General features: G+C 46.1%; 108 protein-coding genes and 6 pseudogenes (1 of these 114 running past the window's edge). 55 read left to right on the forward strand and 59 right to left on the reverse strand.

Annotated features, from left to right (window positions below; translation table 11 throughout):
- The coding region (locus tag AC2VDX_RS08275) for an IS630 family transposase (protein WP_486928145.1) at positions 1–778 on the reverse strand (778 nt) is incomplete at its 3' end.
- Between the two features lie 77 nt (positions 779–855).
- On the opposite strand from AC2VDX_RS08275, the pseudogene AC2VDX_RS08280 reads away from it, so the two are divergent.
- Both AC2VDX_RS08280 and AC2VDX_RS08285 read left to right on the forward strand, forming a co-directional pair.
- Positions 856–972, forward strand: a pseudogene (locus AC2VDX_RS08280) (tetratricopeptide repeat protein); the annotation flags it as partial.
- Complete coding sequence (locus AC2VDX_RS08285) at positions 964–2,247, forward strand: tetratricopeptide repeat protein (RefSeq protein WP_486928146.1); 1,284 nt, start codon at positions 964–966, stop codon at positions 2,245–2,247. The pseudogene AC2VDX_RS08280 and the gene AC2VDX_RS08285, both read left to right, overlap by 9 nt.
- Positions 2,248–2,343: 96 nt before the next feature.
- Here the strand turns inward: AC2VDX_RS08285 and AC2VDX_RS08290 are convergent, their stop codons facing one another.
- Positions 2,344–3,249: a Uma2 family endonuclease gene (locus AC2VDX_RS08290; protein WP_378171834.1), complete on the reverse strand. Its 906-nt coding sequence runs from the start codon at positions 3,247–3,249 to the stop codon at positions 2,344–2,346.
- A gap of 103 nt (positions 3,250–3,352) precedes the next feature.
- Between AC2VDX_RS08290 and AC2VDX_RS08295 the strand changes: the two genes are divergently transcribed.
- Complete coding sequence (locus AC2VDX_RS08295; protein WP_378171832.1) at positions 3,353–4,129, forward strand: DUF1350 family protein; 777 nt, start codon at positions 3,353–3,355, stop codon at positions 4,127–4,129.
- 262 nt (positions 4,130–4,391) lie between these two features.
- Here AC2VDX_RS08295 and AC2VDX_RS08300 read toward each other — a convergent pair whose 3' ends face one another.
- The 5 genes from AC2VDX_RS08300 to AC2VDX_RS08320 all read right to left on the reverse strand — a co-directional run bounded on the left by AC2VDX_RS08300 (position 4,392) and on the right by AC2VDX_RS08320 (position 7,456).
- Positions 4,392–4,883, reverse strand: a complete 492-nt coding sequence (locus AC2VDX_RS08300) for a hypothetical protein (RefSeq protein WP_378171831.1) — start codon at positions 4,881–4,883, stop codon at positions 4,392–4,394.
- Positions 4,884–4,943: 60 nt separating this feature from the next.
- Positions 4,944–5,486 (reverse strand): Dps family protein, encoded by a 543-nt coding sequence (locus AC2VDX_RS08305; RefSeq protein ID WP_378171829.1) that lies wholly within the window; start codon positions 5,484–5,486, stop codon positions 4,944–4,946.
- A gap of 131 nt (positions 5,487–5,617) precedes the next feature.
- Entirely contained in the window at positions 5,618–6,229 is a 612-nt protein-coding gene (gene grpE, locus AC2VDX_RS08310) for a nucleotide exchange factor GrpE (protein WP_378171844.1), read from the reverse strand.
- A 245-nt stretch (positions 6,230–6,474) separates the two neighbouring features.
- Positions 6,475–7,026, reverse strand: a complete 552-nt coding sequence (gene dps / locus AC2VDX_RS08315; protein WP_378171827.1) for a DNA starvation/stationary phase protection protein Dps — start codon at positions 7,024–7,026, stop codon at positions 6,475–6,477.
- 166 nt (positions 7,027–7,192) lie between these two features.
- A complete protein-coding gene (locus AC2VDX_RS08320; protein ID WP_378171842.1) occupies positions 7,193–7,456 on the reverse strand; it encodes a ParB N-terminal domain-containing protein in 264 nt (87 codons plus the stop codon).
- Positions 7,457–7,674: 218 nt separating this feature from the next.
- On the opposite strand from AC2VDX_RS08320, the gene AC2VDX_RS08325 reads away from it, so the two are divergent.
- On the forward strand, positions 7,675–9,375 hold the full coding sequence (locus AC2VDX_RS08325) for a SpoIID/LytB domain-containing protein (protein ID WP_378171825.1): 1,701 nt from the start codon (positions 7,675–7,677) through the stop codon (positions 9,373–9,375).
- 239 nt (positions 9,376–9,614) lie between these two features.
- Here AC2VDX_RS08325 and AC2VDX_RS08330 read toward each other — a convergent pair whose 3' ends face one another.
- Entirely contained in the window at positions 9,615–9,914 is a 300-nt protein-coding gene (locus tag AC2VDX_RS08330) for a ferredoxin (RefSeq protein WP_378171823.1), read from the reverse strand.
- Between the two features lie 419 nt (positions 9,915–10,333).
- On the opposite strand from AC2VDX_RS08330, the gene AC2VDX_RS08335 reads away from it, so the two are divergent.
- The 4 genes and pseudogenes from AC2VDX_RS08335 (at position 10,334) to AC2VDX_RS08350 (ending at position 12,776) form a co-directional block, all read left to right on the forward strand.
- The gene (locus AC2VDX_RS08335; protein WP_378171821.1) at positions 10,334–11,335 is read left to right on the forward strand and encodes a Gfo/Idh/MocA family protein; all 1,002 of its coding nucleotides are present in this window, start codon (positions 10,334–10,336) and stop codon (positions 11,333–11,335) included.
- Between the two features lie 153 nt (positions 11,336–11,488).
- A pseudogene (locus AC2VDX_RS08340) lies at positions 11,489–11,773 on the forward strand (element excision factor XisH family protein).
- Positions 11,761–12,105, forward strand: coding sequence for a XisI protein (locus tag AC2VDX_RS08345; RefSeq protein ID WP_378171819.1), 345 nt, complete (start codon positions 11,761–11,763; stop codon positions 12,103–12,105). Before AC2VDX_RS08340 ends, AC2VDX_RS08345 begins: the two are co-directional and overlap by 13 nt.
- Before the next feature lie 401 nt (positions 12,106–12,506).
- Complete coding sequence (locus tag AC2VDX_RS08350) at positions 12,507–12,776, forward strand: hypothetical protein (protein ID WP_378171817.1); 270 nt, start codon at positions 12,507–12,509, stop codon at positions 12,774–12,776.
- Between the two features lie 64 nt (positions 12,777–12,840).
- Here AC2VDX_RS08350 and AC2VDX_RS08355 read toward each other — a convergent pair whose 3' ends face one another.
- The 3 genes from AC2VDX_RS08355 to crtH all read right to left on the reverse strand — a co-directional run bounded on the left by AC2VDX_RS08355 (position 12,841) and on the right by crtH (position 17,065).
- A complete protein-coding gene (locus tag AC2VDX_RS08355; RefSeq protein WP_378171815.1) occupies positions 12,841–13,794 on the reverse strand; it encodes a glycosyltransferase family 2 protein in 954 nt (317 codons plus the stop codon).
- A 114-nt stretch (positions 13,795–13,908) separates the two neighbouring features.
- Entirely contained in the window at positions 13,909–15,222 is a 1,314-nt protein-coding gene (locus tag AC2VDX_RS08360; RefSeq protein WP_378171813.1) for a pentapeptide repeat-containing protein, read from the reverse strand.
- 319 nt (positions 15,223–15,541) lie between these two features.
- Positions 15,542–17,065, reverse strand: a complete 1,524-nt coding sequence (crtH, locus tag AC2VDX_RS08365; protein ID WP_378171841.1) for a carotenoid isomerase — start codon at positions 17,063–17,065, stop codon at positions 15,542–15,544.
- A gap of 471 nt (positions 17,066–17,536) precedes the next feature.
- Here crtH and upp point away from each other — a divergent pair, with 471 nt between their 5' ends.
- The 3 genes from upp to AC2VDX_RS08380 all read left to right on the forward strand — a co-directional run bounded on the left by upp (position 17,537) and on the right by AC2VDX_RS08380 (position 19,110).
- Positions 17,537–18,187, forward strand: a complete 651-nt coding sequence (upp, locus tag AC2VDX_RS08370) for a uracil phosphoribosyltransferase (RefSeq protein WP_378171811.1) — start codon at positions 17,537–17,539, stop codon at positions 18,185–18,187.
- A 167-nt stretch (positions 18,188–18,354) separates the two neighbouring features.
- A complete protein-coding gene (locus tag AC2VDX_RS08375; RefSeq protein ID WP_378171809.1) occupies positions 18,355–18,750 on the forward strand; it encodes a ssl2009 family thylakoid membrane protein in 396 nt (131 codons plus the stop codon).
- Between the two features lie 78 nt (positions 18,751–18,828).
- Positions 18,829–19,110, forward strand: coding sequence for a YggT family protein (locus tag AC2VDX_RS08380; RefSeq protein ID WP_378171807.1), 282 nt, complete (start codon positions 18,829–18,831; stop codon positions 19,108–19,110).
- Between the two features lie 65 nt (positions 19,111–19,175).
- Here AC2VDX_RS08380 and AC2VDX_RS08385 read toward each other — a convergent pair whose 3' ends face one another.
- On the reverse strand, positions 19,176–19,610 hold the full coding sequence (locus AC2VDX_RS08385) for a hypothetical protein (protein ID WP_378171839.1): 435 nt from the start codon (positions 19,608–19,610) through the stop codon (positions 19,176–19,178).
- 205 nt (positions 19,611–19,815) lie between these two features.
- Between AC2VDX_RS08385 and AC2VDX_RS08390 the strand changes: the two genes are divergently transcribed.
- Positions 19,816–20,454 (forward strand): hypothetical protein, encoded by a 639-nt coding sequence (locus tag AC2VDX_RS08390; protein WP_378171804.1) that lies wholly within the window; start codon positions 19,816–19,818, stop codon positions 20,452–20,454.
- Here AC2VDX_RS08390 and AC2VDX_RS08395 read toward each other — a convergent pair.
- Entirely contained in the window at positions 20,451–22,175 is a 1,725-nt protein-coding gene (locus tag AC2VDX_RS08395) for a glycosyltransferase family 39 protein (protein ID WP_378171802.1), read from the reverse strand. The two genes, AC2VDX_RS08390 and AC2VDX_RS08395, sit on opposite strands and share 4 nt — an antisense overlap.
- Before the next feature lie 83 nt (positions 22,176–22,258).
- Between AC2VDX_RS08395 and AC2VDX_RS08400 the strand changes: the two genes are divergently transcribed.
- Both AC2VDX_RS08400 and AC2VDX_RS08405 read left to right on the forward strand, forming a co-directional pair.
- Entirely contained in the window at positions 22,259–23,269 is a 1,011-nt protein-coding gene (locus AC2VDX_RS08400; RefSeq protein ID WP_378171800.1) for a glycosyltransferase family 2 protein, read from the forward strand.
- 166 nt (positions 23,270–23,435) lie between these two features.
- Entirely contained in the window at positions 23,436–24,146 is a 711-nt protein-coding gene (locus AC2VDX_RS08405; RefSeq protein ID WP_378171798.1) for a TVP38/TMEM64 family protein, read from the forward strand.
- Positions 24,147–24,277: 131 nt separating this feature from the next.
- Here the strand turns inward: AC2VDX_RS08405 and AC2VDX_RS08410 are convergent, their stop codons facing one another.
- Entirely contained in the window at positions 24,278–26,188 is a 1,911-nt protein-coding gene (locus tag AC2VDX_RS08410; protein ID WP_378171796.1) for an abortive infection protein, read from the reverse strand.
- A gap of 182 nt (positions 26,189–26,370) precedes the next feature.
- Positions 26,371–27,171, reverse strand: a complete 801-nt coding sequence (locus AC2VDX_RS08415; protein WP_378171794.1) for a hypothetical protein — start codon at positions 27,169–27,171, stop codon at positions 26,371–26,373.
- A gap of 547 nt (positions 27,172–27,718) precedes the next feature.
- Between AC2VDX_RS08415 and AC2VDX_RS08420 the strand changes: the two genes are divergently transcribed.
- On the forward strand, positions 27,719–28,570 hold the full coding sequence (locus tag AC2VDX_RS08420) for an OmpA family protein (RefSeq protein ID WP_378171792.1): 852 nt from the start codon (positions 27,719–27,721) through the stop codon (positions 28,568–28,570).
- Positions 28,571–28,800: 230 nt separating this feature from the next.
- On the forward strand, positions 28,801–29,802 hold the full coding sequence (fmt, locus tag AC2VDX_RS08425) for a methionyl-tRNA formyltransferase (protein WP_378171790.1): 1,002 nt from the start codon (positions 28,801–28,803) through the stop codon (positions 29,800–29,802).
- On the opposite strand, the gene AC2VDX_RS08430 is transcribed toward fmt, so the two are convergent.
- The 5 genes from AC2VDX_RS08430 to cofH all read right to left on the reverse strand — a co-directional run bounded on the left by AC2VDX_RS08430 (position 29,764) and on the right by cofH (position 35,656).
- Entirely contained in the window at positions 29,764–30,015 is a 252-nt protein-coding gene (locus tag AC2VDX_RS08430; RefSeq protein ID WP_378171788.1) for a hypothetical protein, read from the reverse strand. The two genes, fmt and AC2VDX_RS08430, sit on opposite strands and share 39 nt — an antisense overlap.
- A gap of 297 nt (positions 30,016–30,312) precedes the next feature.
- Positions 30,313–31,272, reverse strand: a complete 960-nt coding sequence (locus AC2VDX_RS08435; protein WP_378171786.1) for a KGK domain-containing protein — start codon at positions 31,270–31,272, stop codon at positions 30,313–30,315.
- A gap of 114 nt (positions 31,273–31,386) precedes the next feature.
- A complete protein-coding gene (ccsB, locus tag AC2VDX_RS08440; protein WP_378171784.1) occupies positions 31,387–32,463 on the reverse strand; it encodes a c-type cytochrome biogenesis protein CcsB in 1,077 nt (358 codons plus the stop codon).
- Positions 32,464–32,700: 237 nt separating this feature from the next.
- Positions 32,701–34,452 (reverse strand): DUF3352 domain-containing protein, encoded by a 1,752-nt coding sequence (locus tag AC2VDX_RS08445; protein ID WP_378171782.1) that lies wholly within the window; start codon positions 34,450–34,452, stop codon positions 32,701–32,703.
- A 43-nt stretch (positions 34,453–34,495) separates the two neighbouring features.
- Complete coding sequence (gene cofH / locus AC2VDX_RS08450) at positions 34,496–35,656, reverse strand: 7,8-didemethyl-8-hydroxy-5-deazariboflavin synthase subunit CofH (protein ID WP_378171781.1); 1,161 nt, start codon at positions 35,654–35,656, stop codon at positions 34,496–34,498.
- Positions 35,657–36,434: 778 nt separating this feature from the next.
- Between cofH and AC2VDX_RS08455 the strand changes: the two genes are divergently transcribed.
- Complete coding sequence (locus AC2VDX_RS08455; RefSeq protein ID WP_378171779.1) at positions 36,435–38,117, forward strand: LA_3751/LA_3752 family putative glycosyltransferase; 1,683 nt, start codon at positions 36,435–36,437, stop codon at positions 38,115–38,117.
- A gap of 127 nt (positions 38,118–38,244) precedes the next feature.
- Here the strand turns inward: AC2VDX_RS08455 and AC2VDX_RS08460 are convergent, their stop codons facing one another.
- Positions 38,245–39,435 (reverse strand): low temperature requirement protein A, encoded by a 1,191-nt coding sequence (locus tag AC2VDX_RS08460; protein WP_378171777.1) that lies wholly within the window; start codon positions 39,433–39,435, stop codon positions 38,245–38,247.
- Positions 39,436–39,804: 369 nt separating this feature from the next.
- On the opposite strand from AC2VDX_RS08460, the gene AC2VDX_RS08465 reads away from it, so the two are divergent.
- The 3 genes from AC2VDX_RS08465 (at position 39,805) to AC2VDX_RS08475 (ending at position 42,152) form a co-directional block, all read left to right on the forward strand.
- A complete protein-coding gene (locus AC2VDX_RS08465; protein WP_378171776.1) occupies positions 39,805–40,161 on the forward strand; it encodes a hypothetical protein in 357 nt (118 codons plus the stop codon).
- A 74-nt stretch (positions 40,162–40,235) separates the two neighbouring features.
- The gene (locus AC2VDX_RS08470; protein WP_378171774.1) at positions 40,236–41,315 is read left to right on the forward strand and encodes a spore photoproduct lyase family protein; all 1,080 of its coding nucleotides are present in this window, start codon (positions 40,236–40,238) and stop codon (positions 41,313–41,315) included.
- 420 nt (positions 41,316–41,735) lie between these two features.
- A complete protein-coding gene (locus AC2VDX_RS08475) occupies positions 41,736–42,152 on the forward strand; it encodes a Uma2 family endonuclease (protein WP_378171770.1) in 417 nt (138 codons plus the stop codon).
- 75 nt (positions 42,153–42,227) lie between these two features.
- Here AC2VDX_RS08475 and AC2VDX_RS08480 read toward each other — a convergent pair whose 3' ends face one another.
- From AC2VDX_RS08480 to AC2VDX_RS08490, 3 genes are read right to left on the reverse strand one after another with little or no spacing between them, the layout of a single operon-like run.
- Positions 42,228–42,629 carry a type II toxin-antitoxin system VapC family toxin gene (locus tag AC2VDX_RS08480; protein WP_378171769.1) on the reverse strand — a complete coding sequence of 134 codons (402 nt, stop codon included), beginning with the start codon at positions 42,627–42,629 and terminating at the stop codon, positions 42,228–42,230.
- A complete protein-coding gene (locus tag AC2VDX_RS08485; protein ID WP_378171767.1) occupies positions 42,626–42,841 on the reverse strand; it encodes a hypothetical protein in 216 nt (71 codons plus the stop codon). Before AC2VDX_RS08485 ends, AC2VDX_RS08480 begins: the two co-directional genes overlap by 4 nt.
- A gap of 26 nt (positions 42,842–42,867) precedes the next feature.
- Positions 42,868–43,431 (reverse strand): Uma2 family endonuclease, encoded by a 564-nt coding sequence (locus tag AC2VDX_RS08490; protein ID WP_378171765.1) that lies wholly within the window; start codon positions 43,429–43,431, stop codon positions 42,868–42,870.
- Positions 43,432–43,578: 147 nt separating this feature from the next.
- On the opposite strand from AC2VDX_RS08490, the gene AC2VDX_RS08495 reads away from it, so the two are divergent.
- Together AC2VDX_RS08495 and fusA are read left to right on the forward strand one after the other, a co-directional pair.
- Entirely contained in the window at positions 43,579–43,782 is a 204-nt protein-coding gene (locus AC2VDX_RS08495) for a GTP-binding protein (protein WP_378171763.1), read from the forward strand.
- Positions 43,766–44,386 (forward strand): annotated as a pseudogene (gene fusA / locus AC2VDX_RS08500) (elongation factor G); the annotation flags it as partial. The gene AC2VDX_RS08495 and the pseudogene fusA, both read left to right, overlap by 17 nt.
- Positions 44,387–44,596: 210 nt before the next feature.
- On the opposite strand, the gene AC2VDX_RS08505 reads toward fusA, so the two are convergent.
- The gene (locus AC2VDX_RS08505) at positions 44,597–45,244 is read right to left on the reverse strand and encodes a Uma2 family endonuclease (protein ID WP_378171761.1); all 648 of its coding nucleotides are present in this window, start codon (positions 45,242–45,244) and stop codon (positions 44,597–44,599) included.
- A gap of 55 nt (positions 45,245–45,299) precedes the next feature.
- Between AC2VDX_RS08505 and AC2VDX_RS08510 the strand changes: the two are divergent.
- Positions 45,300–45,587 (forward strand): annotated as a pseudogene (locus AC2VDX_RS08510) (Uma2 family endonuclease); the annotation flags it as partial.
- Positions 45,588–45,622: 35 nt separating this feature from the next.
- Here AC2VDX_RS08510 and AC2VDX_RS08515 read toward each other — a convergent pair.
- Complete coding sequence (locus tag AC2VDX_RS08515; protein ID WP_486928138.1) at positions 45,623–45,778, reverse strand: hypothetical protein; 156 nt, start codon at positions 45,776–45,778, stop codon at positions 45,623–45,625.
- 9 nt (positions 45,779–45,787) lie between these two features.
- Here AC2VDX_RS08515 and AC2VDX_RS08520 point away from each other — a divergent pair.
- From AC2VDX_RS08520 to AC2VDX_RS08530, 3 genes and pseudogenes are all read left to right on the forward strand, one after another.
- A pseudogene (locus tag AC2VDX_RS08520) lies at positions 45,788–45,901 on the forward strand (REP-associated tyrosine transposase); the annotation flags it as partial.
- 948 nt (positions 45,902–46,849) lie between these two features.
- Complete coding sequence (locus AC2VDX_RS08525; RefSeq protein WP_378171758.1) at positions 46,850–47,968, forward strand: response regulator; 1,119 nt, start codon at positions 46,850–46,852, stop codon at positions 47,966–47,968.
- A 63-nt stretch (positions 47,969–48,031) separates the two neighbouring features.
- On the forward strand, positions 48,032–48,490 hold the full coding sequence (locus tag AC2VDX_RS08530; protein ID WP_378171756.1) for a DUF4864 domain-containing protein: 459 nt from the start codon (positions 48,032–48,034) through the stop codon (positions 48,488–48,490).
- Between the two features lie 339 nt (positions 48,491–48,829).
- Here AC2VDX_RS08530 and AC2VDX_RS08535 read toward each other — a convergent pair whose 3' ends face one another.
- Positions 48,830–50,758, reverse strand: a complete 1,929-nt coding sequence (locus AC2VDX_RS08535; protein ID WP_378171754.1) for a heavy metal translocating P-type ATPase — start codon at positions 50,756–50,758, stop codon at positions 48,830–48,832.
- A gap of 172 nt (positions 50,759–50,930) precedes the next feature.
- Between AC2VDX_RS08535 and AC2VDX_RS08540 the strand changes: the two genes are divergently transcribed.
- Positions 50,931–51,371 (forward strand): YidH family protein, encoded by a 441-nt coding sequence (locus AC2VDX_RS08540; protein ID WP_378171752.1) that lies wholly within the window; start codon positions 50,931–50,933, stop codon positions 51,369–51,371.
- A gap of 20 nt (positions 51,372–51,391) precedes the next feature.
- On the opposite strand, the pseudogene AC2VDX_RS08545 reads toward AC2VDX_RS08540, so the two are convergent.
- Both AC2VDX_RS08545 and AC2VDX_RS08550 read right to left on the reverse strand, forming a co-directional pair.
- Positions 51,392–51,499, reverse strand: a pseudogene (locus AC2VDX_RS08545) (transcriptional regulator); the annotation flags it as partial.
- 23 nt (positions 51,500–51,522) lie between these two features.
- The gene (locus AC2VDX_RS08550) at positions 51,523–52,890 is read right to left on the reverse strand and encodes an MFS transporter (RefSeq protein ID WP_378171750.1); all 1,368 of its coding nucleotides are present in this window, start codon (positions 52,888–52,890) and stop codon (positions 51,523–51,525) included.
- 131 nt (positions 52,891–53,021) lie between these two features.
- Here AC2VDX_RS08550 and AC2VDX_RS08555 point away from each other — a divergent pair, with 131 nt between their 5' ends.
- The 3 genes from AC2VDX_RS08555 (at position 53,022) to AC2VDX_RS08565 (ending at position 55,467) form a co-directional block, all read left to right on the forward strand.
- Positions 53,022–54,164 carry a precorrin-8X methylmutase gene (locus AC2VDX_RS08555; RefSeq protein WP_378171837.1) on the forward strand — a complete coding sequence of 381 codons (1,143 nt, stop codon included), beginning with the start codon at positions 53,022–53,024 and terminating at the stop codon, positions 54,162–54,164.
- 1,079 nt (positions 54,165–55,243) lie between these two features.
- Positions 55,244–55,336, forward strand: coding sequence for a zinc ribbon domain-containing protein (locus AC2VDX_RS08560; protein WP_378171748.1), 93 nt, complete (start codon positions 55,244–55,246; stop codon positions 55,334–55,336).
- Positions 55,330–55,467, forward strand: coding sequence for a hypothetical protein (locus AC2VDX_RS08565; RefSeq protein WP_378171746.1), 138 nt, complete (start codon positions 55,330–55,332; stop codon positions 55,465–55,467). Before AC2VDX_RS08560 ends, AC2VDX_RS08565 begins: the two co-directional genes overlap by 7 nt.
- A gap of 606 nt (positions 55,468–56,073) precedes the next feature.
- Here AC2VDX_RS08565 and AC2VDX_RS08570 read toward each other — a convergent pair.
- Positions 56,074–56,343 (reverse strand): GlsB/YeaQ/YmgE family stress response membrane protein, encoded by a 270-nt coding sequence (locus tag AC2VDX_RS08570; RefSeq protein WP_378171745.1) that lies wholly within the window; start codon positions 56,341–56,343, stop codon positions 56,074–56,076.
- 380 nt (positions 56,344–56,723) lie between these two features.
- Between AC2VDX_RS08570 and AC2VDX_RS08575 the strand changes: the two genes are divergently transcribed.
- Positions 56,724–57,545, forward strand: coding sequence for a M48 family metalloprotease (locus tag AC2VDX_RS08575; RefSeq protein WP_378171836.1), 822 nt, complete (start codon positions 56,724–56,726; stop codon positions 57,543–57,545).
- A 36-nt stretch (positions 57,546–57,581) separates the two neighbouring features.
- Here AC2VDX_RS08575 and AC2VDX_RS08580 read toward each other — a convergent pair whose 3' ends face one another.
- The 3 genes from AC2VDX_RS08580 to purT all read right to left on the reverse strand — a co-directional run bounded on the left by AC2VDX_RS08580 (position 57,582) and on the right by purT (position 61,582).
- Complete coding sequence (locus AC2VDX_RS08580) at positions 57,582–59,477, reverse strand: WG repeat-containing protein (RefSeq protein ID WP_378171743.1); 1,896 nt, start codon at positions 59,475–59,477, stop codon at positions 57,582–57,584.
- On the reverse strand, positions 59,477–60,256 hold the full coding sequence (locus AC2VDX_RS08585) for an S-layer homology domain-containing protein (protein ID WP_378171741.1): 780 nt from the start codon (positions 60,254–60,256) through the stop codon (positions 59,477–59,479). The genes AC2VDX_RS08580 and AC2VDX_RS08585 overlap by 1 nt, the downstream gene beginning before the upstream one ends.
- Before the next feature lie 138 nt (positions 60,257–60,394).
- Positions 60,395–61,582, reverse strand: a complete 1,188-nt coding sequence (purT, locus tag AC2VDX_RS08590; protein WP_378171739.1) for a formate-dependent phosphoribosylglycinamide formyltransferase — start codon at positions 61,580–61,582, stop codon at positions 60,395–60,397.
- Between the two features lie 314 nt (positions 61,583–61,896).
- On the opposite strand from purT, the gene AC2VDX_RS08595 reads away from it, so the two are divergent.
- On the forward strand, positions 61,897–63,348 hold the full coding sequence (locus AC2VDX_RS08595; RefSeq protein ID WP_378171737.1) for a sensor histidine kinase: 1,452 nt from the start codon (positions 61,897–61,899) through the stop codon (positions 63,346–63,348).
- A gap of 98 nt (positions 63,349–63,446) precedes the next feature.
- Entirely contained in the window at positions 63,447–64,121 is a 675-nt protein-coding gene (locus tag AC2VDX_RS08600) for a response regulator transcription factor (RefSeq protein ID WP_378171735.1), read from the forward strand.
- Positions 64,122–64,159: 38 nt separating this feature from the next.
- Here AC2VDX_RS08600 and AC2VDX_RS08605 read toward each other — a convergent pair whose 3' ends face one another.
- From AC2VDX_RS08605 to AC2VDX_RS08615, 3 genes are all read right to left on the reverse strand, one after another.
- Positions 64,160–64,726: a Uma2 family endonuclease gene (locus AC2VDX_RS08605; RefSeq protein ID WP_378171734.1), complete on the reverse strand. Its 567-nt coding sequence runs from the start codon at positions 64,724–64,726 to the stop codon at positions 64,160–64,162.
- Positions 64,727–65,318: 592 nt separating this feature from the next.
- Positions 65,319–65,840 carry a DUF937 domain-containing protein gene (locus AC2VDX_RS08610; protein WP_378171733.1) on the reverse strand — a complete coding sequence of 174 codons (522 nt, stop codon included), beginning with the start codon at positions 65,838–65,840 and terminating at the stop codon, positions 65,319–65,321.
- A gap of 66 nt (positions 65,841–65,906) precedes the next feature.
- A complete protein-coding gene (locus tag AC2VDX_RS08615; RefSeq protein WP_378171731.1) occupies positions 65,907–67,706 on the reverse strand; it encodes a sensor histidine kinase in 1,800 nt (599 codons plus the stop codon).
- Positions 67,707–68,020: 314 nt separating this feature from the next.
- Here AC2VDX_RS08615 and AC2VDX_RS08620 point away from each other — a divergent pair, with 314 nt between their 5' ends.
- Positions 68,021–69,586 (forward strand): YcjF family protein, encoded by a 1,566-nt coding sequence (locus AC2VDX_RS08620; RefSeq protein WP_378171729.1) that lies wholly within the window; start codon positions 68,021–68,023, stop codon positions 69,584–69,586.
- An 840-nt stretch (positions 69,587–70,426) separates the two neighbouring features.
- Here AC2VDX_RS08620 and AC2VDX_RS08625 read toward each other — a convergent pair.
- Both AC2VDX_RS08625 and AC2VDX_RS08630 read right to left on the reverse strand, forming a co-directional pair.
- Positions 70,427–71,386, reverse strand: coding sequence for a putative 2-dehydropantoate 2-reductase (locus AC2VDX_RS08625; protein WP_378182266.1), 960 nt, complete (start codon positions 71,384–71,386; stop codon positions 70,427–70,429).
- 6 nt (positions 71,387–71,392) lie between these two features.
- Complete coding sequence (locus AC2VDX_RS08630) at positions 71,393–71,569, reverse strand: hypothetical protein (RefSeq protein WP_378182269.1); 177 nt, start codon at positions 71,567–71,569, stop codon at positions 71,393–71,395.
- 108 nt (positions 71,570–71,677) lie between these two features.
- Between AC2VDX_RS08630 and AC2VDX_RS08635 the strand changes: the two genes are divergently transcribed.
- Both AC2VDX_RS08635 and AC2VDX_RS08640 read left to right on the forward strand, forming a co-directional pair.
- Complete coding sequence (locus tag AC2VDX_RS08635; protein WP_378182272.1) at positions 71,678–72,658, forward strand: ABC transporter ATP-binding protein; 981 nt, start codon at positions 71,678–71,680, stop codon at positions 72,656–72,658.
- A 392-nt stretch (positions 72,659–73,050) separates the two neighbouring features.
- Positions 73,051–73,467: a fasciclin domain-containing protein gene (locus AC2VDX_RS08640; protein ID WP_378182275.1), complete on the forward strand. Its 417-nt coding sequence runs from the start codon at positions 73,051–73,053 to the stop codon at positions 73,465–73,467.
- A gap of 158 nt (positions 73,468–73,625) precedes the next feature.
- Here the strand turns inward: AC2VDX_RS08640 and AC2VDX_RS08645 are convergent, their stop codons facing one another.
- Positions 73,626–75,086, reverse strand: a complete 1,461-nt coding sequence (locus tag AC2VDX_RS08645) for a glycoside hydrolase family 13 protein (protein ID WP_378182278.1) — start codon at positions 75,084–75,086, stop codon at positions 73,626–73,628.
- Between the two features lie 141 nt (positions 75,087–75,227).
- Positions 75,228–75,617 carry a CU044_2847 family protein gene (locus AC2VDX_RS08650; protein ID WP_378182281.1) on the reverse strand — a complete coding sequence of 130 codons (390 nt, stop codon included), beginning with the start codon at positions 75,615–75,617 and terminating at the stop codon, positions 75,228–75,230.
- Positions 75,618–75,750: 133 nt separating this feature from the next.
- Between AC2VDX_RS08650 and AC2VDX_RS08655 the strand changes: the two genes are divergently transcribed.
- The gene (locus tag AC2VDX_RS08655; protein ID WP_378182284.1) at positions 75,751–76,887 is read left to right on the forward strand and encodes a caspase family protein; all 1,137 of its coding nucleotides are present in this window, start codon (positions 75,751–75,753) and stop codon (positions 76,885–76,887) included.
- 158 nt (positions 76,888–77,045) lie between these two features.
- Here AC2VDX_RS08655 and AC2VDX_RS08660 read toward each other — a convergent pair whose 3' ends face one another.
- Positions 77,046–78,239 carry a trypsin-like serine peptidase gene (locus AC2VDX_RS08660; protein WP_378182287.1) on the reverse strand — a complete coding sequence of 398 codons (1,194 nt, stop codon included), beginning with the start codon at positions 78,237–78,239 and terminating at the stop codon, positions 77,046–77,048.
- Here AC2VDX_RS08660 and AC2VDX_RS08665 point away from each other — a divergent pair.
- A complete protein-coding gene (locus tag AC2VDX_RS08665) occupies positions 78,208–80,277 on the forward strand; it encodes a pentapeptide repeat-containing protein (RefSeq protein WP_378182290.1) in 2,070 nt (689 codons plus the stop codon). The genes AC2VDX_RS08660 and AC2VDX_RS08665 overlap by 32 nt on opposite strands.
- A 333-nt stretch (positions 80,278–80,610) precedes the next feature.
- On the forward strand, positions 80,611–81,009 hold the full coding sequence (locus tag AC2VDX_RS08670; protein WP_378182293.1) for a response regulator: 399 nt from the start codon (positions 80,611–80,613) through the stop codon (positions 81,007–81,009).
- Between the two features lie 77 nt (positions 81,010–81,086).
- Here AC2VDX_RS08670 and AC2VDX_RS08675 read toward each other — a convergent pair whose 3' ends face one another.
- The gene (locus tag AC2VDX_RS08675) at positions 81,087–81,269 is read right to left on the reverse strand and encodes a hypothetical protein (protein ID WP_190410508.1); all 183 of its coding nucleotides are present in this window, start codon (positions 81,267–81,269) and stop codon (positions 81,087–81,089) included.
- Between the two features lie 42 nt (positions 81,270–81,311).
- Entirely contained in the window at positions 81,312–81,572 is a 261-nt protein-coding gene (locus AC2VDX_RS08680) for a hypothetical protein (protein ID WP_378182297.1), read from the reverse strand.
- Positions 81,573–81,872: 300 nt separating this feature from the next.
- Between AC2VDX_RS08680 and AC2VDX_RS08685 the strand changes: the two genes are divergently transcribed.
- Positions 81,873–82,418: a DUF2854 domain-containing protein gene (locus tag AC2VDX_RS08685; protein WP_378182300.1), complete on the forward strand. Its 546-nt coding sequence runs from the start codon at positions 81,873–81,875 to the stop codon at positions 82,416–82,418.
- Between the two features lie 25 nt (positions 82,419–82,443).
- On the opposite strand, the gene AC2VDX_RS08690 is transcribed toward AC2VDX_RS08685, so the two are convergent.
- The 3 genes from AC2VDX_RS08690 to AC2VDX_RS08700 form a co-directional block, all read right to left on the reverse strand.
- Positions 82,444–82,701: a CRR7 family NDH-1 assembly protein gene (locus AC2VDX_RS08690; protein WP_378183016.1), complete on the reverse strand. Its 258-nt coding sequence runs from the start codon at positions 82,699–82,701 to the stop codon at positions 82,444–82,446.
- A 469-nt stretch (positions 82,702–83,170) separates the two neighbouring features.
- The gene (locus AC2VDX_RS08695; protein WP_378182303.1) at positions 83,171–83,668 is read right to left on the reverse strand and encodes an Hsp20/alpha crystallin family protein; all 498 of its coding nucleotides are present in this window, start codon (positions 83,666–83,668) and stop codon (positions 83,171–83,173) included.
- Positions 83,669–83,926: 258 nt separating this feature from the next.
- Entirely contained in the window at positions 83,927–84,460 is a 534-nt protein-coding gene (locus tag AC2VDX_RS08700; protein ID WP_378182306.1) for an Hsp20/alpha crystallin family protein, read from the reverse strand.
- Between the two features lie 304 nt (positions 84,461–84,764).
- On the opposite strand from AC2VDX_RS08700, the gene psaC reads away from it, so the two are divergent.
- From psaC to AC2VDX_RS08715, 3 genes are all read left to right on the forward strand, one after another.
- Positions 84,765–85,013 carry a photosystem I iron-sulfur center protein PsaC gene (gene psaC, locus AC2VDX_RS08705; protein ID WP_089128523.1) on the forward strand — a complete coding sequence of 83 codons (249 nt, stop codon included), beginning with the start codon at positions 84,765–84,767 and terminating at the stop codon, positions 85,011–85,013.
- A 184-nt stretch (positions 85,014–85,197) separates the two neighbouring features.
- Complete coding sequence (gene glmS, locus AC2VDX_RS08710; protein WP_378182309.1) at positions 85,198–87,351, forward strand: glutamine--fructose-6-phosphate transaminase (isomerizing); 2,154 nt, start codon at positions 85,198–85,200, stop codon at positions 87,349–87,351.
- Positions 87,352–87,532: 181 nt separating this feature from the next.
- A complete protein-coding gene (locus AC2VDX_RS08715) occupies positions 87,533–88,342 on the forward strand; it encodes a class I SAM-dependent methyltransferase (protein ID WP_378182312.1) in 810 nt (269 codons plus the stop codon).
- A 35-nt stretch (positions 88,343–88,377) separates the two neighbouring features.
- On the opposite strand, the gene dxr is transcribed toward AC2VDX_RS08715, so the two are convergent.
- On the reverse strand, positions 88,378–89,574 hold the full coding sequence (gene dxr, locus AC2VDX_RS08720) for a 1-deoxy-D-xylulose-5-phosphate reductoisomerase (RefSeq protein ID WP_378182315.1): 1,197 nt from the start codon (positions 89,572–89,574) through the stop codon (positions 88,378–88,380).
- Positions 89,575–89,749: 175 nt separating this feature from the next.
- On the opposite strand from dxr, the gene AC2VDX_RS08725 reads away from it, so the two are divergent.
- The 3 genes from AC2VDX_RS08725 to AC2VDX_RS08735 all read left to right on the forward strand — a co-directional run bounded on the left by AC2VDX_RS08725 (position 89,750) and on the right by AC2VDX_RS08735 (position 93,523).
- On the forward strand, positions 89,750–91,039 hold the full coding sequence (locus AC2VDX_RS08725) for a mannosyltransferase family protein (protein ID WP_378182318.1): 1,290 nt from the start codon (positions 89,750–89,752) through the stop codon (positions 91,037–91,039).
- 378 nt (positions 91,040–91,417) lie between these two features.
- Positions 91,418–92,821: a DUF2079 domain-containing protein gene (locus AC2VDX_RS08730; protein ID WP_378182321.1), complete on the forward strand. Its 1,404-nt coding sequence runs from the start codon at positions 91,418–91,420 to the stop codon at positions 92,819–92,821.
- A 30-nt stretch (positions 92,822–92,851) separates the two neighbouring features.
- Positions 92,852–93,523 carry an acetoacetate decarboxylase family protein gene (locus AC2VDX_RS08735; RefSeq protein WP_378182324.1) on the forward strand — a complete coding sequence of 224 codons (672 nt, stop codon included), beginning with the start codon at positions 92,852–92,854 and terminating at the stop codon, positions 93,521–93,523.
- Between the two features lie 323 nt (positions 93,524–93,846).
- Here the strand turns inward: AC2VDX_RS08735 and AC2VDX_RS08740 are convergent, their stop codons facing one another.
- On the reverse strand, positions 93,847–94,326 hold the full coding sequence (locus tag AC2VDX_RS08740; RefSeq protein WP_378182327.1) for an orange carotenoid protein N-terminal domain-containing protein: 480 nt from the start codon (positions 94,324–94,326) through the stop codon (positions 93,847–93,849).
- A gap of 473 nt (positions 94,327–94,799) precedes the next feature.
- On the opposite strand from AC2VDX_RS08740, the gene AC2VDX_RS08745 reads away from it, so the two are divergent.
- Positions 94,800–94,934, forward strand: a complete 135-nt coding sequence (locus tag AC2VDX_RS08745) for a hypothetical protein (protein WP_378182330.1) — start codon at positions 94,800–94,802, stop codon at positions 94,932–94,934.
- Here the strand turns inward: AC2VDX_RS08745 and AC2VDX_RS08750 are convergent.
- Positions 94,923–96,344 (reverse strand): 1-acyl-sn-glycerol-3-phosphate acyltransferase, encoded by a 1,422-nt coding sequence (locus tag AC2VDX_RS08750; RefSeq protein WP_378183019.1) that lies wholly within the window; start codon positions 96,342–96,344, stop codon positions 94,923–94,925. The genes AC2VDX_RS08745 and AC2VDX_RS08750 overlap by 12 nt on opposite strands.
- A gap of 90 nt (positions 96,345–96,434) precedes the next feature.
- Here AC2VDX_RS08750 and proS point away from each other — a divergent pair, with 90 nt between their 5' ends.
- From proS to AC2VDX_RS08765, 3 genes are all read left to right on the forward strand, one after another.
- The gene (gene proS / locus AC2VDX_RS08755) at positions 96,435–98,243 is read left to right on the forward strand and encodes a proline--tRNA ligase (protein ID WP_378182333.1); all 1,809 of its coding nucleotides are present in this window, start codon (positions 96,435–96,437) and stop codon (positions 98,241–98,243) included.
- 174 nt (positions 98,244–98,417) lie between these two features.
- Positions 98,418–99,239, forward strand: a complete 822-nt coding sequence (locus tag AC2VDX_RS08760; protein WP_378182336.1) for an LmeA family phospholipid-binding protein — start codon at positions 98,418–98,420, stop codon at positions 99,237–99,239.
- An 89-nt stretch (positions 99,240–99,328) separates the two neighbouring features.
- Complete coding sequence (locus AC2VDX_RS08765) at positions 99,329–99,982, forward strand: GerMN domain-containing protein (protein ID WP_378182339.1); 654 nt, start codon at positions 99,329–99,331, stop codon at positions 99,980–99,982.
- Positions 99,983–99,990: 8 nt separating this feature from the next.
- Here the strand turns inward: AC2VDX_RS08765 and AC2VDX_RS08770 are convergent, their stop codons facing one another.
- The 3 genes from AC2VDX_RS08770 to efp form a co-directional block, all read right to left on the reverse strand.
- A complete protein-coding gene (locus AC2VDX_RS08770) occupies positions 99,991–100,344 on the reverse strand; it encodes an ArsR/SmtB family transcription factor (RefSeq protein WP_190410537.1) in 354 nt (117 codons plus the stop codon).
- 515 nt (positions 100,345–100,859) lie between these two features.
- Entirely contained in the window at positions 100,860–101,381 is a 522-nt protein-coding gene (gene accB / locus AC2VDX_RS08775) for an acetyl-CoA carboxylase biotin carboxyl carrier protein (RefSeq protein WP_378182343.1), read from the reverse strand.
- Between the two features lie 145 nt (positions 101,382–101,526).
- On the reverse strand, positions 101,527–102,084 hold the full coding sequence (efp, locus tag AC2VDX_RS08780) for an elongation factor P (RefSeq protein WP_378182346.1): 558 nt from the start codon (positions 102,082–102,084) through the stop codon (positions 101,527–101,529).
- A gap of 196 nt (positions 102,085–102,280) precedes the next feature.
- Here efp and AC2VDX_RS08785 point away from each other — a divergent pair, with 196 nt between their 5' ends.
- On the forward strand, positions 102,281–103,420 hold the full coding sequence (locus AC2VDX_RS08785; RefSeq protein WP_378182349.1) for a peptidylprolyl isomerase: 1,140 nt from the start codon (positions 102,281–102,283) through the stop codon (positions 103,418–103,420).
- 99 nt (positions 103,421–103,519) lie between these two features.
- Positions 103,520–103,831 carry a hypothetical protein gene (locus AC2VDX_RS08790; protein WP_378182352.1) on the forward strand — a complete coding sequence of 104 codons (312 nt, stop codon included), beginning with the start codon at positions 103,520–103,522 and terminating at the stop codon, positions 103,829–103,831.
- Positions 103,832–103,940: 109 nt separating this feature from the next.
- Here the strand turns inward: AC2VDX_RS08790 and AC2VDX_RS08795 are convergent, their stop codons facing one another.
- Both AC2VDX_RS08795 and AC2VDX_RS08800 read right to left on the reverse strand, forming a co-directional pair.
- Positions 103,941–105,287: a hypothetical protein gene (locus AC2VDX_RS08795; protein ID WP_378182355.1), complete on the reverse strand. Its 1,347-nt coding sequence runs from the start codon at positions 105,285–105,287 to the stop codon at positions 103,941–103,943.
- Positions 105,280–106,620, reverse strand: coding sequence for an NB-ARC domain-containing protein (locus AC2VDX_RS08800; protein ID WP_378182358.1), 1,341 nt, complete (start codon positions 106,618–106,620; stop codon positions 105,280–105,282). The genes AC2VDX_RS08795 and AC2VDX_RS08800 overlap by 8 nt, the downstream gene beginning before the upstream one ends.
- Before the next feature lie 269 nt (positions 106,621–106,889).
- Between AC2VDX_RS08800 and AC2VDX_RS08805 the strand changes: the two genes are divergently transcribed.
- Both AC2VDX_RS08805 and AC2VDX_RS08810 read left to right on the forward strand, forming a co-directional pair.
- Entirely contained in the window at positions 106,890–107,690 is an 801-nt protein-coding gene (locus AC2VDX_RS08805; RefSeq protein WP_378182361.1) for a DUF4114 domain-containing protein, read from the forward strand.
- Between the two features lie 97 nt (positions 107,691–107,787).
- Positions 107,788–107,982 (forward strand): hypothetical protein, encoded by a 195-nt coding sequence (locus tag AC2VDX_RS08810; protein WP_378182364.1) that lies wholly within the window; start codon positions 107,788–107,790, stop codon positions 107,980–107,982.
- A gap of 65 nt (positions 107,983–108,047) precedes the next feature.
- Here the strand turns inward: AC2VDX_RS08810 and AC2VDX_RS08815 are convergent, their stop codons facing one another.
- From AC2VDX_RS08815 to tyrS, 5 genes are all read right to left on the reverse strand, one after another.
- The gene (locus tag AC2VDX_RS08815) at positions 108,048–108,686 is read right to left on the reverse strand and encodes a Uma2 family endonuclease (protein ID WP_378182367.1); all 639 of its coding nucleotides are present in this window, start codon (positions 108,684–108,686) and stop codon (positions 108,048–108,050) included.
- A gap of 571 nt (positions 108,687–109,257) precedes the next feature.
- Positions 109,258–110,109 carry an exosortase-dependent surface protein XDP2 gene (locus AC2VDX_RS08820; RefSeq protein ID WP_378182370.1) on the reverse strand — a complete coding sequence of 284 codons (852 nt, stop codon included), beginning with the start codon at positions 110,107–110,109 and terminating at the stop codon, positions 109,258–109,260.
- 495 nt (positions 110,110–110,604) lie between these two features.
- Positions 110,605–111,249: a hypothetical protein gene (locus tag AC2VDX_RS08825; RefSeq protein ID WP_378182374.1), complete on the reverse strand. Its 645-nt coding sequence runs from the start codon at positions 111,247–111,249 to the stop codon at positions 110,605–110,607.
- Positions 111,246–111,998 carry an orotidine-5'-phosphate decarboxylase gene (gene pyrF, locus AC2VDX_RS08830; protein WP_378183022.1) on the reverse strand — a complete coding sequence of 251 codons (753 nt, stop codon included), beginning with the start codon at positions 111,996–111,998 and terminating at the stop codon, positions 111,246–111,248. Before pyrF ends, AC2VDX_RS08825 begins: the two co-directional genes overlap by 4 nt.
- A gap of 67 nt (positions 111,999–112,065) precedes the next feature.
- Positions 112,066–113,274 carry a tyrosine--tRNA ligase gene (gene tyrS / locus AC2VDX_RS08835; protein ID WP_378182377.1) on the reverse strand — a complete coding sequence of 403 codons (1,209 nt, stop codon included), beginning with the start codon at positions 113,272–113,274 and terminating at the stop codon, positions 112,066–112,068.
- 328 nt (positions 113,275–113,602) lie between these two features.
- Between tyrS and AC2VDX_RS08840 the strand changes: the two genes are divergently transcribed.
- Positions 113,603–114,647, forward strand: partial view of a transglycosylase domain-containing protein gene (locus tag AC2VDX_RS08840; protein WP_378182380.1) — the 5' portion only. 875 nt of this gene lie beyond the right edge of the window; 1,045 of the gene's 1,920 nt are visible here — the first part of the coding sequence; it begins with the start codon at positions 113,603–113,605; its stop codon lies off the right edge, out of view.

Here is a 114,647-nt window from a genome sequence, read left to right on the forward strand (position 1 = left end):
TTTTTAGGACGTTGTAAAAATTTTCAGCATTACCTTTATCGAGAAACTCGACGAATCTTTTCTTGTCTGAGTACCTTAGTCCTCCCATTGCAGTAATTCTTCCTCTCCTTCTGTCTCCTCTGACCTGTTTTCGGCTTCCTTTTTTACACCAAGTCTTTCTTCGGGTAACTCTTAAACTAAATCCACTTGTCGCGCGGGTACGCGCGACCGCTACGCTAACGTCCCAAAACCAAACCTGTAATCGTTCTGGAGTTTCTTTCTCTATTTTTAAATATTCTTCTATCTTCTTCTTAAAGGCTTTTCTCTTTTCCGGATTTCTCTGAGCCTCTAAGCTATATTTTGCCCAAAGGTAGACGTACTTTTTTTGCTCTAATATCCTCCGTACCTGTGAGCCACTTAATTTAATTCCGGTTCTTTCCTCTAAGTAAGTTGCTAATCTTTGAGCAGTCCACCGCCCAAACTCGTATCCCAGTTCTTGGGGTTCTTTATCTATAGTTTCTAATAATATTTCTATGTATTTATCTGTTGCTTTTTTATGGTTTCCCTTCATTCGATCATCTTTTAAACTTTCTAGATTTTCCGGGTCTCCATGAACACACCAGTATGATACTTTATTGAAAGAGCAACCCAGAAATTCGGCAATTTTAGCTTGTGTTTTTCCGTCATTGAGCAATAATAGAATGAGAATTCTTTCTCTAATATCTCCATTCTCTTCCTTTTTTAAGGCTGAGTGTAGTTTCTTTAGTTGCTCTGCATTGAGATGATTCTTCGCTGGCATTTCTGCACTCATTTGACTTAATTAAGCTTTCCATTATACCCTATTTAAATGCATAACAGCTTACCCTAAAACAACAGGGGAAATTCCCAGAAGCGATCGTCGCTTACCAAAAAGCCGTCCAACTTGACCCTAGCAATACTTCTGCTAACAAAAGTCTATCTGAGGTACTGAGGGAATACAAGCAATTGCAAGACGCGATCGCCGCTAATCCAACAATTAAACTCAACCCTAACAACGCATCTGCTTACAACGATTTAGGTATTAAACTGTCTAACCAAGAGCAAGGGTTCGCGGCAATTGCCGCTTACCAGAGAGCCATCCAACTTGACCCTAATTATGCTTATGCTTACAACAATCTAGGCATAGAGCTGATGGAACTAGAGCAATATAGAGCAGCGATCGCAGCTTACCAAAAAGCCATTCAACTCGCGCCTAAATTTACCAAGACTTATAGAAATTTAGGAAATGCGCTTATTCACCAGAAGAATTTCGACGAGGCGCTTGTCGCTTATCGCAAAGTTATCCAACTCGCGCCCAAAAATGCGATTGGTTACAACAATTTGGGTAGGGTGCTAAATAACCAGGGTAAATTTTCAGAGGCACTGACAGCTTATCGACAAGCCATCCAACTCGACCCTAAGAATGCCTATATTTACAATAATTTAGGTAATACGCTACAGCAGCAAGGAAAGTTAGAAGCAGCGATTGGGCAGTTTAAGCAAGCGATCGCATTAGAACCAAGCGATACATGGTTACAAAATAATCTTAAAGAAGCGCAGCGGCTATTGGCGTGGCGGCAAAATCCGCAACTGCTTTTGCTTCCAGAACACTTGCCTAGTCAAAAACAAGATCCTTTAGTTTCCCTGAAACGCTCTGTCGTGCGAATTATTCACAAAAGTCCTGCTGGTATTGCTTGGGGCACGGGATGGGTGGTAAAGCGACAGGGTGATAAAGCTTGGATTGTGACTAATCGCCATGTGGTAACAGATAAATACATCCCTTACCGCACTGGGGAAATTGAGGTTGAGTTTTATAGTCAACCACTCTCTAGCCAATTTCGCCGTCGGGAAAGCGCCCAAATTGCCAAAACTACCGCAGCGCGTGACTCCTTAGATTTAGCAGTGCTGGAGGTCAGTAATGTACCCAAGGATATTCAACCGTTGCCGATGTCGAAAGCCTCCATTTCCCCTGGCACACCTATCTGCGTCATCGGACACCCTGGCACAGGCAGTCACTGGACAGTAGCTAAAGGAAAAGTTAGTGGTAAGGATGAACGGGGGTTAGGGATAACAGTTGCAATAGCCCCTGGCAATTCTGGTAGTCCCTTATTAAACCAGCACAATTACGTTGTAGGGGTTGTAGTTGAAGGCTTGATGGATGGGAAGAGTGGCAATATAGAAACGGCTAGTTCCGGTTATGCCGAACGCATGGATTTAGTGATGAAACAGTTGCAAAACTGGGGCATTTGATGCGGGTGGTTGACAAGATGAAGATACGATAGCTAGATCACAAAAGAGCGATCGCCGCCAAGCGTATTCTGCTTTTAGCTGCTACTCGCTCTACTTTTACTGCAACCGATCTAAATCAATCCCCATCTCTTGCAATTTTTGCAACAAACGTTCTCTCTGTTGACGTTCCGTTTGTACCAGGGTTTCCGCCTCAATTGCTCGTTGACGTTCCACTTCTGCTCGTTGGCGTTCCACTTCTGCAAGTGCTTCCGCCTCAATTGCTCGTTGACGTTCCGCTTCTGCCAGTGCTTCCGCCTCAATCGCCCGTTGGCGTTGTTGTTCCTCTGCTTCCTTCGGTGCGAGAATCAATTCCCCATCAGCTGTAAACCACCGTAACCACAGACGATTGAGATTTTTATAGCTACCTTGCCACAAACCTAAAGTTAGCTCTAACTCCGGAATCAACAAACGCCCCTCGGTCATTTCTACAGGTTCGTAATGTCCGCCGCTAAGGCGAAATACTTGAACTTCATCTGTGTAGCGACTAAAAACTATATAGTAAGGAACCCGCAAAAGCTGTTCGTAGACTTCCCACTTTCTAGGAGGTTTCCCTATCTCAAATTCATTCTCGCCTAAATCTTCTGCTTCTGTGCCAGGAGACAGTAACTCAACTACGACAAACGGGTTTACCTTTTCTTGCCAGCAAACATAACTTAAACGCAAATCGTGTCCCTCATATAATCGGGACACCCCCACAGCGGCAAACCAATCCGGGCGTTTATACCAAAGTGGATGAGTAAGATCATAATAGAGGTTGAGGTCACAGCCAATAAATACTAGCTCGGCATCCCAGTTAGCAGGTCGAAACGTTAATTCTAGTATTTGCGACTGGTGCAGGTGAAATTCGTCTGGCAAACCCGGTTCCCCTACCTCTTCACTGGGAAGATCGTACATCGTTGGCAAGGTCTTGCGAGGGGAAAGGGGCGGATCTGATTGGGGTGGCAGGTGAGTTGGGATAGTCATACCAATTTTAGATTTTTGATTTGGATTTTGGATTAAAGCTAACGCTCCCCACCTCTGCCAAGCAAGCTTTAAGATGAAGAAGTATTAACAACGCGCTTTGTTCATGGACTGGAAAGAAATATCCGGTAATTGGGTGTTAATTCCCCAGCATCCCGTTGGGGTTGTGCATTTCCTGGGGGGTGCATTTGTGGCGGCTGCACCCCATCTGACTTATCGCTGGTTATTAGAACAACTGGGGAATCAAGGGTATGCGGTGATTGCGACGCCGTTTGTGAATACGCTCGATCATAGCGCGATCGCTGGCAACGTTCTCCTGAGCTTCAATAGCGCCTTAGAACAATTGCGGACAAAATCACTATTGCGGCGGCGATATCTCCCAATCTACGGACTTGGACACAGCATGGGTTGCAAACTGCATTTGCTCATCGGTAGTCTTTTTTCGGTCGAACGTGCTGGGAATATCCTGATTTCCTTTAACAACTACGCCGCAAGCGACGCCATCCCATTTGTGCAGCAGTTTAATTTCAGCCCAGCTTTTAATGTCGAGTTTACACCTTCGCCGATAGAAACTAACAAGCTGATCGCTGATAAATACAGTGTCCCGCGCAATTTACTGATTAAATTTTCTAACGATACGCTTGACCAATCAACTGGCTTATCTGAGTTGTTGCAAAAGCGCTTTTCGGGGATGGTAGCGATGCAAATGCTACCAGGAAGTCATATTACACCTCTTGGTCAAGATGTCAATTGGCAAGCGGGGAAGGACTTCACACCGTTTGATGCTGTTGGTCAATGGGTGAAGCAAGAAATCTTATACAAAGAGTTGAATTTGTTGAAACGAGAAATTGGACGCTGGCTACAGCCTTTCTCTCCTGCTTAACAATTACTTGAAAATTTAGTAGTAGCAGTGGTAAAACTGCCGCGTGTAGACCGAATAAGGCAAGAAAGAAACATCCTGCTATAGCAGTCCTAAATGATTCCTAAAGGCAAGCTCCCCGACTTCTCAGATAAGCCGGGAAGCTGACACCGCTGGCATTTCATAACTCAAATGGGATTGCTCTAGAAAAGCACAATCTATGATTGTGCTTTTCTTTCTTGAGCGTCAACTAGCTACGAAAGTCCTACTAATTTTATCGTTTATTTCAGCAAGGCAAAGGCATCCGCTCATAATCAAAGTAGGAAGTTAAATTATCTCCTGACTCAAGAATAAATTTAACTTGACGGTCTGGAGAAACATAAAACCACCAAGTATGTTGATAATCTGCTGCCCGTCCTTCCCAGTTACAAAAAAAAATTACGTTTTTTCCTCCCAGAAGTAAGTCAACGGAGGAATTGTTTTTTTGGGGAGAGATTATGTTCTTTAATTTTTGAACTAAAGTGAACGAATCATTCTGTTGTTTAGCAGCTTCGCCTTCAAAGGTAATAGTGAGAAGCTTTACCTTAAATGAAGACGGGAAAGTTGGCGTACCGCTTGGATACTCTTGTAAAGGTAAAATCTTTTCCGAACTAGGGTAATCGGGCCATAATTGAACACACCCATTCTCATTGTGATAAATTCGTGGCGGAGATGGAAGTGAATTTGCTACTTTTTTAGCTAATTTAATTGCTTCAGTACGACTAAGTTCTGGCTGCATAAAAAAATTTGAGGAGGTAGAACTTAATCTACCTCCTCAGTGTCTACTTTTCCGAATGAATTACTTCATATTGACGGGAACTTTCAAACCTTCTGCTGAGAGTCTGCCATCTGGCTGAATAGATTCACCTTCGATGAAGGAACGCAACATCCAAGCCATTTGCTCATGCTGTTCCATCAAGCCGGTGAGGAAATCAGCGGTACCTTGATCGTGGAAGTCATCACCGCACTGATCGATGTGTTCGCGCAGATTGCGGATAACCTGCTCGTGATCGGACACGAGGTTTTCTACCATGTGAAAAGCATTGGGAAGACTACCCGGATCTTCTTTGATAGAAGCGTACTTCAGGAAGCCTTCCGCAGTTCCTACGGGATAACCACCTAAGGCGCGAACTCGCTCAGCGATCGCATCAATGCTTTCCGTCAAAGCGGTATAGTGTTCTTCCCATAGTTGGTGCAGGGAGCGGAACTGAGGACCGACGACATCCCAGTGGTACTTTTTGGTTTTGATCAATAGCAGGTAGGCATCCGACAGATCCTTATTTAATAAATCGGTCACGCCTTGACGCTGCTCTTCTGTTAAACCTATGTTTAAAGGACGCATAATTGTTGTGTTTTCCAGCGATACTCACTCTTACCAGTGCAACAAATCTATACAGGGGATTCATCAGCCAAAGGGGAGATTAGTCGAGCGCTTGATATTGCGTGGGTTTGAGCGTAGTCAGCTCAAGAGGCTCAGGCTTTGGATATAGCACTGACTTTGGCACGGTGTAGAAGTTTCTCTCCTTGGCGGTAGCCGAGATTACGGACTTTCACGGTTTCTCCAGGTTGAGCAGTTCCGGCGATGAGTTGATGGAACTGCGGATCGTAAGGGAGTTCTGCACCGACAGATGCGATCGCTTCTACTCCCCATTGAGAAAGCAGCTGTTGCACGGGACGGACTAATGGCAGCAATTTCACCGCTTCCATCTGGGGATTCTCCTGAGCTGCGGCGGCGGCGGTAGGCCAATACAATAAAAAAGATTCTAAAACTTGCAGACTCGACATCTGGAATTCTTGCATTAAAGTCTCTCGCTGCTGTTCTAAGAGCGATCGCAGCCGCTGATACTCTTGCTGTAAAGATGCCAACTCATGCTCCCGATTTGTCTGTTCTAAGAGCGCTGGAATCCTATCCCCAAAGCTCGTCAGTAACTCGCTTGCTGACACTTTCAACGCTTTGGAGAGCTTGATTAGGGTTTCTACTCGCATCTGCGAAACTTGTCCCAGCCGCAGTCGCTTTACTTGTCGTTCTGAAACTCCAGCTTGCCGACTCAAGGCTTTATAACTGGAAATCCCCACCAGTTGCATAAGTTGCTGCAACTGGTGGGCGAAATCTTGCTGCACAGAATCTGGTTTGTTTACCACGTTTGCTTTTTTAGTTAACCCCCGCAGGTGCCCTTTAATTGTTGTAGGACTCGCCGCACATCACCACATTTGAGGGCAACCACAAGGGGATTGAACCGACAAGAACGCTATATGTATAAGCTTTGCGTAAGTCCTGTGTTGAAAGCTCTTAGGGGCATACAACTAGCTGTGCGCCCCTGCTGTCAGCCTTAGTGTTTGCTGACAACTGCTTGTCTTGTGCCAACAGAGGTTAGCGTTCCAGTTTGCAGATGCGCTTCTAAGAACCACAACCGCTTATCAATCGTGCGAGACACTTCTGTGTAAAGGTCTGCGGTATCGGCATCGCCTAAGTCGGCTGAAGCATCAATATTTTGGCGCAGCGACTTGGCATAAGGTGCAAACCGTTCCGCCAAAGCGATAATATGGTCTTTGCCGTCGATGATATCAACCGGATACTCTGGCAATATAGACGCAGCCACCGCCATCCGAGCCGTTCCCATTGCCAATCCCCCTAGAGCGGTGACTCTTTCGGCAAACAGATCGGTGAATTCTTCCAACTCAGTGGCGATTTCATCAAAAAGTTGGTGTAACTGGTAGAAGTCCATCCCTTTGACATTCCAGTGCGCTTGCTTTACCTGCGTTTTTAGGTCAAGGGTGGTTGCTACAGTTTGGTTGAGAAGCTCAATTACTTTAGAGCGAGTTTCTGCGGCGATGTCAATGCTAGTCGGGTAGAGACGTTGATGATGATTGATACTACTCATTATGCCTTGATCCTTTTAGATGGAAGTGTATAGAAAAGCACGCAGACGGCTTTCGTAGCTTATCTTTGCACGCCGAGGACAATACTGACCGCGATCGCGGATACTGATTCGCGGCACCCACTAAAATGTGGAGCTGAAAAGCTTCAACCAGCCTTGGTTTTGATGCTCAAGCTAAATGCATTCTGAGAACAGAGCGCGGGGCGCGGCGAATGCGGCAAAAAATCGTTTCCTGACCTAGGCGCTGACAAGCTTCAAATCGATGACAGCCGGAGAAACCATAGTATTCTCCATCTACTTCCAGCACGTCGATAGGTTCTTGCTGACCCATTTGTTGAATGGATTCCATCAAAGCCGCTACTTTGGCTTGGTCAGTTTGTCGCGGCAGAGGACGATGAATCTTTCGCAGGGGTATCTCTTGCACCCTTACCATAGGACGAGTGGCTGTCTCCATCTGTTGTTCCTTTCTAAATCATACTCATAATGACTTCATTTTGGCAACTAGGCATTTTAAATTAAGCTGAAGATTGTGGTTCATCCCCGATCCATTCGTCCGGGAGTCAATCACAATAGATGGAACAACTAGCTGCGTAGTTTGAAACTGAATATAAAGTCAGCTTTGAAAAAAAATCTTCTATCCTCAGATAGTCCATGCAAAAAAAGGGATGCACCTTGAGGCAGATTTTGGTAAAAACCAAACCGCAAAGTCGGAAATTCACTCGTCCAGGTGCGACGGGAAAACGGTTAAGCCACTGGTCTGGCACCATTTTGACGGTGTTTGGGCTGATTGGACTCACAGCGGCGTCTGGACCGGCACCCAGTGGCAAAGATGTGGAACTGAAAGTGGGGGTTGTGCAGCGATTTGGTGACGAACCCGACCAAATGACGTTGCAGGCAACATCGGGCGATCGCTTGATGGTGCGCTTTGATACGGGCGGTCGCCAACAAACCCTACAAACCACCAGTGCCAAGCTAGAAGTGACCATGCAACCCCTACCAGCACCGGCGTTAGAGGAACGGCTTGTCCTGGGCATTTACCGGAGCTTTGAGACGGCTGAAGACAGTGCTAAAGCGTGGCAAGCCAAGGGAATTGAGGTTGAGGTGGCGCAGCCGGAACGCTGGCAGGTGTGGGCAAAACGCGATGTTTACAAAACGCCTTTAGTGCGACGCTGGCTGTTGCAGAACCTCCAAGCTCAAGGCGATCGCGCTGCGTTTTTGGAGACGGAAATTTTGCAGAAAGTGCCAAAAGCGTCCCTCGTGGTGAATGGTTTTCGGTACGATCGCGACCAGATAGAGATTATCCCTGGCAAAAACCCGATCCAGGTAACAAAAGGCAAAAATGGGAAAAATAGCTTTCTCTACGCTGGTTCATTGCGGCTGCAACCGAACGCCTACGGCACTTACACTCTGGTAAATCAGGTACCCGTAGAAACTTATCTGCGGGGCGTCGTACCGCACGAACTGGATGGCGGTGCCCCCTATGCGGCAGCTGAGGCACAGGCAATCATTGCTCGGACTTATGCGCTGCGAAACTTGCGGCGGTTTATCGTGGATGGGTACGAACTGTGTGCGGACACCCACTGCCAAGTTTACAAGGGTCTCACCGGCACCGTACCGACGACAGACAAAGCGATCGCGGCGACCAAAGGTCAAGTGCTAACTTACCAGAATGAACTGGTGGATGCCCTTTATTCGAGTACCAGCGGTGGCATCAGTGCGCCCTTTAATGATGTCTGGAATGGCCCAGATCGCCCGTATCTCCAAGCCGTGCTGGATTCATCTGGGACAATTTGGAACCTGTCGCAGTTTTCTTTGGCTCAAGAACAAAACTTTCAGCGGTTCATCAGCCTCAAACAAGGATTTCACGAAACCGGCGGCAATTGGTTTCGCTGGAGTAAAGCCAGCAGTATCGCCCAGATTAACCAGGATTTGCAGCTTTATCTGAAGCGGACGAAGACTCCCCATACCAGCTTTAAAACAATTAAGCAATTGCGGGTGGTAGAGCGATCGCCCTCCGGACGGATTATCCGACTGGCAGTACAAACCGACACCGGCGCGGTTGAAATCCGCAAAGATGATGTCCGCAGTGCCTTCCGGGCACCCCGCAGCACGCTTTTCTACCTACAGCCTATCTACGGCGCAGACAAAACCCTAAAAGGTTATGCCTTTATTGGGGGCGGATTGGGGCATGGCGTTGGCATGAGTCAAACTGGCGCATTTAATTTAGCTAAAGTGGGTTGGTCAAGTCAGCAGATTCTCAACTTCTACTATCCCGGTGCCCAAATTCAGCCTCTCAACCAGTCCATCACCTTCGGCCCGGATCAAAACACAAAAGCGTTGCCCAACTCCTGAAAACAATCAAGCAGGGACGCTTGAGAGTGCCCCTGCTAAAAAGCTTAGAAGTTGTCAGTTATTTGGCGGCGGGTTTAATCCAGATATCTGTAAATAGTCAATCCTATCGAGCAACCCGCCCATACAAGTTAGTTGCTGGTTAAAAAAGACGCCGATGATAGCGCGTCTTGTACTTGTATCAGTTGTGCGTTGTTTTTTCTGATGAGCGATCGCTGACCACCGACCGCTAACTGGTTTTCTTAATACAGTTCTTCTTCTTGGTGGGTCATAATGGTGCAATCCGACTTGGGATAAGCCACACAAGTCAGGACATAGCCAGCTTCAATCTGATCGTCATCCAGGAAAGACTGGTCAGATTGATCGATATCACCTTCCATCACTTTGCCCGCGCAGGTTGAACAAGCACCAGCGCGACAGGAGTAGGGCAGATCGAGACCTTGATCTTCTGCGGCGTCAAGAATATAGACGTCGCCTTCAACTTCAATCGTGGTGTCCAGCCCTTCGGCTTCGTTAATTAATCTTACTTTATAAGCAGCCATGTAGCGTTCCTCTCAAGTAGTCGGAATGGCGGGTAATTCAGAGTAGAGCGACCTTCCCAGCTTGACTAAGCTCAGGTAAAGGTTTGCTTACTAGGTTCACTTCCTCTTTAGATACTACGGGAAAAACCAGAGCCTTCAACACGAGATCAAGAGATGGTGTGAATGGTATTCGTAATAAACTTTTAAGATTCAATCCTAATTACTTATACTTATCAATGGAATGGTAGAGCAGTGATACTATGTTCATCTGATAATTCCTTCAGAACATCCAGATACCTGCTTCGGGGTAAATATATTAGCTGTAATTATAGAAAGAATTAATAACAACAATTAATCCTTAAATTCAGACAGATGGACTGAAAAATTTAAATACTAATGACCGGATGATCTTTTACTGTTAGCAACAACACATTTTTATAATGCCAACATCAGTCTCTCATCCTGCGTGGTCTGGCAAGCTCCCAATAGGTGTCGGGCTGGTGGGAACCGGATATGCGGCTAAACTACGGGCGCAAACACTGCAATCCCAAGATAGAACCCAGCTAGTAGCCGTTGCCGGACATACCCAGTCGAGAACAGAGGAATTTGGTCAAACCTACTCTTGCCAAGCCGTTTCATCTTGGGAAGAGTTAGTGGGGCGTGAGGATGTAGATTTGGTCGTCATCTGCACGGTGAACCAGCAGCATGGAGCGATCGCGCGTGCCGCACTTGAAGCTGGCAAACACGTTATTGTAGAATATCCCCTATGCTTGGACGTTGCCGAAGCAGAAGCAGCGATCGCACTCGCACGCGATCGCAAGCAACTCCTGCACGTCGAGCATATAGAAATTTTGGGCGGTTTGCATCAAGCACTGCGGCAATCCTTACCCGCAATCGGAGAAGTCTTTTACGCCCGCTACAGCACCATCAATCCCCAGCACCCCGCACCCCAACGCTGGACTTATCACCCAGAACTATTTGGCTTTCCCCTGTGCGGTGCCCTCTCTCGCATCCACCGCCTGATAGATTTATTTGGTTCCGTTGCTACCGTCAGCTGTCAAGCGCGGTATTGGGGCGAGGGGGCGTTCTACCAATCCTGTCTTTGCACAGCCCAGCTAAAGTTTAGCAGCGGCGTGGTTGCAGAGGTGATTTATGGAAAAGGGGAAAATCTTTGGCAACCATCCCGAAGTTTTGAGGTTCACGGAGAACAGGGGGGATTAATTTTTGATGGAGATGAAGGCAAGCTAGTCAAAGAGAATGAGACAACACCGATTGAAGTGGGAGGGCGTCGGGGTTTATTTGCCAAAGACACCAGCATGGTTTTAGACCACTTGATTGAAGGCACGCCGCTATATGTCACCCCAGAGGCTAGCTTGTACGCCCTCAAAGTTGCCGATGCCGCCCGTCGTTCAGCAGAAACTGGGCAGACAATTTTATTTTAAACGCTTTCAGGGTAGTCATAAATTAAGTAAGAATGCGATCGCGTTTTTCACCCTAATCTCCTGTTATCTAGTGAAAAGATGAATAGGTGAAAAGATGCGATCGCTCCTCTGGTTGATTGACTAATAAAACAATGGCGATCGCTTTCTGTGATAGTGCATACACAGATATTGTATAATCCAAATAACAAATTGCTGGCACACCAAAAAAGCTTTCAATCTGAAATGAGCGATCTGGACAAAGCTCTCGGTCAGTATATTGTGTATCATGATGTTCTAGCCCAAGTTGAACCCAACTGAGAGCTTTATTTAGCAGTATCGGAAGAAGTTGGCACCGGACTGTTTGAAGAACCTCTCGGCGAACTTTTGTTAAAAAACAATCGTGTCCGTCTGTTGGTTTTCAATTCTGATGTGGAGGTTATCGTTAAATGGATACTTTAGAGCAAGATCGGCAGATTATTCAAAAAATAATATCCGAATACGCGCAAATTCCTTATGCTTACGGAGAGATCGAACGACATACTGTGTTTGATTCCGGTTCCGATCGCTATCTATTGATGATCGTTGGATGGGAAGGAGTTCGGCAGGTTCACGGCTGTATCATTCATATCGAGATTATCAATGGCAAAATCTGGATTCATCGAGATGGTACGGAAGATGGCATCTCTAATGAACTGCTAAACGCAGGTATCCCAAAAGAGCGCATTGTTCTAGGTTTCAAATCGCCCCGGATGATGAAGCATACAGGGTTTGCAGTAGCTTTAAACCTATGAGTGCGTCTATAAACCAAAGATTAAACTCATGTGAATTTCTGCATCAAATTCGAGAATACACTGGAGTCAGCGATCGCCTCCCATTGGTGAATAAAGGTGAGAGGCATTGTAGTCTCCTTTTTTGTATCTAATTGATGGATGAGCTAAGGGCGATCGCATCTGTAACCCTCATCTTTTGTCATCTGGTGAGGAGATGAATGAATAGTGAAAGTGCGATCGCCCTGCAAATGCGGGCAATAATTGAGCTGTATCTGAGTTATAGAAGTGCGATAACCCTGAGATGACGGAATTGGTTAGGATCGCGAATAGAGGATGTTGGGTTGACGCAAGGAAACCCAACCTACAAGATCGCGATCGCACTCAATTGATTAGTGTTGCAATGATAGCAAAACCTAAACGAGGTGACTCAATTTCAATTGAAAGAGCGATCGCTAGTTGAAACTGGAAACGGGAACTTAATACTACAACCCGTAATTATGGAGTATGTCACGCAACGCTTCATTAAAATCATTGAGCGAAAGATTACGACGAGTAACCTTAATCTATTCACAACCCATGTCTTAATTGAAACTCAAGCTCAATACTACCTGCGAGATGCTCAAATTCAAATGATGCATACATCCTTTAACAGAGCGAGTGTTAACGCACTTGGCAACGCCAGCTCAACTTGAAGAGGATCTCTGCCAGATTTTATGAAAACATTTACGTTCTTAGCGTTAAAAAAGCTTTCACTTTCTACTTGCGACTCGCTACATTTTTAAAACCAGCGACTTCCGCTAAAGTGTACAAAGGTCTGCCTTTGACTTCTTCATAGATGCGCCCGACATATTCTCCCAAAATACCGATACTTACCAGTTGCACAGCACCGAGAAAGAAAATTGCCACCAGAATTAAGGTAAACCCGGTTAAAGGAGAATTAGGGACAAAAATGCGCCAATACAGAACTAATATCGCCATCGCTACCGCAACTGCTGCCGCAAATAAGCCGACATAAGTAGATAGCCGTAACGGTACTTTTGAAAAAGACACTAATCCATTCACTGCCAAAGACAAAGATTTACTGAAAGTGTACTGCACCTCACCAGCAAAGCGGGGGTGACGCTCGAAGTACACGGCGGTTTGTGGAAAGCCAACCCAAGAACGCAGTCCCCGGATATAACGATTGCGCTCTGGCATAGAATTGAGGATGTCTACGACTTGCCGATCCATCAGACAAAAATCGCCCGTATCGGTAGGAATGTCTACATTTGCCAGACGCTTGAGAAGACGATAAAACACGTAGGCACTGAAGCGCTTGAACCAGCGTTCTTTGTGGCGTTTGATGCGCTGAGCATAGACGACTTGATAGCCTTGTTGCCATTTTTCCACCATATCGGGAATTAATTCTGGTGGATCTTGTAAGTCGGCATCGAGGATAACAATTGCTTCACCCCGAACAAAATTCAGACCTGCGGTGACAGCAATCTGATGACCGAAATTGCGGGCAAGGCTTAAATAGCACACTCGCGGGTCTTTTTCATGGAATTCGCGCAGCATTTGTAAAGAGCGATCGCGGCTGCCATCGTTGACTAAAATTAGTTCTGTTGGGGCATCTAGCCGCTCCATCACCGCACTCATCCGCCGATAAAGTTCCGCGATGCTTTTCTCTTCGTTGTAGATGGGAATGATGAAGGAATATTTGGGGTTCATAATTAGCCGTTAGCTAATAGCTTTTAGCGATTAACCGTCATTGGTCAAGTGTTATTATTTATCCGCCCTTAGTCAATAGCAAAGGACTCATGGCTAATCGCTAACAGCTACTAATTATCGTTCCAATTTATTAGGAATCCCTTCGCAACCACCGGGAATTGTGGCTCTAGTTTTTTCGCCACCCCAAGCACAACAGTATTGGCGCAGTTCTTCCGAGAGTCCCTCAACGTCGGTGAGATCGGCATTTTCCACCACAGCCCCCGTATAAACACCTGTTTTGTAGCTGGGATAGGGGGGTTGAGTGTGAGTGCGAGGGGTGGCAGTTTCCCCCGAACCGTAGAACAAGCGGGTAGCTTTGAGATCGGCACCGGCGAGATTAGCTTCATACAAGATGGTGCGAGAGAGATTAGCCTTGACTAAATCGCAACCGCTTAAGTTAGCACTGACAAGATTGGCTTCGCTCAAGTCTGTGCGGCGCAAGTCGGTTCCAGACAAATCTGCCTTCGCCAACATTACTCCTAAGTCGATGACGCGCACGCCGTTGAGGCGGTCTTCTGCATAGCCTCCTACTCCATCAAAGATAGCTCGACCTAAGCGGCGATCGCGTTCTAGGGGAGTTAGCAACTTAGAACTGGACAAGAACCGCAGAATTTTCGCTTTCCCGCTGGCGTCTACACTGCTCAAGATGGCGGCGGTGCGTCCTTCGGCAAGTAATCGCTCTTGAGGCCAATCTTCGAGCAGTCCTTCTTCATCTAATACCAGGTCGGAGATGCCCTGAAAATAAGTATCGATCGTCTGCTGCTGGGTAATCAGGTTTTGCTGAATCGTGAGGGAGTTCTGCTGAATTGTCAAGTCTCTGGAAATAATGTACTGTCGCCACGCCACGTATACGGCGATGACGGCAATGAAAATTTGCCCCACGGCTCCCGTCCATTCTGCCAGGGAACCGAGTTCGTCCCATTTTTGCTGGTTCAACCACTTGTTGATGTTTTGGTTGATACCAGAGAACTTGAACAAGCTGATCAGCGATAAAATTGTTCCTACGATGGCGACGATGATGGCTCGCTGTTTTGGCGGCAACATCTCATCCAGCACGGGTTCCAAGCCAAGCCATAGCATCCGCAGCGATACTACCAGAGCCACGATCGCTCCTGATATCCCGATCCAGAAGTTATTAATCGCTAACCCTAGGATGACTAAGGCGATCGCTATCAGGACGATGGGCGTTCCCTGCGGAACAGCGGGAGTCTTTTTAGCCAGCGCCAGCGATCGCGGCATGGTAGCCAAATGTTGCTCGTATTGGCTCCGTCCAGACGTTGTCAGCGATCGCATCTGCGAGGGATTGTTTGCAGCAGGTCTGTTACCATTGCCACTATCTTGAGCGTCTGGCGGTGAATTGGGCTGGGGAGGATTAGGCTCTGTCGTCATTGTGTTAATTCGTCAAGCAGGCGCAGTTAAACCCATGCTTTATGGTAGCGGCTGCGGCAAGTAAACAAGATTTTATCTAATACAGGAGGCGAGTGTTAAGGGCACCTGTACCGAGTGCGATCGCTCCCCTCTCTTCCTCTGTGTCCTTCGCGGTTTGATAAAGGACTTACGCAAAGCTTATACATATAGCGTTTTTTCGGGTTCAATCCCCCTGGGAAAAGCCCACACTATGTGGTGATGTGCGGCGAGTCCTGTTGATAAAGGATCGATCGCTCTGTTCCTCTGTTACTCTGCGTTCTGGAACAGTTCGATAAAGCCCCTACAACCCCAAATCCACCGCCACGCGATGGGCACAAGCAAACCCCGAAAATGCCACCGCATTTAAACCCTGCCCTGGAAACGTACTGTCTCCCACACAATAAAGTCCTGAAATCGCAGTTCGATTAAATGGCATTCCTAATAATCCTAATAACTTGCTTCTGGGAATTGGGCCATACGTGCCATCTGCACGACCTAAAAAGCGCCGATGCGTGCGGGGCGTCCCTACTTCCAGATAATCTAACCCCGCATCTAAACCAGGAAAAATCTTCTCTAGCCGCTCAATGATTCGTCCTGCTGTCTCTTCCTTTTTCTGGTCATATTCGCTAGAAGAAAGTCCCTGCCAATTTTCAATCCAATCAGGTGTAAATGCGTGCAGAATGTGATAGCCTTCTGGTGCTAAATCTGGATCGAGTAAGGTAGGAATCGACAAAAAGATCGTGCCTTGCGCCGCTTCCATCTTCTGCCAATCTTCCAGCAAAATGTGGTGACAGTCCGTACCAATCGGCAGCACGTCTGCCTTAACTCCCAAGTGCAAACTCAAGAAACCCGGTGATTTTTGATAACGATTTTGCCACTTCTTCTCAGCCGCTGGCATCTCTTTCGCTGGCAGTAACTTCTCGAAAGTATCCCAGCGCGTCGCATTGGAAATAATCCGCTTAGCGCCATAGACTTTTCCATTTGCCAACTCGACGCCTACCGCTCGACCCTTTTGGGTGATAATTTTCGTTACCTTGGCTTTGTACTGAATCTGTCCCCCAGCTTTTTCCAGTCCCTCCGCCAGTTTTTGCGCGATTTGTCCCACACCACCTTTAGGATAGTTAATGCCGCCGTAGTGCCGGTCTGAGAATACCATCCCTGCATTAATCATGGGTGTCCGGTCAGCGGGGACAACTGACCAGCAGTAGCACTCCATGTCTATAAACTTCAGCAGCTGCGGGTCTTTGATGTACCGCCTCGCAATATCACCAGCATTTTGGGGCAGGTACTTCACCAAGCCGAGACAGGCGAAGGGATGCTGAAAAAACACCCGTGTCAGATACCGGGGTTCTTCCAACGACAGCAATTCCATCGCATTTAGGCAGTTGAAAACTTTCCAGCATTCGTCGTAGAAGCGACGAATCCCTTCCCGTTCGTGGGGGAAGTAGGCAGTTAGTTCTTGCAAAAATTTCTCATAATGGCGATGAACTTTTAGATCCAAACCGGCGGGAAGATGGTAGTGAATCTGGACGGAGTCGGGGATGGTTTCCAGGCTGACATTCACAGCGTCTAGAGCGCGGGTGAGCAGGTTGGTGGTGCCCTGAGTGCCAAACCCAAAAATCATCGACGCCCCAACGTCAAATCGATACCCCTGCCGCTCAAAGTATCCGGCACTGCCACCTGGAATTAAGTAGCTCTCCAGTACAAGAACTTTAGCGCCTTTCGCCGCCAGTTGGGTTGCTGTCACCAGTCCGCCAATTCCAGAGCCAATCACGATGGCATCAAACGTTGGTGCAGTTGGAGATTTAACGGTAGTTGAAGGCATGGGGCAGCAGTAAGCGAAAATTTTACTCATGTCAATCCCTAAGGGATTAACACAAAAATGCCTCGCTGCCAACAACTCAACCAATAACTCAATCCCTTTGGTGCTGAATTTATCCCACCAAGCTGCATGAGCTAAAGGGCGCTTTTACTGGGCTTGCGTCTTGCCTCTAAAAAAAAATGGGACTAGCTTGCTACTGCTAACCAGCCCCACCTGCCGATCCTTAATGAGAGGAGAACACTGAAAATAAATATAGTCTTGTTGAAAATATATGTCAATACTGTTGCAAGTAATTCTCAATAGAAAAAACCAAGCTGGTTGGAACTGGGCGCTTTTCGTGACCCGACAAATGCTTTTGGCATTGGGTTTGGCGACAAAGAAACCGAACCCACAATCAATCTGGGTTTCCAGACATCCCAGGAGGTTCTATGATAGGTCAGGTCTTTGAGCTAGCATCTGATCAAAATAGCAACTATGACTCTCCAACTGCGTGTCTATGTTCCTCCCCATCCACTGATTAAACACTGGCTGGCTGTTGCTCGTGATGCGGCGACGCCATCGGTGTTGTTTAAAAGCGCGATGACGGAACTGGGACGCTGGCTGACTTATGAGGCAATTCGAGAATGGTTGCCTACGATAGAAACAACCGTACAGACGCCACTGGCTGAATGTCCTGCTACATTTATCAATCCAGAGGTGCCGCTGGTTGTGGTGCCGATTTTACGGGCAGGATTGGGGTTATTAGACGGGGCGCAGACGTTGCTGCCTTTGGCGTCCATTTACCATATCGGTTTGGTGCGGGATGAGAAAACCCTGGAAGTTAGCTGTTATCTGAATAAATTGCCGGAACGGCTTGACCCTCAAACGCGGGTTTTAATTTGTGACCCGATGCTAGCGACGGGTGGAACCATGATGAGGGCGATCGCCGAACTGACTCAGCGAGGCGTTGACCCAGCTTTAACGCGGATTATTTCGGTTGTAGCAGCGCCACCCGCCCTGCAACAGCTTTCTGTAGCGTATCCGGGTTTGATTGTCTATACGGCAATGATTGATGAGGGTTTGAACAGCCACGGGTATATTGTACCGGGATTGGGAGATGCAGGCGATCGCACGTTTGGCACCTGAGGCGATATTCAAAAGATGAGGCATGAAAGATGAAGGACGAACAAAGATTTCTTACTTAGGACGACTGACAACTGAACATCTGACTCCGTAGACTGGTAGGCATCAAGGTCAGCTAAAAGTTAACCTGAAAACAGTTGCAACAAGAAAAAAAACAACGGTAATTTAAGATGAGTCAGCGCGATAGTTTTGGCAGCGGATTTCTGGCTGGAACGATAGTTGGCGGTCTAGTCGGTGGAATTGTCGGGGCGCTGATTGCTTCTGGACGCGCGTCCGAAACTGACACAACTGATGCCTCTCTGCTCAATCCTGGCTCGTCAGAAGCGAAGCCAAGCAAGGGGAAAAAGCGTCAGCTCAAGGATTCAGAGAGTATTGAATTTGCACGGCGAGGCTTAGAGGATAAAATTGCCCAGTTAAATGCGGCAATTGATGAAGTCCGGACTCAGCTAGGCACTGTAAATGGAAAGGGTGCGGAAATAGAGCGGGAGCGATTCTCTTCCCCAGATACAGCACGAATTTCTGAAAGGGGTCGTTCCCTAGGAACATCGCTTAACCAAGATGCCTAAGCTTCAATCCGGTAAATCCGTTAAACTAACTTCAAGTTTCTAGCGTTCACCAATTTTAAAAAGGAACCTTCAACACCGATGAATTCTTCAGCTGAATTACTGATCAATACGATCTCCACCTTTCTGAACATCTATATGTTTATATTGATTGTGCGGATTCTTTTAACTTGGTTTCCCACAGTCAACTGGATGAACCAGATAGCTTCCACCTTGAGTCCAATTACAGACCCTTACCTCAACCTTTTTCGCTCGATTATTCCGCCGCTGGGTGGTCTGGATATCTCCCCGATTTTAGCGATTTTTGTGCTGCAAATTCTGGCTGGATTGTTCTCCAGCATTCAATTCAGTCCTGGTTTTTAGGATACCTTGGATTTTAGATTTAGATTTTGGAGCGAATCTATAATCTAAAATCCTTGCATCAGGTGTTAGCGGCGGACTGTGCCGTTAAATCCGGCGGCTTTGAATTGCTTGAGCTGCAATGGTGTCGGTTGATTTGCAGAAACCGAGATTCTGAGTTCAAAATCGCTGACTCCAGGCGGCACTTCTTCTATTGAACCCAGGCGCGTTCGGTTTTGCATCACCGAGTCGCCATTGGCATCGTAAATGCGACCAAAAATATCGGCGTTGTAGACATATTTACCAGAGTCATTTTGGGCTTTGCCAGTAACAATATAGCAACTAGCGGCTCTGGAAGCGCCGGTACTCATAACCGCCCCATCTGCTAGCTCAGGTGGGCAGTCATGGTAGGAAATTTCAGACAGTTTAATCTGTGTCAATGCCAAAGCGGGAGGAGTAAACAGCAAGTTCACGACTCCGATGAGGCAGGAGATGAAAAAAATAGACACGGCTCGAAATCGCATAAACCGCACCATGACTTCAGGTTTTTTGGGAACTTCACCCCTCAGCTTACCGCGAATCTAGTCAAACAGGAGCTTCGAGGTGTCTTGACAATTCTGCGATAATAGGTGATCGCCCTTAATGAGCGCTCTAAGTCTGGGCATTACCACTCAGAATCACCGAGATAGCTCTGCTGTGTGGCGATCTACTCCAAGGAAGGGATTGATCGTGACCCCATCTGAGATTGAAGCCGCACTGCAAGCAGCATTTAGTCAATGTGAGGAGGCTGTGTGTCCTCTAAGTGACAGGCAGAAACAAATTTTGCTGCAAGTTGTAGTCAAGGAACTGCTGGGTGCCCAAAAGGAGAATCCGGCGAGTGGTGATGAAAATGCCGATGGTGCGAATCCTCTAGAGGAACTGACACCAGAACAAATCCAAGCTTTACTGCAATTTGTCAAGGAACAAGAAAGACAAAATCGCTCTTGGAAAATTACATTACTGAATGACTGGCTGAATAGTCAAGATTCTGGAGCGATGCAATTTCTACGCGATCGCTATGGCTTTGGGTGGCTTTATCGCATTCAGCCGGTTCATCTGGCTGAGTATTATGAGCGGGAGGGCAAGCAAGGGTTAAAGCTAAAAGTGGGCGATCGCATTGAGGTTTCTAATGGTCTGTGGGAGTGGGTGCAAGAAAACGGCCCCTGTAGCCGCGAATGGTTTCCCTGTATAGTAGTTGGGGTTTACGAGATAACAGAGGGCGATCGCTCTCATACCAATTGCATTATCCGCTTTGAGAATGGCAGCGAGTATGAGATTCAAGGCATTTACGAATGGAATCGTTTTAACTGGCAATGGCCCAAAAATTAGAGATTCCGATTCGTGTAAACATTGACTGCAAACTCATCCAGAATCGTTGTGCCCGATAGCTGCTGCGTTGTCGCTAGCTGGTAACGAGATTTCAAAACTCGCTGGATTTCCTGTTGAATTTGCTGTTTTTCAGCCTCCGTTTTGGGAGCCTTATTCACAGGACGGGCGCTGTTTAACCAGAGAATGCGAGGATATTGCGCTGCTTGTCCGCTTGTCAGAACTTTTTCTAAAGCAGGCGCAAGGTCGGCAGGATGCTGTGCTAATAGCTGAACTGGGGCAGTGGGAGGAAGGTAATAAGCCAAACGCAGAATGTGACCCCAAGCGCGGGAGTTCATCGCGATTAAAGTTGGCGTTGTGGGTTCCTGTTGAATCAAATCTGCTATCTGATGGAACATCAAGCGGTTTCTAGTGCTGAAGTCACCGATGCTAATGCTCAGATACAACAGCAGCAAACCCACTGCTGCCACTCCGCGCCAGCGCCCCGCCGCCCGTTCCAGCCATAAAGCGATTAATAGCAAGCATCCGGGCAGAATAAAAATCAGTGCCCTGCCGCCGCCAAAGCCAATGGTGTACTTGCCGGTGAGGATATCCACCGCAAATGCGATGAACAGGGGCAGAATTCCCAGTGACAAAGCCATGAGCAAGGTGCGACGCTCTGCTTGCCGCCACAAGCTAAGGGTACACCCCACTAGCAACAAAATTATCAGGCAGCCTGCCACAGTGGCGATCGCCATTTCCGCTGGAGTTTTGACAACATCTCCCACCCAATCTCCCAATAACAAGTGACTGCTCAACGTTTGGGTAACGTCTGCGAAATGATTTCCTTTGGAAAACTGATTCCCCACTTCACCCAGACGCCCCTGTTTCCGAGTTCCCCAAATAAACCAAGGCATCCACAGCAACACACCCGCCCCCAAACGCAATCCCTGCTGCCACCACCGACGCCGGTCAAAGATGAGGACAAAGATGCCAAGGGCGATCGCCCAGTAGACAAAAAGATACTGCGTCAGCAGTCCAGCGGCGATTGAAACAATCAGAATAGCGCTCCAGAGAATCAAGGAGCGGTTGCTGGGATGATGGGGTGATGGCGTGGGGTCTGGTTCAATTTCTCCCTCAGAGGCTCGGACACTCTCTCTTGCTCCTTTTGCCTCAACCAGATGTAGCATTGCCCAGGTGCTGAGAATCGTCCACAAAATCAGCGGGCCATACATCCGGGCGTTCAAAGAATGGAATAAATAGAAAGGATTTGTACCGAGTAAGGCGGCGAAGATCAGTCCGCCGCGATGTCCCATCACAAACCGTCCCAATCCGTAAGCGCCGCCAATCGCACCTACACTCAGCAACGCGCCCAGACTTCGTAAGGCAGCTTCGCTATTGCCAAATAGCTGTAGCCAGAAGTGCAGGCTCAAATAAGAAAGCGGTGGATGGACATCGCCCAGGATACCTTTGTAGACATCTTTGAGCGTTCCTACCAAATTACCTGGGGGTAGGCTCAATAAAGCTGTGTAGTCGCGCAGGTTGACGGGTTGCGCTCCCGGAGCTTGATAGTCAACCGCGTGACCGTTGGCGAGGATCAGGGATAAAACTTCGTCGTACCAAAATTCTCGGCTGCCCAGGTAGATAATTCTTAACAAAACTGCGATCGCGATCGCGCCCAGGAGCAACATCTCCAGCGACAACCAGCGCCGCGATGACTTAGGAACTGTGAAGCTTCGGCTCATAATATTGACGAAATTAGAATTTAGGTTAAAGTGCAGTCAAGTTAGGTGAAACTTGACATATATTAGCTTGTCTTTGTTTTTTTATGTCCTTAGATATTGACCCAGTAGAACTCTCTGTGGTAGTGCCGCTTTACAACGAGGAGGACAATATTGACTACTTGTTTGAGCGACTCCTATCGGTGCTGGAAACCATGAAGACGACCTACGAGATTGTTTGTGTCAATGATGGCAGTAAGGACAGTACCCTGGAGTGTCTAATTGAGCATCATCATCGTAACCCAGTGATTAAAGTCGTCAACTTGTCCCGCAACTTTGGCAAAGAAGTCGCCCTCAGTGCCGGACTCGACTATGCTGTGGGTGCTGCCGTAGTCCCGATTGATGCCGACTTGCAAGATCCGCCAGAGTTAATTAAGGAACTGGTAGACAAATGGCGCGAAGGCTATGATGTCGTTTATGCGACTAGGCGATCGCGTGATGAAGGTTGGCTGAAAAACTCTACAGCCAACGCTTTCTATCAGATAATTGGTAAGATGAGTCGCGTCCCCATCCCCCGCAATACCGGAGACTTTCGGTTGCTCGATCGGCGTGTGGTAGAAGCCATCAAGCTACTGCCAGAACGAACCCGATTTATGAAAGGACTATTTGCTTGGGTGGGTTTCAAGCAAACCTCTGTTTTATTTGATCGTCCCCCACGTTATAAGGGAACTACGACGTGGAATTATTGGCGTCTTTGGAACTTTGCCCTAGATGGGATTACTTCCTTTAGTTTTCTCCCTTTGAAAGTATGGAGTTACGTGGGCGTTACGATATCTTTTGTGTCATTTGTTTACGCTACCTTTTTATTAATTCGTACTTTAATTTATGGGATTGATGTTCCAGGTTATGCTTCCATAATGGTGGCGGTGTTATTTCTGGGGGGCATCCAGCTAGTGACATTGGGGATCATTGGCGAGTATCTCGGTCGTGTCTATGAAGAAGTCAAAGGACGCCCACTTTATTTGGTGCGTGAAGCTTATGGTTTCAGAAGTCAGCAGTCAGCAGTTAGCAGTCAAGAGTCTTTAGTGATATCCGAAGAAGTAATGACTAAGGACTAATAATTAATGGCTATAGCAATCCTATTTGATTTGTAATATATTTTTTTTGACGAACCGCCTTAGCGAAGCCATGCGCGTTAGCGCTTTAGACGCCGAGAACGCCAAGGAAGAGAAAGAAGAGAATTTTAGGAATCACTTAGGATTGCTATAAAAACCAAGGAGTTTTTTGTTGAACGTTAAAAGCGGTATTTTTCTACTTACTGCCGTCTGCATTGTAGCGACGGGACTCGCAGTATATTTTTTGGGAGGCATCGATCCAGCTCAACTCCAAACATGGCTGAATAAAGCTGGCATCTGGGCACCGATTATTTATATCGTTTTCTACAGCGTGGCGACACTGTTAATCTTGCCTTCAACAGCGCTAAATCTCACCAGCGGCGCGATTTTTGGCCCTTGGTTGGGGACGCTTTGGACGAGTATTGCCGCCGTGATTGCTGCTGTGGTGGCTTTTGCCTTTACCCGCACTGTGGGGCGTGAATTTGTCGCCCAAAAGCTGTCTGGACGCTTGCAAGCGATTGATGCGGAGATGATTCAGGGTGGCTTATTCTATATGTTTGCCATCCGCCTACAACCAGTTATTCCTTACGGCTTAGTTAACTTTGCCGCTGGTTTGACTTCAATTCGCTTTCGGGATTATCTGTTAGGAACTATTCTCGGAACCATTCCGGGAGTGTTGCCATTTGTAATGTTAGGTAGTTACGGCTTACGGGCGCTAAAAACGGGTGATTTCTTGCCCTTAATTGGTGCCTTGCTATTAATTGCGATGCTGATTGGGGGTGCGACTTGGTATCGTCGCCGCCGCCGCGATCCTCGAAAAGCTTTAGAAGAGATTGAGCAGAAGCACCTTAACAATCCCACAAATAAAGAAGACGAGTAGCGATCGCATTCAGATTAACCCTATCTATATACCAATCCTGGCATCAATTGTAAAATCCTCTTCTTTCTCTTCCTTGGCGCTCTTGGCGTTCTTGGCGGTTCGTAAAAAAATCTCTTACTAATCAGGAACATTCAACGAGTGCGATGACCTAAAAGTGCCGTAGGGGCACGAGGTACAATATCTGGATTAAATCCCCCCACTTGGTTAGTCCGAATTACCCACAAAGTGGCACCATTTTTCAACAAAATAGTGGCAATTTCATCATGCGCCCGTCGCGGTAACATAGTTCGCCAAGTTGTTGCTGCCTTAAGGATAGTGGTAATCGTGCCGTCCGCTGTCCTAGTTCCTGCTAAATTCTCAGCGTTTTCTTGCCAATCGGAACGAATAATTCCTAAAGGTGCTAATTGCTTTTCAAGCGATCGCCCTAGTTTCACGAGTTGCTGAAATCGTAAGGTTTGGGCGTCTGTGGGATGACGCCGCAACCACTCTTGAATCCGGGGATTGGACGCCACCTGTTTCTCTACCTGCTTAATCGTCACAAAAAGCGCTTGGTTAGCATCTTGTACGCAAGAAGTGGAGGGTGTCACCACTGAACTACCCGTTCCATCCCCAATCCGGTAGCGTGCCATCATGATATCCAACTGGCGCATAAATTCCTTCATGGGTGACAGTTGGATGCCATCAAAATTATAATCTTGCGTCACAGCATCTAGCTTGACAATCACATCGGATACAGGTCGATTTCCCAGCCAACCCCGCTGCAAATCTCCCATGTAAGTAGACCATTTCATTGTCCCAGCAATAATGCCATCGGGATTATGGGCGTAAACTTGTCGGTACTCGATGTCAAAGCGTAACTCATTCGTGAAGCGATCGCGCACGACAGTCGCAATTCCATAAGCAAAGTGTCCCGTAACTACACCCAGCGGTTCGGCTTCGGGTTTTTTACCCCCAATTCCACCGTATGTATGAAGGACAATTGCTTTATCTCCCTCACGCCATTTCGATACCGCCTGGTCAAATTGTTGACTTTTTGGATCGAGTAAAACTATCTTGGCGGTTCCTTTTTGACTTTCAGTATCTTTCCAAAGTTCTTTTTTGATATAGGAAATAGCAGATTTCTGATTTAACCGCACTTCATCCGGTTGCAGACGCATCAGGGCGCGGGGTTCAATTGCTTGCGTGACAAACATTCCCTCGGCATCTTTTGTCCCATAAATGTACCAGCCTGTTGGATTGAGAGGAGAATTTTCAATTCCTCGATTTGTTGACCGAGTAATCCCGTTGCGATCAGATGGCACTTGAGGAATGCGAATCGTTTCTAAAAGACCATCGAATTGTTTTGATTTTTTATTAAAGTGACGCACAACAAAGCGACCCTCTGAAGGAGATGCTGCGCTAACGCTGTCTGCTTTTTCCCGTTTAATAATCGTAACTAAAGCATAAATGCGACCCGTAATTTGTACAGGTTCTTGGGCAATCATCAGAGATGGACGTTCTTTTTTGTTGCTGGTGACAACACTTGGGTTTTTGAGTTCCACAATGACATCATCTTGAGGTCTCGCCCCAGCCAGGGACTCTAAGGGATCAACATTTTGCCAGTTGTTTAATCGGTCGGGATGCAAATTTCCAGTTTTTTTACTGTCCTCAGTTGCCTGAATAAATTTGACATTTTGCGTTACAGCCCGGACAAATTTTTGCACTTCTGAGTCCCGGCTCCACTCTAAATTTACAATCTTTCCTACTAGATTCTGATGAGCGGTATCGGCATTGTAAACTTCAAAAAGTACCGATCTTTTGGGCTGTCGCTGCTCTTTGGGTAGCAATATCAGACGTCCCGTCCACACGCTAACGGGTTGATAAACACTGGATGAGATAGTTTGATTAGAAGGATAAAAACTGGGTTGATTGAATTGACTTTTGAGATATATCTCATAATTTGATAAATTGTGTTTATTAGCAGATTTTTTTAATGTATAATAAATAAAAATACCTGAACCCAAAAGCAGCAAACTCAGGCTAACTATAATTGTTAAAAACACCCGTTTAAATCGTTTAAATTTAATCAAAATTTAATTATAAATATATAATTATTGGCAGTTCTAAGCTAGATTCATCAGACAAAAAAGAAGGATGAAGTTTGAAATTCCGGCTGACAGTCTTAGCAAAGCACTTTTTCTGTCACCTTCAATCTTTTTCATCCTTCATCCTTTATCTTGTGCCTTTAGAAATGAGCCTGTGGCCCTGCCCAAGAATGGGTAATCGTTTGACCAAAAATGAGGGGTTGATCCTCAATTGCGGCTACGGTTTGACCATTCAAATCAACAGCCCACAAAGGCCACTCTTCCTCGCCCAATTCGCCTGCTCGAAACAGAACTTGGTCGGGATTAGTGTGACTCCAGCCTAACAACACCGCGTTGGTGTAATCATCGCGGTTAGGAGAGAGAGTCGTAGTGCGATTCTGCTGACGATCCCAAACAACGGCATAGTCAGAAGCATCGGACGTGCTAAACAAACCTTCAAATTGCCGTGCTAAGACGCGATCGCCCTTCGCCGACCACGAAATGGGGATCAAGATGGCGATGATCCCCGGCATATCCGCTTCTTCGTTACTGACAAAGGGATTGTCAGCCAAAGGAGAAGACGCCGAGATCGTTCGTAAATCCCCTGTCCTCAAATTTTCCACAAACATCACGCTGGAAATGCGGCATTGGTACAACTCCGGCTGCACCTGCAACTGAATCCGGCTGTAAGCAGCGTACTGACCATCCGGAGACACTAAGGAGGGGCTGCGATAATAGCGTAGCCCAGTGCCGCCGTTGGCGGTAACTTCTGCATAAGTGGTCATTACCCAATTCCACGGAACGGGATGAGGGCTATCGAGGGGGTCGATTTGCACTACTGCTTGAGTCATGTCGGGCGCAGCTTCAGATAATTCCTTTCGGGCTTGCGGATATTGCATGGTAGAGGGACCTGCGGTTGTAGACGCAGCCGTGCCAGCTAAGGCAAATGAGCTAGGAGCCATCAGCAGCGCAGCCGCAATAAGCGGAAGGTATGGTTGACTAGAGAACCATACTGAGCGGAAGAGGCGGATGAACATTGATTGGGGGTGGGGTTGCTAAACGGCGTTTCTTGTGTGAGGAGTAACGCCCAAGGAACAGTGCAGCGTCCCTATATCTATATGTATAGCCACAAAACCTGTCAAAAAAAACAAAAGATGTAAAAAAATTTATCATATCTCTATGAATCCGGCTTGATGGGTGAAACACCTTATCGCTCTTGCTATGATATTTTTCCACAAGACGGTCGAAAAGCGATTAAAAATTAATCTAAGGCAAGAAATTTTCTTGAGGGCAGGTTGGCTGATTTCTACATACTTGCCTAGATAGTGGCTGAGGGCTACCTAACAACATCACAACGGCAGTGTAGGGTTATATCCCAAAAGTATTCCCAAACGTCTCTTGGCGCAAGTTGATAATGCGATCGCCCATTTTTATTGCTTCGGACAAAGAAAAAAGCTGAATCGCATTATCGAGTGTTAATCTGTTGTCTGAATAAAAATGGGAAAACGGGTGACAAAACAAGAAGCACCATTTGCCGATAACACTTCCCCTCGCCAATCTACAGGCATTGGGCGGTTTTTACTGGTTTTTCTCTGGCGACTGCTGTTGCTGGGGGTGGGAAGTGGCTTGGCGTGGCTGTTCGGTCTCGTCTTGGCAGGTGTCTTTCCCGACCTGACTCCAGATGTGCCCCTAGTTGTGAAAGTGCTGCGCCGCGCCAAATCTGAGACATCAACCTCCTCTACTTTTAAGCCGTCGCCTGTCACAAGTGCCAGTCCGCCAGTAGAACTGAGTGCGGATCAAAGACGGCAACTGCAAGCAGAACTGCAACAGTTACAGGCGGATTTACAGGCACTGCGCGATCGCACGACCAAGCTGGAAACCCAAATTGGTCGCCAGAGTTCCACCGAACCCCTAGCCGCGCGGCTACAAGAAATCTCTCAGCAACTTCAAGGCGATCGCGTTCCCAATCCCAATCAACTTACTGCCGCTTCTAGGGTTTCTTTACCATCGGATGCCTTGAAAGTCACTCTGCCTAGCGACTTATTGTTTAAAGACAGCGATAGCGTTCTGTTGCCACAGGCACCCGCGATTTTGGATAATGTCATCGCCGATTTACGTAACTACCCAGGTGCCACAATTCAAATTGCCGCCCACACCGATGACATTGGTGAAGCCACGGACAATCGAGAACTGTCGTTCCGACGCGCCCAAGCTGCTGAACAATATTTATTCACTGCTTTGGAGAAAAAATACCACATGATTGTTGTTGGTTGCGGCGAAACTTTTCCCTTAGTAGAAAATAATAGCGATATCAACCGACAACGAAACCGCCGTATCGAAATTGCGATTATTAACCCTTAGTTTTTAGTTTGCTAGCTAATGGCTAATGGAAAAATTGCTTTTCAATAAATACCAATTTACCAATCAATACGGTTCGGTTAGAGCGAAGAACACCAAAGTTCGCGTAGGGAATGGTTGAGGTAACGTTACCCAACAAAACATAAGCAAGTGTTGGGTTTCGTTCCTCAACCCAACCTACAATTATTTTTAACCGAACCGTATTGAATTACCAATTACCGTTCCCCAAGGAAATGAAAGTCATATTTTTTGGCACCCCACAATTTGCCGTCCCTACCTTAGAACGGTTACTCGCTAATTCAGAATTTGAAGTTTTAGGCGTTGTTACGCAGCCGGATAAACGCCGGGGACGTGGCAACCAAATGATGCCTTCTCCAGTCAAATCAGTAGCCTTGGCGCATCAGCTACCTGTTTGGCAACCGCAGCGGATTAAAAAAGACGAGGAAACGCTTGCTCAGCTACAACAGACAGATGCGGATGTTTTTGTAGTGGTGGCATACGGACAAATTTTGTCCCAACAAATTCTAGATATGCCCAAATTGGGTTGCATCAATGTACACGGCTCGATCTTACCCAAGTATCGGGGTGCTGCTCCCATCCAGTGGTGTCTCTATCATGGCGAGACAGAAACGGGGATCGCAACGATGCTGATGGATGCGGGGATGGATACGGGTGCGGTGCTGCTAAAAGCTGATACGCCGATTGGACTGTTGGACAATGCTCAAGATTTGGCGCAAAAGCTTTCTGAATTGGGGGCAGATTTATTGGTGGAAACCCTCCTGAAGCTGGAACGCCAGGAAATTGAACCGATCCCCCAAGATGAATCGCAGGCGACTTATGCGCCGCTGATTAAAAAGCCAGATTATTGTCTTGATTGGTCGAAAAGCGCGATCGCATTACATAACCAAGTCAGGGGATTTTTCCCGGATTGTGTGGCGACATTTCGGGGGAATTCTCTCAAAATCAGCGCGACTGCCCCTCTGGGATCGGCTTACTGGCAAATAGTCCCAGAATTAAAGGCGCTATCGGATTGGTCTTCCTTGTCCTCTGGTTCGGGACATCCAGGCGAAGTCGTGAGCATTGCCAAAGGATTTGGCCCGATTGTTCAAACTGGCGATGGACTGTTGCTGTTGCGAGAAATACAGATGGCTGGAAAGCGCCCTCAGTCTGGTTGGGACTTTGCCAATGGGACTCGCTTAACAGTGGGGGAGAAATTGGAGAGTTTTGAGATTTGAGTTGTAAAAGACTTGCAGCGATCGCCTCTGAATTCTGAATTTTGTTGGTAACAAAGATCCCTTTCCAACTCGTTCTAAAACGGCGTAGGTTTTCCCTTGCAGATCGAGATAGTTACCTGGATGCGGTGTCCAATCCAGATCGACATTGCCAAGGGACTGAAGCGGATGCATCACAATCACCTCGGTGGGTAAAGAGTATGGCTCCCTAAACAACAGATGTGTTCCTAACTACATCTTCAAAGTATCGCAGTTAGTCATCATGAAACTTTCAGTGGATGCAATGTCAAAATCAAGGAAGACAAAACTTTTCAATGACGGCTGATGAAGCGAATCGGCGTTGAAACGGTTGAAGTGCGATCGCTTCTTTTGTAATTCCAGGACTTACGCAAAGCTTATACATATAGTGTTTTGTAGGGGCAATCCCCCTGTGGTTGCCCCAGGTGTGGTGATCTTGCGTAAGTCCTGATCAGTTGGCTTTTGAGCGATAATACTCACCCAATTTCCGCTTCCCTACTGATTGTTACGCCAGCTAGCTTCATTCATGTCTTGCCAGACATCATCAAGTAGCGAGTCTGATGGGTTTTCTTCCTTTTCAGATATTCCTGTGAGATCCAGCTCGTCCGCACCAAAGGCTGATTCTCCTGTGAGATCCAACTCGTCCGCACCGAAGGCTGATTCTCCTGTGAGATCCAGTTCATCGGCATCGAAGGCTGACATTCCTGTGAGATCCAGTTCGTCCGCATCGAAGGATGGTTCCGGTGCCAGTTCCAAATCTTCCGCACCGAAGGCTGACATTCCTGTGAGATCCAGCTCATCGGCATCGAAGGATGGTTCCGGTGCCAGTTCCAAATCTTCCGCACCGAAGGCTGATTCCCCTGTGAGATCCAGTTCATCGGCACCGAAGGCTGATTCCGGTGCTAATTCCAGTTCATCGGCATCGAAGGCTGATTCCCCTGTGAGATCCAGTTCATCGGCATCGAAGGCTAATTCCGGTGCTAATTCCAGTTCATCGGCATCGAAGGCTGATTCCGGTGCTAATTCCAGTTCATCCAAAACCGATTCTGGCACCTCTATTAGAATTAGCTCTTCCTCATAGATTAACGGTGCCTCGGCTCCAACTAACACTTCCTCATCGAAGGCGGCTGGTATCGGTGCCTTTTGTGGCTCATCGTCTTCAATGGTTGAGGGCTGCTGCGTCTGTGGATCTTCCGGGCAAAATTCCAAGCTAAATCTCACTTTTCCTTTTTGCCAGCCATTAGAGCCGAATTTCAGCACTTCGCAAGGAATACCTTGGTCGCTAAACCAGCCATCCTTTTCTTCTGTCCATCCACCTAAACCATATTCCAATTGCGTTCTGATTGCTTCTGCGAATTCACCGACTCTGAACGTGCGGTGCCCAATTAAAATTTGGGAAGACTCATCCACAGAGAGAACTTCACCTTTAACTAGCGAGTCGAACTGATTATCCACAACCATCTCCCCCGGTTGAATTGATAGTTTAAAGAGTTATTCGTTATTGGTGATTGGTCATCAGTCATTGCTAATGGCTAATTGTTAAAAGCCGTTCGCGAATTGACTAAAAGATCAAAAGAACCAACCGTAGCTGTGGAGTCCTTTACCTAGCAAATTGACCCCAAGATAGCAAATCCAGACGACAACAAAGCCTGTCGCTGCCAAAATTGCCGGTCGTCTTCCTTGCCAGCCTTTGGTGATGCGGGCATGGAGATAGGCGGCAAATACCAGCCAGGTAATCAGTGCCCAAGTTTCTTTAGGGTCCCAACTCCAGTAAGAACCCCAAGCTTCATTTGCCCAGACGGCACCAGCAATAATTCCAATCGTCAGCAGGGGAAATCCCAGTCCAATGATGCGGTAGCTGATGTTATCTAGAGTTTCGGCAAGGCTCAGTCGCTGGGGCGAAAGGGTTGGTAATTCAGAAATCGCCCCTTCTTGGGAAGGTTGGGAGGTGACTAAATCGAGAACGGCTGTTTTAGAGCTGCCATTGCTTTCAAAAACACGAGTTCCGGCAGCAGATGACTCGCTGGTTGCTCCTTGTGGCTGAGGCACGAGATCGCTGGCGCGTTGCAGACGGTAGGGGCGTGCCAGACCATTTTTACTGCGAAATCCGCCAGTTCCCACAGAACTGCCTCTGAGTTCGACATTCTGACCGCCACTCACCACTAAGAAAGCGATCGCCAGCAGCGATCCCACCATCAGCGCTGCATAGCTGAGCATCATGACGCTGACGTGCATCATCAGCCAATTAGATTTTAGCGCCGGAACCAAAGGCTCTGCCGACTGCATGGTAGATGGCAACGTCAAGGCAGCAAAAGCGGTGATAGCCATCGCAATCGGTGCCGTGGCGACGCCTACCAAACGGCTCTTGCTCATATTTTCGGCAATCAGATGGATGGTCGTAATCCCCCAAGCCAGGAAGAAGAGGGATTCATAGAGATTGCTCAAAGGGAAGTAGCCGGAGTCCAGCCATCGTGCGCCCAGTAGGGCGGCAATGCAGAGGTTTGCGATCGCCATCCCTGCCGTCGATAAAGCCCACAGATAGGGGATGCGATTGAAAGCTGCCCCTACCCAGTAAATCAGCATCGTCGCAAACAGGACGGCGAAGGAGATATTATCTAACCCATTCTGGAGTGCAACCAGGTTCATCTTGTATTCTTTCCAGCAATTGTTATCAAAGTCGCTCACACAAGCGCCACTTTGATCCTATCGGTTCTCGTCGCTCTGATGCTTGGTAGAATCACCCAGGTTTAGACAACTGATTGTTATTTTTTTTAACGCTCTCGTCCCGCCAAGGCAATTGCAGAGGTACGCAAAACCCAATAATTCCTTTGCGTACCGAGAGCGTAAACCTTTGCGTACCGAGAGCGTTAAAAAAAGGAAAATTTAAGGAGAGGGGCTAGGACTGGGTTCTCCAACTTTCTTCATATTGACGAAGATATCAAAACGGCTACTGCGATCGCTACTGATGCCACCCGTGACGCCAATAGAGCGCATCGCGTTTGTAAAGATTTTTTGATTGGGATCGACTTGCGAGAGCGACAGATTCCCGGCGTTAATGGTACGGTCAACATCAATGAAAAACAGACCGTTCTTGGGATTGAGCTGCTGCCCAAGCGCTTGTTTGAATAACTCGCTGTCCGCTAAAGTCGCTTGGGGCTTGGGGACGATAGTACTAGCAACAGGTGCCCCCAATGTCAGGAAAGCGACATTGCCATCTAACCAGCCGTGAGTGGCGGCTAAGCCACCCAGTTGCGATGTCCAATTGATGATGGGTTGACCGTTGAGAGTCGTTTCTTGTACCTGAAACTTATATTGCTGTGCCATCACCTCATCCAGCTGCTTGAGGGATTTTTCAGCTCTAGCGCGATCGCTTGTCTGCACTAGGAACGCCACCCCAGCACCTAAAATCGAGGGAGTTCCTTGAGGTGTGGGAATTAAAGCCAGAGAAAACTCGCCTTTCATCCAAGGCAGCAAATCTTCCTCTAAATCTTGACCCAATTTAGACCGAATCTCCGCTTTCATCTGTTCTGGACTCACCCGGATCAGCGGATTCGCTTGGGCACCCTGGACGTAATCTTGCCACAACTGCTGCAAATTGCCACCAGAGGTCATTATCAGGGTATTGCCAGGGAGACGCCGAGGCATACTCTTGGCATTATTTTCCACCACGTACTTTGTATCGCTATTCGGCTTCAGCCAAGAAACTCCTTTAAACAGAATTCCCTCTGGTTCCAAAGTTACCGTCGCGCCTACCCCCTGCCTTTGTTGAACGGAGGCGAGATTTTGGGGAGAAAGCGATCGCGCCGAATAATTGGCTGCCATTGCTGTCGCTACAGGCACATTAAAATACACTTTGGCAAATGGCACTCCCGCTTTAATCTTACCTAAAGCCTCTGCGTAGCCCGGAGTATCCGCCAGGGAGGCACCGCCTTTATAAGCGTCAATGACACGCTCCGTCCCTTTCGGATCGGTGCTAACAATTAAGGAACGATCCAGCAGCGTCGTTGAGAAGTTCTGGGCGGAACTGCCTTGGGTTTCTCGAATCTTGATGCCTTTGTAATTGCGTTCAACTAACTTGCTAGATGTCGGGTTTCTGGATTTTTCTAGAGCTTGCTTTGCTTGCAGAGGATTTTCAATCGGTAGTACCATCACCACCGATTGTTGCCCAACCGGGACGGCATTGGGATTCTGGGGTAGCTGCTGTGACAAAAAAGCGATCGTGACTTCTTTGCCTACCCAAGGCTTGATATCTTGCTGGTAGTTGTAGCCGTTAGCGGTGAGGAGATTTTTTTCCAGTTCAGCGAGTTGTTTGCCAAATGCGGCTTGGCTAGCGGGAGTGCCATACTGCCGCAGTTGCTGCCATTGCTTTTCATCAGTGGAAACTGACACGGCGAGTAAGGTATCTTGGGGAACCATCTCGGCACCCACCGGGACATCGCCCTGAAACAGATTCCGCTGCATCAGCAGCCAGTAAGCCACTGCGCCGCCAGCAATCAGCAACACGGCAGCTGCCACAGTCAGAAGGGAACGTTGATTTTTCTGAGGCATAAACCAAGTCAAGAGTCGTAGGAGCGAAGCATTCGGGCGAGCCATCTTGAGCAACAACCGACTGATTCGGATGCAAATGCTGTGCAACGCTTACGCCCGGATCTGAGGAGGGCGAAATCTGACTGCCCGCTCAGGAGAGAACAGCAACCGTGTCCCTCTTTAGCACTCTGTAGAGTGTATCCCTTTGTTGGTAAGGACGCCCTAATGAACTAATTGCTTCCTGCAAAGTTTCCACTTCCATGCAGGTGCCGCCAACTGCCCCAGCCATTGTCGTAATATGCTCCTCCATTAAGGTGCCGCCGATGTCATTGCAGCCCCCTTTCAGAGCTTCCACCGCACCTGCAAGACCGAGTTTAACCCAGCTGGGTTGATGGTTGGGAATCCAGTTTCCTAAAAAAATTCGCGCCACAGCAGTCAGCAACAGGGCGTCTTCCAGAATCGGTTGATCTCGTCCCACGCGACGACGCAGGGGTTTGGGGGCTTCTTGACCGACGAAAGGTAACAGGATAAATTCGCTAATCCGGGCAGGATATCCTTGGGCGATCGCGGTTTGTTGGAGCGATCGCAACTTTTCTAAATGCTGCATCTGCTGTTCTGGCGTCTCAATATGACCCGAAAGCATCGTGCTAGTTGTTGGCATTCCTAACTTGTGTGCCGTTTCCACAATTTCCAGCCAAGTTGCTGTATCCAGCTTTTCCGGACAAAGGACTCGTCGCACTTCATCGTTCAAAACTTCCGCCGCCGTCCCCGGCATTGAGCCAACACCGGCATCTCGCAGCGCCGCAATCACCGACTCGTAGCTAAGACCATCTTCCCTGGCAATGAATTGTACTTCCTGGGGGGAGAAGGCGTGGAGGTGCAGTTGGGGAAATTCCTCTTTGATTGTCTTCACCAGTCGCAGGTAATAAGGCAAAGAAGCACCGTTGATTTTTGCCTGGAGATGCAGTCCCCCCTGCATACAAATCTCCGTCGCACCCCGCCGGACTCCATCGGTGGCTTTTTCCAAAATTTGGGGACTCTCTAACCAAAATGCGCCTTCTTCGCCTTCATCCCGGCGAAAGGCACAGAAACTACAGTGTTGTTCGCAGATATTGGTGAAGTTAATATTGCGATTGATCACATAGGTGACAGTCTCACCCGCTTGGCTGAGTCGCAGCTTGTCAGCTGTTTCTCGAATCGCTGACTGGACATCTGGATCGGTTTGCTTTAATAGTACAACTCCCTCTTCTTGTGACAAATCGCCACCTGCCAGGGCACGCTCAAGAATGGCATCAACAGTTTTAGTCGTCACAGCACTTCCGGGTAAAGTAGGTCACTCTTCTCAATTTTGGCAGTAAATGCTTTTTCTGGGAGTTCGCTCTTCAGCGCCAGCAATAAGTTTCACGGGTTCATCGGGTAGCCAAAATCGATATAAAACCAAAACCCACGCCTAATTTTGCACCAAGCCTCTTTGGCGTTTTCTATATTGAGCAAATTTAGCCAAATACCGAGCGATTTAATGGTATGAAATAGTAAATATTTATAATCAGACACCCGCGATCGCGTTAGCGAATCGGCTGGAGAAACTAGCTATCGTGTCAGCGTGCCCACAAGCATTGAATCAAAATTTCTCTCCCTATGCTTCAGGAGGGCAGTTTAGTTCCATTGTCGGTTTATTCGGAAGGTTATCGATAAAAACTACCTCTAAAATCCATAGATTTCATTCAGTTCTATTGGTTGCGGGCATATTGCCCCGTCTTGGTTTCATCAAATTTCCGTGCTTCTGTGTAGTTTAGACATCACTTCACCCAATCTTTACAACTTAAGCTGAAAAATAGCAATTATTTAAAGATTGAGTAAAGATAGCCCGTCCCTGGTCGTAGAATTTGAGTCCAATTGCTTAAAATATAGCGAACCTAATTCTTGAACTCCCAGCTTTTACGTAAGTACCTGATTTTTAAAATCCATAATTAAGGAGATTGAAAATTAAAAAGTGTGGAATGGCTAGCTACCCCAAATGGGAGCCGCTTGTGAATCTTGATTTTAATATTAATGTTTGTAGTTTGAGGAAGTAGTAAATGAGAAATTATATGTCAAAAACCTGGAGAGATGTTACTTCTACTCCTAGAGAATCTGATAGTAAAGCTATTAACCAATATAAATTTCCCTTGCTGGTTATTTTAGCGGGTGTTTTGTTTTCACTGTTTTTGCAATGGCAACTCCCAAATGATGTCTTTTTTAGTGGAGATGCTGGGCTTAAAGCTTTGTTAGCTAAGCAATTTAGCAGCGGTCAGTTTCGCTTTGACCTAAACTTACCTGTAGAACAATGGGTTCGTAATCTTTGGCAAAATGGATTATATCCGTTTCAAGAACCGTTTGTTTATAACAGATTTGGTCAGTATTATATCACATTTCCGTTTACTTTTCCTCTGGTTACTGCACCTTTCCAAGCGCTTTTTGGATATAGAGGATTATACGTAGTTCCCCTGATTGCAACTTGGGCTGTATGGGTAAGCTTTTATTTTGCTTGCCGACGTTTAAGATTAAAAGCTTTTAGCACAGCGATCGCGCTGGCTATTCTAATTTTTGCTTCCCCTTTATCTATCTATAGTGCGATGTATTGGGAACATACCCTAGCTGTAGCGCTTTGTTTTCAGGGTATGGCAACTTTATTAATACCTGGAACCGAAGGGTTGTCTAAAAAGGATGCTGTATTAAGTGGGATATGCATTGGCTTATCTGTTTGGTTTAGAGAAGAAATTCTAGGCATCGTTGCGCTTTTGAGTGTCCTGGTTTATGCGGCATCTTTTTTAAAATTAAAGAAAATTCAATTTTTAGCTAAAAGAAAAGAACTCTTTGTCGTCAGCACATTTTTTACAATCGCTATCTTCTTCGTACTAAATACATTAATTTACAAGCATCCTCTGGGAATGCATTCGGTTCAGATAGTAGAGAAATTCTCACTCGTCGATAGATTATTAGTGGCGGTTAAGAATTTCGAGCAAATGAGTTCGGATTTATTTTATTATTTCCCCATTACCTTATTTGCAGCTTTATATCTGGGAATAAGTTTATTCAAAGGACAAAAGCTAAAACTAAGCTTGGGAATGACGGTTATCTATGCAATCTGTTTCTTATTTACTGTAGCGGTTGCTGTCATGGTTCCGGCTGGTGCTGGAGGTAAGCAATGGGGATCTCGGTTTTTGCTAGTTTTGGTACCGCTAATTTGCTTAATCGCCATCAAAGAGTTTGAATTAGTCCGGAGACTGACTAAAGGAAGCATCAAAAAGATAGGTACGGTTATTTTCTTGGTGCTTTTTATCATCGGGGTTTATATAAACACCTATTCTGGTACGGCTTATATCAGTAAAATTTACCAAGGAATTTCCCCGGCTATCCAGTTTTTGCGATCGCAACCAGAAACAGTAGTCGCCATGTCCAATCAATATGTTGCTCAAGTTCTCCAAGCACCGTTACCTGAAAAAGTATTTTTCCTAGCTAAAGAACCTCAGGATTTACAAACTTTAGGCGAGGCGTTACTTGAGCAGAAACAACAGAAATTTATTTATGTCTGCTATTACACTAAGTCCTGCCAAATCTCTAAGAAAAAACCTGAAGATGTAAAACTACTTTTAAAAAATCAGCAGTTCACGATAGAATTCTTACCTTTAGGAAAATATGGGAACTATCCTATATTCCAGGCATCGATTGGGAAGCGATCGCCTGCAACGCCAGCTTCATCATCTTCTGCGGTTCCGGCTTCATCCCTCTAGACAGAGGAAAATAGAAACTATCCGGTGTGTTGGATGTTGGAATCATCGCGATCGCACGCAGTTTTGAGAAAAGTAAGCGATCGCTTCCCCAACTCTGAGACTGGCTTAATACCTTTGTCGTATATTGTCAGCAGTTTGCCTCAGGCTGAACTTGAGGGCTTGCCAGTAAACCCACCACCACTTGCACAGCACAAGCTAAAGCCACCAAGCCAACGACTGCAAAAGGTGACAAAGCGACACCCGCGATCGCAATAACCAGAATAAAAGCCGCAGAACCCAAGCGATAGGCGGCTAAAATCTTACGGTGTCGCCTTGTCCCCAAAGTACAGGTAATCAGGTGAATCGCCGCCAACGCTGTCAAGCAAATCGCTACAGCGCCGCAGATCAGCCATCGTTCGTTACTGGGTAATGCTTCTGCCGTTTTACTGGACACGACAATATGTTCTACACCCACACCAGCAGCAGCAATGCCAATGGCGAGGGGTAAATGGGAATAGAGCCAGATTAAACCAATTTTCATGTTGCCAACTCCCATCGCCCGCAGGGGTGAACCATCCACGCTGTCAAAGTAGATCCACCACAGGCTAAAAGCAACAATCATCCCTAGCACAGCCACAGTGGCAGATGCAAAACCCCATTGCAGCTGAGAAACGCCTTTAACTACGGCAATCACCGCCTCACCCAACACGATAATCGTAAATAAGCCTAAACGTTCTGGGATGTGTGAAAAGCTCGGCGGCACCTTGGCAACCAACTTTCCGGCGGTGAGAGGTGTGCCAAAGTCGATAATAAAACCTAATCCCCAAAGCCAAAAACGCCAAGGAATTGGTACAAAAATTGAGATTAGCCAGATGGCGGCGGCGATGCTAAAGCCTGTAGCGTACCAAGTTGTCAACTTACGTGCTGCCACCACAAAGTATCCAGCAATCAGATACTGGGCAATTAAAATACATCGAACGGTGACGTAGGAAAGGGCGAAGCCGTCGGAAGTTTTTCCTAAGCCGTAATGCACGTTTACTGCCAGCACGGCGATCGCGATCATTTGCAGTAATGTCAGCAGTCGGTGTCCTAAGTCGTCGGTATCGAACCGACTTGCGTAAAAAGTCGCCCCAACCCAAGACCACCAAATCGGCACAAACAGCAGCACGTAGCCGAAAAAACCCAACAGCGAAACGTGTTCGTTAAGATTATGCGCGACTTCCGCGATCGCTGCCACAAATACCAAGTCATAAAAAAGTTCCAGCCAGGTAGCGCGTCGTTCTTTTTCGTTCTCTTCAGCAGTCCGCAGGCGGGGAGGTTGCCACAAACTTTTAATCATCTTGCACTCTCTAATTTCCTAGAGGGTTATGCAGATAATATCTCATAGGAAATCGAATCTTTCGCTCAGCGATCGCATTCAGCCACCAATTGGTCTAAATCTGACTTGACAAGGCTATCCGTAGGCAAGTCAAGCATCGCATCCAACCAGCCGGGAATCCCGATGGTAAAAATTGCATTTTGTCAAGGTACAGATAACTATTTTTCGTAAACAGATATTTTGCGCCGATGATAGCCGTGTCAAAAAATCGCGCGATCGCCACCGGATACTACTACTCTTAAGGCAGTATAACCCGCTCTAGCTCTAGGTCTTAGGTCTTTTTGCAAAAGTGTAAAATAGAAGTAAGCGAGAAAATAAGCATTCTTTTAAATGAAACTACAGTCAGCGGTCTTAGTCCATCTCGGATTTGGAAAGTACGTGCGATCCGACCAGGTGACAGCAATTATCCCAATCGAGGAAGAGCGCGGACCGGGGCGGCGAACCTTCGTTCATCTACAAGGGGAAGCTGACCCCATCGTTGCCTCGCGGGCTGAAGATACCATCATTCGTGACTTGGTACAAGAACCGCGTGAAGTCACTCAAGCGCGTCAACAGCAAGAAATTCTCCAAGATTTATTGGTAGATTTGGGCAACGTTAACTCAACTGTGCGTCGGATTAGTCGTGATGAAGGCGGTCTGGATCTGGAACTGTTGGAACGGCGCATCCGCCAAGTTTTAGAGAATTAAGGTCATGGGTAAGGGGTAATCATGATTACCCCTTACTTAAGCTCCAAGTTGATAAATACGGAGAACTTGAAAGTATGCACGCGATCGCTGACAACATTTCATCACCAGAAGCACCATCCGCTCGTTTGTGGATGCCAGAGCGAGTTTTATTCACACCAGCTGCCTTAGAAGAACCTTACGGTCAGCAGATACTTTCTCGCCTCCAGTCGCTCAACTTACCCGTAGAAGAGTTGCCGCGAAACCGCCTCACTGGTTTGCGTGGCGAGAGCGATCGCGATACCTACAACATCGCCAAGCGTACCCTCGCCGTCGTCACCGCACCGCCTAGTTCCTTCAAACTCAGCCCCATCCCGCCATCGGCTGACTGGCAATTTCACATCGCTGAAGGCTGTCCAGCACACTGCCAATACTGTTATTTAGCCGGTAGTTTATCAGGACCACCCGTGATTCGCGTCTTTGCCAACTTGCCGCAGATATTGGAGAATCTGGCAGCTTACGAAGGACAAAGCGATGCCACAAGTTTTGAGGTTAGCTGCTACACTGACCCCTTGGGCATCGAGCATTTAACAGGCAGCCTCGCTGAATGTATCCGCTACTTTGGCACGCGCACGAACGGACATCTGCGTTGGGTTTCCAAGTTCGACGCGGTGGATGAATTACTCGACTTGCCGCACAATGGTCACACCCGTTGTCGAATCAGTGTAAATGCCGATCCGGTGTATCGTCGGTTTGAAGGCGGTACAGCGTCGGTAGCTTCCCGGCTTCAAGCTTTGCGGCGGTTGGCTTTACCTCGATCTTCTGGTGGTGGCGGGTATCCAGTGGGTTTAGTGATTGCGCCGATTATGCCTATAGAGGATTGGGAGATACATTACACCCGTTTGTTTGACTCGATTAGCGAAGCACTCGATTTTGATTGTGACTTGACTTTCGAGTTGATTTCTCACCGCTTTACCCCTGGATCAAAAGAGGTTTTGCAAACTTGGTATCCCCAATCAAAGCTGGACATGGACGAAGAAACGCGCACCGTTAAACGTAACAAGTTTGGTGGCACCAAGTATGTTTATGACACTGACACGATGAAGACGCTACGGCGCTTTTTTGAGGGTGAGATTACTAAGCGCTTTCCTCAAGGACGCATTCTCTACTGGACTTAAGATTTCTAGCTAAATCTAATTTTATGAGCTGACCAAAATTACAGGTCAGCTTTTTTTATACTTTGATCGAGTTTGCAAGGATTGAGAAGGCGATCGCATTCCCGCTAGCGAGTGGAATTAAAATAACACTATCACTTCCCTGGCAAACTTCACCCATGACAGCATCAATTCCGACAAGTCAACAACCAGCCCTTGCTAATCTTATCCCTCGCTGGCAACCCGCAACGTGGGAAGATTACTTACGGTATCGTGACGATCCTAACCCAGAGATAACCAGGCTGTTTTTTAACGGGAAATACCTTTTTGTTGATATGGGAAATGAAGGAATCAATCACGCCAGCGTCAATAACCTCTTCGCTGTTTTTTATTTAGTTTACGCGCTTTTCAGAACAAACTGCTAGTTCTTTGGGTGGTTGTTTGATGGAAAAGCCAAATACACGAGCCGCATCGCCAGATATAGTTTTATACATTAGTGAAGGTATCCCGCAATGGCAAGAGGGAGAACTGCGCCGCATTAACTTATCTCAGTGGCGAGTTCCCGATTTAGTTGGTGAAGTTGGTGATACTACACTAGCAACTGATTTAGATGAAAAGAAACAAATTTATGCAGATTTGTCCATTCCTGAATATTGGGTAATTGATGTTAAGGGAAAACGAGTTTTAGCATTTCGTTTACAAGCCGATGGAAAATATCAACAATGTGCCTCTTCTGTTACTTTAGCGGGATTGTCAATTTCCCTGCTAGAACAAACTCTAGAACGTTTAAGTGAAGGAACAAATATTAGTGCTGCTGGTTGGTTTGCACAAGCGATCGCGTCTTTGAGCGCAACCGGGTAGAATGCGATTTGCCAGTGTTGGGATGCGATCGCGCTGACTTATATTATCTGGGACAAAGGACAAGAAGCGATCGCGCTAACTTCTCTTTTTCAAAGTTTTCACATGAGGATAATTGAGAATCTTTTCGTCAGCAGTCAGCAATGGACAGTCATAGATTCTGGCTGTGGCGACGATTATTTGATCTGCTGGATCGCGGTGAAAGCTACCTGGCAGCTGCGTTGATTCGAGGGCAATTTGCCATGTCAGGTTTAGCAAACTGATGCCAGGATACGCCAAAGCTTGCTCAAACCACTCCTTAACTGAAGATGGCAGCATCAGTCGGTTGTACTCTACCAACTTGGCAACTTCCCAACATGAAATGACGCTGACACCAAGACCATCGGCTTCATGTTCATTTAACCATTTCAAATGATCTTCAGTAAGTTGGCGATCGCCATGAACCCACCAAACCCAAATGTGGGTGTCTAAAACAATCATCCTGAAGCGCTCCAATCTTCCTCTGCAACAGGTTCGGTTGGATTGTTATAACGTATAGGCATACCACGAAGCGGATAAATATTCTGTTTGGCTGAGGGTGCAGTTCGTACTACAACGATCACCTCTACAGAATCGCCAGCACAAAAAGGTAGATTGTTGAGTGTTAGTCTTCCGTCCTCAGTTAGAGTAGTTTCCACGCGATGTGCGTTCATTCCAACTTCCTCCATAACTTTTTACATCAAAAAAAATTAGATACTAAGCAGCTAAAATTAGGCAACAAAGGCGAACTTATTTCATCATTGCTAAACAGCGTGACAATTAATTGCAAAGCAGCGTTACTACGGCGATAAACTTCAATTTTTGAGGAGCGCCAATCAACAATCCAGTATTCTTGTACTCCTCGCACTGAGTATAGTTTTAGTTTAGCTTCTCTATCTCGGCGTTCATTTTGCACTCCAGAAGATAACACCTCTACAACTAACTCTGGTGCGCCTGTCAAATGTCCCGCTTCATCTACTAAAACAGCTAATTTTTCTTTGCTAATCCAAATCACATCCGGCTCTACATTATCAGCTTCCGTGAAAATAATGCCCGGATTAATAAACGCCTCCCCCAGTCCAGTTTCTTCTGACCAATCTTGTAACTTTCGGTACATATTGCCACAAGTGCGTTGATGGTTCAAGTGGGGGGATCTAGACATAAATAACTCTCCATTAATAATCTCGTAGCGCGTGCCGTTGTCTGGCAATAGTTCCAAATCTGCGGTAGTCCAGCGTACCCCTTGATTTACTGTTTGACTCATAAAAGCAATCCTTGTGAGTAGCCATATATTCTAGATTACCTGCAATTTCCATACCCTTGACGCTCTTGTAGTATTTATGTAACATAAAGATTGCTGCACAAGTGGCAGATGTCTTTTCATGGCTCTCTTTAGGTAGAGCATTGTCCTATGATTCCCCGAACGCGCATCCGAAATATTGGAATTTCTGCTCACATCGACTCTGGTAAAACAACCCTCAGCGAGCGGATTCTGTACTACACGGGCAAAATTTACAAGATTGGCGAAGTTCGGGGAGGTAGCGATCGCGCTACGTTGGACTACATGGAGTTGGAGCAACAAAAAGGCATTACCTACCCAGTCGGCAACCTGTGACTACAGGCTCAAGAAGCAAGGCGGCGGTCTCGGTCAATATGCTCATGTTATCGGTCGGATTGAACCTTGCGAAGAACCGTTTGCGTTCGAGAATCGGGTGGTTGGTGGTGCGATTCCCAAAGAATTCATCCCCGCTTGCGAGAAAGGTTTCCGCGAAGCGATCGCTAGCGGACATCTCATCGGTTATCCGATTGTTGGTGTCAAAGCGATCTTAGAAGCGGGTTCCTACCACGCGATTGACTCTTCGGAAATGGCGTTCCGAACTGCGGCTAGTCTTGCACTCAAGCAAGCCTTTGCCAAAGCAACGCCAGTCATCCTCGAACCGATTATGGTCGTGGAAGTGGAGACACCTAACGAGTTTGTGGGACGAGTGCAGGGCGATCTCTCGTCTCGTCGCGGCGTACTGCTGGGTTCTGAGACGATGGAAAATTACGCCGTCATCCGTGCTGAAGTCCCGTTCGTGGAAATGTTCGGTTATTCCGCACAGTTGCGATCGCTTTCTTCCGGTCAAGCTAACTTCTCAATGGAGTTTGCCTCCAATAAGCCGGTACCCGCCAATCTGCAACAACAGCTGATGGAAAAAGCTGCCCATCTGCGCGGTTAAAACCTTCATCTGAAAATAGGACTAAGTCAGGACTTACGCAAAGCTTATACATATAGCGTTTTTTCGGGTTCAATCCCCCTGTGGTTGCCGGTGGCAGATGTGGTGATGTGCGGCGAGTCCTGTAAGTATCAGAATATTTGTAGGTTGGGTTGAGCGACTAAGTGAAACCCAACCAATGCCTAGCATTGGGTTTCGTAACCTCAACCCAACCTACAATGAAAGTTGCTCTATAACCCACTTGCGAAATGCTCTGAGTGTGGGACTTGTTCCTATAATTAGGCTCTGTTCAACCAATTGGGAAAAAATTTCAATAATTTGTAGATTGGGAAAGGTGGGACTAATTTCTGAGGCAACATATATCCCATCTCTAAGCACATTAATTTGCAGTTTACCCTCTTCATATCGCCACAGTTCAGGAACTCCCAACGCCTCATAAGCACTCAGTTGAGTCTTAGAAGTGATATCAATTTCAATTGCTAAATCAGGGGGTGGATCAACTGTCAGGTCTATTCGTCTTTTCCCAATCATTAAAGCATGATTCTTAATATAAAAGGATTGGTCTGGCTCAATACCTTGCGCCATATCCTTTCGCTTGAAAGTGGTTGAGCCAAAACACTCCCGATCTATTTCAAGTTCTTCTAGCAATATTTTTACCATATCGCCGATGATTTCTTTGTTCACTTCATGTTCTGGCAATGGCATTCTAATCTCCAACGTCCCGTTACTGTAAGCCAGTCGAGTCGCACGATGCTCTCCAAACTCTTCTAGAATTGCCTCAAATTCTTGCCAGCTTACATCGTGGAACATTACTCTATGTCCCGGCGGTACGCTTAATTGTCTCAGTTGCAGCGTTACCATTTACTTTTAAAAAATATAGGCTATATTGAAATCTTGCTTATAGCAATCCTAGTTCATTTCTGAACTTCTCTCTCTCCTCCTCTGCGCCTGGATAGTTGCCGATCTGGAGTTGTTGCCAGATAACGGGAATCGCTATGAGATTGTGGATGGAGAATTATTTGTGACCCGCGCACCACACTGGGGTCATCACAGGGTATGTAGCAACATTTGTACAGAGTTGAATTTTTGGTCGCGGCAGACTGGTTTAGGAGAACCTGCGAGTGGTGCTGGGATCATTTTTACGGATGCTGATAACGTGATTCCTGATGTGGTTTGGGCAAGCAAGGAACGATTAGCCTATATATTTGTTGGGCTTCAAGTGCGTTCAACCCAACTACATCATTGAGTGAGGGGAAGACAGCGATCGCCTGGAATTAGCGTCGAATCAGCCAACAGAGGTGCTGTCAATCCAGGATTGGGGAAGTGCGATCGCTCGCTCGTGTAGGTTGGGTTGAGTGAAGCGAAACCCAACACCTCAGCCTCAACTAAAAACAATTCAACGCTATTGCATATCGTAGAGCAAAAATAGAAGTCGGCACCTATTTTTTTACCTTAGTAGCTCACAATAGAAGAAAATTTTTATATATTCCTTCAAATGTCTCATTATTAAGAAATGCGGCTCTTCCGTAGTTGGTATGCTAAATTATAGTCAAGAAGCGCCACAAGCTATACTAGCCATAAATTTAAGCCAATTTAGCGTTTATTAAATAGAAAATACAGTCCAAAATTGTTATACCTTGCTAGGTAAGCCTTTCAAGTTTTGGGATCAACTTTTTAGCATACCAAGTAATGAAGAGCCAGAAATGCTTTCAGAGACATTATGAAAAACCATCCTTTTAAAATTGATGCCTGCGTTGTTTTACTCGACCATCTACACTGTATTTGGACATTGCCGGACCCAGATAGTCTAGACGCGCATTTTAGGTTGGGTTAAGGCAACGTTACCCAACATAACACTATATATTTGTTGGGCTTCAAGTTCGTTCAACCCAACTACATCATTAGACCTCTTGCAAAAATACTTGGCGATGTTCGTAATCGCGGCTACAAAAACGTAGGCGCGTTCATGCCGTAAGGCTTTAGCCTTCTGGAAAGGTAGTCCGCCTGCACGGACTCTTAAAACCCGCTTCCGTAGGATTTAGTTAAATTATCCAATCTAAGCTACTAATTTGAATGGTAAGCGCGGACTCTTAAAACCCGCTTCCGTTGGGTATAGGTATGTATAGCCTCAGACTTCAGTCTGTAGGCATCCATCGACTGCGTGCAAGAGGTCTATAGCAATCCTATTTAAGTTGTGCGCGAGTATTCGCCTTAGTGTAGAAGACTTGCGGTTATGGCGTCTCTACAGGGAGAGTGCAAATCATTTAGGATTGCTATAGTGATGATTACTATTTGCATTTTTACTTTTATTTTTAATATCAGGCAAACTTAGTTTATCTAATTTCATAGAACTGCTTAATTTTTAAAATACTATTGACAAATTAATTGATATATGTAGAAAATGTCTGCGGGCGTCTGTCGCCAGTGCTTGACGAGAAGCGAACCAGGATTAGGGGAAATCTCAAAGTGAACATTCTGCTAGTGGAAGATGATGAGCATTTGGCACAAGCTCTCACCAAAACCCTCAGCGATCGCAATTATATAATCGACCGGGCAGCCGATGGGCAAGCAGGCTGGCAATTCGCACGGACTGGTACCTACGACTTGATTTTGCTAGATGTGATGCTGCCCACACTTGATGGCATCAGTCTTTGCCAGCGGCTACGTTCTTTGGGGCGGCTGATGCCGATTCTCTTATACGCTGCCCATGAAATTGATGGCGATAAAGTCATAGCACTGGATGCCGGTGCGGATGATTATGTCGTCAAACCCTTTGATTTAGAAGAATTGGCGGCTCGTGTCCGTACTCTCCTGTGTCATTGTTGTTTATTAAAGCCGCCGATTCTGAAGAATGGAAGCCTGGGTCTTGACCCGCCTACCTTAGAGGGACGCTATGAAGGGCAAAATTTGCATCTCACTCCCAAACAGTATGCGCTACTAGAACTGTTTGTACGCTGTCCGGATCAAGTATTTAGCCGCAGCGAGCTTCTGGAACACCTGTGGTCGTTTGAGCAACCACCCGCTGAAGAAACCGTTCGCTCTCACATTAAAGGGTTGCGGCAGAAACTGAGAGCCGCAGGCGCTCCCACCGATCTCATTGAGACGGTTTATGGGGTGGGATATCGCCTCAAGCCAGCTCAATCTCATCCTCCAATCCGAGGGATCTCCTCCGCCCTACACCAGCCGCCGACTCTTGCTCAAACGCAGGCAGCAGTGGCGAAAGTTTGGGAGCGCTTGCAAGGAGAGATTATCGCCCGGATAGACGTTGTTGAGGAGGCAACCACTGCCTTACTGAGAGACGAATTAGGCTTGGAGGAGCGCCACCGAGCAGTTTGGGCAGCTCACAAGCTGGCGGGTTCTCTAGGAATGTTTGGCTTTCCTTGGGGTTCTCAATTGGCTCGTCAGATTGAACATAGCTTTCAACCGGAGACGCCATTGGATCGAGAGAAAGCGCAACACTTATGCGAATTAGTTGCGGATCTCCGGCGCGAACTACGGCAGCCTCCAGCCATCGGGCGAAAAATTCGCGCTTGTTCGGTGGATGTAGAAATGCAAGATAGGGTGTCTCAGATTAAATCTGGTTAATTGACTCCACTATAGTTCTTGACTCATGCCGATCCGGCTTGCCAACCCAGACTAAAATCTCCGATGAGTCAAAATAATTTGCAGATGCGTTTCGTCCGTTGTTTCCTAAAATTCTTGCTAGCTTTTTTACTTGTCACCTTACCCGTTAAGGCTCAACAAATGGAAATAACCGATAGCGATCGCCTGACTATTCGTTCTGTCATTTCTAGCCAACTGGAAGCGTTTCAAAAAGATGATGCTGAAGGCGCTTTCTCTTTTGCCAGCTCAGAAATTCAAGCTCAATTCGCGACGCCAGACAACTTTTTGAGGATGGTGAAAGCTGCTTATCAACCAGTTTATCGTCCTCGTTCCGTGATGTTTGAGAACATAACCACAATTGAAGGATTTCCGGCTCAGCAAGTGCTGCTACTCGATCGGGATGGGAATTTGGTCAGGGCACTTTATCTGATGAAAAAGCAATCTAACGGCAGATGGAAAATTACTGGATGTTATTTAGTGCCAGTAAAAGGGGAAACTGTTTAGATAGGAAATTGGTAAGAAGAGTTAGAGGAGGGGAGCATCTCAGTTTTGCAAACAAGTCCCAGAATCTTGTCCCCTTTTGGCGAGCTAGTCATCGGCGAGTGACGGAAAAATGAGACTTCTGAAATTTTCCCAACCGTTAACACTCCGGCATTCAACACCGATACAAGAAATAGAGGCAACAGAAAGTGAATCGTCTCGGAGCTAACATCCGTTAAAAGGCTGACGAAAGCCAGTATCCAGACATTACTTGGAATACTCTTTCTATTTGATTGCAAATCAAAAAACTTACAAATATTAGCGTTCCGATGCCTGCTCCTTCTGTCTGCTTTAAGCAGCAGTCTAATTTCTCAACAATCGTAGACCACTGAGCGTGACCAGGACTGTAGATCCCTCATGCCCAATTACGCCTAAAGGCATGGTAATATTGCCAGTAAAATTGGCAAATAATAGCAAGACAATGAAACCCAAGGCAAACGCAATGTTTTGTTTGACGATAGTCTGAGAGCGGCGACCTAAGCGAATCGCCTGTGACAATTTTTCTAGGTTGTCTGCCATCAAAATTACATCGGCTGTTTCCAAAGCTACATCACTGCCAGTGGTTCCCATTGCAATTCCCACTGATGCCTGCGCCAAAGCAGGAGCATCATTAATACCATCTCCCACCATTGCCACTGTTTGATACTTTTGCCGGAATTGTCGAATCGCGTTGACCTTATCTTCAGGTAGAAGTTCTGCATACACTTCGTCTACGCCAATTTCTTTGGCAATGCTCTGGGCTGTACGCTGGTTATCGCCCGTCAGCATGACAATTTTCTCAATCCCCAGTTTTTTGAGTTTGGCTAGAGCTTCTGCTGCCCCTATTCGCACTGTGTCAGCGATCGCGATTAACCCCAAAGGTTGTCCTGCTAAAGCCACCCACACAACTGTTTTTCCTTCTTCTTCCAATCGTTGGCTCAGTTGAGTCAGTGTGTCTGGCAAATGGTTGACCTGTTCTTGGACAAATGCTGCTTTGCCGACTATAGCCTTTTGGCGATCGACTTCTCCCACAATTCCCTGTCCAGTCTGCGCCTGAACGTTGGTGGCTTGAGTCCATTCTAAATGTTTAGCTTGAGCCGCTTGGACGATCGCATTGCCAATTGGATGCTCAGACAAACTTTCTAAAGCGGCAGCTATTTGCAATAACTGGGTTTCAGACTGGTTTTTAACTGTGGCAACTTTGACTACTTGAGGCTTGCCAGTAGTGAGCGTTCCTGTTTTGTCAAAAGCGATCGCTCTAATTTTCCCCATCGTCTCCAACTGAGCGCCACTCTTAAATAAAATACCGTTACGAGCGCCATTGGCAACCCCTGACAGAAGTGTTGGCATAATCGCTGCCATCAACGCACAGGGAGAAGCAACCACTAAAAAAACTAGCGCCCGATAAATTGTGGTTTCCCAGTTCCAACCCCATAGAAATGGAGGCCCAATTGCTAGCAATAATCCTGCTAACACAATTACCTTAGCGTAGCCTCGTTCAAATCGTTCGATAAACTGCTGCGATGGGGGAGTTTCAGTCTGTGCCTGCTCAACAAGACGGATTACTCGTTGAAGTAAGCTACTTTCCGGCGGTTGATGCACCTTTAATTTAATTGCACCGTTGCCATTGATAGTGCCAGCAAAGACTTCATTTCCGATTGTTTTCTCAACTGGCATGGATTCCCCGGTGATCGATGCTTCGTTGAAAGTGCTGTAACCTTCAACAATCAATCCATCGGTGGGAACCAATTCTCCAGGCTTGACTAATACTCGATCGCCTATTTGTAACTCGGAGATAGGAACAAGTTGCTCAATTTCATTATGCAGTACACGCGCTGTATCTGAAGTCAAGTTCATTAAGCTCTTGATACTTCGCTCGGTGCGTTGCATTGCATAGCCTTCGAGTGCGCCACTAATAGCAAAAATCAAAATTAACGCGGCACCATCGACAATTAGATAATACTCGCGCCGCCACAACCCCAAGCTAGCTGCACCCAAGGCAGCGACAATCATTAGCAGGTCTACATCCAGTTCTTTTTCTTGAAATAGGGTAGTTAATCCCTCACGGGCGCTAGTGTACCCACCAATGACATAGGCGGCGGGTAGAATCATTAAGCTGAGTCCTAACCAGCCTAAGTTAAGTGCTAGCCAACCAAGGAGAACGAGTAGACCGCACATAATTGCTGCCACTGCGTCTGGATGTTCTTGGATTAGCTGGCGATAGCGAGGAATTGGCATGGCGCTAGAGTTCATAAAACATTTTTGAGTTGAGGAGTGAACTCTCTCACTCTAAACATTGACATTAATGTTAATGTCAAGCCTTCGCCCCTATCTGCCGAATAGTTTGATAGATTAGGTGTTCATACTTGTTGCAACCGCATACTGTTAGATGTGCTGATAGTGGGGTTATTTTACTGGTAATTGTATGAATAACACACCGAAAATTGACCGTCAACGGGAGCATCAAGCCAACGAACGTACCTTTCTCGCTTGGCTACGCACTTCTATTGCATTGATTGGCTTTGGTTTTGCGATCGCTCGATTTGGTATATTTCTACGCCAACTTAATGTTACGCTCACTCAACAGGAGCCTGCGATAAATCCTTTATTTAGCTCCGAAAATCTAGGTATTTCTTTGGTAATCTTTGGAATTGTGACAATTGCTTTAGGTACATGGCGGTACAACCAAGTTTTTTGGCAAATTGAACGAGGTGATTATAAAGCCAATCGTTTGATTATTTGGATCATCAGTGCAGTAGTAATGATCTTGGGATTTCTCAGTATTCCCTGGTTGCTGTGGCGAAATAAATTGCCCAATCGTCCGTTTTCTGTTCCAAATCAGCCCCAGTCCAAAAATCTGCGTTGATGACATTAGCGTTACCTAATCTAACGCTCTCGCAAGTTTTTGAGTTCTGCTAACTGTTGCGTTTGTTCCTCTAGTCGAATTGCCAGGCGATCGCACACTATTTCACATAACTCAAAAATAATCGGATCGGCTTAAGTAAAAGTCTGGTTCGCTATCTTGAATAGTGGTGAAGATCAACAAAATAGAGGTGAGAGTGGCGCATGGGTAAGTGTTCATGGGGATGGGTGTGAGGTTCCCCTATCGGGATTCCCTGGTGATGCTCATGCTGATGATGTTCATCATGGATGTGTTCATGTTCATGCCAAATGCTTTCATGCTCATGTTCATAATCCTGGGGTGAGAGGGTAAGTTGTACCACCACCAGCAACATTAAGCCAATCAAGCTACCGTAGAGAAATTCGCGATCGCTAAAGTTACTTCCCAGCCAACCAGCCAGCGGGTAGGAAACTGCCCACCACAAGTGACTCCAGGCAAAGTGTGCGCCGTAAACTCGTCCTTGGGCATCAGATGGAATGCGGTCTGCAATCAAGGTTTGAGTGGGTAAATTTACGAAGTTTTGCCCCATACCTGCCACCAACCACAGAATCATCAGCAGTGGTAGACCTACATAGCTTGCAGGCAATAAAGCTAAAGTTACAAGAGCCGCACCAAGCAGTACAAATGTTGTCCGCGCCAAGCGTCTACTTATAGCACCGAAAGCCACTGCTGAAATAGTCGCGCCGATTCCAAAAGCAGCCATTACCCAGCCGTATTGCATATTTCCCAGTTTTAGCGTTCCCTGGACGTAGCCGACAGTATTTACCAGGATTTGCGCTCCAGCTATGGATGCAACTAACTGCATCGCCAGTGCATAGCGAATTGGAGCATCAGTGAATAGGCGGGTTGTACCGTTTTTGATGTCTCGCCACGTCCTGCCCTTTGTCGCTGAGTTGGATAGACTTGGCTGAACTCTTAACTGACCTGGTAAAGTGAAGATTAATACTGCCGCGACTAGGAAAGTTAGGGCATCTAGGAAGAAAACCTGTCTTGCCCCAATCAGTGCGGCGACGCTGCCAGCTATACCGGGACCGAGTACCCCTAGCAGTTGGAAAGTCGCAGCCGAAAGTGCGATCGCTTGCGGGTAATCATTCTGACCTGTGACTAGGGGAATTGTGGCTTGGTAAGTCGGCGTAAAGAAAGCATTGAAGACGTTGAGGGCAAATATTAGGGCGTAGATTTGCCAAACCTTTGTCACAAAGGGCAACAGGCTGACAATTAGCATACGGATAACGTGAGTTGTAACTAGGATCATCTTGCGATCAATGCGGTCGGCGATCGCACCCGCTAAGGGAGAGAGCAACACAAAAGCTGTGACGCGCAATGTTAGCGCCCCTGACAGCACAATTGCTGATTTCTGTCCAGCTAACTCAAAGGCGAGGAGAGCTAAACCAACCCAGGTAAGTGCATCTCCCAATAAACTGGTGGTTTGAGCCGCGTAGAGCCGCGCAAACACGGGATTTCTGAGGCTGCGAAAAAGCATTCATCGGTTTTCCTAAATTTGCTTATGATTTCTGAGGCATCAGATGCCCCCCAGGGGGATATAAAGACTTTTCCATACTAAACATTTACATTAGTGTCAATGTCAAGGGTTTTATAAATTTAAATAGAGGCATAGTGAGCAAGCTTTTGACTATTAAGGAACTCGCAGATATGGTAGGGGGGGGTATTACTCCCCGAATGGTGCGGCATTATCACACTGTGGGGCTGCTGCCACCTGCTCAACGCAATGATGCCAACTATCGGCTGTATACCCAAGCCGATGTGCAACGGCTGCGGCTGATTGTCGCACTGAAGCAGCAAGGGTTCCATCTGTCGCACATCCGCCAGTTACTAGAAACCGAGTCGGAAGCAGCAGGCAGTACGCTGATAACTCAATTGCAACAGCAATATCAGTCTGTGATGCAACAGTTGGTACGGCTGCGACAAACGGCATCAGCGTTGGAAGGATTGTTAGGACGCGATCGCGAATGTCTGGCTATCCAAGCAGAAGCTCTAGCTCAGCTAAGGCTATTGGAAATTGAAACCAAAAATGGGTTAGGAGAAATTGAAAAGCTCATGTCTGGTTTGGATGCAAAAGCCGACGCTCACCCGGAAGAGTTTCAGGAATCATTACAACGACTTTTGCCAGATTTATCTAACCGTTCTGAAATTGAAGTAGACTTGCTTTCTAAACTGGTATTAGCTTGTGGGGATGTCAGTTTGGTGCAGTTTGTACGCGTGAGTCAGGGTGCGATCGCGGCTGCCCGTAATACACTCAACGCTGGGTGTCAGATTGTAGGAGATGTGCCAGCCATCGTTGCGGCTTTTGACCAAACTAGGCTGGCACATTTGGGATGTCGAGTTAAAACCTTAATTGATGACCCCCATATTACCGATGCAGCCGATGCCGAACAAGCATTCTGGCACGAGCGCATCTGGAAAGAACGATTGCATCAGCTTGAAAGTGGATGTGTGCTGGCAATTGGATATGCACCATCTGTATTAATGTCAGTTTGTGCAGCAATTGAGCAAAAATTGATTCAACCGGCTCTCGTTATTGGGATGCCGATTGGATTTAGCCACGCCCCCACAGCCAAGCGACGCTTAACACGCCTTAATGTCCCATACCTCACGATTGATGGAACTTTGGGGGGCGGACTATTAGCAGCAGTGGCTCTGAATGCTTTAGCAGAATCGCTTTTAGAAAAACCAGACTGTCATTGTTATCTGGAAGCAGATAAGCTTATGGAACTGGCAGTTCAACTAAGAGTGTGACTGGTGAGGAGCTAGGGAATAAAATCACTTTTCACCAAAAAGCGAGCGGAAGCCCCTGGATGCGCGACATGGGGAGGTAAGCGATTAGCGGTTAAAACCGCCTGTAAATATTTTGTTTCATTGTAGTGATATCCTGAAGGGATGAAAAGCATCCTGACTCTTAGCTGCAAACTTCAACCAACGCCTGAACAGGCGGACATGATTCAGGCAACCCTTCAGGCGGAGAGCAGATGCTTGCAACTACATCAATCAGAACGTTGACGCAAAACTGACAAACAACGTCAGGATTCAAACTCTTGTCTACGCTCAAGTCAGACAACAATTTGGGCTTTCTGCCAATCTTGCGGTTAGGGCAGTTAATCGGGTTGCTGGCAATCGGAAGACTGCGCTTAAAGACAAACAAGAAGTCAAGGTATTTAAGCCTGCTAGCGCCGACTACGATGCGCGAATTTTTGCTTATAGGGAGAAAGAGCAGTCTGTTAGCCTGACTCTTGTTGGTGGTCGGGAGCATATTAAACTCAAGCTTGGTAACTATCAAATTGGCAAACTTAAGGATAAAATTCCGACCAGTGCAACGTTGTTTAAATAGCGTCAGGGCGAATATTTTATCAACATTCAAGTTATAAGAGGAAGCACCAGAGCCGCATCGAATCAAAAATGTGCTTGGCGTTGACTTGGGTAGCACTGATATTGCGGTTACTAGTGTTGGAGACAAGTTTAGCGGGAAACAAATAACCGATGTTCGCAACCATTATGCGAAGCTGAGAGCGTCTATCCAACAAAAGGCTACGAAAGGCACAAGGAGTACAAGGCGTAATTGCCGAAGACTTTTGAAACGGCTATCGGGCTTCGTAGAGACGATTCCAGCGCCATACCAACCACGTCTTTCTTCAAGCAGCTGGCTCAAGAGAGCATTGGCAACTCTCGTCTGCTATGGCGATGGAAGATTTGAGTGGGATACGTGAGCGAACTAATAATCGACAAGAAGCAAAAAGGAACGTAGACTGTCTAACTTGTGGGCATTCTTTGATCTGAGGACTTTGATTAACTACAAAGCTTTGGCTGTTGGTGTTGAAGTTATGCTTGTTCCTCCTGCTTATACGTCCAAATCGTGCCATTCTTGCGGAGTGATTGGCAACCGTAATGGCAAATCTTTCAAATGTATGTGTTAACCAGGCGTGTAATTGGCATGGTGACGCTGAGCGTGAACGGTGCAATTAATATTTCTAGTCTTGGGGGAGCGCTTGTAAGTCTTCCCGAACGCTCGGTACTGGCTTGTTCTTTAGTGCAAGTTATAGGCTAGGGCTTTCATCCCCCGCATTCTATGCGTGGGGTAAGCTTACTGGACTCCAACGGTCTTCCCATCCTCAACAACTAATGTGATTGGCTTAAGCACTAGGCACTAAGAATTTCCCGAACTTGGCGTACGCAGGTACACCATTAGCCTTAATCAGGACTTACGCAAAAGCAGGACAAGAGACGAATTTTACTATTATAAAGGCTATGGGGAGGAGCAAGGTTACGAATAGTCCGCGGGGCTAGAGTTGAAGCCTGCGGTTGCGAGCTTAAATTTTTATCTTGAACTTGTATACTAATGGTAGATGCATCAACTGGAAGTTGTTCCAAAGCTATGAAGTAACTTTGTACAGCCAGATTGAGAATTTCTAAAGTGTCATATTTCCATAAAAAACCATCAATCTTGGGCCAAGCGATCGCCTTCTTTGATTTAATGGCATTGGAAGCGCAGGGGAGTATCGGATACCCCCCTACTGACGAGGCGTATACTACTTAGATGCTGTCTACTACAACGCAATTCTGACTTCCTTGAAAATTAATCGGTTGCCCAAGAGCTGCGATCGCAGATTGAGCAATTTGAATCGGTCGAAGGATGTGGCAGATGTAGCGCTACTTAAGCGGCGCGACGGCTGAAGAAGTTCCACAGGAATACTGCAATAATTGCGCCTAAAACAGCGACAATGATTCCGGGAATACTCAAGCTGGCAGCCGTTAGTTGTAGAGTTCCCGTTTGCAGAAAAGTTCCCAAAGTCCCGCCAACGAAGGCTCCAATGACTCCTAGAACAAGAGTTCCAAGAATACCACCGCCTTGATGACCCGGATAAATAGCTTTAGCAATCGCACCAGCAATCAGACCTAAAACAATCCAAGCAATAATATTCATGATTCTGATTCCTTATAGTCCCTTGTTTACAATTACAGATTAACAGTTCAAACCAAGCAATCCCATCTGCCACACGATATAACTGTCTTTACCTCAAGAGATAGGCAAACCGCATTTTTTTCACGTCCAGGTTCCCACAGCGCTAATTCCTCATTGATTGCGCTAAAAAAGGGATTAAATTAATAATATTTAACATTGGGGCAGAGAGAAAACAGGCGCTTGGGTCTAAGCTCTAAAACCACCTCTACCCTACAAGACGACTTAATAAAGTATCCTTCAGACTGATGTTAGATTATCGAGCAGTATGATAACCTCCTGACGATAAATCGGGAGAACAAGCAGTGAGAGCGCTGATCCGGCTGGGAATTGCACTGTTACTTATGCTATTTGGGTTAATTAGTTACTGCACTACGACGGTGGAGAACCCGGTGACTGGGGAAAAGCAACGGGTGCAACTTTCGCCAAAGGAGGAAGTCGTCCTGGGACTGCAAGCGCGATCGCAAATGGCGGCAAAATTTGGCGGTCTGTATCCAGATCCGGCGCTACAAAACTATATTGACAAAGTAGGAAATGAGGTAGTGCAGGAGTCAAAGGCGAAGACTTCCGGCTATCCGTTTGAATTTCATCTGCTGCGCGACCCTCAAACGATTAATGCGTTCGCCTTGCCGGGAGGACAAATTTTCATTACTGCGGGTTTGCTGCGTCGTCTCTCATCCCAAGCTCAACTGGCGTCTGTGCTGGGGCACGAGGTCGGGCACGTTGTGGGACGGCACGCGGCGGAACGTTTGGCAAAGCAGCAACTCGGTGCAGCACTGGTGACAGCAGTTGGAGTCGCGGCGAGTGACGACCAGGGTGGCGGTCGGCAGGCGCAAGTGATTGCCCAGGCAGTGAACCAGATTGTCAATCTGCGTTACGGACGTGAGGATGAACTAGAAAGCGATCGCCTTGGCGTTCAGTTTATGACGGCAGCTGGCTACAACCCTAAAGCCAGCGTCGAAGTGATGCAGATCCTTGCTAGTGCCAGGAGTGGCGGTCAATCCCCGGAGTTTTTCAGCACCCACCCCAACCCTGAGAACCGAATTCAAAAACTACAGGCTGTAATCTCTCAAACCTATCCCAACGGCGTTCCACCACAGTTGGAAATTGGACGCGAGGACTTTGCTCAATCTGTGCGATCGCGTTTGCCACCCGCAACTAAGTAAAGGCAGAAAAACTCCACTCCTACAACCCTCAGCCCTTCAAGACAGCACATTCCGAATGTAGCCCCACTTCCCGCCGCTGAAAGACCATTCGCCATTCTCACCGCTTGAACGCCACGATCCACCAATATTAACCAGCGCCAATCCTTGGGAAAAGGGTTGAGCGTTGTCAAATTCTGTGGGAATGACAAGTTTACCTGTCTTGTTAATATAGCCCCACTTGCCAGCAATTTTGACTGCCGCTAGCCCTTCTAAAAAAGACTCAGCATCCTCAAATTGCGGCAAAATTACGACCTGCCCAGTTTTATCGATATATTCCCATTTTCCAGCAATTTTTACCGCTGCTAATTCTTCTGAAAAAGCCTTAGCATCCTCAAATTGCGGCAGCATTACCAGCTTTCCCGTCGTGTCAATATAACCATATTTGCCGCCAACACCGATACGTGCCATCCCTCCCGAAAAGCTATCAGCGCTATCAAATTGATAGGGGATTTTGAGGTTCCACGTCTTATCAATGTAACCCCATTTGCCATCTATCTTGACAGGTGCATATCCTTCCGAAAAAGATTCTGCATCATCTACTCGCAGTAAGATTAAAAGATTTCCCTTCGTGTCAAGATAACCATATTTGTTATCAATTTTTATCAGTGCTAACTCTTCTTGAACAGGTTTCGCACTATCAAATTGGAATCGACTGACAAGTTTACCCGTTTTGTCAATATAGCTCCACTTATAGCCCATTTTGACTCGCGCCAGCCCGCTATTAAAGGAATCCACCCAGTCAAATTGCGGCTGGCTCACACTTTTTCCTGTAGTGTCGATATAGCTATATTTGCCGCCAATTCTCCGACTGGTAAAGCCAAGCTGTTTTAATTGTGAGGGATTAAATGGTGCAGGCTGGGCGTAAGGGCCAGAACGCAAGGCTTTGGCTAAGGCGTCGTTGTCTTCTCGCAGACCTTCGTAGAAGAAGAAAACTTCGCCTTGGATGCCACAAAAGCGATTGTAAGCGATCGCCTGCAACAAGTAGTCGGCGCTGATGCGATATCCCCCTACTTTTAGTAAAATACCGGGCATCAGCGTTGGTAGCTGTTCGGCGGTAAATTGCTGGGCGACAAGACTATCAACCAGTTGTTTGTAACTAAAGAAATCGCGGCGATACAACTGTGGATGTATCATATCAACCAACCCGCGATCGCTCCAAGCTTTGGGATCTTGCAGATATTCCTGAAGTGCCCAACCGTGGGGACTCGGTGCCAGTGAAATCAGCAATTCTGGCTTAATATTAATCACTTCTTGGTAGAGGCGAGTTAAGAAATCGGTGAGAATATCCGCACGCCACTGAAGCCATTGCGGATCTTTCGGGTTTTGCGGAGGATTTTGGAAGAATTGCTGAAAGTAGCGATCGCTTGTTCGTCGATCGTAGCCCGCAACACTTGGAAGTGCAGGCATTCGATCATCCCCTTGAATGCCGCTGATATCGTAATTTTTAACAACTTCTAGCACCAAATTTAGTAAGAATTCTTGTACTTCAGAATCAAGGGCATTCATCCACTCGAAACTGTTCTTTTTAACTAAATTCCCGCTGCTGTCGCGGGCAGCCCAATCAGGTTTTTTCGCTAGAATATGTCCGCCATTTTGATTGTAAGAAGAGGCGAATCCGTATTCAAACCAGGGAATCACCGCAAGTCCAACTCGACGTGCCTCAATTACCATTTCAGCTAAGGGATCGCGATCGCTATATCGCGGATCAATTTCGACTCCAAAATTGTCTTGCATCACTTTACTGGGATATAGCGTAAAGGCATTATTCCAAATAACCGGAAAGACTACATTGAACCCAGTTTGAGCGAGAAAATCCATCGCCGCAGCAATGTTTTGCCGAGAATTCAGAACTTTGCTATCTGTTGTGGTAATCCAGACACCGCGAGTTTCCATTACTGCCTCTTTGGCGCGTATTGTCTAATCAGTGCCACTCCTTCAGAAAAAGCATCTGCTTCATCAAATTGTGGCGAGATTACGAGTTTACCTGTTTTATCGATATAACCCCACTTGTCAGCAATTTTGACTCGTGCCAATCCTTCCGAAAAAGCTTCAGCTTCATCAAATTGCAACCCAATAACCACAAATTCCATCCCCGGAATATACTGCAACGGCACGCCAGAAATGCCCAAAGCGCGACAAATCAAAGCCGCAATCTCGCCTCTGGTGGCATTCTGATTGGGGTTGAAGCGTCGGACATGGGGATAATTGACGACAAGATATTTTTCGATTGCAGAAGCGATCGCTCCAATTGCATAATTAGGAATCTGCGCCGCATCCTCAAAATACTTTTTTAATGTCTCGCTGGGATTTGTCGTAGCGCCATACTTCAACCCCGATACCAAAGCTACAAAAGCTTGCACTCGCGGAATTGGCTGACTTGGCTTAAATGTGCGATCTGGATAGCCAGACAAAAAACCCGCCCGATAAACAACTTGAATCGCCTGATAAGCCCAATGATTTGAAGGCACATCCACAAAGTTAATTGCATTCCGAATCGGGACGGCATTGGGAAACGCCTTTCGTATCAGCGCCGCAAACTCCGCCCTCGTCACCTGTGCATTTGGACGAAAGCTACCATCTGGATAGCCGCTAATCAGATTTCGCGCTTGCAGTTGTTTGATACACTCTTGCGCCCAATGGTTTTGAATATCAGAAAAGATCGAATCGTTCAATCTGACTAACTCCTCTATTAATATGATTCTCATAAATACGACATATTTTATACCCCCTATACCCCTTGTAAAAGAGTGAAATTTTATCATAGTCTCCCTTTTTAAGGGGGGTTGGGGGGATCTAAGGGTAATCAAGCGTCAATAATCATCGTCTTGATTAACGATTTTAATTTTGCTAGCGGCTTTAGTCGCTTTATCCCGCGCCTCTTGGACATTACTTGCTTTCGCCAAAGCGACTCCCATTCTGCGGTTAGGGCGAGAATTTGGCTTGCCAAATAACCGGATGTCTACATCAGGTTCAGACAAAGCTTCTTGCACTTCCATAAAAGCGATCGAATTTGAATGCTTACTTGCCAGAATTACTGCACTCGCTGAAGCCCCTAATAGTTCTATTTTAGGAATTGGCAAGCCTAAAACCGCTCTTAGATGCAATTCAAATTCATTCAAATTTTGAGAAATTAATGTCACCATTCCCGTATCATGAGGTCTGGGAGAAAGTTCGGAAAAAATTACGGAATCTTTGGTAATAAAAAACTCTACGCCGAAGATGCCAGCGCCTCCCAAAGCATCGGTAACTTTTTGCGCGATCGCCTGTGCTTCCAAAAGCAGTTTTTCTGGCATTGCTGCTGGTTGCCACGATTCTTGATAATCGCCCCTTTCTTGACGATGACCGATAGGAGGACAGAAAATGGTCGGAGCATTCCACTGCTTAATTGTTAGCAAAGTTATTTCTAATTCAAAGGGAATAAACTCTTCGACAATAATTTTTTGAGTATCTCCTCTAGAACCTTCAATCGCATACTTCCATGCCGCTTCAACCTCATCGAGCGAATTGACAACTGATTGACCTTTTCCAGAGGATGACATCACAGGTTTTACTACATTTGGAAATCCAATTATATCGGAAACTTCCATAAATTCTTTCAGCGTTGTTGCATAAGCATATTTAGCAGTTCTAATTCCTAACTGTTGATGGGCGAGTTCCCTAATCCGGTCTCGATTCATCGTATAATGGGTAGCAGTGGCAGTCGGAATAACTGTAAATCCTCTGTTTTCAAATTCAATCAGTTTCTCCGTCCTAATCGCTTCAATTTCTGGAATAATTAAATTTGGCTGATGTTTTTGCACGACGGCTTCCAAGTCATCGGCACTGAGCATAGAAATTACTTCAAATTCATCAGCAACTTGCATCGCTGGAGCATTATGATAGCGATCCACTGCAATCACATAGTTGCCCAGACGTTGAGCCGCAATGACAAATTCTTTGCCGAGTTCTCCCGAACCAAGCAGCATAATCTTTTGAGGAAGCTTCAGAGAGGGTTTCATTGATTTTTTGAGTTTGAGCTATCAGATTTCGCCAATTCATTGTAAAACTAACCAGCGCTTTTTCGATCGGCGATCGCAAGAGAATTAACACATTCTTCTTTCCTACGCGGCGGAGGGCGGGTTTATCCCAATTTTAGGTAGGAATTATGTATCTGGCTATCAAACCTACCTCTACAAGAATTAAACCGTACATCAACAGAGATATAATACTTGCAATTTTGCCTGACTCTTTTATAGCAATCTCAGGATTTTCTCATAATTTATAGTTAAGCTGGAAGTCAGTAGAGTCTGAAGATCGCTAAAACTTGTAATTCATGTCATTTATAAGGAGCTATCAACAGGTAATTAACAAAATCAAGCAGAAAATCGATCCATTTTCACTTCAGTTTCGCCTAACCGTAGGGATTACGGCTGTTTCGATCTTCGGAATCAGTAGCGTTGCTATTTGGACGAGTTGGAAAATGCAGCAACTTTTGATTAGTTCCCCTAAGCAAAACATTCAGCAGATTGCAAAGCGTTTTCCACAGGATGTCAAACTCTACAGTGAAATGATACCTGTAGAGGCTGGACTGCAAAAGGCAATTGATAACCGCACCACGCCAAATTTACTAATCTGGGTGACTTATCCTAATGGTGAAATCCCTGCTAAATCTATAACGCTGGTTGCGCCACCTTGGCAAGGTAACGACACTTCTGCCCAATTGCTGTCCCTGTCGGGAATGACGATCAAACCCGAAATTTATCAGATTAACCAACGCTATTTAGTGATTTCTGGTACCCCTTTAATCGTGAAGGGCGCAAAAATCGGTAATGTTTACGTGGCACAGGATATCACTAGCGAACAAACAATGTTTGAAGCGGTGATTCGTAGCATGGGAATTGCTTATATCGTAGCAATTATGACAATTACGATAGTAATTGCTATCTATATCAAGCGATCGCTTCAACCATTGCGACAAATGAGCCAAATGACTCAAGTCATCTCGGTAGAAGATTTAGGGCAAGCACAACTGCATCTTGAGCAGGCTCCCAGCGAAGTTAAGGAACTAGCCAATACCTTCAACATGATGTTGTCTCGCTTGTCGCAAGCTTGGGAACAGCAACGGCAATTTGTCAGTAATGTTTCCCATGAATTGCGGACACCTTTAACGATTGTTTATGGCTATCTCCAAAGTACCTTGCGACGAAGTACCAATTTAACAGAAGCACAGCAAGAAGCGCTGGGAATTGCGGCTTCTGAGACAGATAGCACGATCCGCCTATTGCAAGATTTACTCGATTTGGCACGAGCGGATAGTGGTTATATGCATTTCCATTTGGAAAACCTGGTTCTAAACGATTTGGTGGCAGAGGTGGTAGGAATGGCACAGCAATTTAGCAGTCGAGAAACGATAATTGAGGCAAGTTCCTACCCAATTGAAATTAGAAGCGATCGCAACCGTCTTAAACAAGTACTGCTCAACTTAATCGATAATGCCTTAAAATATTCTGAACCCAACGAACCTGTCACCATAAAATTAGCTCAAACGCGCGACAATGTAACTATCCAAGTTTGCGACAAGGGTTGTGGCATTCCTCTGCAACAACAAGCCCTGATCTTTGAGCGCTTCTACCGCGTGGATGAAGCTAGGGCACGTTCAACTGGTGGTGCTGGTTTGGGTTTATCGATCGTTAAAACCCTGATTGAGGGCATGGATGGGAGCGTCACAGTGAGATCAAAACTCGGTGAAGGTAGCGTTTTTACAGTCATCTTACCCGCACCTTAATTAAGCAAAGAGTTAGAGCTGTAAGGGCTTTCGCATTCGTGCAGATAGATTTTTGGTAAACCGTCAATTTTTATACGCGAATGCGAAAGCCCCTACTTATGACAGCACATATCTTGTTGGTGGAAGATGAAGTCAAACTGGCTCGATTTATCGAATTAGAATTGACCTATGAAGGATACCAAGTCAGCGTAGCTCACGACGGCTTATCGGGGCTGACAACAGCGCGAGAATCCAATCCGGAGCTAGTGATTTTAGACTGGATGCTGCCTGGATTATCGGGATTGGAACTCTGTCGCCGCCTGCGGACAACCGGAAATAAAGTCCCGATTATTTTATTAACTGCAAAAGATGAAGTCAGCGATCGCGTGGCTGGTTTAGATGCCGGAGCAGATGACTATGTTGTTAAACCATTCAGCATTGAAGAATTATTAGCGAGAGTCCGCGCTCACTTGCGACGAACTCACGAAGAAAATCCGGATCTCTTACAATTTGAAGACTTAAGTTTGAATCGACAGACACGGGAAGTTTATCGAGGCGATCGCGCAATTGAATTAACGGCGAAAGAATTCGATTTACTAGAACATTTACTTGCCCATCCTCGCCAAGTGATTACGCGCGATCGCATTTTAGAGCAAGTCTGGGGCTACGACTTTATGGGCGATTCCAATATCATCGAAGTTTATATTCGCTACCTCCGTTTAAAACTGGAAGAAAATAACGAGAAGCGTCTGATTCAAACCGTGCGCGGTGTTGGCTATGTGCTGCGGACTTGACTTTTTGAGTAGCGCATCGTGTGACGAAGGAGCGATCGCTACCTAAACAAACGCTCAACGGAACAACTAAACCCAGGTAAAAGAGGACTGGTTAAATTATCTTCCTTGAACAAAGTTGCAACCTGTTTCAAAACCCCATTTTCCCGTCGATAAACTTCCACCTGTTGCTTTTCGCGAGCAAAAATCCAATAGTCCCGCACTCCTTGAGCTGAATAGAGTTTTAGTTTAAGTTGGCGATCGCGTCTTTCCCGATCCTCCCCTGGTGACAACACTTCTACTACCAACTCCGGCGCACCAGTCAGATGTCCCGCCTCATCCAATAATTCTGCCAGACGTTCCTTACTCGCCCAAACCACATCAGGAATCACATTGTCTGCATCCGTAAAGATGACTCCAGGAGTCGTCGCCGCATCTCCCAATCCCGTTTCTAGCGACCAAATTTTCAACTCTCCACAGACATTATCAGCAACATTTTGATGTCTCCAATGAGGCGCTCTGGTCACAAATAACTCTCCATCAATAATCTCATAACGCTTGCCATCATTAGGAAATAACTCTAAGTCGGCAGTTGTCCAACGTACTTTATCTGATACTGTGGGGGTCATAGGTCAAATCTCGATTGGTTATACTTCTATCTTTTTAGTTTAGTAGTGTGCGTGAGCGATCGCCTAACGCACCATTTCCAACGCCTTACTCTGCTTTGTCGTTAATAGTTTTACAATATCCGAATTAACCGTATCTTCTCCTGAACTTAGCTTTTGTATTGGAAGTTCTGAAGATAATGATGTTGGTATTGACAAATTTGCTGGTTGCAGGTCAATTTCAATTCTAATTTTATCTTTTTCAATCTTTACATTAGCTATTTTGCCTAAGATGTCTACAGGTACGCAATTAGTCGCTTGATACTGAAAAGGAGACTGAGTTTTGTATCCTGCGTCCTCAAGCCATTCAGTAATATTTCTCCAGATTTGTAGGCTCCCTTTGAGGTCACGAAACCCAGCTCTGGTGAGCTTTGTTGGGTTTCACTTACGCTGATACTGTTGGCGATAGTATACAAAGCTTCCTACAAACGTACTGCATACTTTGAGAGGCAACGAAATCTCAATGGCTTCAGCATTTGTCACCTCTGCGTAATCGTGTTCGTAGCCCATTCGCCAACAGTATCCGCTGGCGCTCTACCCAACCTACACTTAACTTCTAACGACCCAGATGGCGAGCCGCTAATTGCATCGCATCAGCAATATCGACATCGCCATCGCGGTCAGCATCTAAGAAAGCACTTAAAACTGGATTCGACCCTTGGGGATTTTGAGCGCTGGAGCCAGTTTTTAGGAGATTTAACACGAGGGGAACGAGAACCGGCAACATCTGTTGAATCATCGCCGGATTCAAGCCTGTCCTTTGAGCAATTGCTTGCACGATTTGCGGCACTTGAGAAAAACCAAAAAGAGCATCCACGGCTTGAGGATTGGGAGAACTGCCGCTATATTGATTGACAAGAGCTTGCGCTTGTTCGGTGCCTTCGGTAGCTTGCTTCTGTTGTAGAGCAGAGCGCACGTAGTTACCCACAAGGGACATTGCAGATTGCACTGTTGAGGGATCGGCACCATAATTATTGCTGACCTGCTGCACAGTGCCAAAAATATTATCCATCTGTCCGGGAGTCGCAGCGCGATCTGGACTGTCTAGGGCATTGATAATTTGCTCGAAAAGTCCCATAACTCTTTTTACTCTGATAACTTGAACAAAATGTCTCACTTTTAGGCTGTAGTTCGCCTCTAGCTATTAGCAGAGAATTTTTGTAGTTGATGTTGATGCGACACCGACTTGATGTTTGATGGGTAGAGCGATCGCTAACTCTGTACCCACCCCTACTGAAGATTTGCAGCTAAATCTACCGCCATGTTTCTCTACGATAATCTGACGGCTGATCGCTAGACCCAAGCCCGTACCAATGCCTCTCGGTTTCGTGGTAAAAAAGGCATCAAAGATTTTCTCCTGATGTTCGGGTGCAATACCAGAACCGTTGTCAGCAATCCGCACCCCAACTGTGTCCTTGTTGAGGCGTTCTGTGGAAATGACAATTTTCCCAAACTCTTTTGTCTCTTCTAAAGCATCAATAGCATTGCTTAGTAGATTCATAAATACCTGATAAAGCAAGCCTGTGTAACCTTCAATGGCTGGGATGTCGCCGTAGTTTTGAACAATTTCGATATTGTTTTTAATCCGATTATTCAGAATCAGCAGGGTACTATCAAGACAGGCGTGCAAATCTACAGAGTTGGGTTGTGGATCGTCCAGGCGAGAGAAATCTTTTAAACTTAGAACAATTTGTCGAACTCGGTCAGAACCGACTTTCATCGATTGCAGAACTTTGGGCAGGTCTTGTTTAAGAAAATCGATATCGATTTCCTCTGCTTGAATTTGAATCGCTTCAGGAGGATTGGGAATTTCAGCTTGGTAAGTTTCTAGTAATGCTAGAAGTTCCTCAACGTAGTCACCAGCATGAGCCAAGTTGCCATAGATGAAGTTAACCGGATTATTGATTTCATGGGCAACTCCGGCAAGCATTCGTCCCAAGCTAGACATTTTCTCACTCTGGATCAGCCGCAACTCGCTGTCTGCTTTTTGTTCTTTCAAAAGGTGCCCCACCTGGTGGATGAGCTGATTGAGGGAGGTTGCCAACATTCCCACTTCATCTTCAGTTGTAATCGGCACTTGCAGTTCAAAATTAGATTCTTGAGTAGCCCGCTGCGCTACATTGGTTGCAGCTTTGAGGGGACGGACGATGGCGCGAGAAGTGTAGATGGCTAAAAGGATAGCGATCGCAATTGACAACAAAATGCTAGCGACAATGATTTGAAATCGAATTGTTTCCGCAGCAATCAAGGCAAGTTCTGCCTGCTGAACATCCTGATAAGAGCCATAAATGATTTCAGTTAAGTTGTCTGAGAGGTCATCAAATTTGAGCGCTACAGAACCATTCGTGAAATTTAAAAGTAGTTTTTGTGCTTCCTGAATCTTCTCTGCCTTTAAACGAGACGGAGCAATGTTCAGTACTAATTTGTCTAACTGCCGGAAGTAGGTTTCTGGTACGTTTTCGTAAGTTTGCAGAAAACTGGGTATCCCGTCAGCGTGTACATGAACCGCTACCTCGCGTTTATAAATGGCGCTGTTTGTATAAGATTTGATTTCAGACAATACGTGCCTAATTTCAGTGGTATGCTCCAGAAAATGGGAGTATTCTTTTTGAAACAATTCCGGCTTCTCTGCTAGCGGAATCAGCTGTTGTTGGTGTGTACGTGCCTGTAGTACACCATTTTGCAAGCGATGGAGAAGGTTTAGTTCTTGGTTGCTATATTCATGCAACTTCGTAGCCGGTTGTTGGTAGTAATCTCCAATCATAAATCCGGCAGCCGTCCCTAAAATGGCAATGCCCAGGGTCAGCCCATATCCATAACTAATCTTTTGGCTAACACTGAAACGGCGTGTTACCCGGCTGAGCCAGCCTGAGATACTTGCTGGGTGGGGGAAGGCACTGCGTAAGCGTATCTGAGGCTTGCTGATGTTTGGCTCAGAGATCATCGATCTATCCGGTGGAGGATAAGTTTAAAAGCTATTTTGTATTATAATTTATACTTTTTAAAATTCACCCAGAAAGACGCTTCAACTCTATCATCTCAGGACTTACGCAACATCATCACATCTGGGGCAACCACAGGGGATTGAACCCGAAAAAACGCTATATGTATAAGCTTTGCGTAAGTCCTAATCTAAGAGGAGAAAAACCACGGCAACAGGCTCTACTTTGTTTGTGGAAGCATCTCTTGCCTGTTGCTGATAGCAGACAATGAGAGGGAGATTAAGATTAGAAGCATCTCCTTACCACAATCCTATTCATGCCCCTGTCGCGCTTATTAACGCTGATCGTTGGCCTCAGTGTAATTCTGGGGCTGATGCTGTGGCTGATTAATTCTCTATATCGGCTGTATATCCAAATTTCTTTTACCGCACCTTTGCTGGGAAATCTGCTGCTTTTGTTGCTGATTGCCCTGCTGGGGGTGCTAATCGGTGGATTTATCTACTATGTAATGGTTCTTCAGGGGACTGCAAAAGGTTCGCGGCAACGCCGCAGACAGCCGAAAATCCCAGAAGCGAAGACAGAGGCGGCTTCAGAAACCCTCAAAGCAGTGCGGCAGCAAGTGGCACAGATTCAGGATGAGGTGTCGCGGCAGGCATTACTGGAGCGATCGCGCGAAATTGAAGCAAACTTGGCGCGTGGGGAACTGTTAGTCGTCGTATTTGGCACGGGTTCCGCTGGCAAGACTTCTTTGGTGAATGCGCTGATTGGGCGCATGGTGGGACGGGTAGACGCGCCAATGGGAACCACTGAGGTGGGGGAAACTTACGTTCTCAAGTTGAAAGGGTTAAATCGGCAAATTCTGATTACCGATACGCCAGGAATTTTAGAAGCAGGGGTGGCGGGAACGCAGCGAGAGCAACTGGCACGGCAATTGGCGACTGAAGCGGATTTGTTGTTATTTGTGGTAGATAATGACTTGCGGCAGTCGGAGTATAACCCGCTGCGAACCTTGGCAGAGATTGGCAAGCGATCGCTGCTGATCCTCAACAAAACCGATCTTTATACAGACACAGATAAGGAAACGATTCTGGCGCGTCTGCGGGAACGAGTGCGCGGATTTATCGCCACCGCCGATGTTGTAGCGATCGCCGCGAATCCCCAGCCAGCCGAGTTGGAAAGTGGCGAAACCTTCCAACCCGAACCCGATGTGATGCCCTTAATTCGCCGCATGGCGGTGGTTCTCAGAGCCGAAGGGGAAGACTTAGTCGCTGACAATATCCTACTTCAATCTCAGCGACTGGGAGACGAAGCGCGACGCCTGCTGGATGCTCAGCGCCGACGCCAAGCGGAGAAGGTGGTAGAACGTTTTCAGTGGATTGGTGCGGGTGTCATCACCGTGACGCCCCTGCCAGTGGTGGATTTGCTAGCAACCGCCGCTGTAAATGCCCAAATGGTTGTAGAAATTGGCAGAATTTACGGTTGCGAGCTGAATATGGATCGAGGGCGCGAATTAGCGCTTTCTTTGGGTAAAACTCTCGCTAGTTTGGGAATTGTCCAAGGAGCAATTGAATTGCTTTCTAGAGTCCTCCAACTGAGTATCGCCGCCTATCCCATTGGTAAGGTCATTCAAGGCATTACCGCCGCTTATTTGACTCGAATTGCTGGAAAGAGTTTTATTGAATACTTCCGTCACGATCAAGATTGGGGCGATGGTGGAATTACTGAAGTTGTACAGCGACAGTTTCAGCTAAATCGCCGGGATGAGTTTATCAAGACATTTGTGCAAGAAGCGATCGCGCGAGTCGTCAAACCTTTAGCAGAAGCGAAAGAACCAGAAGCTGAACCTGAACCTGAATCCGATCGGCGTCATCAATCGTCTTGAAAATTGGAATAAGAAATGGGAAGTCGGAAGTCGGGGAAATACACATTTTGCAGCTAACAATCCTAACCCCCATCCCCTTTCCGGAATCGGCTATGCATTACCCATAAGCCCCAGCTTGGGTTCTCAGGTTGAGGGTGAAGCATTCGCGCCTTGTAACTTTCAGGACTTACGCAAAGCTTATACATATAGCGTTCTTGTCGGTTCAATCCCCCTGTGGTTGCCCTTACTATGTGGTGCTATTTGCGTAAGTCCTGACTTTAATGTACCAACTTAAAATTTATCCGGATATAGCAATCGTCAAGGTGATTAATAAGGTCAAAGAGACAGTTCGCTCTACTTGGAGAGATTTGTATGGAATTAACAATTGCAGTAATAGCCTTCACCTGGATATTTTTTGCTTTTAGTGGCAAAACTTTGTCAGATCAAAAGGGATCTGACAAAAAACCAGAATATATCGCCAAAATCTACAAAAACGATTGAAAAAGAGGCAGTAAGAACTTTTTAGCTACTTGTTTTTGCTCATAAGATGACGAGTTTTTAGCTGCTCAACCTTTCAATTGCTCTTTGAGTTGTAGGTTGGGTTGAGGAACGAAACCCAACACGCATAAGCATTTGTTGGGTTTCGTTCCTCAACCCAACCTACTAGCTACTCAACCCAACCTACGCAGATTTTGAATTTTTAGCTCTAAATGAACCGTATTGGGTTTTAGCTGTTCAACCTTTCAATTGCTCTTTGAGTTTGTCGTCAAGGAGATGGGGAATTATCAAGTTAAAAATTTCCAATTCCCACCTTTTCTTACCTGCTCTAAACAGAAAAACGTAACTAATATACCCAGCAACTTACAACTGCTTGGTATAAGTTTTGATGCGATTTCTAGCATCCAAAAACTTTAGCTGCTGGTAAAGCATCGCAATTTTCGGCAAATCAACACCTGCTGCTTGTGCAGTTCGTAGGGGATTGCCGAACATGGTTTCCACCTCTAGAGGACGCCCTTCGTCATAGTCTATTTTCATGCTAGTGCGGTACGGCTTCATCTTTGCCGTATGATCGAGCATCTTTTCGACAAAGCTATCAGGAATTATCCGACCAACGGCAGATGCACCTGCCAACACTTCACCCATCAACTGCTCGGCTAATAATCGAGTGTGAAAATCGCTCATCAGCTCATCTGTTGTGGCGTCAAGAACCACAGAAAGCCCGTTATATGGGATATTCCACACCAGTTTCTGCCAACGAGCAAATAGCAAGTCTTCAGCAAGTTGGATAGGGATGTCAGCACTTTCAAAGTCGCTGGCAATCTGACGCATTCGCTCGGTAATCCCGCCGGATTGATAATCGGGAGTATATTCGCCAAGTGTAATCGCTTTATAGTCAAGGTGGCGGATGTGTCCTGGTCCCACTTTATAAGAACAGAGAAAGCATAAGCCTCCCATCACTCGTTCCGAACCAACAATTTTGGCGACTTTCTCTTCAACGCCTAGACCATTTTGCAGCACCAAGACAACACCATCATCCTTGATCGCAAATGGCAGCATTTCAGGTAGCAGGTGGTTTTGGGTCGTTTTCAGCGCCACAACCACCACATCGCAAGGTGGCATCTTGCCAGCGTTAGGGTAGGCGTTAACGTGGGGGAGGGTAAAATCGCCATCTGGGGACTCAATGACTAAACCCTGTTGCCAGACGTGTTCGTAATCGCTGTGCAACAGGAAGTGGACATTCAGCCCCGCTCGTTGTAGTTTAGCTCCGTAGTAGCCCCCCAGCGCTCCTGTTCCGAGGATGGCGTAACTCCGATTAGACATTGCTCTCTAAAAAAGCTGAATCGCGGATATTTGGGCAACTTGCACGACTGGCGGTAGTTGACTTTGGGGTGCGGGTATCATTTCACCCCGGAAATCTAGTAACTGAACAAGCAGCAGATAAGCGATCGCTAGAATTATAGAAATTGCCCCAGCGATAATTGCCACAATCTTTGAGCGTTCCATCAGTTCCCTCGTAACATTACTCATTCCATTTTCTATCTTGAACTGACACGATCGGCAAAATAGAGAATCAATAATATTGTAGAGAATGCGATCGCTTGCCGAACTAATATGAATTCTGTTGAAGATAAGTCAGGGGAATCGATTACAGTTTACCGTCAGCCGGTAGTACAGACTTTTGAACTGCGAAAGGTTTATCGCAGCGGATTTTGGCTGAATCAAAAAATCGAATCTCTCAAAAGCTGCACGCTGTCTGTGTTTCAGGGGGAAACGTTTGGGCTGCTAGGACCGAATGGTGCTGGGAAAACGACGCTGTTGAAGACGCTCTTGGGAATTGTACGTCCTACGGGTGGACGAGGGGTACTTCTGGGAAAACCTTTGGGCGATCGCGAAGTTAAACAACGCATCGGCTATCTACCAGAAAACGCCTATTTCTACGACTTTCTCACTGGCTGGGAGTTTTTGCAATTTACTGCTGGATTATTTCAGATCCCGAAATCAGTGCAGCGTCAACGCATTCCCCAACTACTGGAATTAGTCGGATTGGCTCAATCTGCTGCCCGTAAAAAGCAGATGCGTCAGTATTCTAAAGGGATGCTGCAACGAGTAGGCATGGCTCAAGCGCTGATTAACGATCCAGAACTGGTATTTTTGGATGAGCCGATGTCGGGTCTTGACCCAATGGGGCGCTACCAGATGCGAGAGATTATTCTATCCCTGAAAGAGCAGGGAAAGACCATTTTCTTTAATAGCCATATTTTAGCGGAAGTGGAGCAGATATGCGATCGCGTCGCTATCCTCGCCCAAGGTGAACTGATTTGCGTCGGCTCCCTCGATGAACTCCTTGGCATCGCTGAATCCTACCACGTCAGAGGCAAAGGCGGGAACCTGGAGGTTCTCAAACGCTGGATACCCGATTTAGCATTTGAGCATAATGGCTGGCACGGTCACTTACAAGGCGAACCCCAAGAGTTTCTGGCTAGCCTCCGTCTGATGAGTGCCCATCTGACGACAATGAACCTATCCCGTCCTTCTCTGGAAGACTTTTTTATTCAGCAGCTACAACAACGTGGCATTCGTTCCAGTAGTTGAGTGGCAATTCCAACCAAATTTCAGACTTGAGGTAGGCAAGCAAAAAAGATGTATGGGCATAGGCAACCAGCTTATACCCATTCATTTTTTAACCGCTATACTTAAGCTTCTTGTTAGCCCTTTGTGCAAGGGGGATTGGGGGATCTGATCGGGACTTACGCAAAGCTTATACATATAGCATTTTGTAGGGGCAATCCCCCTGTGGTTGCCCCTAGATGTCGCGCAAGTTGCGTAAGTCCTGCGATCGGTGGCTGCACAAAAGTGAAATGGGATTAAATTGGTAGCTGTGTTAACCTACAAGCGATCGCGCCTTCAATACTTTTGAAGGATGCACTGCAACTCTTCTAGCGAGTATCTCTAAACAGGACACTCACTTAAAATCATCGAAACGCATGGCTGACCTTGTAGAAACTGCCGCCAACGAAGGATCTTTCAAGACTCTGGTTACTGCTATTGAGGCTGCTGGTCTGTTAGAGATTCTCAAGAGTCCGGGGCCGTTTACTGTCTTTGCCCCAACCGACGAAGCGTTTGCCAAAATTCCAGCGAATACAATTGCTTCTTGGATGGAGAACATCCCCAAGCTGAAGCAAATTTTAACCTATCACGTCCTGTTTGGGGATGTTAGAACCGATAACTTCGTCGAGATAGATTCCGCTGAGACAGTTGAAGGCGGCATTGTGGGGATTGATAGCACCGACGACGGCTTCAAAGTGAATGACGCTAAGGTGCTGAAAACAGATATCCTTACCGATAACGGTGTCATCCATGTCATTGATTCTGTACTTGTACCGTCGATACTGTCTAAATAGACACTGTTCGCTGCCCTTGCCTTCTGTCTAAAGACATAACTCATTGACCTAAAACCTGGCGATTAAGTAGGTCACGCTAACCCTAATTTGCTGACATAAAGAGGCACCTTTGCAAAGGTGCCTTCTTTTGATTTAGGCGATCGCCTGGTTGAATCAGCTCAACCTAGGATGCATCCACTACGCGGTGGCAAATGCAAGGACAGATGGTTAGATTCTCCCTCACTACTCCATGACACCTCAGCAGTGCCATATAATTGCTGATGAGGCTGGGATTGTAATCCCGCCACCTCAAAACTCAGATGATCTGCCGGTGCCGTCCCCACGTTAACGGCAACAATCAGTTCCTCATCTCCTAATTTTCGGGCAAAGACGTAAACCGTTCCTTCAGCAAACAGAACGTGGTAAGAACCTGTACGCAAGGCTGGATATTCGTGACGCAGGGCGATGAGTTGCTTGTGATAATCTAGAACATCACGCTCCCAGTGGGCTTCCATCGGAAAGCCTCGGCGCGAGTCGGGATCGAGTTTTCCCGGTAATCCCACTTCATCTCCGTAGTAGACGCTGGGCGCACCGGGATAAGTTAATAGCAGCAATGTTGCTAGTTGAACACTCTCCTTGTCGCCGCCAGCAATGGAAATCAGCCGCGCCGTATCGTGACTAGCTAACAAATTCAACTGTGTCAGTTGAATATCCCACGGGTATAGTTCCAACAATTGCTGGATTTTTTCGCCATATTCGGCGGCGAACAGCGGTGGGTAAGGATGGTAAGAACGATCTTTCACTTGCTCCATATCTACGCGATCGCCTGCGGCAAAAGCAATTGTCGGTGCAGCAAATAGATAGTTCATCACCCCGTCAAACTGAGTCCCATCCAGCCATTCGCGGGAATCTCCCCAGACTTCCCCCACGATATAAGCTTCTGGGTTAATGGCTTTCACGCGATCGCGGAATTCTTGCCAAAATCCATCAGCCTTAATCTCAAACGGCACATCCAACCGCCAACCATCAACGCCGAACTTAATCCAATATTCGGCAATCTCCATAATATATTCCCGCACTTCAGGATTTTCATGGTTGAACACTGGCAACGCCCGATTTCCATCCCAACCCTCATAGTTAGCCGGAAACTCGCCGTTATAGGGGGATACAGGCCATTCGTGAATCTTAAACCAATCCAGCCAAGGCGAATTGGGGCCATTTTCCAGAACATCGTGGAAGAAGAAAAAGCCCCGACTAGAGTGATTAAACACCCCATCCAGCACCACCTTAATATTCCGTTCGTGGGCAGCTTCTAGCAATTCCCGAAAAGCGCCATTCCCCCCCAACATCGGATCGACTTGGTAATAGTCGTGAGTATGATAGCGGTGATTGCTAGCCGATTGAAAAATGGGCGTAAAGTAAATTGCATTAATTCCTAGATCCTGCAAGTAATCCATCTGTTCTATCACCCCCCACAAATCGCCGCCCTTGTACCCCTGCAGCGTCGGCATTTCGTGCCAATCTTCCCAACGCATATTCTTCAAAAGCCGCTTGTGAGGCTGCTTAGTTTTAGCAAAGCGATCCGGAAAAATCTGGTAAAAAACCGCGTGCTTAACCCAATCTGGCGTCTGTATCTGCATGAATAACTCCCTCTCCACAACCAACACGGTACAAAGGCTGGCAGCTTTCGGGTTCTACCCTCTGGGTGAAACTCAGGGATGATTTAGCCCAGATTGCAAGTTTTCAGAGAAAGTCAGGTTTCTGTTTTCAGTTGTTGTGCTTTAGGACACTGAATTTGGCGGCGGCGAACCAAGTTTTGATTTATCGGAAAACTTACACTTCACCTCAATTTCCAAATTGCTTTCTGCCTTGCCTTCAGTAATGTAAGGGATGCCCGCTGAACCACCCAGTTTCATGCCAAATTTCAGCGTCACCTCCTCAATCTCAGCGGCACCGAAGTCTTTAAAAGCACTGATGGCATACATCGCATAGCCCCGAATCATCTGCCGCGCTTGCTGCATGCTCACTACAGCATTATCTCGAATCCCGTATTCTTCTCGACCTCTTCCCTGTACCTCTGAAGTAGGTGATACTGAAGTGACAGATGAGTCAATGTAAATGTCGTAAGTTTGGCCATCTGCTTCAAAGACCAGACGTTGCAGTTCAGACATGGCTGTTTGAGTTAAAGTTTGTATGGGTTAGAGGCTGTTTTTGGAAGGCTGAGTTATTCTAGTGTTTCAATTAACACAGCCCTTAATGGTGCCTGTCAACTAACTTTAGTATTTGAAACTCAGGTTCTGCTAGATGGCTCGATATGCGCTTGTTATTGGAATTGCGGAGTATCAAACTCCCCTCCTGCCCTGCCTTCAGAAAACGACGAGTGATGCTGAAGCTGTAGGGCAGCTATTAGAGCAATATGGTAATTTCCAGGAAGTGAAACGACTACCTGCACGTTGGAACTCTGATAAGAACTGCTATGAGATGGTAGCAGGGGGAGTCACCGGTGCTGAGTTGGGTAAAACCTTACGACACTTTTTGCTAGAGCAGGCTGCAAATAGCGAGGCACTAATATACTTTACAGGTCACGGTATCACTGTCTCCGATTCTTTAGGGCAAACAGAGGGATACTTAGCCACTTCAGATTGCACGATCGAGATGGAGGGTAATCAAGTTGTTGAGCAAAGGCGTGGGATTGCTCTTGACAGCCTCAATAATCTCATCCGTGCTTCTCAGCTAAATAGCCTGGTAGTGCTACTCGATTGTTGTCATGGCGGATATTTTCTAGAACGCAATCTAGTAGAACAAACGCTTACCGCCTTCAGTTCGCACAAGGATTACTATTTGATTACAGCCTGTCGAGGCTTTGAAAAAGCTTATGGAGGTGAGCAGCACAGTTTATTCACAGGAGCCATCGTCAACGGTTTGTCACCAGAAAATGCTGGAGACGATGGGCAGATTAGTGGCGATCGCCTGTTTGACCACATTCGTAAAGAACTAAAAGGCTCAGGACAGGAACCCATCCGCATGGGCTGGGGACGCTCCATTCCCTTAGTCACATATCCCGCTAGCAATCAGTCGTCCGTTGCTACACCTGAACCAGTCCACCCTTTAAATAATTACTCCTTTAACATAGTGTCAGATGCTACTGTCACCAACTTTGCGGGGACTGGACAAGTTGTCAACAATGAAGCACCTAACCAAATCCGCAACATAACTTTTAATTCCTCTAGTTCTCAAACAACAAATTCTTCAGTCACGCAGCGTCGGTGTCAAAGTCTTTCCAAGCAACTAGATTATGCCCTCGAACTTCTAGAAGACTATGAACAACAAGAAAGACTTACAAGTGACCCAAAAGAACGCCAAATAGCCAAAGTCGAACAAGAGCGACTGCGGCAAAAGATTGATAATTATGAACAAGAAATCAAAAATTTGAGGTGTTGAAGTACAAAAAACAACGTTAGGTAGCTAAGTGTAAGTAGCTTGAACTGGATTATTATCAGCCTTTTTTTCTTCTGTATTAACAAAAGCGTTGAGGAAATTTTGAATCTTTTCAGCTCTGGGATCTAGCCCCTGCTTGGCCAGATTATCCTTTTCAAACTCTACTTGATAGTCTTCTTTTTTTTCTTTAAATCTTTGACAATTTCACAAGTTCTTATACCCTGCTCTACCTCTATTTCCAAAGTAGAATCATCTTTGGTCTTTGCTACTGCCGCATGATGTAAAGCTACTAATTCCCATTGTTGATTAAATACTGGGCTACCAGAAGAACTAAAATCAGCATCAGCTTGATATTGTATAAATTTTTCATAAATATTAGTAACTCGATTACTAGAAAGAATGACTTGCTTGCGCTTTCCTTTTGGATGCTGAATGATGTTAACTGGCTCTCCTTCCATACTTTGCCCTTGCGGAATTTTTAGCTGAAATCCTTTTGCTTGAAGTTCTGCAACTTTTTTATCATCTATAGGTGGTGCGATGTTTATAGATTTTTCATCTAAAGTAATCCAGCCAAAATAATAGCCTGCTTTCCCTAAATTAGATAATTTTATATCTTGAGGTCTGTCTTGTAATTTAACTAAGGTATAATCTAATTCTTCATTAGTTTCAAAAAAACCTTCTGAATCAAGTTTGTATTGTATAGGAGAGATTTTGCGTCCAAGAACATCTTGGTCATACCCAAATTCGGCTATACACTCATCACATACTTCCTTACTAGGAAGTACGTGATTGTTGGTCATTAAGTAGCTGCTTCCAACTAAAAATCCTGTTGCCACTGGAATAGGTAGCAGTTTTCTAAAGCGTTCTGTATCTTTAAGTGCATTTGATGGACGTGCTTCATCAACTCCCTGAAAAAAATTCTCGGCAAAATCTTGTCCCTTCTCGGACATCGAAAATATTTCCTCTAGTTCTGGTCTAAGGAATATTTTGTCTTTGCTCTGATTCTCTAATTGCTTTTCAAGCTCAAAAATTGCCTCCACTAGATCTTTCCCGGTTGAATCAGAAAAGTCTTGAACCAGTCGGCATACAGCAGCACCTCGCCTTAACCCTAGTTCTAGAAAGGAAAATGGTATAAAATCAGGAGTTCCAAAAACTGCACTAATGAGCGATGCACGATCGGGATCAAAACGCGAATTTACAATTTCTACTAGCTTAGCATCAGCAATGGCATCAACAGGATAATTTTCCCCAGGCTCAGATGGTATAGCACTTAATCTTAATCTTCCTCTAAAGATTATTGGAAGAAATCTAGTTTGTATTAATTTGTCACGCCAAGGAGTTACAGTAATACTCATAATTTTATTTTTAACTAAAACATTACTTGGTGAAATTAAGATGCCCTCTAACAGCTCAAAGCGAATTATTTATTCGGGACAAAACATCCAAGGCTGGCATTTTTCTCAAGAATCTTTACAGCCAGAACTGCGTAACATTATTGCTGGGCAGCCGCTTCTGGTAAAAGCTTGGCTACTTATAGTTGTAGCTATTTTATGTATAACATCTGGTATTATATCTAGCTTTTTTGGAGCATATACTTTTCTTTACATAACTTTACAGCCTGATTCATTCTGGATTGAGATTTTGTGGATGATTCTGGTAGTTATTGCTTGGATTATTACTACTATTCGTGGAAATGTAGCTAGAGGCCTGTTAGTAGCATCAATAGTTTTTTTTATAGCGTTATTGATAACAGCTTTAGTGGCAAAGCTTGAATTACTGCCAAGTTATGATAAACATATTTCTTCAGCTATCGATCATAGTATTCAAAATATGATTGTGACTCCTTTGGGAATAGTTTTTGCGATTATAAGCCTAATTTCCGGAAGTTTAGCTATTGCTTTAATTTCTACTTCATTTAAAAGAAATAAAAATCTGCTTCAAGCAACCTGGTTTCTCATTATTATGATTACTTCACTAACTACAAGTATTACCTCAGATTTTTCTGAGATTGTAGACAACAAAACAAGAGAACCCACTATTACTGTGAAACATATATCTACCTTGGGCGGCACAATTTCAAGTTTTGGTGTAATAGCAGTCAGTGTAATAGCCACAAATTTAAGTAAGAAATACCTTAGTCAATTCGAGTTTTTGCGAAATTGGGCGATCGCAGTCAGCTCTTGGGGCAGTACATCATTTTATGACTTAGACCTGAGTGGTATTGATTTTACTGAAGCAAAGTTAGCAAATACTGATTTACGGACGCGAAAATTGTACCGGACTTGTCTACAAGGAGTAACTGGACTAGATAGGGCTAGAGTTGATAATCGATACCTGGATTTGACCAACCCAAAAGTACAGAAACTGCTAACTCATGGATGTAGTGAAGATACAGACTTTAGCCGACTCAACTTGCAAGGGGCATATGTGCGAAATGCAGATATGCGGCACTTTAAGCTGATAGAGACCAACTTGAACGGAGCAGATTTACAGGGTGCCGATCTACGGGGGAGTATTTTAGTTCGCGCTCAGGTTACAGGAGTTGACTTTACCAGGGCTATTTTAACTGGAATTTGTATTGAGGATTGGAGTGTCAATAACCAAACTTGTTTTGCAACGGTTGAATGTGATTATATCTACCGAAGATTAGATGATAAGGGGGAGCCAACCGATCGCTATCCAGTAGGACGAAACTTTGAAGCCGGGGAATTTGAAGCTCTGTTTCAAGAAGTGGGCAATGTAGTTGAGTTAGTTTTTAAGGAAGGTGTAAACTGGCGTGCTTTGAGCTTCACACTCCGCAAATTTCAGTTGGAGGATGAGGGATTAGACTTGGAACTGAAGGGTGTTGAGCAACGGGGAGACTTGTGGGTGGTTAAAGTTACTCACAAAGAGGGAGTTCCTAGGCAACAGGTGGAAGAACGTGTCAATGCAATTTACGACGAAATTCATAGTCTACTGACTACCAAAGAACAGCAGATTAACAAGCTTTTAGGCATTGCAGCAGATCAGGCAGAAGCATTAAAAGAATCCAGTAAAAGACCTTTTGGTAATAGTTTTTTCATTGTTGGCAGTACGATTACAAACCTTGCCGGGTCTGGGCAAATTGATTATGACGAAGCTTCTAGTAAGATTCGCAGTATCGTTGCTAATGGCGGCGATCCAGCGCAAGTCACTCCAGTCGTTCAAAGCCTATTGGAGCAATTACAAAGACAAAGTGTTGCTAATACTGCAAATCAACAAGCAGAACTGATTCAACAAATAATCCTGACGGAAGCTAGAAAAGATCCTTTTTTCAAACAATTTTTTGTTCAACAAGGACAGCAAATTGCTGATGCTATGCCAGAGAGCGCGATCGCCACAGCCATCCGAGAAGCGAAGGCCCAACTAAGCTAGCAGCCATTAGAAGTAATTAAGGAGCGCGATCGCACTCTCTACTCAATCAACAGGGCGATCGCTCTTTTAGCCTATCCCTCCAGGTGGAGAGGACAGCCCGAAAAAGTCTTGGTATCCTAGAGAGCGAATGGCTGAAACTTAAGAGCGATATTGGCACATACACATAAAAACTAAAATTTTGAATTTCTTTATAAATATTTAAACTTTAGGAAAATATCGGCTTTGTTTGGAGGTAAAATGAGTATTTCTTGCAGCAGTTCGCTCGGACGATAGAGGGACTTTTGTATCATATGCCCCTACACTAGAACCGTCAGATGATATAGTTATCCTCTTATGTTGTCCTGTCAGCACCCCCTTCTCCGTGTTCTTGTTGTTGATGACCACGAGCTGACTCGTTTTAGCCTGAAATTAGCATTCCAGAGTCAGGCGAACATCGAGTTAGTTGGACTGGCTAGTAACGGTCAAGAAGCCATTGAGATGGTCGAGCGTCACCGCCCTGATGTGATTATTCTCGATCTACAAATGCCAGTATTAGACGGTTTGAGCGCATCTACCCAGATCAAGCACATCGATCCACACACTCAGATTATTGCCTATTCCTCAGTCGAAGACCCGCAGATTGAGGTGATGAGCCAAACTGCCAGAATTGATGCTTTTTGTAAAAAAGACACCGCTACTCAAGAGCTGATTGCTCTAGTCACGCAGCTAGGGCAGCGGGCAGTCAGTCATTAGAAAGGGGTGCAAGTAGTGATTGGAGTCCTTGCCGTAGCCTCTTGGCTAGAGCAATCAGCTCGGCAAGGCATTAGTTTCTAATTGGCATCTGCCTCTGGGAAGGTGCGCCTAAATTCATCAATTAGGTCGTCAATTTCTTCGAGTGCCTGATTAACATCAATTCGTAGAGTTCCCAGGTTTGGTTCCTCCAGAAGCCGTACCAGCGACTCACGCTTGAGTTCAATCTGGCTAATCCATTGCTTAAGTGTTTGTGGGTCCATTGTGTGCTTCCTCGCTCGACTATTTATTTACAATAATTAATCCTAGCGAAGGAAGGGAGGACGTTTCGGATCGGCAGGCTTATTTTTAATCACTTCAGCAATAAACCGCTTCAGCGCCTTCTCTCGATTTTTCATAAAAGCCGACCAAAATCCTGGTTGAAACTCATCCATTGTTTTGGCTAAAGCCCAAACATCTACAGCCAGGATGTTATAAAGCGTTTCATCTTCCTGCTTCAGCGTTTTGAGCTGGTCTAGGATGGCTTTACTCTTTTTTGTAGTCCCGGAATTGTCTTCTTGAATCATTTTATTATCTCAGTTATGAATTGATGGCAGCGGACAACAGCGACTTATTTTGATAATACGGGTTTCTTTTGTAACCGCCCTAAGTTACGAATTGCCGTTGGTTGATGCGCTACTTTACAGATTCTGCACTCATTCGTCAAGGGCTATGAAATTAGTGAGACTTCTTCAGCTTCGTGCTTCCCAATCGTGACCCAAAGCGATGCACATAATTTTAACGAAAGTCCCACCCGTAGTAGAGATGTTACCCAGTGCCAAGGATAATAAAGCTGAAGAGATTGTAAATTGGGTATCCTAATTAAAATGTTACGTCAAACTTCTTTGGGAACGTTGGGTTTAAGTGTGGGTGGCGTTTTATTTTTGGCGGGACTTGTCGCTTACGTTACCGACAACCCGACGCTGAATCTGGCAGGATTCTTCTATGGAATTCCCCTGTTGCTGGGAGGGCTTGCCCTCAAAGCCTCAGAACTTACGCCCGTACCGTTCACGCAACCCACTTCCAAGGACATACTGGCACTCCGAGAACAGCAAGCAACTACGACTCAAAACCAAATTCGTCTAGATGTCACCCGCTATCGCTACGGTCAAGATGCTCATCTCGATAGCTCTTTGAGTCGCTTGGGTCTGAGTCCAACCGACGAAGAAAGACCTGTGCTTACAGGATTACACGAAACTGCGATCGCTGGGGCTTACACTTTAGTATTGGAATTTGAGTCGCCGCTCATTCCTCTGGAAATTTGGCAACAGAAGCTGGAGAAAATAGAGGGGTTTTTTGGCCCTGGTGTGCGCGTAACCCTGTCTCAACCTGCTGAACAACGTGTTGACGTGGCGCTAATTGCTACACCCTAAACGTAGGGGCACAGGAACTCCGCTTTTATTTTTCTAAACGCACGACATACCACTGTAAAAATTGTCCTGGCTCCATATCTAATTCGCAGGACGTTTCTAGCAGGTATTGAGCTTGAGCTTCTACTGAGGGAAATTTTTGCAAATCTGGCGGTAGGTTATCTTGACGAGTTGCCAAAATTGCCTTCAGTTTTTCTAACATTTCTGCGGGAGTGAGGAATTGCTCTGGTTGGTTGGGTTCCAGAACAACGAAGGCATCTTGCCGATACATCAAGGAATCTGGCATTTTGAGTTTTTTCCCAAAGAACACATCTTGCACAAGTGTATCGCTCTTGACGGTAGCCAAAAAGATGGCATTGTCCAATTAGGAGATGGTTTTTTTGTAGGGGCAATCTAAATGGGGGATTGTCTGTAGAATAACTATCTTTTTCAAGGTGCAATGCAAAAAAATAGCCGCTGAGTGGAGGGTTGGGATTCCTCATATCTTGCACCTACGCTGTTAACCCGCCAGCGATTCAAATCACTGGCTAATAGCTGAAGTCCATTAAAATGGACTGAAACTCTTTATTAGTCCTCTGAAGAGGACTTTCGCTATAAGCTGTGGAACTTGAGTTCCGGGCGGGTTGTCGGGTTGGTGCAAGATATCAGGATTCCACTGAAGACGACTCAGCGGTTAGATGATTAAATTAGGCTATTATTCTCTTACCCAGGCTCAAGACCCTTCGGGAGGGCAAGATTAGTTAACGCTGGCGTGGTTAGCTTGGCTGAGTTGACTGACTGGTCAATTCTGGAGTAGCGCTGGTGCGATCGCCTAAATTTAGTTTGACGACGGTACGCCGCGCTTCCGTGACTTTAGGCAGGGTCAACGTCAGGATGCCATTCTGGAAGTCAGCCTTGGCTTGCTCGTTCTGAATGGGCACTGGCAGAGGAATCACGCGCTGGAAACTACCATAGCGGAACTCGGAGCGGAAGAAGCCTTTTTCTTCGTTCTTGTTCTCAAACCGATGTTCGCCGCTAATGGCGATGGCTTCACGAGTAATTTGGACATCAATGTCCTTGCCTTCTACGCCAGGAATTTCAGCCCGTAGGATCAGATGGTCTTCAGTGTCTTGGAGTTCAATGGCAGGCTTCCAACTTGTGCTGTACTGGCGAGAAGCTGAGCGATCGCTTCCGGCAAGTTCATCAAACATTTGATCCATTTGACGACGCAGGGTTTCCATTTCTGGGAAAGATTGCCAACGAATCAGTGCCATAAATCAGTTACCTCCAATTTGCAGTGACTAAATGCTTGAATTGAAATCTGTTCAATGGGATGAAGCTTTTAGTTCCCACATTTTTATAATGTCAAAGCAGTCCGGTTGCGTCAGTGAGGAAAACCGAATGGTCTTTTAGGGGATTTTCCCGACTTCTGGGAGAATGCCAAAAAATAACCGCTGAGTTGCTGACGCTCAGCGGTTGAGTCGTTAGACTAAAAAATCTTAGCTGCTACCATCGACCCAAAATCATCTGAATTAATCCCAGACACTAGCGGGTTCGGCAACCTGAGTGGCTTCGGGATTCTTCGCATCAGCAACGGGTGCGTCGGTGACTTCTGGAGTCGCGCTGGTGGTATCTGCTAGATTGAGCTTGACGACGGTACGCCGCGCTTGGGTGACTTTAGGCAGCGTCAACGTCAGGATGCCATCCTTAAATTCAGCCTTGGCTTGCTCGTTCTGAATCGCAACTGGCAGAGGAATCAGGCGCTGGAAATTTCCGTAACGGAACTCAGAACGGACGTAACCGCCTTCTTGTTCTTTCTTTTCGTAGCGGCGATCGCCCGTAATGACCACCGCTTCACGAGAAAGGCGGATATCAAGGTCTTTGGCTTCGATGCCAGGAATTTGCGCCCGCAGGATCAGGCTGTCCTCTGTATCTTGCAGCTCAATCGCAGGCTTCCAGCTTATTAGAGCATCCCGATTAACGCTTGCCAGTTCGTCAAACATTCGATCCATTTGACGACGCAGGGTTTCCATTTCTTGAAAAGGTTGCCAACGAATCAATGCCATAGTAGGTTCCCCAGGGTTAAAACTTGTCTGTTGCGAAAGCTTGAATTGAATTTTGTGCAACTGAGTTAAGCCTTTCGTTCACACTTCTTTATGATGTCGAAGGCAACCTAGCTTTGCCGGTGAGGCAAACCGCCTTGAGACAGAGGGATTTCACCGCCTCTGTGGGAAAGTCGCAATTAGGGGCAATCTATTACAGAGTTTGAAGTTCTGTGGCCTTTTGCAGAGGCGTCTATGCGCCTGCGGTAAACTAAGCCTTGATTCTAGTGTCATTAGTAGAGAACACTCAGAAAGGAGCCGTTTTTCGATGTCTCATACCGTTAAAATCTATGACACCTGCATTGGATGCACCCAATGCGTTCGCGCTTGCCCAACGGACGTCCTAGAGATGGTGCCCTGGGATGGCTGTAAAGCTCAACAGATTGCCTCATCTCCTCGGACTGAAGATTGTGTAGGTTGCAAGCGGTGCGAAACTGCCTGTCCAACCGACTTTTTGAGTATCCGGGTTTATTTGAGCAATGCTGAAACTACTCGCAGCATGGGCTTGGCATACTAACAAGCTGGCTTGAAAACACTTTTTATCATTCCGATTCCAAGGCATCGAGGGGGCAAATTGCTCCCTCTTTTTTTGCGGAACAAGAGCGCGATCGCCCGTAACCAATACAATGTTGTTGACCTTGACGTTCCTGGGATAGCCCAGTAGCTCTTTAGATTAAGTGCGAACAGGAGTGTTGTGATATATGTGCGGAATCGTTGGCTATATTGGCACTCAAGCGGCGACAGAAATTTTGCTGGCAGGCTTGGAAAAACTGGAGTATCGGGGCTACGATTCTGCCGGTATCGCCACAGTCTTGGAAGGTGACATCCACTGCGTGCGGGCAAAGGGCAAACTCTACAACCTGCGCGAAAAGCTACAACGAGAAGTCAATCCGGCGACGATTGGCATCGGACACACCCGCTGGGCGACTCACGGCAAGCCAGAAGAATACAACGCCCATCCCCACACGGATACGGCTAAGCGAATCGCGGTGGTACAAAACGGGATTATTGAAAATTATCGGGAGTTGCGAGAAGAACTCAAAGCCAAGGGACACGAGTTTCGCTCAGATACCGATACCGAGGTGATTCCCCACTTAATCGCCGAACTAATGGCACAGCAAGCGCAGCAAGCAGCGGCGACAGCTCAACCGTTTCCGTTTTTAGAGGCTGTGCGGCAGGCGGTGACGAAAACCGGGACGGATACGGAGTTAATCCCCCAGTTAATCGCTGAACTAATCGGACAGCAAGTACACAACTCAGCTTCTACACCTCAACAGTTTCCGTTTTTAGAGGCGGTGCGGCAAGCGGTGACGAAGGCGGGGACGGATACGGAGTTAATCCCGCAATTAATGGCTGAAGTGATGGCACAGCAAATACAGAACTCAGCGGTGACAAGTCAGCATTCTCCCTTTTTAGAAGTGGTACGGCAGGCGGTGAATAAACTGGAGGGAGCGTTTGCGATCGCGGTTATCTGTGCCGACTATCCCGATGAATTGATTGTGGCACGGCAACAAGCTCCCCTCACCATTGGTTTCGGTCAAGGAGAATTTTTCTGCGCCTCTGATACCCCTGCACTGGTTCCCCACACTCGTGCCGTCCTGACGCTGGAAAATGGCGAACTGGCACGAATGACGCCGATTGGCGTTGAGGTGTACAATTTTGCAGGCGATAGGCTCAAAAAAAGTCCCCGGACGCTGAGTTGGAATCCCGTACAGGTAGAAAAACAGGGATTCAAGCACTTTATGCTCAAGGAAATTTATGAGCAACCGGGAGTGGTTCGCGCTTGTTTAGAAGCTTACCTGAACGCGGATTGGAACGCCGACTCCGATCGATCTCCCATTAAACTGAATTTACCCGCGTCACTGTACGAGAATTTAGAACACGTTCAAATTCTTGCCTGCGGTACCAGTTGGCACGCCGGACTGGTGGGTAAATACCTGCTGGAACAGTTAGCGGGAATTCCTACCATCGTGCAGTATGCCTCTGAGTTTCGCTATGCACCCGCGCCTCTAACTGCCAATACGCTGACAATTGGCGTGACCCAATCTGGAGAAACAGCGGATACGCTGGCGGCTTTGGCAATGGAATCCCAGCGTCGTGCCAGTCAGCCGCCCCAATTTCAGACGCGATTGCTAGGGATTACCAATCGCCCAGAAAGCACTTTGGGGACGATGGTGCCGCAGATTATCGAAACCCACGCGGGGATTGAAATTGGAGTAGCGGCGACTAAAACCTTTGTTGCCCAACTGATGGCGTTTTACTGTTTGGCGCTGGATTTAGCTTATCGGCGTCAGACAGTATCGGCAATTCGGTTAGAGCAAATTCTAATTGGCTTGCGGCAGTTGCCAGCGCAGATTGAACTGATTTTAGAAAGTCAGGAGCGCTATATTGAACATCTGACTCACGATTTTGCCGAAACTAAAGATTTTATCTTTTTAGGACGGGGGATTAATTTCCCGATTGCCTTGGAAGGGGCGCTGAAATTGAAAGAAATCAGCTATATCCACGCCGAAGGTTATCCCGCTGGAGAGATGAAACACGGCCCGATTGCACTGTTGGATGCTAAAGTTCCCGTAGTAGCGATCGCCATGCCGGGGACTGTCTACGAAAAAGTCCTCTCTAATGCCCAGGAAGCGAAGGCGCGGGATTCCCGCTTGATTGGCGTGACGCCGATGAATGACCCAGAAGCAGCGGAAACATTTGATGATTTGTTACCCGTTCCTGCTGTGGAAGAGTTACTTTCTCCCATACTCACAGTAATTCCGTTGCAACTGTTGGCTTATCACATTGCGGCGCTTCGCGGCTTAGATGTAGATCAGCCTCGGAATTTGGCGAAGTCGGTGACAGTGGAATAAGCTGTTATAGCAATCCTTTTTTGTTGTACAAGGAGAATAAAGTTCGCGTAGGGAATGGTTGAGGAACGAAACCCAACAAAACATAAGCATTTGTTGGGTTTCGTTCCTCAACTGCGGTTCTTTTTTTTACCAATCAAATTAGGACTACTATACTCCCATAAATTACCAATTTCATTGAATTATGAATAGTTACAAGCAACAGGTAATTGAACTTTACAATTCTAGAACTACCTACGATTGTGAAGAAGGAACTCGCCATCCACTTGAAGCCAATCTCCTACTTGAATTTGTCCCAATTCAGAAGAGAGATAAAATCCTTGATGTTGCTACTGGAACGGGTTTATTAGCAATTCCTGCTGCTCAGAAAGTGGGTTCGGAAGGCAATGTTATTGGCATAGATATGTCTCCGGGAATGCTCCATCAAGCCAAACTTAAAGTTGAAGCAGCTTCCTTACAAAACATCGAGTTGATTGAGGCAGATGCAGAATCTATCAACTTTAATGATAGTTGTTTTGATGCTATCTTTTGCTGTGAGGCAATTGTACTTTTCACTGATATTCCTGCTAGTTTGCAAAGGTGGTATCGCTTCCTGAAAACAGGAGGGTTTGGGGCATTTACTTGTCCTCCCGAAACAGCTTATATGGGAGCTGTTTACAGGAATATCTGCGTTAGAGTATTGGGCATATCGCTACCACACATCCTCGAAACACTCGGTACTCCAGAAAAGTGCCACAATTTGCTACAACAGGCAGGTTTTAGAGATATCGAGATCAAAATTGAGCCGTCTGGACGGTATCGCCATCTAAGGGATGACGAATTATCTTGGAAGGGACTTAATTTAGGTTTTAAAGGCAATCCGCTGTTGGCAAAACTATCACAGTCACAATTAGATCAACTGCAAGTTGAGTACAGAGCAGAAATTGATAAACTAGCAACTGATAAAGGAGTCTGGGAAGATACTACAAAATTCTTTGTTCGTGGTAGAAAATGAGTTGGTGAGCGATAGAAGGAAGACCAGGAAATACGCTAACGAACTACTGCGGCGCTACTACCTTTGTGCAACTGCTGACTCACCTCAAGTGCTTCCTGTCTTGCCCATTTGTCTGCGGCAATGATGTCATCGAGATTAGGAGTTGAGCGGTTGTGAGAAGAGAAGCGATCGCAAACTGATTCGATGCAACGGGGAATATCCAAAAATTGAATTTTTTCTTCTAAAAATAGCGCCACTGCCTGTTCGTTCGCCGCATTCAAGACAGCAGGCATCGAACCACCCGCACGACCCGCCGCATACGCTAACTGCATACAGGGATACTTGTCGTGGTCGGGTTCCTTGAAAGTGAGATTCCCAGCTTTCACCAAATCTAACGGTTCCCAGTCGGTATAGATTCGCTCAGGCCAGGATAGGGCATAGAGTAGCGGCAAACGCATATCAGGCCAACCCAACTGAGCTAAGACTGACGTATCTTGCAACTCAATCAGCGAGTGAATAATACTTTGGGGATGGATGACAATCTCGATGCCATCGTAATCCATGCCAAAGAGGAAGTGCGCCTCAATCACTTCCAGCCCCTTATTCATCAACGTGGCAGAGTCGATGGTTATTTTGCGACCCATCGACCAATTGGGATGCTTCAGGGCGTCTGCAACCGTGACTGAGCCTAATTTCTCGACAGGCAAATCGCGGAAGGCACCGCCAGAAGCCGTGAGCAGAATTCGTCGCAAGCCGCCTTTAGGGACGCCTTGGAGACACTGAAAAATTGCCGAATGTTCGGAGTCCGCTGGCAACAGCTTCACGCCGTGTTTCTCTACCAGCGGCAGCACCACTGGGCCACCAGCAATCAAAGTTTCCTTATTCGCCAAAGCAATATCTTTCCCGGCTTCAATCGCGGCAATGGTCGGTAATAACCCCGCACAGCCGACAATTCCGGTGACGACAGTTTCCGCATTGCCGTAGCGGGCGACTTCAATTACCCCAGTTTCCCCAGCTAGCAGGATTGGTTGGGGATCGAGGTCTGCGATCGCCTCTTTCAGTTCAGACAATTTGTCTTCTTGACAGATGGCGGCAATTTCCGGTCGGAACTGCCGAATCTGTGCGGCAAGCATTGGCACGTTGCGCCCTGCTGCCAACCCCACGATTCTGAACTTTTCCGGGTTTTGAGCCACAATATCTAGCGTCTGAGTCCCGATAGAGCCAGTGGAGCCAAGGAGAGTAATCGCTTTCACAATTGTTTAAGGATTCAGGGGCAATTCCACTATAAATTGCTTGGGGTTCATCCTTAACATCTCAGCTGAGCGGATTGATAAAGATCGCGGTATTATTACTCACCATAAGCCATCAATGGGTGGTTGGGTGAGTGTCAATAAGTAAGATTGGGAAGCTCAATTGAGTGGGGCATCTATGCAAAAATACGCTGCAACGGTGGAAGCCACTGCTGTTGAAAAGAAAGAGATAGGGGCGAATGGATTCGTCTTTGCAACGGCAATGTGGCTATGCAGCCGACTTGTAATTGCGATCGCCATGATGGTAATTGCGCCTGCACTTCCAAGTCCCTCAAATGTTATGCCTACACTTGGCTGGGGAGTTTTTGACGGCTGGGATAGCATCCATTATCGAGCGATCGCTATCTCTGGTTATGAATACGCCAATGATGGACAAGGACATAACGTTGCCTTTTTCCCCGTTTTGCCTTTACTCATCCGGGGACTGATGACCCTCGGCTTGCCGTTTGAAGTGGCAGGCACGCTGGTAAATAATTTGGCATTATTAGGAGCGATCGCCCTTGTATACTTTTGGGTCGAAGAACGTCATGGTAAAAGTGCTGCACGGTGGGCAAGTGCGGTGTTGGCTTGGTGTCCGTTTTCCCTCTTTGGAACGGTAATTTACACGGAAGGACTATTTTTATTCTTCAGCACTGCGGCTTTACGAGCCTTTGATAAACGCCAATATACCTGGTTATCCCTGTGCGGTGCATTAGCAACTGCCACCCGTCCCACCGGAATCGCACTCATCCCCGCCTTTTTGATTGTGGCATGGAAAGAACGCAGACCCCTTATCGCCTACGTTGCCAGTCTCGCAACTGCTGGAGGATTGCTTCTATTTAGTTTGTATTGCTGGATTCAGTTTGCAGACCCCTTAGCGTTTATTCACGCACAGCGAGGATGGCGACCTTCAGTCGGGTTTGATTGGCAGGGTTGGTGGAAAATGCTGATGCAAATTTCGATTGGCACGGCAAATTGGAAGTATGGCGGGATTAAAGATCCTTGGCATCCGCTGCTATTTTTAATCATTGTTGGCTGTGGCTATTTACTGTGGCGATTCCGTCAAAAATTAGGTTCGGTTAAGGTGGGATACGGCTTTTGTGTTTTATGGTTAATTTTGTGGTTACAAGCAGGCGATCCGTTGATTAATACGGTTTCGTTATTGGGGGGTGGCTACTTGTTATGGCACTTCCGCACTCAACTCAGTTTAGTGACCGTAATTTATGGTTTTTGCGGTTTGGGGTTGATTTTGTCCTCCGGAGGAACCTGGTCAATTGGGCGGATTGCTTACGGCATTGTCTCACTTGCGATCGCGCTTGGTTTATTACTTTCCCGTCACCCGCGTTGGGGATATGCCACGATAGGCTTTTTTACCGTCTTACTTGTCCCTCTATCGATTCGATTTGCCCAACACCTTTGGGCAGGATAGGAAGGATTAAAGATTGACGACCGAGGATTAAAGACTGACGACCGAGAATCTAAGATTGACGACTGAAGATTAAAGACTGACGACCGAGAATCTAAGACTCACAACCGAGGATTAAAGACTCACAACCGAGGATTAAAGACTCACAACCGAGGATTAAAGACTCACAACCGAGAATCGAAGACTCACGACTGAGTATTAAAGACTAATGACCGAGTATTAAAGATTGACGACCGAGTATTAAAGACTGACGACCGAGAATCGAAGACTCACGACCGAGTATTAAAGACTGATGACCGAGGAAATAAGATATCACACAGACCTGAGAGATAACAGTTTATTTCCTCTGCGTCCTCTGCGCTTCTGCGGTAAGAACATCTTATGAAAGAAAAACTAATCAAGCCGAGTGTCCTGTCATTGATGATTGGCGCAAGTGCCGTAATGTTATTCGCGTGCAGTAGTCTACGACACTCCATGTTTCAATCGGGGGCTTATGACCTGGGAATTTATGACCAGGTGGTTTATTTAATCAGTCAAGGACAACCGCCAATTTCTTCGATTCTTGGCTTCCATCACATGGGAAACCATGCTGCTTGGGCAGTTTATCTACTGTCTTTACTGTACAAAATTTATCCAAACGTTCATTGGTTGTTAGTAGTACAAGCCGTCGCATTATCTTTAGGTGCTTTACCAATGTGGCACCTAGCGCGTCAAGCGGGATTGAAAGAATCACAAGCAATAGTAATGTCAGCAGTCTACTTGCTTTACCCGCTAATTTTTAATGCCAATTTGTTTGAATTCCACCCGGAAGTAATGGCTGTTCCCGCCTTTTTAGCAGCGGTATGGTGTGCTAGGCAAAATCGAATTGGGTGGTTTTGTATCAGCATTATTTTTATTTTGGGATGTAAAGCTGTTTTATCCCTTACTGTGGCGGCGATGGGGATTTGGCTGCTGGTGTTTGAGAAGCGGCGTTTATATGGTGCATTTGCCCTTTGTGCTGCTATCGCTTGGTTCCTAATTGCAACTCAGCTAATTATTCCATCTTTCAGCGGTAGCGAAGCAGCTGCGGTGTCACGTTACAGCTATCTCGGTAACTCAGTTCTAGATATTGCTAGAAATTTGCTGTTTAAGCCGGGGTTGATATTGGGGAGAATTTTCTCATTCAAGACACTTGAATATCTGGCGCTATTGATTTTGCCGGTAATTTGGGGACTTTCTCCTCGGCACATGACTCCTCTCGTGAGTGCGATTCCCGCTTTGGTGTTAAACATTCTTTCCGACAAACCACACCAACGCGATTTAATCCACCAATATTCTTTGCCAATTCTGCCTTTTCTGATGTTAGCTGTCATTTCCAGTCTTGCCGCCAATCGAAGTTGGTTGCGAAACAGACGGACGATAATTCTGTGGTCGATAGTGGCTTTCTTAGCATTAGGAAAGTATGGCTATTTTTGGTCAAAATATCAAAATTCCCTCGATACTTGGCAAGCAACGCGAGAAGCGATCGCTCAAGTTGAAACTAAAGGCGGTGTGTTAACCAGCAATCGGATTACACCCCATTTAACTCACCGCCAGACGATCAAATTAGTGGACGATCTGAGTCCGCCCCCTACCGATCTATCTCCTTTTGAGTATATATTGCTCAATGTGCGTTACCCAGGCGGTGCTGGCGGGACTGGTAGCCAAGAGTTTGCTGCCAAGCTGGCAAATCAACTAAAAAATACCCCAGAATTTCAATTAACCTATCAACGTGATGATGTTTATCTGTTTAGGAAAAAGTCTTAATAAAAATGAATCTGATTGCAGGAGTTAAAAATGTCATATCCAGCACCTTGGACACTGCAAGGTTACGCTATTGCAACCGTGCATTTGATAGATGTTGAGCGATCGCGTCCCTTCATCCCTCCAGAGTTAGAAATCGTCTCAGTTTTCCCTGGAAAAACCCTAGGCGGGGTTTATCTTTCCTACTACGGATCGGGTTCCGTGCTGGAGTATAGCGAATTAATTGTTATCCCAGCGATGGTCAAATATGAAGACAAATTCGGCGGTTGGGTATCCCACATCTATGTAGATAATGCAGAGTCTGTTGCTGGCGGGAGAAGCATCTGGGGACTACCGAAGGAACTCGCTAAGTTTACTTGGGAAAAAGGCGATCGCGCTGGTGTCACCGTCCGTCAAGGCGATAATTTGCTGTGCAGTCTCAGCTACACAGATGCCCTATTGCCCGTTTCTACATGGTGGCGACAGCCATTAATCGGAACTGCGTTTAGTAGCCAAAATTCCGATCTGCTTTTCTTCAAAAGTCAGTTTGAATCTCAACTGAAGGCAGTTAGTGGCAAGTTAGAAATCCCGGTAGAAAGTCCTTTTTCTCAGTTAAACTTAGGTCAGCCTTTACTAACTGTTTACTGCGACCAGATGAATTTAGTAGTCGGTGCGCCAGAAGCCGTAGGTACAACAGTCAGGGAAGCTGAATTTAGCTACAGTTAAACACTAAACTTCTGGCAAAATTCCTTGTAGTTCACAGGTTCAAACCTGAAGCTATACAAACGAAATCCGCCTACTCGGACTTCATCAACAAAGCCTGGGTCAGCAGGCTTTGTTTGTGTAACGCCAGACTTGAGTCTCCACGCAATTATACAAGAAGTAGGTTAACTCATATCTTGCACCAAAGTCATCACCCGCCCGGAAATCAATTTCCGGGTAGGTTATCGGGTTTGTGCAAAATATCAGTTAACCAAAAAACCCGCTAATTGCTTAACAATATAGCGGGAGATACAAAGGAGGAATTCAACAGTAAATTAGTATTCTTTCTAGATGTCAGAACCACTGGCTGGCTCGGCACCCATCGGTAGCACCGCACCGCGTAGAAAATCGATCTGGTGCTGAAAGTCCATTGCTTCAATTTGCGCTAACAAGTCTTTTCCAGCTTGGGAAAGTTCATAGTTAGGAGGCATAGGAATAATGGTGCCACTATCCATTCCTTGCGCTAAAAAGTACCAAAACGCTAGCTTAGTTTCTGGACTCAGAGAACCATACTCGCGGCTAATTTGAGTATTCGCTTTGGACGCAATATCACGCTGAACTTGTAGTTGTTCTTCATGGGATAGTTCCTTAACTTGATTGAACAATCCCTGAGCAATATCAGAACCAGAAGCGCCTGGAGCAGCTGGTGTAACAGATTTACCCATCTTGGTGTATACAAACCACAGGACGGCAAGCTGCTGGTCTACATCCATGCCTTGAAAAGCTTGTTTACCTTGATCGTAGGCGTTTAAAGTGCTAGCTGTCATAATTACCCTCCGAAAAATTAATAATTGCTTAGTTTCCTCAGTTCTTCAGGAAACTGGTTTTCACTTCCTTAAAGAAAATTAACAAATAAACCCTGTAAGTTTAACCCCGCTGAAGACAGATATGATCCCCATCACAAATCCATCAATAAGATGGCAAAGATGTCACAAGATTTATAACTAAAGAAAGAGGTAAGCAAGGAAGTAGCCATCCCCTCCGAGCGATATTTATTACATCGCTCGGAGGGCAAAAGGGCGAGATTGGTCAAGCTTCTTATAAAGGCTATAGCAATCCTAAATGATTTGCACTCTCCCTGTAGAGACGCGATTAATCGCGTCTCTACACTCAGGCGAATACTCGCGCACAACTTAAATAGGATTGCTATAGTTGGTTTTTGTAGAATCATCACAGTAGACCAAGCAGCAATTACAATGGCGCTTACTGCAAAATCTCAAACATTTCCGAGATTTTGAAGATGCCATTCAGTAGAGCGATGATGAATAATCTGGATGCAATTGTTACTCGTAATCCGCAAGATTTTATAAATGTCACCCTGCGGATTTTCATGCCTAGCCAACTCATTCAGGAACTTGGGATTTCACCCAGATGAAGAAATCAAACCTTCCATCGCCTGTTGCAAATCTTTAGTCAAATCAGCCACAGCAAGTCTCGCACCCTGCCGATTTGCCTGATAGACTGGGTAGCGTTCTGAAACCGAGATGGGTTGCCCTACAGCCATCTCTACCCGTTGCTTACCTAGTCGAGGACGCCCAAAGGGATTGCTGCCTTTGATTCGAGTTACCATATCCCATAAAAGTAAGGTAGTTTCGGCAAACCGCTCTACTGTTGGTTTTTCCAGAACATATTGTCCGCTTACTGCCACAAAAGTTTCTACCAAGCGCATATGCCATATCCGAAGGTTGGCTTCCTCAGCAATTCGATTTGCCAATCCGCGTTCTAGGGGAGACAGCGCTTTAATATTCTTCAGGTCTTCTCGATAGATGTAATTCCAGCCAGCCGCCTCTAGCCGACGACAACGGTCAATCACACTTCCCTTTGGTGGCACGTTAAAATACTCCTCTGCTACGTGTAGCGCCACGTTCAGCAGCGCTTGCAGTCGAATCGCCAAAGCTTCGTTCGCATTGCTCGGCGACGCTTCCACTGTGGGCAAAGTTTGATGATAAAAGCGGGTATAAAACTCCTCCATTAGAGACAATAAATGTTCGCCTAAACGACACAGCCGCCGATAGAGAGAAGCTTGGAAAGGTTGCAGGTCAGCAGATGGATTTAAACTTTCAGCCTTCAAATCTTGTTCATCCTTCAACTTTCCTTCTGGCAAACCGCTCGCTACTTCCAATTCGCTTAAAAGCTTTTCTATCTCTTTCCAGGGAGCTTCGACGTAACGGTATTTAATTCCCACTGGCACTATTAAAACTTGCTCCCCTCGTCCAGCCTTGAGCAAATCTTCAGCACACCAAAAGCCCAATTGGGCGATTCCTGGTTCTAAAGGGCTGATAATCTCATTGTGACCATTGGTGGCTCCTTCTGGAGAAGCGGTTATCGGAAACTGAGCGTTGGCAAACAAGTCACGAGCCGAACGCAATCCCATCCAGTCTGCCTTACCGCGATGGATGGGGGTACCACCTAAGCGAGAATAGAGCCAGCCCATGTGCGCTCCAGCCCATAAGGGAATCCCTCGGTCATAAAGAAAGTGGGCATGAATCGGGTGCTGTAGCGAGATACCCTTTTGTCGTGCCAGCCGTGGTACTAATTTCCAAAGCAGATAGCTCATGCACAGCGGATCTTCAACCCTGGGATGGCGAAATGCCATCATAAAGCGGATCTTACCGTCCTGAAATTGGCGATATAAATCGACTAAAATCTCAACGTTGTCGGCTTGAATTTGGGCGATCGCTGTTTGGGAACGTATGCAGCCAGGTAGCACTTGTTGGGCGGCTCGTAAAACCAGGGGGTTGAGCGCCGGTGGAATAAATTCTAGAGGAGGCTGAGCCGGACTCATTAAATCGGACAAAGTGGTTTTCTTGTGAACTTGTGGACATTCTAGACTTAACTGAGATAACGATTATCCAATCTGTAGAGGGAACCAGTGATGCGACTGTCACAAATGTTTTTTGTCACTCTGCGAGAAGAACCGGCGGAAGCGGAAATCCCCAGCCATAAATTACTGCTCCGTGCAGGCTACATTCGTCGCATCGGTAGCGGTATCTACGCCTATCTACCCCTCATGTGGCGGGTGCTGCAAAAAATCTCTCATATTGTGCGGGAAGAGATGAATGCGACCGGCGCACAAGAGTGTCTACTCCCGCAACTACAACCATCTGAGTTGTGGCAACAGTCGGGGCGCTGGGATACTTATACCAAAGCTGAAGGGATCATGTTCGCCCTGACAGACCGCCGAGACCAGGAACTGGGACTGGGACCGACGCATGAGGAAGTGATTACAGCGATCGCTCGTGATATGATTCGCTCCTACCGCCAGTTGCCTCTGCACCTCTACCAAATTCAAACTAAGTTTCGGGATGAAATTCGCCCCAGATTTGGTTTGATGCGAGGACGCGAATTCATTATGAAGGATGGCTACTCGTTCCACGTCAATGAAGAAAGCTTGAAAAAAACTTACCAGGATATGCACCATGCTTACAGCAAGATGTTGCGCCGGACTGGTTTAGCCTTCCGGGCTGTAGAAGCTGATTCAGGTGCGATTGGGGGATCTGGTTCTCAAGAATTTATGGTGCTGGCTGAAGCTGGGGAAGATGAAGTTCTCTACACCGAAGATGGCAAGTACGCCGCCAATGTGGAAAAAGCGGTTTCTTTGCCTGCTGACACCAAACCATCCCCGTTTAAGACTTATGAGAAACGGAAGACGCCGGACACCGATACAATTGATAAACTCTGTAGATTCCTCAAGTGTTCGCCTACCCAAGTGGTGAAAAACGTCCTCTACCAGGCAGTTTATGACAACGGCATAACGGTGTTGGTGCTGATTAGTATCCGGGGCGACCAAGAAGTCAATCAGGTAAAGTTGCACAACGATCTGGCAAAACTGGCACCAGAATACCAAGCCAAAACTGTGCTATCTGTAGAAGTGCCAGCGGCGGCGCTTCAGCAACTGTGGGCGACGAGACCCTTACCTTTGGGTTACATCGCTCCCGACATCGCAGACGATTATATCTGTTCGGCTAAAAATTTGGCTCCCCGGTTTTTGCGGTTGGTCGATAAAACTGCGATCGAGCTAAAAAACTTCGTCACAGGTTCTAACGACTTGGAATACCACGTCGTGGGTGCCAATTGGGACGAGCAATTTAAGTTACCAGAACGAGTAGTAGATATACGCAAGGCACGACCGGGCGATCGCGCGATGCACGATCCCGATCAAACGCTCCGAACTGCCCGTGGCATCGAAGTGGGGCACATTTTCCAGCTAGGCAATAAATATTCTCAAGCGATGGGAGCCACTTACACCAGCGAACAAGGTGAGGAAGTTCCCCTGGTGATGGGTTGTTATGGTCTTGGTGTTTCGCGGTTAGCTCAGGCGGCGGTAGAACAATCTTATGACAAAGATGGAATTATCTGGCCTGTAGCGATCGCGCCCTATCACGTCATCATCTCAGTTCCCAACACCAGCGACGCCCAACAAGTGGAAGTTGCCGAAAAACTATACACCCAGTTGCATCAAGCAGGAATTGAAACCCTTTTGGATGACCGCGATGAACGAGCGGGAGTAAAGTTCAAAGATGCTGATTTAATTGGGATACCCTATCGAATCGTAACCGGGCGATCGCTCAATAGCGGCAAAGTAGAAGTCGTCGAACGGGCGACTCGCAAATCCCAGGAAATTCCTGTTGAGGAAGTGGTAACTACCTTAAAGCAGTGGATTGATGCTGCTTTAAATCAATAACAATTAACCACAAAGGCACAAAGTTATCAATTTTGTGTCTTTGTGGTTCAAAAAAGCACTTTGATGATAATTTGATGCCAAGGCGCTTTCATCACTAAGAAAAACTTTGCGTCTTGGCGCAATTTTTTGAAATCTCGCGCCAAGACGCAAAGCCAGAAAATTTAAGCGATAACTATGGAATTTATAGCAATTTTTCTATCTGGTTTGCTTGCTCTAATTTCACCCGCTAATTTAGCCATCGACCGCATCGCTGAAAATGCCATTCGTTCCCAGTTTGATAAAGTGGAGCAGTTGCAAGTCCGCGTTGACAATGCTCCGAATTTCCAAATTGTGCAAGGAAAAGTTGAGCGAGTGCGGATTGGTGGGCGAGGGTTGTGGCTGACGCCAGAATTCCGGATTGCAGCGCTGGAACTGGAAACCGATCCCCTTGACCTTGATGTGGCGCGTCTCCGGCAGAAGGGAAAGGTGCGACCGACCGAATTGTTGAAGCAACCTTTACAAGCTGGGGTGCGTTTGGTGATTACCCAGCAAGATATCAATCAAGCTTTACAGTCACCAACTGTCAGCGCTCAATTGCGTAAACTGGGAAGCCGCATTCTTGGCAGCAACGCTGATATGCTGGTTCAGCGCTATGAGTTTGTCAATCCTCAAGTGGAATTTCTGGGGGATAACCGGCTGCGTTTCCATTTGGAATTGCAGGAGCCGGGAAATGTAGATAAACTGGTTGTCTCGGTGGAATCAGGGCTGGGTATCGTGGCTGAGCATCAGTTGCAATTGATTGAGCCAAATGTCTTGGTAAATGGGATGCCAGTGCCACCCCCCCTGCTTGCCTTCTTCGTGTCCGGTGTCAATAGCCGCTTGGATCTCCGCACCTTGGAAGATGCAGGGATTGCTGCCCGACTCCTAAAATTAGATATAAATAAGGAACAACTAGAGTTAGCTGCATTTGTGCGGGTAGAAAAGCCAGAAACTGCTTCCGCACCTAATCAACGTTAAAATTATCCGGAGCAGCGCTCGTCTTCACTGTATTCCTCAACAAAACCTCCTCACAAGCATCCAAATAAATTTTAAGGAGGGAAATTGATATGAAAGTTCAACAACCAGGCCGTCGAATCGGTATTGGCATCGCCGTTGGTGTTTTGGCGATCGCTTTGGCGGCTTGTAGCCCAGAAGAGCAACAGGCAGCAAATACAGGCAATTCTTCGCCAACACCGTCAGTTTCCACGACTATTCAACCGACTAATTCGCCTCAGGCAGTGCAGCCGTCTGTGAAGCCCTCTGTGAAGCCGTCTGCTCAGCAACTATCTAGTCAGAAGACCGTTCAAGTCTACTGGCTGAAGAGTAGTGGTAGCAAGATTGAGGTGGTGCCTGCTCCGGTCAAAATAGAGGCAGGAGTCAAGTCTGAGAACATTCTAGAAGGTGCGTTCAATCGCTTGTTAGCGGGACCGAACGATCCGGCTTACAGCAGCACGATTCCTAAGGGAACGCAGCTACGAAATCTGGATGTTCGGGAGGATGGTGTTCATGTGGATTTGTCCCAAGAATTTACTGCTGGCGGCGGTAGTGCCTCGATGACAGGTCGCGTGGCGCAAATCCTCTATACAGCCACCAGTATCAATCCAAATACCAATGTTTGGATTGATGTAGAGGGAAAACGGTTGGAAGTTTTGGGCGGTGAAGGGTTGGTACTCGATCAGCCTCTGACTCGCCAAAACTTTGAGAAAAATTTTGATTTATAGGGCTTTGTTTACTTTCTAGCGCTTAAGCTAAAGTCACGGAAGTGGCGGGCTTGCTGTTCAATCCGAGCGGCAAGGCGATCGCAAACCAAGTTACATAATTCAAAAATCAACTCATCTTCCACTTTGTAATAAGCCGATGTCCCTTCGCTGCGGCGACTAAGGATACCGGCTTGTAGCATGACTTTTAGATGCTTGGAAACGTTAGCCTGACTGGTTTGTGTTGCCTCGACCAATTCTTGTACGCATTTCTCGTCGTCGCGCAGGAAGTTCAAAATCCGCAACCGCATTGGCTCGCTCAAGATGCTGAAGTACTCTGCAAGTTGTTGTACAACTTCTGGAGGTACAGACAAAGCTTGTCGCATGAGACTAATCAGAAATGATAGTTCATCCTGATTATATATGATGTTTTTTGGTTAATAACTATTGAGTAATTATTAAATCTTTTTGTGCTGATTAATATGGGAATCTGGGTAACTTTAGATACTATTTGTTTAAACAAACTCTGTAGAATTAAATAAGGCTCTTCATTACTTGGTATGCTAAAAAGTTGATCCCAAAACTTGAAAGGCTTACCTAGCAAGGTATAACAATTTTGGACTGTATTTTCTATTTAATAAACGCTAAATTGGCTTAAATTTATGGCTAGTATAGCTTGTGGCGCTTCTTGACTATAATTTAGCATACCAACTACGGAAGAGCCTTAAATAATGGAAATATGTGTTAGCAACACAAATCGATATTTCCATTATTTAACAGGAAATTTTTAGGAAATTAAATTATCCAAAAAAGTTTACTCCAAAAATATCAAAATTTTGGAAATAAACTTTTTAAACGATTCATGGCAGATGCCGCCGCGCAACTTTTACAAATGCTAAAGTTATTCGGGGTTAATCCGCATTAACGGTTGACCGTACTCAATGGGTTCGCCGTTTTGAACCAAAACTTCTATCACCGTACCAGATACCTCGGCTTCAATTTCATTCATCAGCTTCATTGCCTCAATGATGCAGACAGTTTGTCCGGTACGGATGCGATCGCCTACTTCCACAAATGCCGGTTCATCCGGTGACGGGGAGCGATAAAACGTCCCCACCATCGGCGATTTGACCTCTTCGAGTCTTCTATCAATGGGGGAACCAGCAGCGGCGGTCGGTGGGGCAGTTCGTTGCACCGCCTCTAAGCTGGGACTGGGCGGCATGGACGTAGATGCCAGGGAGGGGGGAGCCGGGACTTCGGGACTCCCACTCCCTGCCAGGGCAGGTGGTACGACCGGCATACCCCCGCGCGGATCTTTACGCACTGTGAGTTCAAAATCAGTGCTTTTGAGTGTCAACTCTGTAATGTCGGTTTGCGCGATCGCTGCCAGCAGTTCACGGAGATCGTTGAAGTCTATGGACATGAGAAAAAGGATGTCAGTGGTCAGGTATCAGTTGTTGCTTGGTAGAGACAAGGGTCAATCTCATCTCAAGGTCAGTGTCAGTTGTCGGTTGTGGGTTGTTTCTTCTGTACCGCTGACCCCTGACCACTGACTAAAAACTTTTGCATTATTCTCGACCCAGATAGGTATCGGTACGGGTATCCACCTTGATCCGCTCTCCGACAGTAATAAACAGGGGAACCATCACCTGGGCACCCGTTTCCACAATCGCGGGTTTCGAGCCGCCGGTGGCGGTATCGCCTTTGAGACCCGGATCGGTTTGCGTCACTTCCAGCACTACGGAGTTGGGTAGTTCCACTTCCATGACCTGCTCGCCCCAGCGGACGACGTTCACTTCCATTCCTTCCTTAAGGTACTTTACGCGATCGCCAATCTCAACGGAACTCAGATTCGCTTCCTCATAGGTTTCCATGTCCATAAACACGAACTGGTCGCCATCTTTGTAGGTATGCTGCATCGTGCGCTTTTCCAGATTGGCCTGGGGCACCGTTTCTGCGGCCCGGAAGGTTCGTTCCACAACGGAGCCTGTCTGCACATTTTTTAGCTTGGTGCGGACAAACGCAGCTCCTTTTCCTGGCTTAACGTGGAGAAATTCCACTACCCGCCACACAGCCCCATCTAATTCAATGGTGACGCCAGGTCGAAAGTCGTTACTCGAAATCATGAATCTTTATCTTGGGGAGAACAATCGGCACTTCATTTTACCGCGAGCGGAGGTTCTTCCCATTACTCGTACATCGATAAGCTGCGTTCTAATGTCGCTGGGTCGGGACACCCGTGTGGCAAGATTAAAAATGGAGTTTTTGGTAAGCGTGAAAGGTTCAACCGCAGTCGGGAAAGCAGCATTCAGGAATTAATTTATGCTTGATTCAAACCGTTCCATGCTCGATTGGTTCAAACGTTTGGTCTTAACGAGCGTGTTGGTAGTGCTGATGATGACGCTCTCAGCAGGACTCAGCGCTGCTTGGTGGGATGCCTCTGGCAAAACTGCCAGTGATAGTGGATTGCCATCGGGAAATGCCATCACAGATGGTAAAGCTTTGTTACGGTATGCCCTACCCATTGAAAATCAAACAGTGCGGGAAATGCAAGCCGATTTGGAAGATATTTCCACACAACTGCGAAGTAAGCGTTGGAGTGCCATCGTTAGCGATGTTAGCAAGGCATCTCGAATTCTAAGCGATCGCTCCTCTGACTTGCTCGCTGGCGTCCCTCCGTCGCAAAAATCTCAAGCAGAAGCCCTAATTGCGAAGATGAACGAAGAATTCGGGAAGCTTCGAGAAACAGTGGAAGCCAAAGATAAAGAACAAACCCAGGCGGAACGGAGCAACCTCCTCGATATCGTGGGTCAGCTAGAAGAGCTAATGGTGCCAGGATTCCCCTTCGAGGTGCCTTCAGAGTACAGTAATCTGCCTCAACTCAAGGGACGCGCCACCATAGAAATGACAACCGACAAAGGCACCCTTACCCTGGTTGTAGACGGTTACAGTGCGCCCGTGACTGCTGGTAACTTTGTGGATTTAGTCCAGCGTGGTTTCTATGATGGGCTAGATTTTGTCCGCGCCGAAGACTCCTACGTGCTGCAAGTGGGAGATCCTCCCGGCCCAGATCAGGGGTTTATTGACCCAGCGACTGGCAAATACCGGGCGGTTCCGTTAGAAGTGCTGGCGAGAGGCGACAAAGAACCCACCTATGGCATTACATTAGAAGACGCGGGGCGTTACCGCGACCTGCCAGTGCTTCCCTTCTCAGCTTACGGTGCCTTAGCAATGGCTCGTCCGGAAACAGAACCTAACGGCGGTTCTTCTCAGTTCTTCTTCTTCCTGTTTGAGCCAGAACTGACTCCAGCGGGTCGTAACCTGTTGGATGGGAGATATTCAGTTTTTGGCTATTTAACGAAGGGCAAAGAAGTTCTGGAAAAACTCGATGCAGGCGACAAAATTGTCTCGGCTAAGGTAATCCAGGGTGCGGAGAATTTAGTTCCGCCGCCAGCCGCATAAACATCCAGCTCCGATAAAGAGCTATTAATAGGGTGGGTGGGACGGCAATGCTGCCATTGCGCGATCGCCCACCCTCTGTGCTATAAAATCAGGAAATTTATGGCAATTGTTGAGGTAATCTTTGTCTTCACCGTCAGTGTGATGGCGGGTTTGTTGTTTTACAGTGCCTCCCAGCAGCGGCAGCAGCAAATGCAGTTAGAAAATGCTTTTTATCAATTGCTGGAAGCTCAAGATAGTTGTATTTCTCTGATTCAACTGTCAGCAGCGGCAAGAGTAGATGTTCAGTTAGCGAAGCAATACCTAGATCGTCAGGTGCAGATGTTTGGAGTGCTGCCAGAAGTAGATGCTGATGGAGATACCTTTTACCGCTTCCCTAAGCTGAAGCGGGATTCTGCTTCAGATAAAAATTAGAGTGAAATAGGGCGATCGCCTTTTTGTGGTGAGGATGCGATCGCTCATACCCTCCTCATCCGTACTTTCCTTTCCATTGCCCGTGGCATTTTCTCAACTTGCTTCGGTATTACTTGTTATTTAGCTTGCATTTAGGTTCTAAACAAGGGCATCTACGTAGAATTTTATTAGGTCTAAATTTTTTATAAAAATTGAATTTTATTTGGTGATATAGCTTTAACCCAATTTTGTATATAAAAGCCAGTAAAAAAATTATACCACCTGACTTATGGAATTCATTTGACATCAAAATATCCCAAACCACTTTCAGCGCTAAATAAATTTTTAGATTCTTCATATAGAGCGGAAGCAGTTGTACAAGAGCCATTAGGTAGCCACGATGATAACCAGTTTTTAAAGCTTTTTCCGCAGCATTTTTGATTTGCTTTTCCTGTTTATAATAATTGTCTCTTGCCAAACAAGATTCATTTTCTACCAGATTAGCTAGGGCTAAGTTTACATGAACTAAACTAGATGGGTCGGCATTACGTTCAATGAAGAGTTGTAGGCTCTTATCGTAATGGTATTTTACACTTTCTTTAATTTGAGCGGCCTCAAGAACCTGACCTAGTCGCAAGTGATAGAAGGCAGTTGCTCCAATATCTAGCGTCAAGCTATTTTGATTGCAGCCTTCCTCTAGAATTTTTTGGGATTTAACATAAAAGTTAACAGATTTAATAAATTCATATTCTTCAAAATATATTCTGCCAAGGAAATGTAAACATTCACTCAATGTTCGCAGGAGCCACTTATAATTTTGATGTTTGCATAATAACTCTAGTTTTGATTGTGCTTGAGTGAAATAATTTTTGGACTCAGCAAAGTTAAATCTACGAAAATAGTAGTGACCCAGTAGAACCCAGGTACGCGCCAAATATTCCTCAGACCTTGATTCTTCTCTACAAAATGCTTCACATTTAAGAAGTACATCTTTCATTTTTTTATATTCACTGATATCTTCATAGTATAGGCTAAGTACAAAATATGCTTTAATCTTTTCTTCATGAGTCTTAGACAGTACAATTGCTCTATGCAAGCAATCTTCAGCTTCAGAATCAAAATTATTGAATGTTTTTAAGCAATAGTATTTTGAAATATACAAGTCAGCCGGTACAACTTTTCCAAACTCATGATAGTCTTGGAGTAATCGATCAGTTGCTTGAAGCCAGTCAAAACCTTGATTTGTTTGGAGCGCTTTGTTAATAAATTTAACTATTATCTTACAACGTGTTGGCAACTGTTCAGAATCTTTTCGATTATCCTGTAGTGACTGCAAAACGTGAGCGAGATCGGTTCTGGACTCAGCTTCAGAGAGCCATATGTTCAGAAGTTTAGCAATGTCTCCTGTCTTTTTATCAGGCTTTAGTTTTTCCTTAAGAAGTTGGCGCTTATTAATTTTCTCATCAAGTTTAGTCACTGGATTGCAATTCCCTCAAAAACTCGTATAGTAAGTTGTGTATTGAATAACGTGGCTCGTCTGAAAGTCTAGAAATACTTGTTAGCAAGGAACGCTGAAGACATTCTCCTACAGCTTCTCTAAATTCATCATCGCTCAGTTCAGCTTGTTGCTTCAGTAGACGACGTGGAACGGGAATACTCTCACTGAAGCGAGTCATTGATTTCAAAACTTCTAAAGCATTATTTGAAATTGAAACTAGAGCTTCCTCATACAGATAGGTGTAAAGCTCCTCTTGTTTAGTAAGTGACTGAATAATTTCATCTAACGGTGAGTCATCGGTTGCTATTAGGCTAATTACAAGTAAGATTATGAGAGGAATACCATTAGTAGCATGAAATATTGGTAACAATTCATCATCTTGTGAATCATGAATGCGTTGAATGTGCGCTCCCTTGTACCGGATTAACTCTAAAGTTGGATTGACACCTATACCTTTGAGTTCAACTTCCCGCATATCCATAGTTAGTTTTTGAATTTTTTGTCTAGAAGTAAAGATAATCTTACTAGGTCTCAAATTATTTTTTTGGGTATAAGGATCAAATTTTGTGAGTAACTCAGTGTAGTCTTGCAGAGTTTCAAGATTGTCTATTACAATTAGATATGGGGAAGTTCTTAGCTGGCTTTGTAAATAGGAAAAATGTTCATCTATCGTTGGTGGCAATTGTATTTGTAGCTGCTCTGCTATTTCCGAAACTAATGCATCAATATTTAAAACAGTACCTATATCTCGAATTGCTAGATTCTCGACTCTAAAATAAGTTCTTTTAGCTGTTACCCAAGCAAGATCAATAAACTCTGACTCTACTGTATGTTCTCTGACTAGCTTCTCTACAATAGATGTTTTACCAACTCCTCCCGTTCCAACAACACTAATAAACCAGCTACCTTCTTTGTCTTGTAAATATTCTGTTAACGTTGTTATATATTCTTCTACACCAAACAATACTGTTTGCGAAATATTAGCTTTATCTTCTAATTTTATTTTAATCCTTGCTTGAATTTCTAATTTGCTATTTGGGAGTGAAATATCGCTTTCACTATCTGGGAGTGCAATATCGCTCCCGTGAGTATCTAGGTTAGCGATCGCTTGCCAGTCCAGACCCAAGAAATTGCAAAGTTCCAAAAAATTTCTACGCTCAATAGGCTTCCCATTGAGGAATTTGCGAACTGTATCTGACGATACTCCGATATCTACCGCAAAATCCCTATGGCTTTCATACCTACTTCGCTGATAAGCAGATTTGGCTTGCTGGATACACTCCGAACGCACCATAAGGGAGCGTTGCGACATGGCTACCTCTTGGAAAACAGCTTAGACCCTAATGAGCTTTGTTAAAAATTTTACTTTAGTTGTAAGTCCGTGACAAGTTATTGATTTCTCAGTGCCAATATTAGCAAAAGTCAGGGTTATCTCAGTGTGGGGCTTGCTTCTATAGATATAGACACACAAAAACACCGTAACTTAGTGTCCCAATCAACTGTATTTATTGTCAAAGAAGCGATCGCGCCAGTTACTTTGTTCTCATGGCTACACCCAGAATTGCAAAAAGGAGTCTTTGAATGAAAATTAAGCTTATTTCTAGTTTGACTGTTGCTGTTATCGGGACAAGTGTATTCTCTGCCACCGCACCAGCCTCAGCTTATGACATCAAAAGCATTGACACTGACACTACAGGTTTTAAGGACATAATTGAAGAGTTCCAGCAATTCGTTTCTCCTTCTGGGGTTCCGTTTAGCAACCCCACAGCGTATAAGTTAGACCTTACCAAGTTAAAATTGGGAACTGACTATAATCCTCGTGTTTACTTTCTCAATGAAGGAGCAGGCTTCAGAAACCAGTTAGGGTTCACAGCTACTAATGGTTCTACTTTCCAGTCGGGGTTGATTTTTGAGGATGCCTCTTGTGGAATTAATAATACTGAGTGCCAAGGAGCAGCTAATGATGGACCTCTGGATATCGGGGACTATGTGGACTTAGGAAACTTCAGTGCTGGTACCCTCTTTAACTTCTGGCTGAAAGCTGATGGTTATAATGGCGGAACTTACGTTTACGGTGCCGATCCAGCTTCTAACCCAGATGGACTAGAACACTTGGTAGCTTATGAGTATAAAGGCCACTTGGTGATTGGATTCGAGGATTTATATGGACCGCTCGGTGCTACTGAGCCTCCCAATCAAAATTCCGATCGCGATTTTGAGGACACGGTCTTCGTGGTCAAGTTTCCGGGACTTGAAAAAGCCAGGAAAAATGTACCTGAGCCTTCTTCTGTATTGAGTATCTTAGGGGTTGGTGCTTTCGGTGTCAGTTCGCTGCACAAGCGCAAGCAGCAACAGAAATCTCAGGATTCTAGCCTCAGCTAGTTGATACAGTAGTTGGCGCGATCGCACTTTTTTCCTCTGCTGAAGCGAGTGCGATCGCTCTTTAGAATATCTTTTACTACCAGTTTCAGGGATTGATATGGTTTTAATCCGAGAAGTAGTCCAAAAGGCTTTGGCAACAGGTTATTTAACGTTAGCATCAGAGACCGAACTACGGCAGCTTTTACAAACAACAAAATATGGCTGGGAAGACCTAAATGCCTTTATGACTTTGCAGCAAGCAGTAATGGCTGGTCGTGTACGGCAAGAGTCCCGCGAATTGATACGTTATTAGTATATTTTTAACAATACCTGAAAACTGGCGCGATCGCATTTCCTGTATTATCAAGCGCGATTTATTTACTCCTCCCCAATCTGACTTCTCACCCACTCGCGGAACAAGCGAATCATAGCTGTTTCTCCCACAGTTTTTTGCTGTTCCAGAAACCGCACAATCTCAGATGGTGAGAGAAAAGGGAAAGTAGGAGATGTATTGCGCTCTACATATTGTTTTCCCTCTAATTGATAGAATCTTAAGCGTCTTCCGTCATAACGCCAGACTTCCGGCACCCCAAAATCAGCATACAAGTCGAATTGATTAATAGAACTGCTAGTAATATCAATCTCAATAATTAAATCAGGTGGTGGATATTGATTTAGGTCGATTTGCTCTAGTTGTCTGACAATCGGCTCATTCTGGATGTAGTAGCACTGATCTGGTTCAAATCCCCGTTGCAAATCCTCACGTTTGGAAGTTCTTGAACCTAAGCTGCGAATATTAATATTCAATTCTTCAGTCAGAGTTTCCACGAAACGTCCTAGGAGCTTCTTGTAGCTTTCATGTGGATCTAATGGGGACATTATTTGTAATAATCCTCGGTCATAAGTCAGTCGAATCCCTGCCTGTTCTTCTAAATCTTTCAGCAGAGATTCGTAAGTTTGCCAGCTAACATTCCTCAAGAGAACTGGTTGTGGAGTCTGAATTAGTGTAGTTGTCATTTTAAGACTGAGCCTAGGTAATTGCTGCTAGTCACAATAGAAGTGTTGGTGGATAGATATATTTTAGCGATCGCGCTTAGTATTTACTCAGAGTGCGATCGCTCTCTAGTCTTCTCTACTTAAACTTGACTTCTCACTCACTCGCACAACAAAACCTGCGCCACACCCAAAACTGCATAAAAATTCATTCGGTTAATAGGCTTTTTTATCGCAGATAGATAAAAATAACAACCAACCAAAGGATGAACTCCATTTCTGCTGGGTAATGTAGTGAATGCAAACTGATAGAAATGTCAAAATGAAGCTGAATTGATAAATTCCAGTAGTGGAATGCTTTTATATTTTAATATTATGAGATAAACAGGACTTACGCAAAGCTTATACATATAGCGTTTTTTCGGGTTCAATCCCCCTGTGGTTGCCCTTACTATGTGGTGATGTGCGGCGAGTCCTGATAAAAAAGAAAATTAGTACCAGAAACTAAAAAAATTGGGGCTAGAAGCGTTATCCACCTTCTAGCCCTCATTTTCATTTTCACTCAGTCTTTATGAACGCAAATTTTCTCTAAAAACTAGCTAGCTTTGCTGCTTCGACGCCGACGAATTGTCATTAACGATCCGGCTACCAATCCCAACCCAGCAAGCGTGGCTGGTTCAGGAATTTTTTCTTCTCTAGCGATTACTTTAAAGTCTGGGCCATTGTAACTCGCATCTGCTGTCACTCGAATACCCGCTAGAGAAGTAATTCCCAATTTTTCTAGGCTAACTCCCCAAGAACCAACCTGTTGACTTCCATTAATTTCCATTGTGTCAATGCTATAGCCTGTGGCAAACTGATCGGTTCGCTTTAGTTTTAGAAAATTACCAATGAGGTTGCCAGCTTTGTCAATTGCTTGAATACCCAGATCGCTATTCTTACCCCGTTCCCAGAAAAAGAGGTTGTCCAATCCTGTCTTATCTGCATGAACTAGGTTATTGAAGAAAAGGTTGATACTAATGGAACCATTATCCTCAGTATCAATAATGTTGTTGAGGTTTTGGTTGCCTAGATAAGCGGCAATTTCAGTATTGCCTGGGTTCTTAATTCCAGATACTTCAACACCGTTCGGCTTGCTAGCTTTATTGCCTCTGTCTGTGCTAGCAGCACCCGTATTATTGTTATAGCCACCCGCTTCAGGATTGGCAGTTTCTCCCTTCTTCCCAGTGAGCTTGATGGGAGTATTGGAGAGGATTTTAGCCTCTTTAACTAGATTAAAACTATCAAATGTGACTTTATTTTGAGTAATAGACTGAAGCCAAATATCTACCTCAGAGTTACTTTTTTGGCTAACGTTGGTTTGGAAGCTTGCGGCTTGCGCTGAACTAGAAATCGTTAAGATTCCGACAGTTAAGCATAGAAAAGTTGATGTACGCTGAAAATTCATTCTTTTAATCCTCTGGTAGTTGCCTATTTAGAAACGTTGGTGAAAGGTATTAGTCGAAAGTTTTCAGTGACGGATGCTCCCAATACACAGCAAATCGTTAAGCCACGACTTTAGTTATGTAGCCCTAGGCTAAAACTTTAGTTAAGTGACTAAAGTTCTGTCTTAATGCCATTTCATCCAAATCAAACTACCAATTTGCAGACAAATAATTCAGCTTTTCTTGGCTGAATCCTTGAAGAATTTGGCACCATCCTATCCTAATAGTAAAGATTAATTAAATTCATCGTTGAAGCTACGGAAATTAAAATTATAATCCTTCTTGCTGTACGTAAAATTTCGGATAATGGGAAAATGTCGTTGGAGATACAGAAATTTTATTTAAAGAAACAATGCAGGGAAGTAAAACTTCCGACAGATAGCGATCGCGCTTTTAAAAGCTACAATTACGCACTCAAGTAAAAACTTTCAGATAATGATGAAATTACTGAGGGAAAATTACTGAGACGCATTGGGGACGAGCGATCGCACTTTTCCCACCCGGCAATCTTGCAACCAATTCCGAACTGCCTGACCAATGATGCCATTACTGCTATCGCGCGGCGGCGTAGGGGGGCGTCCTCCCGGATAAAGGCCAGTACGAGAAAACATGAGCGCTAAACTCCAGCCGCTGTCAGTTTGAGCCAGAAATAGCCAGTGATACTGCTGCAATTCAATCAGCTTGCCAGCGGTATACTGTCGCTCTAAGGTGGTAATGAATACCTGCTTGGGGGCTGCGGCAAGTTCGGCTGGAGGCGTTGGGTTATATTGACCGGGACCCAGGCTAAGCGGCTCAAATTCCGGGCGTCCAGCGGCAATCACGGAACTAGAAGAAATGTCAACTTTTCGGCTGCGGCGTCGGGCACGTTGATTGACCCGATTAGCATAACTAGGTAAATCCCGAAGCAGGAGAAGTGTGAGGCTTTCTACATTACTTGGGCAAGCAAAACGCTGTAGGGACAGAGTTTCCCTGCCCCTGTTGAGTGCTATAGGGGCGGAGTTTCCTTGCCCCTGTTGAGTGCTGAATGCAGCGAACAGCGAACAGCTAGAAACCAGAAGTAACCTTCTAACTCCTGACAACTGACGCTTTCGACCTGAGTTCATGAAACCACTGTTAGCTCGTCGCAAATTCTTGCCCAAGCTGCAACGGGGTCAGAGGCGGCGGTAATCGGACGCCCTATCACCAGGTAATCAGCGCCTGCTTGGAAGGCTTGGGCGGGGGTAAGCGATCGCTTCTGATCTCCCGCTTCTGCCCAAGAGGGGCGCACACCCGGACAAACTAACAGAAAATCATCGCCACAAATCTGCCGCAGCTGTTCTGCCTCTTGGGGGGAACAAACCGCCCCATCCAGCCCCGCGTCTTTGGCTAGCAGCGCCATCTGTAAGGCATACTCTGGCAGTTCTAGCGGTATTTTCAGCTCAAAGGCTAGCTGACGCGAGGTGAGACTGGTCAGCAGCGTAATCGCAATTAAATTGGGGGGTGTCACCCCTACTTCCGCTGCGCCCTCCTGTGCCGCTGCTACTGCCCCCTGCAAGGCACCGCAACCGGCTGTTGCATGAATTGTCACCAAATCCACCCCGTAGCGGGCAGCGGCGCGACAAGCCCCGGCAACAGTGTTGGGGATATCGTGAAACTTCAGATCCAGAAAAATTCGCTTTTGCCGGTCTTTGAGCGCCGTCAAGATTTCCGGCCCAGTGCTGACAAATAGCTCTAACCCCACCTTCCAGAATGACACTTGGGGCAATTGATCGAGCAGAGCGATCGCTGCTTCTTTTGTCGGCACATCCAGCGGCACGATAATGCGCTCTGGTACTGACTTAGCGGATTTTAGGCGAGTCGGATTTGGGTTCACGGGTAGGAGTAAGGCTGGAAGAATCGACTTGACAACCGGCTGAATTTTACAATTGCACTCGCCCACCTTAACGTACAAGGCGGACAAATCGCTTTTTACCGACACTCAGGATGCGTCCGGCTAGCTGTTCGGGCGTGTCAAAGACTAGATCGATTTTGTCAACGCGATCGCCATCCAGTCGCACGCCTCCCTCTTGAATTCGCTGCCGTGCTTCCGAACTACTTTTACACAGACCGCTGGCACTGACAATATAGAAAAACTTAGCCGGAAATTGCACGCTCGAAAGCGAAAATTCAGGGACATCGTCAGTTTTTCCCTTCCTCGCTTCCTCCGCTGCTTCCTTACCGTGGTACTGCTTCACAATCTCGAAGGCAAGTTCTTGCTGGCGATCGCGCGGAGTTTCTGGCAGCCGATCCAAAGGCAGATCCGTCAGTAGTTCAAAATACTGCTCCAACAGATCATCCGGAATCTTTTCCAGCTTCTGATACATCGGAGTCGAGCGTTCTGATAGTCCCACATAATTGCCCAGAGACTTCGACATTTTCTTTTCACCATCCGTCCCGATCAAAATCGGCATCAACACCCCAAACTGAGGCTGCTGACCAAAATGCCGCTGTAAATCTCGCCCCACGGCAATATTAAATTTCTGATCGGTTCCTCCCAATTCCACATCCGCTTCTACCGCCACAGAATCATAACCCTGCATTAATGGGTAGAGAAACTCATGCAGATAAATCGGATTCTCTTGTTCAAAGCGGAGGGCAAACCCCTCCTTCGCCAGCATCTGTCCCACAGTCATCGTGGCGAGTAACTCCTGAATCTTTGCCAAATCCAGTTTGCTAAGCCACTCAGAGTTGTAACGAACTTCCAGCCGTCCCGGCGTATCAAAATCCAGAATTGGACGCACCTGATCCAGATACGTCTGGGCATTTTGAGCCACTTCCTCCGCTGTCAACTGGCGGCGTACCTCAGACTTCCCCGTCGGATCGCCAATCCGAGCCGTAAAATCCCCAAGAATTAAAACAGCCGTGTGACCCGCATCCTGAAGCGATCGCAACTTACGCATGGGGATAGTATGACCGAGATGAATCTCTGCACCCGTCGGATCGATCCCATACTTCACCCGCAAAGGTCGGTCGGTCTGCGCTAATCGTTGAGCCAAATTCTCCGCCGGGTCAGAAGAATCAAGCTGATTGGGAAAAATTTCGCTGACGCCGCGATAGAGCCAAGTGAGGGCTTCTGGAGGCGTTTTTGCCGATGATACACTAGCGGTCATGCTTTGCCAAAACTCAATCGGGTATGGTAACTAATCACTATATTTGTATTTGATGCAAGTCCAAGGCAAATCAAATTAGTATAATTTGCAAAAATTGTTAAAATTTCCATGCCCGATTAAAAAAATTTAAGAACAGGCTGCGCTTATGATGCTATAGCGGATCAGTTTCCTCCCCGGTCTGACCTCCCGACCGCATTCCCGGACAGATTCTAAAAATCGTCCGCCCTCCGGCTGCCCCTGGAAAGTCTTTGTAATTTCAATCAGCAAAGCCCTATCCAGTCGCGCAACACCCAAGTCCCACATTTTTTAGTGAGGAAGTGAAATCCCCGTGTCGTCTAGCACTATTCAAGACAAACACCCGCGAGAGCCAGTCCCACCGATTTTTAAGTTCATCCAGGGAGTCGGGAAAGCAACGGGCGGAACCCTCCTCGGCATCACCATGCTTACCAGTTCGGTAGTCGCCGGTGGACTGGTTGGATTAGCAATTAGCTTCCGTAACCTGCCAGATGTGCGCGTTCTCCGCAGCTACGCTCCTACTGAAACTTCTTACATCTACGATGTTAAAGGCAAGCACCTCGCCAGTCTCCACGGCGAAGCCAATCGCGAAATCGTACCTCTGGACAAAATCTCCCCCGAACTGAAGCGGGCGGTTCTAGCGATTGAAGATAGCCACTTTTACTTCCACCAAGGCATCAACCCGAACAGCGTTGGTCGCGCCATCAGAGCGAACTGGCAGAAGGGTGAGGTGGTTGAGGGTGGTTCCACAATCACCATGCAGTTGGTGAAAAATCTATTTCTCTCTCGCAAGCGCACCTTTAGCCGCAAAATCGCTGAAGCGGTACTGGCAATTCGTTTGGAGCAAATCTTTAAGAAAGACCAAATTTTAGAAATGTACCTCAATCAGGTGTATTGGGGTCACAATAACTATGGCGTCCAAACGGCATCTGAAAGCTACTTTGGCAAAAAAGCCGCCGACCTCAACTTGGCAGAGGCGACAATGTTGGCAGGGATGATTCAGGCTCCAGAAGACTACAGTCCTTTTGTCAACTACAAGCTCTCCAAACAGCGACAAGCGCAGGTGTTGGCTCGGATGCGAGAGTTGGGGTGGATTACGGCCCAAGAGGAAGCAGCCGCCCGCAAGCTAACCATTAAGAAGGGTCAGCTGACTTCTTGGCAAACCAGCGAACTGCCTTACATCACAGATGCAGTCGTGGCTGAGTTGAAAGAGCGCTTTGGCCCGGATGCAGTGCTAAAAGGGGGAATGCGAGTCCAAACTACCATCGACTACAAATTCCAACAGATGGCGGAACAAAAGGTCAGTCGTTGGCATAGAAGACTTCAGGGTTGGGGACTTTATAACAACCAAATTGCTC

The organism is Coleofasciculus sp. H7-1 (assembly GCF_057473865.1).

Coding starts and splice junctions, on each gene's coding strand:
- AC2VDX_RS08290 (WP_378171834.1), bottom strand. CDS start 3,249: ATGACTATCCCAACTCACCTGCCACCCCAATCAGATCCGCCCCTTTCC.
- AC2VDX_RS08295 (WP_378171832.1), top strand. CDS start 3,353: ATGGACTGGAAAGAAATATCCGGTAATTGGGTGTTAATTCCCCAGCAT.
- AC2VDX_RS08300 (WP_378171831.1), bottom strand. CDS start 4,883: ATGCAGCCAGAACTTAGTCGTACTGAAGCAATTAAATTAGCTAAAAAA.
- AC2VDX_RS08305 (WP_378171829.1), bottom strand. CDS start 5,486: ATGCGTCCTTTAAACATAGGTTTAACAGAAGAGCAGCGTCAAGGCGTG.
- grpE (WP_378171844.1), bottom strand. CDS start 6,229: ATGCAACTGGTGGGGATTTCCAGTTATAAAGCCTTGAGTCGGCAAGCT.
- dps (WP_378171827.1), bottom strand. CDS start 7,026: ATGAGTAGTATCAATCATCATCAACGTCTCTACCCGACTAGCATTGAC.
- AC2VDX_RS08320 (WP_378171842.1), bottom strand. CDS start 7,456: ATGGTAAGGGTGCAAGAGATACCCCTGCGAAAGATTCATCGTCCTCTG.
- AC2VDX_RS08325 (WP_378171825.1), top strand. CDS start 7,675: ATGCAAAAAAAGGGATGCACCTTGAGGCAGATTTTGGTAAAAACCAAA.
- AC2VDX_RS08330 (WP_378171823.1), bottom strand. CDS start 9,914: ATGGCTGCTTATAAAGTAAGATTAATTAACGAAGCCGAAGGGCTGGAC.
- AC2VDX_RS08335 (WP_378171821.1), top strand. CDS start 10,334: ATGCCAACATCAGTCTCTCATCCTGCGTGGTCTGGCAAGCTCCCAATA.
- AC2VDX_RS08345 (WP_378171819.1), top strand. CDS start 11,761: ATGGATACTTTAGAGCAAGATCGGCAGATTATTCAAAAAATAATATCC.
- AC2VDX_RS08355 (WP_378171815.1), bottom strand. CDS start 13,794: ATGAACCCCAAATATTCCTTCATCATTCCCATCTACAACGAAGAGAAA.
- AC2VDX_RS08360 (WP_378171813.1), bottom strand. CDS start 15,222: ATGACGACAGAGCCTAATCCTCCCCAGCCCAATTCACCGCCAGACGCT.
- crtH (WP_378171841.1), bottom strand. CDS start 17,065: ATGCCTTCAACTACCGTTAAATCTCCAACTGCACCAACGTTTGATGCC.
- upp (WP_378171811.1), top strand. CDS start 17,537: ATGACTCTCCAACTGCGTGTCTATGTTCCTCCCCATCCACTGATTAAA.
- AC2VDX_RS08375 (WP_378171809.1), top strand. CDS start 18,355: ATGAGTCAGCGCGATAGTTTTGGCAGCGGATTTCTGGCTGGAACGATA.
- AC2VDX_RS08380 (WP_378171807.1), top strand. CDS start 18,829: ATGAATTCTTCAGCTGAATTACTGATCAATACGATCTCCACCTTTCTG.
- AC2VDX_RS08385 (WP_378171839.1), bottom strand. CDS start 19,610: ATGCGATTTCGAGCCGTGTCTATTTTTTTCATCTCCTGCCTCATCGGA.
- AC2VDX_RS08395 (WP_378171802.1), bottom strand. CDS start 22,175: ATGAGCCGAAGCTTCACAGTTCCTAAGTCATCGCGGCGCTGGTTGTCG.
- AC2VDX_RS08400 (WP_378171800.1), top strand. CDS start 22,259: ATGTCCTTAGATATTGACCCAGTAGAACTCTCTGTGGTAGTGCCGCTT.
- AC2VDX_RS08415 (WP_378171794.1), bottom strand. CDS start 27,171: ATGGCTCCTAGCTCATTTGCCTTAGCTGGCACGGCTGCGTCTACAACC.
- fmt (WP_378171790.1), top strand. CDS start 28,801: ATGAAAGTCATATTTTTTGGCACCCCACAATTTGCCGTCCCTACCTTA.
- ccsB (WP_378171784.1), bottom strand. CDS start 32,463: ATGAACCTGGTTGCACTCCAGAATGGGTTAGATAATATCTCCTTCGCC.
- AC2VDX_RS08455 (WP_378171779.1), top strand. CDS start 36,435: ATGTCAAAAACCTGGAGAGATGTTACTTCTACTCCTAGAGAATCTGAT.
- AC2VDX_RS08460 (WP_378171777.1), bottom strand. CDS start 39,435: ATGATTAAAAGTTTGTGGCAACCTCCCCGCCTGCGGACTGCTGAAGAG.
- AC2VDX_RS08465 (WP_378171776.1), top strand. CDS start 39,805: ATGAAACTACAGTCAGCGGTCTTAGTCCATCTCGGATTTGGAAAGTAC.
- AC2VDX_RS08470 (WP_378171774.1), top strand. CDS start 40,236: ATGCACGCGATCGCTGACAACATTTCATCACCAGAAGCACCATCCGCT.
- AC2VDX_RS08475 (WP_378171770.1), top strand. CDS start 41,736: ATGGAAAAGCCAAATACACGAGCCGCATCGCCAGATATAGTTTTATAC.
- AC2VDX_RS08480 (WP_378171769.1), bottom strand. CDS start 42,629: ATGATTGTTTTAGACACCCACATTTGGGTTTGGTGGGTTCATGGCGAT.
- AC2VDX_RS08485 (WP_378171767.1), bottom strand. CDS start 42,841: ATGAACGCACATCGCGTGGAAACTACTCTAACTGAGGACGGAAGACTA.
- AC2VDX_RS08490 (WP_378171765.1), bottom strand. CDS start 43,431: ATGAGTCAAACAGTAAATCAAGGGGTACGCTGGACTACCGCAGATTTG.
- AC2VDX_RS08495 (WP_378171763.1), top strand. CDS start 43,579: ATGATTCCCCGAACGCGCATCCGAAATATTGGAATTTCTGCTCACATC.
- AC2VDX_RS08505 (WP_378171761.1), bottom strand. CDS start 45,244: ATGGTAACGCTGCAACTGAGACAATTAAGCGTACCGCCGGGACATAGA.
- AC2VDX_RS08530 (WP_378171756.1), top strand. CDS start 48,032: ATGAGTCAAAATAATTTGCAGATGCGTTTCGTCCGTTGTTTCCTAAAA.
- AC2VDX_RS08535 (WP_378171754.1), bottom strand. CDS start 50,758: ATGAACTCTAGCGCCATGCCAATTCCTCGCTATCGCCAGCTAATCCAA.
- AC2VDX_RS08540 (WP_378171752.1), top strand. CDS start 50,931: ATGAATAACACACCGAAAATTGACCGTCAACGGGAGCATCAAGCCAAC.
- AC2VDX_RS08550 (WP_378171750.1), bottom strand. CDS start 52,890: ATGCTTTTTCGCAGCCTCAGAAATCCCGTGTTTGCGCGGCTCTACGCG.
- AC2VDX_RS08560 (WP_378171748.1), top strand. CDS start 55,244: ATGCTTGTTCCTCCTGCTTATACGTCCAAATCGTGCCATTCTTGCGGA.
- AC2VDX_RS08570 (WP_378171745.1), bottom strand. CDS start 56,343: ATGAATATTATTGCTTGGATTGTTTTAGGTCTGATTGCTGGTGCGATT.
- AC2VDX_RS08575 (WP_378171836.1), top strand. CDS start 56,724: ATGCTATTTGGGTTAATTAGTTACTGCACTACGACGGTGGAGAACCCG.
- AC2VDX_RS08580 (WP_378171743.1), bottom strand. CDS start 59,477: ATGGAAACTCGCGGTGTCTGGATTACCACAACAGATAGCAAAGTTCTG.
- purT (WP_378171739.1), bottom strand. CDS start 61,582: ATGAAACCCTCTCTGAAGCTTCCTCAAAAGATTATGCTGCTTGGTTCG.
- AC2VDX_RS08595 (WP_378171737.1), top strand. CDS start 61,897: ATGTCATTTATAAGGAGCTATCAACAGGTAATTAACAAAATCAAGCAG.
- AC2VDX_RS08600 (WP_378171735.1), top strand. CDS start 63,447: ATGACAGCACATATCTTGTTGGTGGAAGATGAAGTCAAACTGGCTCGA.
- AC2VDX_RS08605 (WP_378171734.1), bottom strand. CDS start 64,726: ATGACCCCCACAGTATCAGATAAAGTACGTTGGACAACTGCCGACTTA.
- AC2VDX_RS08610 (WP_378171733.1), bottom strand. CDS start 65,840: ATGGGACTTTTCGAGCAAATTATCAATGCCCTAGACAGTCCAGATCGC.
- AC2VDX_RS08615 (WP_378171731.1), bottom strand. CDS start 67,706: ATGATCTCTGAGCCAAACATCAGCAAGCCTCAGATACGCTTACGCAGT.
- AC2VDX_RS08620 (WP_378171729.1), top strand. CDS start 68,021: ATGCCCCTGTCGCGCTTATTAACGCTGATCGTTGGCCTCAGTGTAATT.
- AC2VDX_RS08625 (WP_378182266.1), bottom strand. CDS start 71,386: ATGTCTAATCGGAGTTACGCCATCCTCGGAACAGGAGCGCTGGGGGGC.
- AC2VDX_RS08630 (WP_378182269.1), bottom strand. CDS start 71,569: ATGGAACGCTCAAAGATTGTGGCAATTATCGCTGGGGCAATTTCTATA.
- AC2VDX_RS08635 (WP_378182272.1), top strand. CDS start 71,678: ATGAATTCTGTTGAAGATAAGTCAGGGGAATCGATTACAGTTTACCGT.
- AC2VDX_RS08640 (WP_378182275.1), top strand. CDS start 73,051: ATGGCTGACCTTGTAGAAACTGCCGCCAACGAAGGATCTTTCAAGACT.
- AC2VDX_RS08645 (WP_378182278.1), bottom strand. CDS start 75,086: ATGCAGATACAGACGCCAGATTGGGTTAAGCACGCGGTTTTTTACCAG.
- AC2VDX_RS08650 (WP_378182281.1), bottom strand. CDS start 75,617: ATGTCTGAACTGCAACGTCTGGTCTTTGAAGCAGATGGCCAAACTTAC.
- AC2VDX_RS08655 (WP_378182284.1), top strand. CDS start 75,751: ATGGCTCGATATGCGCTTGTTATTGGAATTGCGGAGTATCAAACTCCC.
- AC2VDX_RS08660 (WP_378182287.1), bottom strand. CDS start 78,239: ATGAGTATTACTGTAACTCCTTGGCGTGACAAATTAATACAAACTAGA.
- AC2VDX_RS08670 (WP_378182293.1), top strand. CDS start 80,611: ATGTTGTCCTGTCAGCACCCCCTTCTCCGTGTTCTTGTTGTTGATGAC.
- AC2VDX_RS08675 (WP_190410508.1), bottom strand. CDS start 81,269: ATGGACCCACAAACACTTAAGCAATGGATTAGCCAGATTGAACTCAAG.
- AC2VDX_RS08680 (WP_378182297.1), bottom strand. CDS start 81,572: ATGATTCAAGAAGACAATTCCGGGACTACAAAAAAGAGTAAAGCCATC.
- AC2VDX_RS08685 (WP_378182300.1), top strand. CDS start 81,873: ATGTTACGTCAAACTTCTTTGGGAACGTTGGGTTTAAGTGTGGGTGGC.
- AC2VDX_RS08690 (WP_378183016.1), bottom strand. CDS start 82,701: ATGCCAGATTCCTTGATGTATCGGCAAGATGCCTTCGTTGTTCTGGAA.
- AC2VDX_RS08695 (WP_378182303.1), bottom strand. CDS start 83,668: ATGGCACTGATTCGTTGGCAATCTTTCCCAGAAATGGAAACCCTGCGT.
- AC2VDX_RS08700 (WP_378182306.1), bottom strand. CDS start 84,460: ATGGCATTGATTCGTTGGCAACCTTTTCAAGAAATGGAAACCCTGCGT.
- psaC (WP_089128523.1), top strand. CDS start 84,765: ATGTCTCATACCGTTAAAATCTATGACACCTGCATTGGATGCACCCAA.
- glmS (WP_378182309.1), top strand. CDS start 85,198: ATGTGCGGAATCGTTGGCTATATTGGCACTCAAGCGGCGACAGAAATT.
- AC2VDX_RS08715 (WP_378182312.1), top strand. CDS start 87,533: ATGAATAGTTACAAGCAACAGGTAATTGAACTTTACAATTCTAGAACT.
- AC2VDX_RS08725 (WP_378182318.1), top strand. CDS start 89,750: ATGCAAAAATACGCTGCAACGGTGGAAGCCACTGCTGTTGAAAAGAAA.
- AC2VDX_RS08730 (WP_378182321.1), top strand. CDS start 91,418: ATGAAAGAAAAACTAATCAAGCCGAGTGTCCTGTCATTGATGATTGGC.
- AC2VDX_RS08735 (WP_378182324.1), top strand. CDS start 92,852: ATGTCATATCCAGCACCTTGGACACTGCAAGGTTACGCTATTGCAACC.
- AC2VDX_RS08740 (WP_378182327.1), bottom strand. CDS start 94,326: ATGACAGCTAGCACTTTAAACGCCTACGATCAAGGTAAACAAGCTTTT.
- AC2VDX_RS08745 (WP_378182330.1), top strand. CDS start 94,800: ATGCCATTCAGTAGAGCGATGATGAATAATCTGGATGCAATTGTTACT.
- AC2VDX_RS08750 (WP_378183019.1), bottom strand. CDS start 96,344: ATGAGTCCGGCTCAGCCTCCTCTAGAATTTATTCCACCGGCGCTCAAC.
- proS (WP_378182333.1), top strand. CDS start 96,435: ATGCGACTGTCACAAATGTTTTTTGTCACTCTGCGAGAAGAACCGGCG.
- AC2VDX_RS08760 (WP_378182336.1), top strand. CDS start 98,418: ATGGAATTTATAGCAATTTTTCTATCTGGTTTGCTTGCTCTAATTTCA.
- AC2VDX_RS08765 (WP_378182339.1), top strand. CDS start 99,329: ATGAAAGTTCAACAACCAGGCCGTCGAATCGGTATTGGCATCGCCGTT.
- AC2VDX_RS08770 (WP_190410537.1), bottom strand. CDS start 100,344: ATGCGACAAGCTTTGTCTGTACCTCCAGAAGTTGTACAACAACTTGCA.
- accB (WP_378182343.1), bottom strand. CDS start 101,381: ATGTCCATAGACTTCAACGATCTCCGTGAACTGCTGGCAGCGATCGCG.
- efp (WP_378182346.1), bottom strand. CDS start 102,084: ATGATTTCGAGTAACGACTTTCGACCTGGCGTCACCATTGAATTAGAT.
- AC2VDX_RS08785 (WP_378182349.1), top strand. CDS start 102,281: ATGCTTGATTCAAACCGTTCCATGCTCGATTGGTTCAAACGTTTGGTC.
- AC2VDX_RS08790 (WP_378182352.1), top strand. CDS start 103,520: ATGGCAATTGTTGAGGTAATCTTTGTCTTCACCGTCAGTGTGATGGCG.
- AC2VDX_RS08800 (WP_378182358.1), bottom strand. CDS start 106,620: ATGTCGCAACGCTCCCTTATGGTGCGTTCGGAGTGTATCCAGCAAGCC.
- AC2VDX_RS08805 (WP_378182361.1), top strand. CDS start 106,890: ATGAAAATTAAGCTTATTTCTAGTTTGACTGTTGCTGTTATCGGGACA.
- AC2VDX_RS08810 (WP_378182364.1), top strand. CDS start 107,788: ATGGTTTTAATCCGAGAAGTAGTCCAAAAGGCTTTGGCAACAGGTTAT.
- AC2VDX_RS08815 (WP_378182367.1), bottom strand. CDS start 108,686: ATGACAACTACACTAATTCAGACTCCACAACCAGTTCTCTTGAGGAAT.
- AC2VDX_RS08820 (WP_378182370.1), bottom strand. CDS start 110,109: ATGAATTTTCAGCGTACATCAACTTTTCTATGCTTAACTGTCGGAATC.
- AC2VDX_RS08825 (WP_378182374.1), bottom strand. CDS start 111,249: ATGAACTCAGGTCGAAAGCGTCAGTTGTCAGGAGTTAGAAGGTTACTT.
- tyrS (WP_378182377.1), bottom strand. CDS start 113,274: ATGACCGCTAGTGTATCATCGGCAAAAACGCCTCCAGAAGCCCTCACT.